The following is a 110,316-nucleotide window of genomic DNA, read 5'->3' as shown; positions in this document are numbered from 1 at the left end:
CTGCGCTCCGACCCGGCCACCCATTCCACATCCCGTTCTCGTGTCAAAATGGGACACTAACTCCTAAATCTTTATATTAGACCGGATTTCGGGTCGGACATGGACGAGTCGACGGTCGTTGAGCTCCTTGCAATTAAGCCGGTCCGCGGCAGACGTTCCCCTAGTCGTGTGATCGGACGACCTCGATCGCACTCCGGACCTTCGCAGCCCTCGTGACGCCCCTATCGCAGACGCTCGAACCGATGTGGATCTCCCGGATCCCAGCCTGGACGAGCGTCGCGGCGTCTCCCTCGTTGATCGCCCCTCCCGCCATGACGACGACCCTCCCGCGTGCCTGTCTCGTCAGCCGCGTGAGGAGGTCGATCCCGGCGATAGCCGACGCCTGCCGGCCGGACGTTAGGATCCGCTCGACGCCGAGCTCGACGAGCGTCTCAAGCGCCTGTTCGGGCTCCGGGCACTCATCGAAGGCCTTGTGGAACGTGACCGAGAGCGGACGGGCCGCCTCGACGAGCCTTGCGGTCCTGTCGCGATCCACGGCCTCGGTCGCGTCGAGTACCCCGAAGACCACCCCCGCGGCCCCGAGCGACCGGGCCATCGCGATATCCTCCTGCATGATCTCCATCTCGAGATCCGAGGCGCGGAAGTGCCCCCCTCGCGGTCGAATGAGCACATGAACGGGGATCGTGAGCTTCGCGCACGCGGCCTTGATCGCGCCGGCACTCGGGGTGATCCCGCCGACGGCGAGGTATTCGCACAGCTCGACGCGGTCCGCACCCCCTTCGCCCGCAGCCAGCGCGGATTCCACACCCGCCACACAGATTTCGACGGCAACGCTCATCAGTGATCTCGATGGTGTACGACGACCCTGTCCGTTTCCCCTTCAACCATACTCGCAGGCCACCGACGCGTCTAACCCGCCAGGAAAACCCGTCGTGCTCGTCGCCATGGGATCGCGCTACGGTCGGTTGGATTGCGGTAGGAGAGGAAGCTCGGTACAAGTGGCACAAATCAATTAAGACCTTTTCGCCTGATCGGTCGGGTCGCCCGGGGGGTCGGGGTCGCCGCCCGTTGGCGGCTCGGCCACCTGGGTGCCTCGTGTCTCATTCAATTATGCTTTGAGTCGTTGTCCGAATATGGGGAGAGACAGCCTGTGATCCGTTTGAAGCCAGGACCGACCCTCGTGACGCTCTTCGTCCTTGGCGCGATGGTCGCGCTCGCAAGGACTCGTGACGCGGAGCCCGATGCGACCCGCACGACGGCCTCGCGCAAAAACTCGGACGCGGCGAAACCCGGTTCGGGAGGGCAGGGGCTCGGCCGATATTTCCCGAACACGGAGACGCTCGGGCCCGACGAGATGCGCGTGCTCGCGTGCGGGACGGGGATGCCGACGCCCCGGAGGTCGCAGGCGGCGAGTTGCTTCCTGGTCGAGCTCGGGAACGGCGACAAGTTCCTCTTCGACCTCGGGACCGGCTCGGCGGCGAACCTTGGATCGCTGGAGATTCCGTTCGACTCGCTCGACAAGCTTTTCGTCAGCCATCTGCACGCCGATCATGTCGGGGACCTCGCCTCGCTCTGGGTGGGCGGTTGGGTCGGGGGACGCCACGGCGCCCTCCACGTTTGGGGCCCCAGTGGCCAGGCCGCCGAACTCGGCACGCGACACTTCGTCGAGAAGCTCAAGGACGCATTCCGTTGGGACTACCAGGGTCGCCTGGGCGTCATCCCCGCGGGGGGTGGTCAACTCGATGTTCACGAATTCGACTACCGCCAGGAGAACGAGGTCGTCTATCAGCGGAACGGCGTGACCGTGCGGAGCTGGCCCGCGATCCACGCGCTCGACGGCCCCGTGAGCTACTCGCTGGAGTGGAAGGGCCTCAAGTTCGTCTTCGGGGGCGACACGGTCCCCAACCGCTGGTTCGCCAGGTATGCGAAAGGAGCCGACCTGGCGATCCACGAATGCTTCCTGACACCTCCATTGCTGATGGCCAAGCAGCGCCTGAGCGCCCAGTCGGCCCTCAACGTGGCGACCTCGGTTCATACCGCCCCCGCGGCGTTCGGCCTCGTGATGGAGGAGATCAAGCCGAGGATGGCGGTTGCCTACCACTTCTTCAACGACTTCGACATCCGGTTCCCCTTGTACGAGGGGATCCGCCGGACCTACCAGGGGCCGTTGACGATGGCCACCGACATGCTCGTCTGGAACGTCACCAAGGACGAGATCCGGGTCCGCGAGATCATCGCAAACCCCGACGCCTGGCCCGCCGAGCCCCTCTCTCCCCCGGACCAGCCCGATGCCAAGCTCCGAACCCCATTCTCGCCGTTCGTCGATCAGGGCCGCATCGACGTGAGCAAGGAGCTCAGCCCGATGATCGACGCATTCAAAAAGGAGAACGGCCTGGAGTAGGTCGTGCGACGCTTTAGGGCAGGGGCTGGATTCACCACAAAGGCACAAGGACACAAAGGAAGATGCAAGTAGAGGTGAAATTAGGGTTTTGGAATATTTTTAAAACTTTGTGCCTTTATTGTGAATCCGGTCCCGCCGATGACCAATCGAGAGGCCGGAGTGGCTTTTAGGAAGGGGCCTTCCAGATGCCGAGCTCTTGCATCAGGGCGACTTGGCGTTCGAGCACGTCCCGCTTGTATTCGGCGTGTTTGCCGGGGATATGGTCGATGTAGCGATTCCTGGGATAGAGCGGGCGTTCGTAGATGAGCTGGGCCATCTCGGTGCGGACGTCCTTCAACCAGTTGGTGACCTGGGCGTTCGCCCGGTGATGCCGCAGGGCCTCGATGTTGATGACGCCGCTGACATAGGTGGAATTGTTGGTGTCGCGCTGCTTGCCGACGATCGCCCCTTTGTAGTCGACGATCATCGACTGGCCGCTCCCCGCGTCGATCGGCGCCTCGCCCCCCGGCTCGAGGTAGCAGCCGCCGATGTTCGGGGCGACGATGTACAGGTTGTTTTCAAGAGCTCGGGCGCGGTTGGAGATCTCGAAGATATCATTCTGCGTGAAGGGGCCGGGCAAGGAGGCACGGTAGACGACCTCGGCGCCGTTCATGGCCAGCCCTCGACCGTTTTCGGGGTAGTTGCCTTCCATCGCCATCATGACGCCGAGTCGGCCGATCGGTGTGTCGACGACCGGCCAGAAGGCCTGGAGCGTCCGCCCGTAACGTTCGAGCCACCAGTCGAAGAGGTCGTGCGGCGAGACGGAGCGCTCGCAAGGCAAGAGTGCCGAGATCTTGTAGTGCTTGAGGATCACGGAACCGTCGGGGTCGATCACGAAGCCGACGTTGAAGAACCGGTCGGGCCATTCCTCATGCCGGGCTTTCGCCTGGGCCATGAGGAACACGCCATACTCTCGCGCGAGCCGGCCCAGCCGATCGGTCTCCGGGCCGGGGATGTCGATGGCACAGGTCCGGGTGAACTCGGCATGGTCGACGTCGAAGATCTCGTCGTTGAACCCTTGAAGGGCACCCTCGGGGATCGCAAGGAGCCGCACGGGGATGTCGAGGTTCGACATCCAGAAGGCAGCCTTCGTGAGATGCTCGAGATGCTCGAGGTTTTTCGCGATATCAGCTCGTGATCGGATCCCCCAGAACGTCGGGATCAACCCTACCGCGTTGTACGGTTCAATCGGCATCGCTCGCCTCGTTCCGAACCCCGAGAGTCACGACCGTTCGCGTCCGGCCTCGATTCTCGCACGGAGGAATGACGGTGTCGACGTTCGGCGGAAGCCGGCCTCGGCGGCCTCTTCCCCTTGAGTCGATGGAGGGCAGGGGGGCGAATCCGTCGGATTCGGGGTGGACACCCAATTCTTTCGAAATGCTGACAATCCAGGACGTTACCTCAACGGACATCGACCGCTCGCGACGGGACGTGCTATCGTTGCCTCGAGAACTCGGCCTCAACCCTGACGAGTGCGGTCGCCCCGATCGAGGTATGCAACGTGTCTGATCCCACGAACGCGGAAACGGCGGAATTCCCGAGCCCTGAGGATGCCGACGGGGGAAGCTCAGAGCCGGTCAAACGAGCCGTGACCGTCGAGTTCGGCGCGAAGTCGCACATCGGAAACGTCCGCACGAAGAACGAGGACCACTTCCTGATCACGAAGATCGGCCGCTCCTTCCGGGTCCTCCAGACGAGCCTGCCCGACGGAGAACTGCCCGCCGAGACCGAGGACGTCGCGTACGGGATGGTCGTCGCCGACGGGATGGGGGGCATGGCCGCCGGCGAGATGGCCAGCCTCATGGCGATCCGGACCGGGGTCTCGCTCGTCCTCGAGTCGCCGAACTGGACCCTGAAGATCGACGACGAACAGGCCCGACGCCTCATCGACCGGCTTCAACAATACTTCCACAAGGTTGACGAGGCCCTGATCGAGCAGACGAAGGTCGACCCGGAACTCTCCGGGATGGGGACGACCCTGACGGTCGCCTACACCGTGGGCGCCGACGCTTTCATCGTCCACGCGGGGGATTCTCGGGCGTATCTCTTTCGCGACGACGAACTCCGCCAACTCACCCGCGACCATACCCTCGCCCAGAGCCTCGTCGACCTCGCGGGACTTCCCCCGGACGATGCCCGCACCCTGGCGGTCCGGCACATCCTGACCAACGTCGCCGGCGGCCCTCAAGGTGGCATCGAGCCCGAAGTCGCGACGATCTCCCTCCGCGATGGCGACCGCCTCCTGCTCTGCACCGACGGCCTCACCGGGATGGTCGAGGATCACGACATCGCGGCAATCCTGCGACTCAGCCGAGACCCCGGACAGAATGCCGAAGCCCTCGTCGCCCGCGCCCTCAAGCACGGTGGCAATGACAACGTCACCGTCATCCTCGCACAGTATCAAGTCATCGATAAATCATAGTGTTTAGGTAGGGGATAGTCATTTAAAAAGGTACAAAGGAGAATAAAAAATTGAATCTCTTTCTTTGAATTCTTTATGCCTTTGTGGTGAAGAGCCTTCCCCTCATTTTCGGGGACGAAGCCAGTCCCACACCGCTCCCGACGCCTCGCGGATGCGGAAGGATTCGACGAGATTGGCGTGGCGTCCGCCCGCGAGCCCATCGGCGAGGAGGGCCGCCCCTTGCGCCGCGTGCTTGACCCAGGCTCCCGGGAGCGAGGGGAGGGAGATCACTGACCCGAACCGGCCGAGGGCTTCCGAGGCCAACGCGGCGATCTCGGGCCGGTCGGCCGAGGCCCCCGAGAGGTAGATCCGCTCGAAGGGCGTGACGGCCTTGAGCCCGGCGACGTGCCTGATGAGCGACTCGCGGAACGCGTCCACGGCCAGGTCGCCGAGGTCGCGGAACCCGCCGCGGAACAGGTCGTTCTTGGAGAGGGGCCCTCGCCAGTAGGCAGCCTCGCCGTCCCAGAAGCCGCCCGAGCCTATCCCGATCGGGCCTCGAGAGCCGGCCGAAGCGTCGACGAGTCGGCCATTCTCGACGACCATGAGCGCCGTGAAGACCGACCCGATCTCGGCGACTGCGAACGTGGAATTGCCGAGCCTTCGCCCTTCGACTTCGGCGTCGATCGAAGCCGCGAGCGCGGCGACGGCGACCTTGTCGGGGGTCCCCATGTCGATCGCATTGACCTTGCGGTGGGAGGGGATCGTCGGGAGATGGATCCCGCCCGGCAGGAAGACCGTCGGAAGGCCGCTGCTGACCAGGGCACGGACCCACGATCGAAACCCGACGACGCCCTGGTCTCCCCCGCGCTGGTCGCTCCGCACCAGGGACATCTGCTCGAGGTCGGCGTCGGTCAACTCGCTCGCCCGGACCAGCGGAACCCCGTATCCCGAAGGGCCGGCGATTAGCTCGAAGGGTTCGAACGATCGGAGGGTTCTGACCAATGCTTCGGGGTCGTCGCGGAGTGCCTGGGGGGTGAGTCGAGCCTGTCCTGCGACCTTTCCATCCTCGAGGAGCAGGAGGTCCAGGCTACTCGTCCCCGGGTCGCTGCCGACGACTCGCGCCAAGGGTTACTCCGGGTTCTGGCCGAGCGTCAGGACCTCTTCAGCGTCGAGGATCTTATCGTTGGAAGTGAAGAGAGCGGCGAGGGCTTTGCGGTGGATCTTCATCTTGGTCCCGCCGACGCCGAGGGCTCCCCAGGCACGTACGCCGTCGCGATCGGCCCCCTTGTCGGTGGCGTTCACGCCTTCGATGCCGAGGGGAGGGACCGCATTCAGGTCGATGACGACCTTCAATTCGGGCAGGGAACGACGTGTGGACTCGGAGAGAAGTTGGGCCCCCGCAGCCCCCGCGGCAATGATGACGGCGGCCCCGGCGAGCCCCTTCGATAGGGCATCAGGGTCGGACGTCCCGAACGCCGTGAAGGGCCTCCCGGTCGCTTCCTGCAAGGCGTGTGCAGTCTTCCGGGCCCGGTCGAGGGTTCGGGAGCCAAGCGAGACCGAGGCGCCGAGGCGGCTCAGCAAGCGCCCCACGCGTTGGCCCACCGGACCGGTCCCGCCCAGCACCGCCGCGTTCACCCCTGCGAGCGAGCCGCCCATTCCTTCCACGGCGGCCAGGACGGCGGCGGCGGCGGTCGTGTTGCAGCCGTTGGCGTCGAAGAGGACCGACACGCGGAAGTTGGCGAAGAAGGTCTTGGTGACCGCATTGAGCACCGCCTCGCCGGCGAGGACGTCGGACCCGCCGACGAAGATCGCGGTTCGGTGCAGGTCGTCAGCACCTCGGGTGAAGAGGGCACCGTAGACCAGGTCTCGGACCGCTTCGGGTCGGATCCCGGCGTGGCGAAAGAGGTGGTCGACTCCGGCATCGGCCGCCACGACGGCGTCGAAGACGCTGGGCTGCGGGTCGGTGTCGAGCTGGATCAGGATCGTCGGCTTGGTACTGGGCATGCTCATCCGCTCGAATCTCGAGGCCTGCATGCAAGGTATGCGACTTGTGCCCCGCCATCTCACTTGCAAAAACGCAGGGATCAGCCGCGGAGCCGCCGAACACGTCGGTTCGTCGGCCCCGACGACCTGGTTGAGTCGGCTCAAGCGAACGGGTGCTTGACCGTATCCTTCTGGGCGGTGATCTCGTCGATCGAGGGCAGGTCCTTCATGGCGTTCGCGATCGCGGCCTTGGTCGCGTCGTAGTTGTACTTGAGGATCTTGGCATTGTCCTCGGCGCCCGGGTGGATGAACACGCCGCAGACGATCACGAGGCTCTCGGCCTGATCCTTGGGGATCGTGCCGTCACCGACGCTGTCGGCCACGGCCTTGGCGACCGCGTACTGGGCGGGGCCGAACATCTGGACGGCCTGCTTCATCCCCTTGATCGTGACCTTGGTGATCATGACCGTGGCGGGCTTGGCGAGCACGTTCGGCGACAGGACGGCGAGCAGGTTGGTGTGGCCCGCGGACTGGTTCGAAAGTGCGTTGGCGAACGCTGCGCCGACAGGGCCCGTCTTGGTGCCGATCAGGAGGTCGATGTGGGCGATCTCGTTGCCGTCGCCGGAAAGGGCCTCGCCGATCTTCATCGTAAAATCGCTCGCCATGGGAGTCGTCTCCAAATCTCAACGAAAAGGATGGTGGGCGTAGGCCGGTCGCCGGCCGGCCCGGGTCGACCCTCAAGGCCGTACGTGACCGACCGGGTGCATGGTCCCGAATCATAACAGTCGAGACGCCGACCGCAACCCCCACGCCGAATTGTTAAGCAATTGCCAGAAAAAAGGTTGTTCGACTCTCACTTTGCTGATTCAATGTCGCGGTGGGCACGCGTGAACCGTGTCCAGGATTTCAACGACCGCGAGGCGGTCGTGCCTCTCTCATTCTTTGCTTGCGGAGACCGACCATGTCCAAGCTGTTCCCGCTCCTGGCCGTGTCCGTCCTGTTCTCAGGCCTGTCGCTCGCGCTGGCCGCCGAAGAGAAGACGATCACCGGCGATGGCGTGTGCGCCAAGTGTGCTCTGAAGGAGACCAAGACCTGCCAGAACACGGTCACGGCCGAGGAAGACGGCAAGAAGGTCACCTACTACATCACCCATGACGCCGTCAGCAAGGCCGTCCACCAGAGCCTCGGCATCTGCGGCGCCAAGAAGGACGCCCCGGTCAAGCTGAAGGTCACCGGCACCGTCAAGGAAGAGGACGGCAAGAAGGTCATCACCGCCACCAAGATCGAAGCGGCCGACTGACCACGTCCTCATCCCTCGGGGCTTATCATTCGAGCTTCGAGATGCATCACATCAGGAGCCTCGGCTCCTCTCTCCGCGACGGGTGAACCTCACTCGTCGCGGCGACGCTGGTTACACTCCTCTCCTCACATCCCCCATCCTCAACTCCGACGCGTGACGCTTCTCATCCTCGGTGCCAGTACGAGATCCGCGGCCTTCTCCGCGATTCGTGCCGGCCTCACTCCCTCGTGCGTCGACCTCTTCGCCGATCGGGACCTCCTCGCGGTCTGCCCTGCATCCCGAATCGAACCCGAGTTCTACCCGGACCACTTCGTCTCGCTTGCCGACGAGCTTCCCAACTCCCCTTGGATGTATACCGGGTCCCTCGAGAATTCTCCCGACCTTGTGGCCACGATCTCGGCCCGGCGGACACTCTGGGGAAACGGTGCGGAGACGTTGAGGGCCGTACGAGATCCCTTCCAGGTCGCTGCCGCTGTACAGCGAGCGGGCCTGGCCTGTCCCGAGGTCCGATCGTCGGCGTGGGGACTCCCTCCGGACGGGCGTTGGTTGGTCAAGCCTTTTGCCTCAGGGGGTGGCTTCGGGATCGTGCCGCTCGAGCCTGGTTACCGTGCACCCCTCCGCCCTTTCTACTACCAGGAACACATCCCCGGACCGAGCTTCTCCGCCATCTTTCTCGGCGAAAGGACGGAGGCGAAGCTCGTCGGCGTGACCAGACAACTGATCGGCGTTCCAGGCGCATCCTTCGCGTATCGAGGGAGCCTGGGTCCCTGGCCGGTGTCCTCTGAGGCCTCACATAGGCTCGGAGAACTGGGAACCGTCCTGGTACGGTCCTTCGGCCTCCTCGGTCTCTTCGGCGTCGACTTCATCCTCCGCGACGACTATCCCTGGCCCGTCGAGGTGAACCCGAGGTATACGGCGTCCGTCGAGATTCTCGAATACGCCCTGGGCCGTTCCCTGCTGGCCGACCACGCTCGCATCTTCGATCGCGAGGTGTTGCGGCCTCCTGATTCTGAAAAAAGAAATTTCCCACGTCTTGTTGGGAAGCAAATCTTGTTTGCTTCGACTCCCTGCATCTTTCCCGCGAACGAGGAACGAACTGGCGTCCTCCGGTCGCCCTTCGAGTTCCCCCGAATCGCGGATATTCCCGAAGCCGGGACTCGTTTCGGGACCGGCGAACCGGTCCTGACCTTGTTCGCGACGGGTCGGGACGCGACGGCCTGTCAGAGGAGATTGGGCCGGCTGTCCGCCTTCTGGGAGGGGAGGCTCCGGCCAGGATAACGCGAGCGAACGCTGGCGTGTTCACTCGCCGTCTGATCGCCCATCGAGCGACGAGTCGCGGTCGAACCGTCGCCCGATCCACTGCAAGGGGACCAGTTGAGTGATCAGGAACCGGAAGGTTCCGAACCGCCGAATGATCTGCGGCCCGACGCTCAAAGACTCTTGAGATAGGTCAGAAGGTCGTTAGTTTCCTCGTCGGAAAGCGTACCCAGGCCGGTCACGGCATCGGGGCCGTGGGGGCCGGTGAGGGCTTCGGCGAGGGTCTTGGATCGCCCGTCGTGGAGGTAGGGGTCTTTGTCGTAAAGCCCGCGCAACGACGGCGGGTTATAACCGTCATAGGCGTCGTCGGACTCCTCGAGACCCGCCTTGTGGATTCGGCCGTCGGTGAATTCCTGGCCGCCATGGCAGGTGTTGCAAGCAGCCTTCGCCGATCGGAACACGACCTCGCCTCGTTTCGCCGCGGGCGAGAGGCTGCCGTCGGGCTCGCGATGGGGGTTCTTGGGGAAGTCGAGGGTCTTCAAATACGCGACAAGGGCCTCGACCTCTGCGGGCTTGGGTCGCTTCCCTTGCATGCTCTTGGTGAAGGACTCGACGGTCGCGTCCTCGAGGCTTTTCTGCCAGCCGTGCCACGTCCAGGGGCCGGTGGAGGCGACCCCTCGGAGCGTCGGTACTTTCTTGCGGCTCCGCTTGTGCTCGCTGCTGTAGTCGTGTCGGCCGTCGTTGAACGTGTCGAAGTCGAGCCCGTTGGTGTGGCCGTCGCTGTGGCACGTGTTGCAGCTATACCACTGGTTGAACGATCGCTCGGCGGCGTGAAAAAGGACCTCCCCTCGCCTGACGAGCGAGGGCTCCTTGGGTCCGCCGAGTGCGATCGTCTTCGAGAGCTCGCCGGTCTCGGCGTTGACGACCTGAATCGAGTCGTCCAGGTAGTTGGCGACGTACAAGGTTTTCGCGTCGGGGGCGAAGGCCAGTTCGGTCGGACGACCTCCCAGCTCGACGCGTTTGAACCGTGCGGGGTCGTTGAGGAGTTCGGGGGCAATCAGGTCCCGCGACCCGCCCGACCGCCAGGGGAGGCGTCGGGCATCCGTCCGGAAGACCATGACCTCGTGGGTCCCGCCGCAGCTCACGGCCAGGAAACGCCCGTCGGATCCGATGGCGAGCCCGTGCGCATCGCCGGCGGCCTTGCCACGAACGTCGAGGGTCAGGGTCGAATAGGTGGCCGACCCGTTGAGGGTCACCCGCGTAATGCGCTGGCCGAGGACCCAGCCGAGGTCGATATTGTTCTGGGTCGTGGCGAACCCACGGTTGTACATGTTGGCCACGTAGCCATATTTGCCGTCCGGGGAGAAGGCGACCTGGCGGAGATTATCCCCCTCGACGGTGAGCGACCGCTCGACCTTCCAGGCCCCGGTTGCGATGACGCTCAACTCCTGCGACCGGGCGTTGCCGACGAGGAGTAGCCCGCCGTCCGTCGAGAGCGCGAGGCCTCTCGGCTCTCGGCCGACGGCCAGTCGTCCGGTGACCTTCCGGGCTTCGAGATCGACGCGGGCCACTTCGTTGCTCACGCCGACCGCCACGTAGGCCGTCACCCCATCGGGGGCGATCACGACGCCTCGGGGCTCCGGTCCGACCTCGATCTTACCGACGATCTTGAGTCGGTCGGTGGTGATGTCGAGCAGGGCGAGGTCATATCCGTACCAATGCGTCACCAGCCCTCGCCGGCCGTCCTTCGAGATCGCGACACCCGCGGGCTTCTCGCCCGTCGGGATTTCGTCGAGGACCTTGCCGGCGGTTGTGTCGATGAGGGAGACCGTGCCCGAAGTCTGGTTCGCAGACAGGAGTCGCGTACCGTCGCTCGAGAGGGCCAGGGCGATCGGCGATCGGTGCGGCCCGGAATCCTTCGAGTCCTCGGCCTGGGAGGCCGCCAGGGATGCCGAGGCCACCAGGCCCGCGGCCACCACGAACGCGAGTCGAGTGTGAGGACGCAACCTCATGAAGCACGCTCCAGGCTTTGGGGTGGGATCCACGCGGGCGAGGTCGGCGTTCGGGGGTGAGGCTGGCTCCTGGCCACACGTCGGCAGGACTCGATCCGCTCGGGCGTCGGTCATCGGGCTCCGAGCGGAAACCCTCGGTCGATCACGGGCCGGACGAAGCCGACTTCGGGCGCCAAGAGTATTTTAGCGTCGGGTCCATCCTTGCGGCACCCATTTCCTCGCGGGCACGCGGTCAGTTGCCCGCCGGGTCGCTCGAGTTACATCCGATCGGCCACCTCGATTCCAAGCAAGTTCAACCCGAATTTCAAGGTCCTTGCCGTCAGGTCGGCGAGCGCAAGTCGGCTATTCTTGCGTTCCGTCGATTCGGCCTTGAGGACCGGGCACTCCTGGAAGAACGTGCTGAAGGTCCCCGCGAGGTCGAACAGGTAGTCGGTCAGGATGTTCGGCTTGAGCTCCGACGCGGCCAGATCGAGGGTCTCGGGGAGTCGGAGCAGCCGGACCGCCAGGGCCCGCTCGGCGGGATGGCTGAGGGCGATCTCCGGCCGAAGGCCTCGGATCTCCTCGGGGGTGGTTTCACCCTTCCGGAAAATGCTCTGAATCCGCGCGTACGCGTACTGGTTGTAAGCGCCGGTATTCCCGTTCATGGCCAGCATTTTTTGCCAGTCGAACACGTAGTCGCTCATCCGGTTCTGCGAGAGGTCCGCGTATTTGATGGCGCCGAGTCCGACAACCTCGGCGACACGCTGGCGTTCCTCGGGGGAGAGCTCAGGGCTATTCTCATCGACGACCTTGCGTGCCTCGACGACCGCTTCGTCCAAGAGCGACTCGAGGCCGACGACGTCACCGTCCCGCGTCTTATAGGGTTTGCGATCTTGGCCGAGGACCGTGCCGAAGGCGACGTGCTCGAGATCAGTGCGATCGAACCCCCACCGACGCGCGACCGCGAAGAGCAGTTTGAAGTGGTCGGCCTGGCGGTGATCGACGACGTAGAGGACCTCGTCGGGCTGCCAGGTTTCCTCGCGGTACTTGATCGTCGCCAGGTCGGAGGTCGCGTAGTTGAAGGCACCGTCGCTCTTCCGGACGATGAATGGGGCCTTCGCCTTGTCGACGAAGACGACCGTCGCTCCCTCACTCTCCTCGGCCATCCCCTTCTTCTGGAGGTCCTCGACGACTCCGCCGAGCATCGGATCGTAGAAGCTCTCGCCGAGCTGAACGTCGAACTGGACGCCGAGCCGTCGATAGACCTCCTCGAGCGCGGAGAGGCAGTATGGCATGAACCGTTCCCAGAGGGCCCGATTCTCCGGGTCCCCCGCGTGGAGCTTGGCCGTTTCGGCGCGGCTGGCTTCCTCGACGTCTTTCTCACCCGCCTTGATCCGCGATTGGGCCAACCGATAAAGACGGGCGAGTTCTGCGACCGGATTCTCCTCGAAGGCCGGGTCGTCGCGGTGGTTTTTCCAGCCCCAGAGGATCATCCCGAACTGCGAGCCCCAATCGCCGAGGTGATTGTCTCGGACGACCTTGTGTCCGAGGGTCGCGAAGATCCGCGAGAGGCTTTCGCCGATCACGGTCGAGCGGATGTGCCCGACGTGCATCGGCTTCGCGACGTTCGGCGACGAGTAGTCGACGATGACCGTCTTCGGCTTGGCGGGGGGGCTGATACCGAGCGCCTCATCGTTTATGAGGACGCCCAACGCCTTCGAGAGCCAGGCGTCGTCGAGGCGGACGTTGAGGAATCCGGGGCCGGCGACTTCGGGCCGAGGGGCGAGCGGAGCGAGGTCCACCACCTCCGCCACACCCTGCGCGACCTCGCGGGGATTCTTCTTGAGGGCCTTGGCCACCGTCATGCAGCCGTTGGCCTGGTAGTCGCCGAACTTCGCGTCGGTGCTCGGCCGGACGGCCGCGGCGAACGTGGAGGCGTCGCCACCTTCGGGGGTCGCGGCGCCGAAGGCCTCGCGGAGACGTTCAAGGACGTTCATGGATGTCCTGCTGACCAGACGAAAGCCGCCCCTTCGCGGGGCGGCGTCCAGGATGGGGCCGGTTTTTAGGTCACGACCAGGGGGTCAATCCGATGACTCGGGGGCTTCGTCGACATCGGGCGCCGGCGCGGTCACCTTCTGGCGAGTCGGGTCCTGCCACTCGAGTCGGGCCGCGTCGCCCCAGATCTCCTCCAGGGCGTAATACGTCCGGGCCTCGCCCGAGAAGACATGGACGACGAAGTCGCCGTAGTCGATCAGGATCCAGCGCCCTTCCTCGGATCCCTCGATCCCGAGCTTGTGCTCGCCGAGCTTCTTCATCTCCTGATCGATCTCACTGGCGATGGCGTGCGCCTGTCGCCTCGAGGCCGCCGTGGCGATCATGAAGTAATCGACCAGCGGCGTGACCTCGCGGAGGTCGAGCAGCAAGATATCCTTCGCGCGATTGTCGTCGGCGATCCTGGCGCAGATCGTCGCATGCTCCAGGGCGCGGGCCAGGCGGTCGGGCTGGATTCTCCCGGAGGCGCCGTACGGGACGTCGTCCTGGTGGAGGGCATGCCGGCTGCGTCGTCGTTGAGTCTTCGCCGAGACCGGGGCCTCAGACGTCGGGGTGACTTCTGTCGATTCGTTGGGTTCTGCCATCACAACTCGTCCGAGAGAGCGGGAATGCCGAGGCGGTCTCAATCCCGCCATCCATCCCCGAGGCCGGGTTCGGCGGGGAAACTCACGCGCACCGAAACCCCTGCTCATTCCATCTCAAGGGCGGACACGCGCATGGATCTTCAGGTTCAACGGGAACACCTTTCCAGTCTAGCTTCGCCCAATCCTCATGCCTACCGCAGAAATTCCTGCGAGCAGTGACTCCAACCCTCGACAACGACATCGACTGGGGCTTTCACCTCCCCAGGTCGAACCTTTGCGTCTGACGATGATCCGGTCCACAACGATGTGAATCGGGAGTGCTCCAACGCGTCTTGCCTTCGAGATTCGATCCCGGATTGCCGACCCGGTAACCAGCCAAAGCTCGTGATGTGGGCTTAGGAAGCCGCAGATGAATTTGCCCTGCGGAGGTCCAACGTTCGATTAGGGAGGGTGAGCGCGCTGATCCTTCGAATCATCGACGAGAAAACCAATCTTCTAGGAATGGCCGAACAGCCTCGAGTTGGTCTAGAATTTCACGCTCTTGGAGGGGTGTGCCGTGAAAATTAAAGAGGAATGTGGTTTCGTCTGAATCTGTGAATGCCATCGTTCTGAACTCATGAAGGCACTCTTCAGGGATCGACTTCATCACCGTTTCCAGATTCTCACGAGTGATGAGCAGAGCGACCTTTAATACGAGCTCTTTGCCGGTGTAGACCCCTCGTCGGTAGGAATCGATGTAGTATTCGACTTTCATTTGGCGGGTCACGAAGATGTGTTTAAGGCCACGGCCGCCCGAATGAGGGCCTTCAAGGCTTCCTCGTCCTCCGAGTCACCCTCGCGGAAATCGATCGCGCGACGGGTGTTGCCTTCGAGGCTCGAGTTAAAGAGGCCTGAAGGGTCCGGTAATGAGGCTCCCTTGGCGAAGGTCATCTTTACGACCGCCTTGTAGGTCTCGCCGGTACAAATCAGCCCGTTGAGCGACCAGGTCGGGACACCCGCCGGATTCGAGGGCTTTTTCCATTTCGGTTCTTCGGTAATCCCGGGGTCGACCGACAGGATCAGCGTGCGGAGTCGGGAGAGCATCTCGACCCTCCAGTCGACCGAATTCGAGGAAAGCGGGTCGTCGTTGGGTTGGTTCTTCTTCATAAAGGACCGAGTCCTGCACCTCAAACGAAGCCAACTGAAGGGCAGGCATGCGGCTCAGGGATCGCGTGCTGCGAGAGCGGTAGCCGATGCCGTTGGATTCCTCCGCCACCATACATCGTGGGTCGCGGAGACCGCCAGGACCCAGCCGGCGCCGATCAGGAGGCCCGCGACGACGTCGGTGGGGTAGTGGACGCCGAGCCAGACCCGGCTCAAGGCGACGAGGATGGCGGCGGGAAGGCAGGCGATTGCCGCGAGCCATCGCAACCGATGCCTGGCCTCGGGGATGATCCTCAGCAAGAGGATCGCCAGCATCGTGAAGAAGGCCGAGGCGAAGACGCTGTGCCCGCTGGGGAAGCTGAACGCGGTCTCGGCGATTAGTCGATTGCCCAAGGGGGGCCGCTCGCGCCGGATTAGCTCTTTCAGGGCGGAGCAAACGAAACGTCCGCCGACGATGACCGCCAGCCAGAAGAAGGCGTCCGACCTTCGAACTCCCGCGACACCGCGACGCCAGAGTACATAGAGCCCCGCGGTCATGGCCAGTGTCGCGACCGTGGCGATGTCGGGGTTCCCGAACCGCGTGGCCGCGTGGAAGAAGGATGTTAAGCCGGGCCAGTTACCTCGAGTCGAGACGACCCAGTCGTGGACTTTTCGGTCGAGGACTCCGGCCCTGCTGACCCAGGTCGGCTTGCCGGCTTGGCCATAAGCAAAGATTAGCGCCCCGAGGACGATCAGGACGATCCCGGCCCGCCAGAAGTCGGCCTGCAATCGTCGAGGATCTCTCGGAGGGGGATCCTGCATGGTGATCTCGCTCGAAGTTTCCGCGGCATGACGGCCCCGCCCTTGGCGAGGATCGTCTGCCATCCCTCCTCGAGATCAATTGCCGTGCCGATCACGGCTCCTCGGGGAGCGCGAAGGTCTTTCGCAGGCACGCGAGCGCCTCTTTCCCTCGAGCGGGGTCGGTGGCCACGTTGATCCGGACTTCGCTCGTATTGATCAAGGCAATGTTGATCCCACGCTCGGCCAGGGCGCCGAACATCCGCGTGGCGACGCCGGTGTGGGTCCGCATGCCGACGCCGAGGACCGAGAGCTTGGCGATGCTGGGTTCGATCGAGACGTCGCCCGGGCCGTCGCCGGTGGCGGCTTTGGCGGCTTCGGCGGCGGAGTGGCTCGGCACGGTGAACGACAGGTGGGTGTTCCCGGCCGTGCTCACGTTCTGCACGATCATGTCGACGAAGACGCCCGCGGCGGCGATCTGGCGGAAGACTCGACCCGCATAGCCGGGCTGGTCGGGGACGTTGAACAGGGTGATCCGCGACTGCCCCTCGTCGAGCTCGACGCCGGAGATCACGAGGTCTTCCATCCCAGGCGTCGGCGTGCTGGAGACCCCGTTCTCGGCGGCGGGGGCCGGGCGTTTGGCGATCGTCGAGGATCGCTCGATCGCGAAAGGCGCGGAGTTCGAATTGTCCCACTGGTCGAGTGCAAACGCCTTGTGGACGGCCCGAAGCGCGGTAGCCGCCGAGGCGCGATCGACCAAAACGCTGATCTTGATCTCGCTGGTCGTGATCATCTCGATGTTGATGCCGGCCTTGGCGAGCGCCTCGAACATGGTCGTGGCGACGCCGGTGTGCGTACGCATCCCGAGCCCGACGACCGAGACCTTCGCGACTTCCGCCTCGTGGGTCACCGAGGTTGCGCCGATCGCCTTGGCGGCGGCCTCGGCGGCGTTCAAGGTTTCGGCGAGGTCGTCGGAGTCGACGGTGAAGCTGACCTCGGTCGCCCCTTCGGTCGCGACGTTCTGGACGATCATGTCGACGACGATGTTCGCCGCGGCGATCGTGTGGAAGAGCGAGTGGACCACTCCGGGGCGATCTGGAACGCCGAGGATCGTGATCCGTGCCTCATCCTTGGCGAGCGCCGCGCCGGTCACGGTGACGCCGAGCCGACGCGCGTCGGCCTCGGCGACGATCCAGGTGCCTGGTGTGTCGGTGAACGAGCTCCGGACGTGGATCGGCACGCCGTACTTCTTGGCGAACTCGATCGAACGCGAGTGCATGACCCCCGCGCCGAGGCTGGCCAGTTCGAGCATCTCGTCGTAGCTGATCCGGTCGATCTTCCTCGCCTCGGGGACGACCCTGGGGTCGGTCGTGTAGACGCCGTCGACGTCGGTGTAGATCTCGCAGGCGTCGGCGCCGAGGACCGCGGCCAGGGCCACGGCGGTCGTGTCGGACCCCCCTCGGCCGAGCGTGGTGATGTTGTAGTTCTCGTCGATCCCCTGGAATCCGGCGACGATGACGATCTTGCCGTCGCCGAGCGCCTGGACCATCCGCTCGGTCGAGATGTTGCGGATCCGAGCCTTGGTGTGGAAGCTGTCGGTCACGAGGCCGACCTGGGCCCCGGTGAAGCTGATCGCCGGGACGCCGAGGGCCTGGATCGCCATCGCCATGAGGGCGACGCTGATCTGCTCGCCCGTGGAGAGGAGCATGTCCATCTCCCGGGCCGGCGGGTGCTCGGAGATTTCCTTGGCGAGCTCGACGAGTTCGTCGGTGGTGTGCCCGCGCGCCGAGACGACGACGAGTACCTGCTGGCCTCGCTGATGGGCCTGGATGGCACGCCGAGCGGCGGCGAGGATCTTGTTCGAATCGGCGACGCTGGTGCCGCCGAACTTCTGGACCAAAAGAGGCACGGGCAAGGCTCCGCTCTGCATACCAAGAGGAGAATTTCGAATCAAACCCTCGGGATCGGGGAGGGACCGACGTCCGGCCGCCTTCGACCTTACGACTTCAGCAGGAAGGACATCAACTCGAATCCGCGTTCGAGCGCCGGGCCGCCGGCTTCTGCCGCGGAGATCTCGTCGTAGGAGAGGCCCGAGGCGGCGAGCCCCGGACCGCCGATCGCCCAGGCGACCCATCCTCGGTCGTGGGCGCGGGTGCGCAGCAGGGTCGCGTGGTCGGGGGAGATCAGCATCCGCCAGTTTCCATAGCCCTCGAGAGCCTGGCGGAGCGGGCCGACGATTTCGCGGTCCATCCGCTCGAGCGCCTCGACCTTGGCGTCGGCCCGCCCTTCGTGGCTCGCCTCGTCGGGCGCCTCGACATGGACGCAGACGATGTCATGGTCCTTGAGGGCCTCGATCCCATAGCGGCCCTTGGCCGCATAGTCGGTGTCGAGATAGCCCGTCGCGCCCGGGACATCGATCCGATTCCAACCCGCCAGGACCCCGACGCCTCGGACGAGGTCGACGGCGGAGATGATCGCCCCCCTGAGCCCGTGGACGTCGATGAACTTCGGCAGCGCCGGCGCCTTCCCCTGGCCCCAGAGCCAGATCGCGTTGGCCGGCGATTTCCCTGCCGCGAGTCGGGCCTGGTTAATGGGATGGTCCCGGACGACGGCAGTCCCCTCGTCGATCAGACCGCGGAGGGTCTCGGAACCCGTCCCCCTCGGCAAGAAGGCTTCCGCCGGGCGATCGGGCTGGTCGTGCGGGGGGGTGGTCAGCGTCGTCTCGTCGAACGGCCGTTCTCCGGGCTTTCCCCGATAGATCATCAGGTTCCGGTAGCTGACGCCCGGATAGAACTCGACGCCGGGCCGGCCGACCTTGGCCTGCACCGCCTCCATCAGGACCTGACCTTCTTCGCTCGTGATGTGCCCCGCGGTGAAGTCGCTCAGCAATCCGTCGCGGATGGTCATCAGATTGCACCGCACGGCCCAGTCGTCGGGGCCGATGGTATGTCCCATCGCCGCGGCCTCGAGCGGCGCACGGCCCGTGTAGTAGAGCAGGGGGTCGTACCCGAACAGGCTCAACGTCGCCACGTCGCTCGCCGGCAGGAACTTGTCGGGGACGTTCCGCGACCTGCCGAGGATCCCTTCGCGCGCGATCCGATCCATCTCCGGCGTCTGCGCCGCCTGGAGGGGCGTCTTGCCCCCGAGCGAGGCCTGGGGCTCGTCGGACGCGCCGTCGGGGATCACGATGACATACTTCGTCGGCATGGCGGTCTTGCTCAAGGGGACTCGCACCACAAAGGCACGGACACGGAAGGCGAGCGGGAGAACGTTCGAAAAAGGCTTATCGGAAGTCGTGAATCAGGATCGATCGACGCCAGGTCGAGATTGTCCGACTCCCTCGAGGATCCTCACTCCTCGACACCGAGTCGCACGCTCGGCGCGCGGACGACGTCGAGCCCGTCGATCTCGTCGAGGGCCGCGGTCAGGTTGGCCTCGACCGCAAGGTGGGTCATGATCACGAGTGGCACCGGGCTGTCGCTCGGGGCGTCATCGCCGGGGTCATGCTGGATCACGCTGGCGATGCTGATCCCGTGATGTCCGAGGACCTGGGCGAGCGACGCGAGCACACCGGGCCGATCGGCGATCGTGAACCGGAGGTAGTAGCGGCTCCGCACCTGGCTCGTCGGCGTGAGGCGAGTCGGCGGGGCCGCCTCCGGCCAGAGGTTCAACGCGGACGAAGTCAGCGCGGCACGTCCGACGACAACGTCGATCAGGTCGCCGACCACCGCCGAAGCCGTCGGCATCATCCCGGCCCCTCTCCCATAGAAGAGGGTATCACCCACGGCGTCGCCGACGACGCGGATCGCGTTGTAAGGGCCCCGGACCTCGGCCAGCGGAGTGCCCTGCTTGACCAACGTCGGCGCGACTCGTAGCTCAAGCCCGGCCTCGGAGAGCTTCGCGAGCGCGAGCAGCTTCACCGTGTATCCGAGCTCGGCGGCGTACTTGATGTCGGCCAGTTGGAGCCGGTCGATCCCCGATCGGGGGATCTGCGCCGTGGTGACGCCCGCGGAGAACGCGAGTTGGGCCAGGATCGCGAGCTTGTGGGCGGTGTCGGTCCCGTCGACGTCGAGGGTCGGGTCGGCCTCCGCATACCCGAGCTCCTGCGCCTGCCCCAACGCCGTGGCGTAGGAGAGGCCGTCGCGGGTCATCGAGGTCAGGATAAAGTTACAGGTGCCGTTGACGATCGCCGCGAGACTCTGAACCTGGTTCGCCGCGAGCGAGACGCCGAGGGCCTGGACGATCGGGATCCCCCCGCCGACGGTCGCCTCGAAGGCGATCGCCCGGCCATACTTTCGCGCCTGCGTGAAGAGCCGGGTGCCGTGCTCGGCCAGCAGTGCCTTGTTCGCCGTCACCACGTCCTTGCCGGCCGCCATTGCGTCGAGCACCAGACTGAGGGCCGGCTCGATCCCCCCCATCGTCTCGACGACGATCTGGACTTCGGGATCGTCGATCACCCGCCTCGGGTCGAGCACGACGCATTCTTCGGGCAACGTCATCCCGCGATCCTTGGCGCGGTCGCGGACGACCGCCCGTCGAAGCTCGATGCGTCGCCCGGCCCGTCGGGAAATGCGGTCGCCGTTCTCGACTAAGAGGCGAGCCACTCCCGAGCCAACCGTCCCCAGTCCCAAGATCCCGACACCGACTCGTTCCATCCCCCCCCCATCGCCGAGCTTACAAACCCTAACATCTTGGCCGACAAGACAAATAACCCTAGCGATCCCCCTTCGCGTCGGCAAGAGGGCGCGAAATTCCCATCCCCCAATCCCGCCGATCCCACGAGCCTTTCGCTCCTCTCGGTTCCCAACACTCCCCGGTGGGCGCTTGTCTCGCGGGAAGAATCCATTATACTAGCTCCCGTGATCGCGAAGATGGCCGCAAGATAAAGATCATCGTCGCGAGGTCAGTCTGATTATGCACCCGTAGCTCAATTGGATAGAGCATCGGTCTTCGGAACCGACGGTTAGGGGTTCGAATCCCTTCGGGTGTACTTTGAGACGCAAACCCCTGGGAGACCAGGGGTTTTTTGTTTGTTCGGAGGAATGCAAGGGAGCGGTTTTCGAAGGGTCCGGACACTCACACAATCGAGAGCATCCCCTCTACCGGAGTTCTCGTGATTCAAGGTCAGGTTCCGGCTTCTGCTGATCCTGGGAAATTTTCGACGTATCTTGGTTCTCCGCTTGGCAGAGACCTTGCCCCTGTACCATTCACGATCAACCGATCACCACGGAAGGTCTCGGCGGTGAACGACACCATACCCGAGGCGATCAGGGGAAGCGGGATGGAATGATCTCGGCGAACCTCATCGACCGAGAGCGACCCGTCGACGAGTTCAACCGGTAACGCGGTCGGTAACAACGCGACCTCGGCATCGACGATCACAAGGTCGATGTCCTGGAGCCACCCCGAGCCCGGATCGATACCAGGTCGCCCGGTCGAGGCGTGCACATAGGCCGGCGCCAGGCGGAAGATGAGATCCCGACCCTCGGGGATGATCTCGGCGAGGGTCGAGTCGTGGATTTCGATTTCGAAGTTCATGGAGCTCATTATTCGACTGGTGATCCCGTGTTGTTCGAACCCGACGATGGGGACAATCGACTCGAGGCGATCGAGGCGAGCAGGGCGTCATCCAAGAAGCCCCGACGACCGACACGCCGCTCAATGCGCCGGCCCCGGCCCTGACGGACTTCGGCGAGATAGTTTGTCATTAAATGAACGATCGTTGGTTATTAATGTCCGCGGAGTCCTGATACGTATCGCCGATCCCCCCCGAGATCTTTCTGAAAGCACAATGCACCGCCGACTCGTCGCATCCCCTAATTCCGGCGAGGTCTTCGCCGCGGTCGTGTTGCCAGTCCCGGAGACGGTCGATATGGCCCTTGATGCGTGCCCGATGGGGAGAGCCCAATCCCTCGAGCCAGGCCATCGCAAACGTGCGGGGATCGTCGATGGGTACACCAGGATTTCGGTACCGTGATGGTCGTCGGGGCGGGATCGATCCCTTCCATACTCTTTGCTTGCAATCCGGTCGGGAGGCAGCTATTCTTACAGTTGTCGATTTGCGGCCCCGCGGTTTCGAACCGCTCGAGGCTCGATCGGCGGAGGAAGATGCGCGCAGGGTTACAGTGGTCTGACGCTCGACCGGCACCTCGAGGATTGGCTCGGTCGTCGTCTGCGTTGTGTTCGTTGCCGTCGGTGCCCCGGCGGCCGGCAGCATTGTGCGGAACGAGGCTTCACGAGACGATCGTGGGAGAGGCCACATCATGAAGCGATTATGCGGAGCGCTGTGTTGGGTGGGGCTGGTGACGATCATCGTCCCCGTCGGATATCGGACAACCGGATGGTTGCTCCGGTATGACGGGCGACCGAAGGCCGACGCTCGGGATTCGCAGGCCGGACGCGATCTGTTCCTCCACGAGTGGACGGCCGGCGACAAGTTGGCCGCCAGTGGCGACGGCTTGGGCCCGGTCTTCAACGCGAACTCTTGCGTCGCCTGCCATCGGCAAGGGGGAGTCGGGGGGAGCGGCCCTCAGGAACATAATGTGACGGTCTTCACTCGGGCGGCCAAACCCGGGGCGAGCGCGGGGAGCGGGGTGATCCATCAGTTCGGGATCGACGCGGCCTCCCAGGAGACGTTGGCGAACATCTCACCGTCATTCCCGAAGAAGAGCCGCCCGTCTCTCGCCGACCTGCAGGAGGTCCTAGCCAAGCCCGGTCAAACCGCGGCGGTTGTCCAAACCAACCAAGTCGGCGTTGTCCGTGAGATCGATATCGGCCAGCGGAACACGCCCGCCCTGTTCGGCGCCCACGTCATCGACGCGATCCCTGACTCGGCGATCCTGGCCAACGAGCGCGATCAGCATTTCAAGATTGGCCTCATGGTCTTCAATGGCGAGGCAACCCCCGCCGGACGCGCCGCGAAGCTGCCCCGCAGGCGAGTCGGGAAATTCGGATGGAAGGCCAACGTCGGCAACCTGTCCGAGTTCGTTCGGGTCGCCTGCGCCAATGAGTTGGGCCTCGGGAATCCCCTGCAGGCCCAGCCGGCATCGCTCTCGCAACCGTGGTATCAACCCCGCGGACTCGACCTCACGGACAAGCAGTGCGATCAGATGACGGCCTATATCGCGTCACTGCCAATGCCCCAGGAAGTGATCCCATCCTCGGCCGACGAGGCGGCCCGCGCCGTTGCCGGTAAGAAGCACTTCAAGCAGATCGGCTGCACCAACTGCCACACCCCCGACGTGGCCGAGGCCCGGGGACTTTACAGCGACTTGCTGCTGCACGAGATGGGCGAAGGGCTTGGCGGCGGTGGTTTCTATGGAGAAGAGTCGCCGGACACGGAAGACTTCGACACGAGCACGAGATCCCCGAGCGAATGGCGCACGCCGCCGCTGTGGGGTGTCGCGGATTCGGCACCCTATCTCCACGACGGCCGAGCGACGACGCTTACCGAGGCCATCAAGCTGCACTCCGGGCAGGCACTCCCGTCCGCGAATCGCTTCGCGGGTCTCTCCTTTGCCCAGCAAGACGAGCTGATCACGTTCCTCAATACACTGCGAGCTCCAGGCGTTGGCCTTGAGGGACGCGACATGACGAAGTCGCCAATGCCGAAACAGCCGGTCGCCCGCATGGTATTCGGGAGCTCTCCCAAGCTCAATGTCCTTGGCATCCTCGCCGGCACGCCTCCGGCCGCCTCGCTCTTGAGTATTGTCGATCGATGATCTGAACCATGAAAGTCGCCAGGGGCCTGTCTCGAAACCTGTTTTTCCCTTAAAAAGACAGGTTTTTGCAGGCATCCACCATGCCATCGCGGGTGTGGTCGTCTACGTCATGCGCATCAGAAACCCGGTTTTTAAGAAAAAACAGGTTTCGGTGCACGCTCTCGAATCAGACACTCTGGCGACTTCACCCTCGATCGGCTGAGTCTTGGCCATTAACATGGCCCGGCAGGATCGGCCATTTCTAACATCAACGTCCACCGTTGGCCGCGACCTGTCGAGGTTGACACCGGCATCGGGATGTCCGGCCCTGGTCCAATTCTTGAACAGCCTCGATTCGCCGACGGTGGCGACTTGTCTATCGCAAGAAAAGCATCTGCCTCTCATTCAAGTGATATGGTTGCGGATGTGCTGGTCGATTCAGGGACACCTTCAGCGGCCGTGCATGCACTCGCCGCGGCCTGGAGATTGGCTGATGGGGATCGCGGCTGAGAGGAGCTTTCGAGATCGGGAGTGGGGGCGCTCGACTTTTGCCTCTTGTTTGCCTTGTCGCTTCCTCTCCTTGTGCCTGGCCGGCCTTGCCTTGATACTCGCCACCCCTGTCGCGACATTCGCGTCCGGCGAACAGCGAACGACCTCAGGGGATGACCTCTTGATTCGGACGGACACCCGTTGGGCGGGGTGTGCCGTCGGTGGCTATCTTCCCGTTCGAGTCGAGATCGCGAACCAGGCCGGGGCCCGATCGCTCGTACTCGAGGCCGTCCCCTCCGACCGGTCTCATGGAGTGACGGTGACTCGTGTCGTCGGCGTGGATGAACGCGCGACCGTCCGTCTTACGCTCCCGATTCCGATGACGGCGTTCCAGCAGGGTGTGCTTCACGTCTATGAGCAGGGAATCGAACTGTCTTCGCACAATCGAGTGATCGGAAACGCCACGGCGAACGCGCCTGCCATGCTCGTGGTCTCAACCCGACCGATCGATTTCACGGCGTATATCTCGGCCGTCGGCGCCTCGCGCAATCAGGATCAATTCAGTGGGTTCAACTCGAACGACGCGTCCGCGGTCGTGGAAGTGGTCCCACCGGGCAGTTTGCCGGATTCCTGGATCGATTTCAGCGGTCTCGATTTTCTCACCATTTCGCGCGATGACCTCGAGCACCTCAAGTCGCCGGTGCGATCCGCGATCCTGGAATGGGTGGGCTGCGGCGGGAACCTGATCGTCTTCGAGACGGGCGAATCTCCCGGGGATGTCGAGGCACTCGATCGTCTTCTCAGCTTGAATGAACACGCGGCGGTTAGTCCAAGCTGGACGAAGTCGCGTGGGGGGGAATCGCTCCTGCGTTTCGCGAAACGCGAGCTTATGCTCGGCTTGGTTTGCAAATTCCCCGACCGGTTGCCCGAATACTCGGACGAATGGTCCTCCTTGTTGACGGCCGTCGGAGCTCCTCGTTTCTCATGGGCACAAAGGCATGGCATCGTGCCCGAGTTCGGTACGGAAGAATTCTACAATTTCATGAATCCGAACATTCGGGGTGTCCCCGTCTACGGGTTCATGGTGCTGATCACCGCGTTCGCGGTCCTGATCGGACCTGTGAACTATTTTTATCTCAAGCGTAAGAGGTTGTTATGGATGCTCCTGGTGACCGTCCCGGTCACCGCATTTGTGACAAGTGTATTGCTCGTGGGATATTCGGTGGCCGCCCACGGGTTTAGCATCCGGTCTCGGATCCGAAGCCTGACGGTCCTCGACCAGGAGAGCCATCAGGCGGTGACGATCGCGCGGATGGCCCTCTTTGCCGGGGTGGCGCCCTCGCGTGGCATGCAGTTTTCGCAGGATACGGCGGTCTTCCCGGTTTTCCCGCCGACGAGCGCGCCGGGTGCCTCCACTCTCGACTGGACCGAGGGTCAGTCCCTGACCTCGGGTTGGCTGCGGTCGCGGACAAGAACACAATTCTTGACCATTCGCAACTCCGAACAGAAAGCCCACATCGACGTCAAACCTGGACCGGACGGCGGCCTCTCGATCAACAACGGCTTCCCTTGGGAAATGGAAGCAGTTCTCGTGGCCGATGAGTCGGGACGGCTCTTGTCCGCGGCGAATGTCCGACCCGACGCGACCGTGCGTTTGGCGGACCTTTCGGAGAAGAATCGGACGGACTTTCTCCGACTCCTGGGCCGGAACCGTCCCGAGCTTCCCGACAATTTCACCGCGCCCGTCGTGAATCCTCTGCTCGGTCGCCGCTTTCGATCATTCGCACGGTTCACGGGCTTTCCGGAGCCGCACTTCGACTCGAATCTGATGGAACGGCTGATCCGGACGTGGTCCCAGGACCTTTCGTCCCGCAAGACGTCTCTCGCGCCTCGCACCTTTCTGGCGGTCCTCCGCCAGAATCCCGGGGTCGACACGGGGGTTGGACCGACCATCGAACAAGCAGGCTACCACTTGCTGTTCGGATACTATTGATCATACTCCGGACAATCATGACGGAATCCAACGGAAACCTCGGCACCCCGGCGATCGAACTGCGCAACCTCCACCGGCATTTCGGCCGGCTAAGGGCCGTCGACGGCATCTCGTTCAAGGTCTACCCGGGCCAGGTCATGGGATTCATCGGTCCCAACGGCGCCGGCAAGACGACCACGATGCGGATCCTGGCGACGCTCGAGGTTCCGACGGACGGAGAGGTGTTCATCGATGGCTATTCGGTCGTCGACGACCCCGACAAGGTCCGACGAATCGTCGGGTTCATGCCGGACAGTTTCGGCAAGTATGCGAACATGGATGTCGTGGAATACGTCGACTTCTTCGCGAGGGCGTACGGGCTCTCGGGAGACGCCCGAAGAGACGCCGTCGAGCGAGTCCTGGTCTTCACCGAATTACGGAAACTGGCGGACAAGTCGATCAAGACCCTCTCCAAGGGGATGTCGCAACGGCTTGCCCTGGGACGAACGCTGATCCACGACCCCTCCGTGCTAATCCTCGACGAACCGGCCGCGGGCCTTGACCCTCGGGCACGCATCGAACTGCGGGGCCTGATTCACGTCCTGGCGACCGAGCAACAAAAAACGGTGCTCATTAGCTCGCATATCCTCACCGAGCTGGGTGAGATTTGCGACTCGGCGGCGATCATCGAGGCAGGAAGACTCCTCGCGAGCGGCAGTATGACGGAGATCATGCAGGCCCAGCGCGTCTCGGAAGGGCGTGCCGAGGGGCCGGCGATCTCGGTTCGCGTGCTCCGCGACGCTGAAAAGTTAGAGCACCTGCTTTCCCAGGAAACGCTCGTCAGGAACGTGGAACTCGCGGACCAGGTCGCCACCTTCGAGTTTACCGGTGACGAACCGGAGTTGGCCGCGATTTTGAGACGGCTCATTCGGGCCGACCTCGAGGTGGTCGAGTTCCGCGGCCGGGTCGAAAGTCTTGAGGACGCGTTCATGGCCATCACCAAGGGGATCACGCAATGAGCGCCTCCTCGTCAATCATCGCTCGATTGGAACGTCTTGGTGACCGATTTAACCCCATCGTCGTGAAGGAGGTGCGGCAGGCTCTCAAGAGCCGCCAGTTCGTCCTCACGTTCCTGCTCCTCCTCCTGGCGGCCTGGGCCGGCTCGATCTTTGGTGTGTCGTATCTGGGTGAGTCGATCGACTATGGGTCGTCGGCGGTGACTTTTTTTGCAGGATTTTTGTTCGCCCTGTCCGCGGCGACGTTGGTCATCGTTCCCTTCTCGACGTTTCGCAGCATTGTCGAAGAGCGCAACGAGACAACGCTCGAACTTTTACAAATCACGGCGCTCTCGCCCCCGCAGATCGTCCGCGGCAAGATCCTCAGCGCGTTAGTCCAGGTGCTGGTCTACTACTGTGCGATCGCTCCCTTCATTGCATTCACCTCGCTCTTGCCGGGTTTCGACATCGTCCACGTGAGCTTTTCGCTGATCATGCTCCTGATCACCGCGCTGTGTTTCTCCGCGGTGGCCGTCGCGATCGGATCCCAGGCACGCCATACGGCGTTTCAATCTCTCTCCTCGCTGTTTGTAATCGCGCTGGCTTTCGGGGGGATGATGTCCTTTTTCGGCTTCATGACGGCGGCCGGCGTCAACATTCGATTCGACGAGTCGGTGACGTGGTGGGCGATCGCCCTGGTGGTATTCCTCGCCATTTCGACCGGACATATCTGCGAGCAGGCGGCCATCGCCCAACTGACGTTCGATTCGGACAACCGAAGCACGGGCATTCGGTTGGCCACGGGCGCGCAATGGCTCTTTTGCTGGATTGGTCTGATTGCCTTCATGATCGTGCAGCAGGTGCCGGCGATGGGTTCCGATGGGTTAAAAGCCATCCTGACTCTCACGACGATCCAAATTACGGTGGCGAGCCTGTTGTTCGTGGGGGCACCGGATACACTTTCGCGGCGCGTCAGCCGAGGATTGCCCCAATCGGGCCTGGCGAGGGTACTGTGGGCCCCCTTTCTGCCGGGTGCGACGCGTGGACTACTTTATGCTCTCCTCTCGCTGGCACTGCTCGCCATTTTCGTGCTGGTCTTGTTGCCGTATTTTACGTTGAGCACGCTCCTGGATGATCAGCAGGCAACTCAATACGCGCTCGCCCTGGTGGCCTATTCCTTGATTTATCTCGGGACGGGCACTCTCCTGGGGCGTCTGTTGAGGCGCTGGATGCCGCAGGTTTATTCTTACCACGTCGTCGCGATCCTGGCCTTGGTGAATCTACTTTTGATCGTCGGGGCCGCGGTCATCCATTTCGTGTCCCAGACGACCACCCCAGAGCTTTTCGATGTCGTCAATCCGATCCTGACCCTACAGACGATCGCCGACGGCAATTTCGGGGCTATCAATACCGTCTCCTGCATCGTGGTCACTGCGATCCTCGCGATCGTGGTCAACGTCCGTGCGCTTTGGTCCGGAGTTTATGACATTGTGACCGACCCGGTCCGCAGCCAAATTGAAGCCCGGTCGAATCCCACGGCGCTTCTCGAGTCACGGGCGTGAGCCAGCCTGCGGCGGAGTTCGGCAAGGATTGTCTCGGGCTCACTTGATGAATTCCCTCGCGGGTCGCCCTCGAAGAATCACAAGCCGAGCTCTGGCCATGAGCGAGAGATTGAGCCACCTCGACGAGTTCCCGGGGTGAGAGAGACCACCGAAGCGATCTCGGTCGACGCCGAGAATCGCGTGGTTTGATTCCATGGTCCCTGGACTCGTCCCTCGACGGACCGGTATCCTTTAGATCCTGGCGCTCGGGGTTCGGGTCGGGATCTCGGGGGGGCGTGGGTGTTGTCGATACACCGTGGTCGGGCATCCAACGAGCTATCGGCTCGCCCTTTCCACATCCCGGTCCCGTGATCGACTCGAGACGCGCCGGCTAGGGGCGTGGTTCGTTCTGACGACCTTTGCGATCAACGCGGTACGAATTCCCCCGTCGAGGGGCACGGACCTCTACGGTGGGACGCGTCGAGCGTTCGTCGTTTCCGTCGGTCATGCGATGAGAATGGTCGAGACCTCCCGGTTGAAGGAGCCTCTGCGCGATGGAACCGATCGATGGCGCTTCGGCTTCACCAGAGGCGTCGGCCAGGTCAGGAGACGTCGGACTGTTCTCACGCCCTCGACTTTGGGGGATGGCACTCGTGGCGGGGGTCCTGACTGGACTGGCCTCCTGGGCCGCGGGTGAGGCCGCCCTTCACGCCTTCCGGCCACCACTCCACGAGACGATGTCGAAGGGCCGGAGCGTGGTCATGGCGTTTCGGAACGACCGGACCGCGACCGACGCCAAGAATGCCGGATTGGCGTTCATTATCCTCGGTGGTGTTTCGGGCTTGGGAATGGGCCTGGCGGGCGGATTTGCGGGGCGGTCTCATCGCCTGGCGATCCGGGCCGCGTTGATCGGCCTCGGGGTCGGTGCAGTCCTTGCAGCGGCCACGTCGGCCGTACTCCTCCCGTGGTATCGGGCTTACGCGGAAGGCCACCCGGATGAGGCCTCGAACGACCTGGTTTTCCCCTTGCTCGTCCACGCAGGGATCTGGTCGACCGTGGGGGGCTCGGCCGCACTGGCGTTCGGGTTAGGTCTTGGAGAACGAGGTCGCCTGCCTCGGATCGTTGTCGGTGGGATGATCGGTGCGGGGTTTGGAACGATCGTCTACGAAGTCCTCGGGGCCATTGCATTCCCCTCGGCCTTGACGGCCCAGTTCGTCTCAATCACCTGGGAAACTCGACTGATCGCCCGTCTCGCGGTTACGACGTTCGCCGCGGTCGGAGTGCTCATGGTCCTCAACGAGGCCGTAGTTCGGAACGACGCCACCAAAGCTTGATCGCGGCAACAACGCCGTCAATCACTTCGGGGTACACGAGCGTCGACGACCAGATTCCTCACTCGCTCTTGCGAGTATTCGTGGGGACGACGCGCACCTCGGGAACCCCGCCGTCGTGCCGAGGCTCGACGACTTCGTACGTCGTGTTGGTCTCGAGGCCGGTCAGGGTGCTGACCGTGCCGGAGGGCCAATGAAGCTCGGCGCGTGCGACCGAATCCACAACACCGAGCCCGATGAGGAGTCTGGGGTCGTTGGTGGATTGCATGCTGCATCCCCCTTTCTTCTGGCGGACGATCGTGCGGTCTCCGACCTGGACATCGACTCGCGTCCCGATCGCGTCCCGATTGCTGCGGGTCCCGACGAGGTTGAATCGGATCCAACGGGAACTGCCGGGAGTGTCGTTGCGCAGAACTGCCGGGGCGTCATCGCGATGATTGATGATGATGTCGATGTCGCCGTCGTCATCGAAGTCGCCGAACGCGGCGCCTCGGCCGGAATGACGCGAGGCGAAGTAAGGGCCGACGTCCTTGGTCGCAAGCTGGAATCGACGTGTCTGGGATCGAGTTCCCGATCCGGTGGTACTTCCGGGTACATTACGATGCAGCATCGGAGGTTCGAGGTAGCTCAGGGTTGGACCAAGCCGGTTGCGGTTGCTGTCGAGGTGTCCATTCGTGACGAAGGCGTCGGGCCAGCCGTCATTGTCGAAGTCCGCGAGGGCGCAGCCCCAACCCACGTACGGTCGGCTGTCCGCGACCAATCCGACGTTGGCCGAGTGGTCGAGGAAGGTTACCGGTGGGACAGCGCCAGGCGTCGTCGCGCCCGACCCCGGGAGGTTCTGGTACAGGGTGCTGTACTCGTACTGGAAGTTGGTGACGAGGATTTCGGGGCGACCGTCGCCGTCAATGTCCTCGGCATCGGCTCCCATACTGGATTGGGCTGTTCCCTGGGCGTTGTAGGCCGCTCCGGAGGTCTCCGTGGCATCCTCGAAGGTTCCGTCGCCCTTGTTGAGGAAGAGGAAGTTGGGCCGCAAGTCGTTGGCGACGAAGAGGTCGATCCGGCCATCGAGGTTGAAATCGGCCGCGATCACGCCGAAACCTCGGCCGTCGACCCGGCCGACGCCCGCGGCGTCGGTTACGTCGGTGAAGGTGCCATTGCCATTATTGCGGTAGAGGATGTGCTTGGCCGAAGGGATCGAGCCCGGTGAACAGTAGACGGGTTGTTCCTTGGTCCCGCAGTGGTGGGGAGACTTGAGGTAGTCCCACTCCCCGTAGTTGGCCACGTACACGTCAAGGTCGCCGTCGTTGTCGTAGTCGAGCATCGCTCCGCCCGACGACCAGGCCGTACGATCAACGCCCGAGGCTTTGCTGATATCGGCGAAAGTTCCGTCGCCATTGTTGAGGAACAAGGCGCCTGGGCCGCAGTTGCAAAGGAAGACGTCGGGGTCGCCGTCGTTGTCGATGTCTCCGACGACGATGCCCGAGCAGAAGCCTCGAAATCCCAACCCCGAGGCCTCGGTGACGTCGCGAAACTGTCCCCCGCCGAGGTTCTTGTAGAGGCGGTTCGGGCCGGTTTCTGCCTTGCCCAAGGGGAGGAAAGTCGCGTTGGCAAAGTAGAGGTCGAGCCGGCCATCGCCGTCGAAGTCGAGGAAGGCGACGCCGGAGCCGAAGGCGGTCGGGAAGAGTCGATCTTCGGTCGTTCCCGAGGTATGCACAAAATGGATATGGCTCGACTCGTGGATCTCCGAAAACCGGAACGGGCTCGGATCCTTCGGGATGGTTGCATAGGCGTCGGCGAACGCCATGAACGCCATTCGGTCGCTCAACCCCAGGTCGCGGCCGCTGACCGGGCGGACCGACGTGCTCGCTGTTGTCTTCGGTGTCGGCGGGCTCGGTGAGACGGTTTGCTCACATCCCGAAAGCAACAGCCCGAGAATGATCCAGCCGAGGGGGGAGACGAGGTGAGTGATGAACGGGGCACGTCGCATCGATCGTTTTCCGCGTCCTTGCCGACGCCAGGGCATCGGGATCGGGACACCTGAGAGAGGGGTGTAAAGCCGCCACGCTGGTGCGGGGTTGAGAGGCATTGGGCGGCCGAGGATCCCAGTGCTTAGGTCACCGAGTTAGACAATGTCATCCCAGAACGTTTTGTAGGGTGGGCATGGCCCACCGTCCTTTCCGTCATCCTTGGTGGGCAGTGGCCACCCTACCAATGGAGCGGCCAATTGTTCTAGTCTCCGTGGGATGAGCGCAAAGCAGAACCCAGCCGGACGGACCCTACGATTCTATCGCGATCGAACGAGTGGACGGGCATGAAGCTCGATCCGATCCCCCTGTCTAATACAGCGGGACCGGATCCGAGGTTGCGTGAACACCGCGCGTGTGAGCGAGAGCCTGCGAGGCTCAAGGCTTCTTCTTGTCCGTGGCGAATTGTTTGGGCACGACACCCGGCCTCCAGAGCATCTTGCCGTTCTTGCCGATCATCTTCTTGAAGCGTTCATCTTTGAATCGGTCATTGGCGAGAAGTCGGTTGCTGGGCGCGGCGATGCCCTTCTTGAGCTGGGTCTCGCGATCCTCCGAGCCACAACCGCAGACCAGGGAGACGGCGAAGACGATGCCCAGTGGCCAACGAGGGACCTGTTTCAAGGGAAGACTCCACAAAGTGACGGGCGACGGGTCACCAAATCTCGAGTCGGCAACCGGTCAAAAGGCATCGCTGCTGATGACTTCGCCGAGATTCCTGGTCCCGAGGGCCCACCATGTCTGGGGGTTGACCGTGTCCTTGATGAACTTGACCGAACCATCGCCCATCCCGATGTTCACCCCGCCCGGATGATTGCTCGTCGCCGTGATGGCGGCGGCGAAACCTCCCCCTGCGCCGTCGGCGTGGAAGTCGAAAAGTCCGCCTTGTGCTCCCGTACAGGAGTAAGAGTTAGGACTCATGACGTGCGAATACGACGTATTTGCCATGTCATAGCCCTGGGCCAGGAGCCAGGCGGAGCCGAAGGCGGCGTCGCTCGAGGGGGCGGTCCCGGCGGGGATGCTCTTGCACGCCCCGATGAATTTCTGGAGCGTCGCGTTGTCGTTGGCGTCCACCGTCGTGTTGACCGACGAGAGCTGGAAAAGCGAGCGCTTGGCGAGCGGCGATCCGGCGACGGCGGGCGAGGTCGCCGCGTTGTCGAGGCCCACCCCGTAGCCGATCAGGTGTTCGCTGAACAGGGCGGTGTTCGTCAGCCCGTCGGTCACGGCGGCGAGGGAGATCGGGGCCAGGTTATTGCTCGTGACGAAGCTATCCCCCTTGTTGGGGACGATCAACCCGTTGCATGAGGTGATCATCGCCGGGCCGCCGTAATTGCCCGCGTAGTTCGTCTGGGCATACTGGACACCGGCGAAGCTCGCAGGGTGGACCAGACTGTCCGAAGGACACGTCAGCGATGCGATGAACGTCAGCCCGACCGTGGTGTTCTGGCTGAAGGACGCACCCGTGAACCCGCCGAGGTCGAGCATCGGTACGCTAAAATTGATCGCATTGTACAACGGTTGTTGTTCAAGGTGGGGGAGGACCGCCGCCGCCCAGGACGGCTCCCAGGCCCAGTACGACGTGTTCTTGATCGACTGTGCGGGGAAGACATTGTTGGCCGACACATAGTTGTGGACGGCCAGTCCCAATTGCTTCAGGTTGTTGATGCACTGGGCACGCCGTGCGGCTTCTCGCGCCGCTTGCACGGCCGGCAGCAGCAGGGCAATCAATATGGCGATGATCGCGATCACCACCAGGAGCTCAATCAGCGTGAAGCCACGAGCTCGGCGCATGCATTGCCGCATGAAACCTCCGGTGAGGCAGACGAATCGGACGAACGATGGGGAAATAAAGACAGACACTGACCCTCGCGCTTTCCAAGGTAATGCTCGGGCTGGATGAGAGCAATAACAAAAATCTTTCGATGATACGGAGATGAAGGAATCAGGGATCTTCAAGCACGACGGATCACTTGGGTTGTCTTGAGGATAAGCCCGAACGACTCGACTCGACTCGACTCGACTCGACTCGACTCGACTCGACTCGACTCGGAGTGGAGTCGGGGGTTTGATACTCCGATGGTATTGAGAATCCAAACATCCTCACCAGAAGCCGATCGCGTCGGAGACCCTCGGCCATGTTCGGGAATATTGATCCCGCTCGCACGAAAGAACTTTCGTTCTGAGGAGGGTCTTCTCGACGCGATTTCGATCATGCCGTGGAGACTCGACGGTGGTGCGGCAGTCGGCGTAGACTGGGAAACAATGGGCCTCGGGGCTTGACCGCTTTGGACGGTCACCGATGACCGCATCGAAGGCCCAGTCGATGAGGACCCGTCGTGCATGCGACCGATGAAGCGGATCCGAAAGGTCGGCCGTGAGTGGCTGGCCGCCCTCCTGGGCCTTACCGCACTCGGGGCGGCCTTTGTCGTCTATCTGCGAGAGAACCGGCCGCCCACCTATCGCCTGACCATCAGTGCAGGAAGCCCCCAGGGGCTGAGGCATCAGATCGCCGAACGACTGGCTGTCGACGCCGGCCGTCGCATGGTCGGTCTCCGGGTCATCGGCACGTCGGGCTCGCGCGAGGCACTCGACCGCGTCGAGGCCGGGACGTTGGACCTGGCCCTCGTGCAGGGGGGGCTCGGTCCTTCCCATCGAAGTCGAGTCCGACAGGTCGCGACGCTCCACGTCGAGCCGTTGCACCTGCTGGTGAAAGAGGAACATCTCGCCGAGGTCTCTCGGAGCCTCGAAGCCCTTCGCGGCAAGATCGTGAATGTGAGCGAGGCCGGGAGCGGTACGTACAACCTCGCGATGGAGGTCCTCTCGTTCGCCGGCCTATCTCCTCGCGTACCAGGGGCCGCGCAAGGCGACTTCACGGCCACGACCCTGAGCTATCGACAGTTGGAAGAGCAGGGCGACCGTGCCAAGCTCCCGGACGCGGCGTTCATGGTCTCGGCACTCCCCTCGCCGATCGCCCGCCACCTCGTTCTGAAACATCGCTTCCGTCTCGTCCCGCTGACCTTCGGCGAGGCCTTTGCCCTCGACGTGATTCGGAGCGACGTCCCGGCTTTCCAGGCTCGAGGTTCCACAGTCGAGGTCGACAAGGTTCACGTCGCGTTGACGGAGATCCCTCCATTCACCTACAACGTCGACCCTCCCGTGCCGCCCCGGCCGATCGAGACGATCGGGACGCGACTCCTACTGGTCGCGAATGCCGATGTCGAGCCGAGGGCTGTCCTGCGCGTCCTCGACGCGGTCTTCTCACCGGGGTTCGCTCAACTCGCCCGGCCTCCCCTCGACGTCAAACTCCTGGAGATACCGCCCGAGATGGAATGGCATCCGGGAACTCTCCAATACCTCGAGCGGAACAAGGCGCTGATGGCCGGGGATGTGGTCGACTTCCTCGAGAAGGGGACCAGCCTGGGCGGTGCCGTCATCGGCGGCTCGTTCTTCCTCTGGCAGTGGTGGAGGCAGCGATATCGGAGGAAGCGGGATCTCGGGTTCGAGGCCTATCTCCTGAAGGTGACGGCGATCGAACGCCAGGCCCTCCATCTCGAGCTTGGCGCCATGCTCGACCTGAAGGAACTGCTCCGTTTGCAGGCCGAGCTCAGCGAGTTGAAGAGCGAAGCCCTCGAGAAGTTCGCCGAGGGGGACCTTGAGGGGGAGACTCTGATCTCCGGCTTCATCAGCCACGTGAACGACACGCGGACCTACTTGACGCGACTCATCCTTCACGAGCGGGAGAGCCTCGAGAAGCAAGCACGGAAGCAGAAGCGCTCCCCCGAGGCACTCTGGCACGAGGCGTTGGGCGAGTATGTCGAACAGACGTCGGTCCTCGACCCGACCGCGATTGCGGGGGGCATCGAGGATATCGGCCCTTGATTGCGTGGTGGAGCTTCTCCAGGATCATTGGGAGCGTCTCCTGCCTCCCAACTCCATTCCACCCGGCTTCAAGCCCTTGTCGAGCAGGGGCGGGATTCTCTACTTTGTTTAGGGGCGGTCACGGATGAATCTATGAGGCGGGGGGTATTGTGAGCGGTACGCGAATCGCGAGCGTGTCGGGGCTTCGGGGGGTCGTCGGCGACGGCCTTGACCCGGCGGCCGTGGTCGAATTTGCGGCGGCTTATGCGTCGGGGTGCGCCCCCGGACCGATCGTGGTCGGCCATGATGGCCGCGTCTCCGCGCCCGTCTTCGTCCAGGCCGTCCTCGCGGGCGTGACGGCCACCGGTCACGATGCACTCCTCGTCGGGGCCACCGCCACGCCCACCATCGGGCGTCTGGTCCGAGACCAGGGGGCGGCCGGGGGGATCCAAATCTCGGCGTCGCACAACCCTCCCAAGTACAACGGCTTGAAGTTCTTCCAGCCCGAAGGGATGGTCCTCTCCCCCGCGGCGGGCCGGGCCGTCCTCGACCGGATCGCCCGCCGAGACTTCGGCTGGGCGGCCTGGGACGCGTTGGGCCGGGTCCGGACTCTCGAAGACCCCGACCACACGCACTTGAACCACGTCCTCAAGGTCGTGGACGTCCCGGCGATTCGCCGTCGCAAGTTCGTCGTCGTCCTCGACTCGTGCCATGGCGCGGGGGGCCGGCTCGGCTCGGCCTTGCTCCGTGCGCTGGGCTGCCACGTCGTGGCGCTTGGCGACCTCCCGGACGGTCGCTACGACCATCCCCCCGAGCCGACCGAGGCCAACCTGAAGGCATTCTCCGCGATCGTCCCGGCGACGGGGGCGGTGGTCGGGTTCGCGCAGGATCCCGACGCCGACCGGCTCGCACTCGTGGACGAGACGGGGCGTTACATCGGCGAGGAGTTGACCCTGGCCCTGGCGGCGTCGAGACGATTGGCCCAGGTGAAGGGGCCGGTCGTCCTGAACCTCTCGACGTCCAAGGTCACCGAGGATCTGGCGATTGCCCTCGGCTGCCCGGTCCATCGCACTCCGGTCGGTGAGATCCACGTCGTCGAGCGCATGAAGGCCGAGGGGGCCGTGCTGGGCGGCGAGGGGAACGGCGGGGTCATCGACCCTCGCATCGGCTTCGTGCGCGACAGTTTCATCGGCATGGCCCTGGTGCTCGACCTGCTCGCGGAGTCGGGCGAGCCGCTCTCCGCCCTCGTCGATCGGTTGCCGAAGTACGCCATGGTGAAGGATCAGTATCCATCGACCGCGGGCGGCAGTGCCGAGGCCGTCGGGATGCTCTGGGATAAGATCACGGCCGCTTACCCCGACGCGAAGGCCGATCGTCGCGACGGTCTGAGACTCGATTGGCCGGATCGTTGGGTCCATGTCCGGTCGAGCAATACCGAGCCGATCGTCCGCGTGATCGCCGAGTCGACGGACGCCGAGTCGGCTCGAGCCCTGGCCGACGCGATCGGCCAAGAAGTGACCGCGGGGGCGGGGCGATGAACTGGCCGAAGTTCGACCGCCCTCCCGCGGTCGCGTTCATCGACGTCGATGGGACGCTGCTTGCCCAGACCACGACGTTCCTGTTTGCACGGATCCTCCGGCGTCGAGGCCTGATCAAGCGTTCATTTGTCCTGAGGGCGCTCTACCACGGGCTCCAGCATCGGTTCGGCCGGCTCGACTACGGCCGCCTGATCGCCTTCGGCCTGCGAAGCATTGCCCGGATCCCGGTGGTCGAGCTTGAGGCGATCGCTCGCGATAACTTCGAGGAGTTCGTCCGCCCGAGGCTGTATGAGGGCGTGCAGGAACACATCGCCGAGCTCCGGTCCGCCGGCACGGCCGTTGTTCTCGTCTCGTCGTCGCCTGGAATCGTCATCGATCCGCTCGCGCGGTTTCTCGGCTGCATCGACACAATCACGACACCGGTCGTGATCGAACGCGGGAGGCTCGTCGGAATCGGTTCCGGTCCACCATGTTATGGCGAGGGCAAGCTCTATTGGGCCGAGCAGTGGTCGTCCAATCGAGGAATCTCGATGGACGATTCGGTTGCGTATGCGGATAATTGGAGCGACCGGGCGCTCTTGCAGCGCGTCGGCACGGCCGTCGTGGTACACCCTCATCGGAAGCTGAAACGGCTCGCAAGTCAGCGGGGGTGGCACATCGTCAGGCCTCGTCGGCCACGCGCCTCGACCCCGCACGATCGCCCTTGATGGTTGGACGGCCCGACGTGTGACCTCCTCCCATTCTCTTCGTGGGGCGATTTTCGCGGCGGAACGCGTCCGGTCAATGAGCAGACAGGGTCGGAGCCCGGGGTGTCCCACTCGGCACTGCTTCGACGATTTCGCGGGAGTTGACGTTCATGGCGTACGAAGCACTTCTCTCTCCCAAGGGGCAGAAAGCCCTGCGGGCCGGCCCGACGGCGATGGCCCTCGTCATCGGCCTGGCCGCGCTCACCGCGCACGCGACCGAGTCGGACTTGGTCCGCGACATCCAACGCTATTGCACGGTCTGCTGGCGGAACGCGCGTCTCGACCCGGGCCTCTGGGATGATTGCACCCAGGAGGTCTGCTGCCGGCTCCTCGGCAAGGCCCGTGCCGGTCAACTCGACCTCAACCTCGTCCTCGCCGACGACACCCACGAGCGTCGCGAACTTGTCAGGGCGATCGACATGGTCCGCAAGCGCGTCCAGCGCTCGAAGCGGTATCAACCTCTCGACGACCAGTTGACCCCGGACCGCGACCTCGATCAACGCCAGCGCGATCAGCAAGAGTTGGGAGAGATCCTCGAGAACGCCAGGCGAGCCGTCCTGACCGACCGGCAGGACCGGATCGTCGAACTCTGGACGCGAGGCTGGACCGTCCCCGAGATCAGTGAAGCCATGACGCTCCCCGTTGCCCGCGTCAGCGACGAGAAATACAAGGCCCTCCGCAAGCTCGAGCGACACCTCGCCGGGCGTCGCGACGAGCTCGACCTCGGCCACGGGGCGACTCAGCCCGTCGAGGAGCGCCGGGTGGGCTGAATCCCTCGAAGACTCCGCCCGGCGAACCTGGAGGTCAATCCCTCGACCGCCCGAGCCGCTCCGGAGTCGTTCGTCGCGGATCAGTCCAAAGCCCTGATGGCCTCGAGGACGGCGTCCGAATGGCCGTCCACCTTGACTTTCGGATAGACCTTCCGGATCACCCCCTCGCGGTCGATCAGGAAGGTCGATCGCACGACGCCCATACTCTTCCGGCCATACATGTTCTTCTCTTGCCAGACCCCATAGGCTTCGCAAACCCGGTGGTCGGTGTCGGCGACGAGCGTGAAAGGTAGGTCGAACTTCTCGGCGAATTTCTTGTGTGATGCCGCATCGTCGGGGCTGACTCCGATCACCTTGGCTCCGGCGTTTTCGTAGTCGGTTCTCGCGTCACGGAACGCACACGCCTCGGTGGTGCAGCCGGGGGTATCGTCCTTCGGGTAGAAGTAGAGGACGACCTTCGTCCCTCTCAGCGCCGAGAGGGTGGTCGAAGCCCCGTGCTGGTCGGACAAGGTGAAGTCGGGCGCAGGGTGTCCGGGTTCGAGCATCCTTCTGTCCTCCATCGTCGGCAAGGTTGAGGTCTTGGACGAGGGAGTCGCCGACGCTCGCCTCGCGTATTGTTGTAGGGTCGTCGGGGCAATTCGGTAAGTCGGGTCTTTCGGCGAGCCTCGTCCGGAACTGACTACTTGGCGGAGACGTGAGTATGGGGACGATCGAAATCTTCGATCATACCGCCGACGTCGGGTTTCGGATCCGAGGCGACGACTGGGACGACCTGTTCCGGACGGCCGCCGAAGGGGTCTTCGACTATATCGTGGTCAACCGCGAAGCGGTGGAACCCCGAGAGTCGGTGGCGATCGCCCTGTCGGCGGATGAGCCTGTCGAATTGCTCGCCACTTGGCTGAATGAACTGATCTTCCTCAGCGAGAGCCGGCATCGACTCTTTTCGCGTTTCGAGGTCAGGGTGGACGAGTCGGGGACAAACCTCCGGGCCGAGGTTCGGGGAGAGGCGATCGATCGCGATCGGCACATCCTCGACCATGAGGTCAAGGCCGTCACTCGCCACGCGATGAGCATCCGTCCGGATGAGGCAGGTTGGCTCGCGGAGTTGATTCTCGATATTTGATCGCGGGATGAATCCGTTCCTTCCGCCAGCACTCACCTGCGACTTGGCACCATCAGCGTCGCGACGACGCTTCTTTCGGGCGGTGGAGGTGGTTGCGAACGTCGCCGAAGAGTCCCAGCTTGATCGGGAAGTGGGGACGGCCAGGGGCGGATCGGGCGAGGTCGACCCGGTCTCGACGCCGCTTGCGGAGGTTGGGCGCTTCTTTCAAGGCGTCGAGCTTGCCGAGCAGGAAAGGGCGGGCCCGACCTCGGGCCAGCCGCCAGGCTCCCTGGGCAAAGACGAACGCCAGGTGCGGGATCAGGGCGGCGAGGAGCCAGGGGGTGGGCAAGTCGGTCCAGAAGAGGAACTCGGCGTTCCGCGACATCCGGCGCTGAAGGGCAGGGCGGCCGTGGTCATAGCTCGCCGAGACCTCATGAAGGATCCGGCAGGCCGGGGCGAAGACGCACGCATAGCCCCCCCAGCGGAGCCGGAAGGCGAGGTCGACATCCTCGTAATACGAGCCGAATGACGGGTCGAAGGCCCCCACGCTCCGCAACGCCTCGGCGCGGTAGAACGCGCTCGAACCGCTAGCTCCGAAGACGCGGCCACCGGGATGATCCTCCCAGTCTCGGGTCGGCTGCCCGTGCCCACGTTTGCTCGGCCACCCCACGATCGCATACGTATCCCCCGCCGAATCCACGCGAGACGGGTCGGATCGGACGAGGACCAGAGGGGCCACGGATCCGACCGTCGACGCGTCGAACGGGGCGAGTCCGGCCTCGATCCAGCCGGCGGTGACTTCCGTGTCATTGTTCAAAAGCTGGATGTATTCGCCCCGAGCCGCGGCAATCCCCGCGTTGGCCGCCGCGCAAAAGCCCCCGTTACGCTCCAGACGCACGAGCTTGACGTCGGGATGGGCGTCCCCGAGCCAGGTCACCGTGTCGTCCGTCGACGCGTCGTCCGCGACGATCACCTCGATGGAGATCCCCAGGGGTCGATGGCGTGCGACGCTGGCGAGGCAGATCTCGAGGAGGTGACGGCCGTTGTAGGTGGGGATGACGACCGAGCAGACGGGGCGAGGGCTCAAGGCTCGGGCCTCCGCTTGGGCCCGCCGTTCCAGGAGATTTTGCCCCAGACGACGTGTTGGACCGTCATCAGCAGGACTCGGAAATCGAGCCAGAACGACCAGCGCTGGATGTAGTCGAGGTCGTACTGGACCCGTTTGCGGAGCGAGGTCCGTCCGCGCCAGCCGTGGACCTGGGCCCAGCCCGTCATGCCGCCGGGGACCGCGTGGCGGAGGTCGTAGTCGGGGACGGTCTCTCGGAACTGGTCGACGAAGATCGGCCGTTCCGGGCGGGGGCCGACGAGGCTCATCTCCCCTTTGAACACGTTGAAGAGCTGGGGGAGCTCGTCGATGTTGGTCTTCCGGAGCCAGGTCCCGATCTTGGTACAGCGAGTGTCCTGGCCCGAGGCCCAGATCGGCCCGGTCGCCCCCTCGGCGTCGTTCCTCATGCTCCGGAACTTGATGATCCGGAAGATTCGGCCCCTCTGGCCGATCCGCTCCTGCGAGTAGAAGACGGGACGTCCCGTGGTCGCCATGATGGCCAACGAGACGCCGGCGAAGAGGGGGGCGAGCAGGAGCAGGCCGAAGCCCGAGGCGGCGACGTCGACCAGTCGCTTGCCGAACCGGCTCCAGCGGAGGGGCCAAGAGGGGTGGTCCGCACCGAAGGGGGTGTCGGTGGGGGCGTCGACCGCGATGGCGCCGTCGCGGGTGACCCAGTGGACGGTGACCTGTCTCTGGCCGAGTCGAGAGAGGCGGGACTTGAGGCGGGAGGCGGGGCGGCCGGAGAGGGCGACGACGATGTGCGTCGCCTTCGAGCGGTCGACGAACTCCCCGAGCCGGTCGATCCCGCCGAGGACGGGGACGGGGTTGGTCCGGGGGTGGAAGGCCAGTTGGCGACGTCTCCCCGAACTCCCCGAGTGCCGAGGATGGGCGGCGTCGACGAAACCGACGATCGGGAGTCCGGTCCAAGGCCCATTCCCGAGGGTCCGGGCCAGTCGGCGGCTGTCCTTGCCGGCCCCGACGACGAGGACGCGCCCGGTGGCCGGTCGGCGGAGCGGCCGAATGTCTCCGGTCGATTCGAGAGGTTTATTCATGGGTTCCCAACCGATCCCTCGGTTTCGGGCTCAGGGACGAGTTCGAGGCCGAACCCGCAGGCGGGATGTCGCGAGGCGGACCCCCGGGCGAGCTGGCCGTCCATGGCGGCTGTCTCCGGTATTTCCCTCAAGCTCTTCCATCGGACGGACCGACGCTTTATTCCAGTCTTTTCGATAAACTGTAAGGGAGTTCCCCGGCGTAATCGTCCCCGGCAGCAGAGGTCGCTCGCGTGCAACGAACTCGTCACGACAACGCTCGCCGGCCTGAGGGGACATCCCCCCTCTTGACGATCGTGATCGTCAACTACAACGGTTGGCCCGACGTCTGCAGGCTTGTCGCGGGCCTGGTCGAGACTCCCGAAGTCTCGTCCGGAGCTTGCGAGGTCGTCGTCGTCGACAACGCGTCCCAGGACCCTGCACCGGTCGAGTTCGCGAGCTTCGGCCCCTCGGTCCGCCTGATCGCGCGACGCGACAACGGCGGCTTTGCCGTCGGCGTGAATACCGGCTGGCAGTCGACGACCAGTCCGTGGCTCCTCGTCCTCAACCCCGACGTCGTCGTCCCGGAAGGGCGACTCGGGGCGATCCTCGACCGCGTGGCCCGGTATGAAGACGATCCCGGGTCCGCACCCGGCATCGTCGGTTTCGGCCTCCGGAACGCCGACAACTCGCCCCAACCCTCCGTGGGGGGCTTCCCCAGCCTGACCAGGACCGTTCGGGAGCAGTTGATACCCCGAAACCGTCGGAAATACCAGCCCGGTTGGCGCGTCTCCGCCGGCCCGGTCGATTGGGTTACCGGGGCCTGCGTCCTCGTGAACGCGAGGCTCCTTTCGGTCCTCGGCGGGATGGATGAGGACTTCTTCCTCTACCACGAAGAAGTCGCCCTCTGTAAGTCGGCGCACGACCTCGGATGGCGGGTCGAGTACGACCCGGGCGTCGAGGTCGTCCACTTACATCCCTTGCAAAATCGGGCGATTTCCCCCAAGATGCGGGTCATCATCCGGCACAGCAAGCTTCTCTATTTTCGCAAGCATGTGCCGAATTGGCAGTTCCGCGCGTTGAACGTCGCGATCCTTGCGGAGGCGACGATTCGCGGGTGGTTGTCGGGCGTCCATGGGAAGGACGAAGACGTTCGGGCGTGGCGGTTGATCGCCGGGATCGCGCGGGCTTTCCGCGCGGGCGTCGAGCCCCGAGGGCGCGACGTGTTAGCGCTGGCCGAGTCGGTGGCCTCACACGGCCCCGCAGGCTCGGACGAGCCCCACCAGCCGACGGCGATCGGACCGGCAGGGAAGCGGCGAGGGGCACCTCACGGTGCCTTTCCAACCACGAAAGGATAGACCGGCGTGTCGCTGATACAGCATGGAATCCGCGTCGGATTGTTGATGATCGCCGCGGCGGTTCTCTTCGTCTGGGTGGACTATCACTCCGAGGTTACGTTCGCCGACGGCCTTCGCTACATCGGCCAGGCGCAGCGGATCGAGCAAGGCGCCTGGTCCGACGGGCTGCTCAAGTCGGTCGACCACCCGCTCCATCCGATGGCGATCGCGGCGGCCCATCGCCTCCTCGGCGGCGAAGGGCCCGTCTCCTGGCAGCAGGCGGCCCAGTTCGTCTCGATCGTGGGCTGCGTGCTCCTGGTGATCCCGCTCTACCTCGTCGGCCTCGAGGTCTACGGCACCACCACGGCCTGGGTGGGATGCCTCCTCTTCCTCGGCAAGCCGCTCATGGGTTATGTCTCCGTCAATGTGTTGAGCGAGACGACCTTCCTCCTCTTCTGGACCTGGGGGCTCTGGGCCGGGATCCGCTTCCTCCGCGAAGGGCGATTCGTCTGGCTCCCATTGACGATCGGGTTCGGAGCGCTCGCCTATCTCGCACGTCCCGAAGGAATGCTCCTGCCACTCGCCCTGATCGTGACCCTCTTGCTCCTGCCGCTGCACTGGACGACACGGATCTACTGGCCCCGTTGGTGGGCTGCGGTCGCGTTCCTCGTGCTCGGGCCGATCCTCCTCGTCGCCCCGTACATGGCGATGAAGGGGGGCGTCGCGACCAAGCCGTCCGTCGCTCGGTTACTCGGCCTCGCCCCGAAGGCCGATGCGGATGCACTCGAACGAGACAAGCCGCTGCCTAAGGACCAGTCGGCCCTGGAGACCTACCGTCAGGCGGCCCAGCGCTCGCTGAAGATCCTCCGGGCCTCGGTCTCGACGTATTTGCTCCCTCTCGTCGTGGTGGGGCTCGTGACGGTTCGTCCCTGGTCGTCCCGGGCGCGGATCTGGCTATTCACCGGCTTGATCCTGACGGCCTCGGCCGCGGGGTTGATTCGGCTCTATGCCACGACGGGCTACAGCACGCTCCGCTACGGGCTCGTACCCGGGATGCTCCTGACCCTGGCGGCGGCGAACGGCCTGGCGTGGATGATGCAGTCGATCGTGATCCCCGGCCGATGGCTGGGACGAGGCGAGGAGCGATTCCACCTTGGTCCTGCGGTCTGGGCCGTCATCCTGGCGTGCCTGATCGCGATCCCGCACGTCCACGCGATGACCCCGTTCGCCAACAGCTTCACCTCGTATCGAAGCGCCGGCGAGTGGATCGCGCAAACCAAGTCGCATGATCACGGCAAGGTCCTCGACCTGACCGACTGGTCGCTCTACTTCAGCGAGCAGCCCGGCTTCAAATTCAACGAGGTCTACTGGGGCGTGATCGACCCCAACACCCGTTGGGTCGTCGTCCGAGATGCCCACATCAACGGCCACGGTCGGTACAGCGACGTGATCCGGAAGTTCGTCGCCGGCTACGAGCCGGTGGCTCTCTTCCCTCCCCATCCCACGTCCAGGCAGGTCCAGATTAGGATCTACGATCGTCGGGCCCCGAAGACGGCTTCGCTCGTCGGCAAGACGCGGGACACTGGAAAAGACCGGACGACCGGTAAGGTCACGCGCTAATCGCCCCGAAGCCCCTCGGCCCGGGGAAGGTCGAGGGGCCGGTCCGTAGTTCCGGCGGCGACGCCGCCGCCGGTCGGTTGGGTAGACTTCGAGATCTTCGGCCAAAGGAGGGCACGCTCGATGCGGGTTGCCTGGTTCACGCACCGCTATTACCCCTGTGTCGGCGGCGCCGAGAATTACGGCCGGGCGATGGTCAGGCGCTTCGTCGCGGCCGGGCACGAGGTGGACGTCCTCACGAGCAACGCGCACGACCTCTGGTACTTCACCGACGGCAGCCGCCGACGAGTCGACGCGCCGAGCGAGTCGCGCGTCGACGGCGCCCGGGTTCGTCGCTTCCCGGTCCACCACTACCCGCTCCAGCGCTATGTCCGCCGGCTCCTAAGCTACGCTCCTCACTGGCCGACCAGGTGCCGGGTCGCCTCGTATATGCCGGTCCTCCCCGGGATCGAAGAGGTGCGCGGCGAGTACGACGCCGTTTTCGCGGTCGGTTTCCCGTACACGAACTTCTCGTACGCTGCCCTCAAGACGGCGCGTGCGGCGGGGGCGCCGTTGATCCTGACCCCGTTCCTCCATCTGGCGACTCCCGGCGACCCGGTGAATCGCAACTACACGAAGCCCCACCAGGTCCGGCTCCTGGCCGAGTCCGACGTGGTCGTCGTCCAAACGGAGCTCGAGGCGAAGGCCGTCGAGGATTGGAATATCCCCCGTCCCCGAATCTTGAAGCTGGGGATGGCCGTCGAGCACGCCGAGGTGATCGGCGGCAGCCGGACGCTTTTACGCGAGCGCTTCGGCATCCCGGCCGGGAGAGCCGTGATCGGCCACCTCGCGACGCTCGACCCGAACAAGGGGAGCAACGACCTGGTCCTCGCGGTCGCTCGGATCAATGAATCTCGTCCCAATGCGCCTGTTCATTTGGTGATGGCCGGGCCGAGCTCGCCGTGCTTCGAGCGGTTCCTCGCCGAATTCCCGGGCGGGACTCCTCCCTGGTTGACGATCCTGGGACCTTTGCCGACCGACCAACGGGCCGACTTCTTCGCCGCGATCGACATCTTCTCGATGCCGTCGCGGACCGACTCGTTCGGGATCGTCTTCCTCGAAGCCTGGGCGAATCGCCTCCCGGTCGTCGCGGCCGACGCCGGCGGAGTCCCCGAGGTCGTCGACCACGAGAAGACGGGGCTCCTCGTCCCGTTCGGAGACCTCGGCCGGCTCGAAGCGGCCCTCGAGCGGTTGCTCGACTCGCCGGTCGACGCCGAGCGTCTCGGGCTTGCGGGCTTCAACCTCGTTCAGAAGGGCTACACCTGGGACGACCGCTTCGCCACGCTGCTCGCCAGGACGGAAGGGGCGATGGGCCGGAAGATCCTGAGTGCGTCAGGGTGGTTCGCCCGGATCGCCGGTTGAACGATTCCGCCCAAACGGCTGAAACCCGACCCTGAAGAAAGAGCCGGGTTTTGGCCGGAGCTTGCTCAGTCTTCTCGCTTCATCGTGATGACCGCATAGCGGCAGAAGCGTCCCAGGGCCGGGACCGTTGAGAGCAGGAGCGAGTCGCAGCGTTCGAGCCCCGCGACCACGCCGCCGCGCGACTTGAAGACGCGTCGCACCATCGAGAGCAACTGATATCCGCGGACCTCGAGGTCGGGGAAGGCCTGACGCAACTGCTGGGTCTGCCACGTCCGCAGCGGCTGCTCGTCGGGAGTGCGCTCCTTCCCCGGATAGGGGAGGCTCGACCGGGCCCAATTCAGCACCGGGTTGTCGCCCCAGGGCTCGCAGAAGACGGCGACGCCTCCAGGTCGCAAGACCCGGCGTAGTTCTCGACCTGCGACTTCCAGGTCGAGGTGGTGCAGGATCGCGTTGCCCCAGATGCCGTCGAAGCTTTCGTCCGCGAAGGGCAGGTGCTCGCCGTCCGCCTGGACGAAGTGGATGCCGACGCCGTTGGCCTGGGCACGCCTGCGGGCCTCGCGGAGGTAGCCTCCCGAGAGGTCGAAGCCGGTGACCTTGGCTCCCTGTCGTGCGAGGACCACGGCGGCCATGCCGTGCCCGCAGCCGTAGTCGAGGATTTGCGCACCGCGTAGGTGGCCGAGCTGACTGATGGCGGGGCGGATCCAGCTCTCGTGGTCCAGGTACGTCGCGTCCTCGAACGTGAGGTCGCTCTGGTGGTGGGCGAACCGGGCCGCCCGTTGTCGGGCTTGGCGGTCGTGGAAATCCTTCTCACTGGTGAGGCGGTCGCTCACCTGCATGGCGCTACTCCTCCCGTCCCGATCGGCGATCGACCGGACCACGCATCCTTGCCGGACGATGCAAGGTCTCTTAACAAAAATCAGGGACGACGACCAGGCAGAATCGGAAACCGACTTGATGGTCGTCGATGGAATGGCTTTTCGGCCGATCCACGCCCCCGAGCCCCGAAAATCCCCGATTTTTTTACACATGACTTGCTTTTTGATCGCATAGGCCGCAATGTTAAACAAAAGGTCGACGTCGAGGACAACCCGGCTCGAGACTGGCTCGGGTGTTGTCTCGACGGGTTCGGCCACTCGCCATCCGCAAGCTCCCTCCATTGTGCGCGGGAATTGTCGCAACCCCGGGCCGGGCCGCTCGGACGAGCTCGGTCTTCGAGGATTTCCCGCCGCCCGCGACCCTTGTCGAGACGAGTCGATTCCCATGCGCATTGCCAACCTCCTCGGGCTCGTACCGGTATTGCTGGTGATCTCCTCGAGCCTCACCTCGGCAGCAGAGGGGGCCCCGAAGACCCTCGAGATATACCCGCCGAAGGTCCGGCTCTTCGGGCCGGGGTCGACCCAGCGGCTCGTAGTCATCGGCGTAGGTGGCGATGGCACACGGCTGGATTCGACCGTCAAGGCCCGGTTCTCCTCCAACGCGGCCGCTGTCGTGAGCACCGATCCTGGCGGGATCCTACGGGCCATCGGCGACGGGACGGCCGAGGTGGTCATCCTGGTGGACTCGGCCGAGGCGAAGGTCGCCGTCGAGGTGAAAGGGGCGTCAGCCCCGCGGGCGATCAGCTTTCGGCACGGGGTCGAGCCCGTGCTCACGAAGCTCGGTTGCAACCAGGGGGCCTGTCACGGCTCCCAGCACGGTAAAGGAGGGTTCAAACTCTCGCTCCTCGGGTTCGAGGCCGAGCCCGACCACACCGCGATCGTCAAGAGCGCGGAGGGGAGGCGAGTGACCCCGTTTGCCCCCGAGGAGAGCCTTTTGCTCCTCAAGCCGACCCTGGGCGTCGCGCATGTCGGCGGCAAGCGGATGGACGTCGACTCGCCCGATTACGGGCTCGTCCGGGATTGGCTGGAGCAGGGGGCGCCGGGCCCGATCAAGGATGAAGCCTCGATCACCGCGGTGAAAGTGCTCCCGGAACATCGGCGGATGGAACCGGGGCAGTCGCAGCAGCTGGTCGTCTTGGCGACCTTGAGCGACGGGACCGAGCGCGACGTGACCGGCCAGGCGAAGTTCGACACCTTGAATGAAGGGGTTGCGAAGGTCGACCCGACGGGGCTTGCGAATACGCTCGGGCAGGGCGAGACCAACATCATGGTCCGCTACCAGGGGCACGCCTCCATGGCGAGGCTCACCGTCCCGTACTCGGACCCGAAGCCCTTCGAGTTCCCGGCCCGGACCGCCCTCGACGACAAGGCCGCCGCCAAGTGGCGCGAGCTCGGCCTCGTCCCCGCGGGTCTTTGTACGGACGCCGAGTTCCTCCGTCGCGCGATGCTCGACACGATCGGGACCACGCCGACTTCGAGCGAGATCGATGACTTCCTCGCGGATCGCGACCCCGAGAAGCGCTCCAAGCTCGTCGATCGCTTGCTGGAACGCCCCGAGTACGTCGATTTCTGGGCGCTGAAATGGGGAGACATCCTGCGGATCAACTCCGAGAAGCTCGGGGCGCAGGGGATGCTCGCGTTCAACCTCTGGCTCCGCGAGGCCTTCCGCACGAACAAGCCGGTTAGTCGTATGGTCGACGAGCTCGTGACCGCGCAAGGGTCGATCTTCACGAACGGCCCGGCCAACTATTTCCGAGTCGCGAGCGGCCCCGACGACCTCGCCGAGACCACCGCCCAGGTTTTCATGGGCGTCCGACTCCAGTGTGCCAAGTGCCACCACCACCCGTTCGAGGCCTACGGTCAAGACGATTACTACGGCCTCGCCGCGTACTTCGCCCGGGTCCGCACCAAGTCGAGCCAGGAGTTCGGCATCTTCGGCGGCGAGAGCGTGATTTTCGTAGCCAACTCGGGGGAGGTTAACCAGCCGAGGACGGGCAAGACGATGACCCCTACGCCCCTCGGCGACGCCCCGGCCGACGACCCGGTCGACCGCCGTCGGGCCCTCGCTCGATGGCTGACGGGCCCCAAGAACCCCTGGTTCGCGCGAAACGTCGTCAACCGGTATTGGGGCTACCTGATGGGGCGAGGGCTCGTCAACCCGATCGACGACCTCCGCGAGACGAACCCGCCGACGAATCCCGAGCTGCTCGACGCCCTCGTCCAGGAGTTCGTCGCCGGGAAGTTCGACCTGAAGCACCTCCTCCGGACGGTCCTCAACAGCCGAGTCTATCAGCTCAGCTCGTCACCAACGCCCGACAACCGGCTCGATACGACGTTCTTCTCGCACTATCGGCTCAAGCGTCTTACGGCCGAGCAGTTGCTCGACGCGATCAACGCGGCGACCGCCACGTTCGAGAAGTTCGCCAAGCGACCCGCCGGGACGCGGGCGATCTCCCTCCCGGACACGACCTACCCCTCGTACTTCCTCGACACCTTCGGTCGCCCCTTGCGAGCGGTGGCTTGCGAGTGCGAACGCTCGACCGACCCGAATCTCAGCCAGGCCTTGAACCTGATGAACGGCGACATCGTCAATCGCAAAGTCGCCCAGCCCGACGGTCGGCTCAATACGCTCCTCCGCGACCCGAAGTTGACGGACGAGACGCTCGTGCGGACCCTCTACATCGTGACCTTCAATCGGCCCGCCACCGACGCCGAGATCGCCGCCGCGAAGTCGTTGATTGCCGATGCCCCGAGCCGAGCCCTCGGGGCCCAGGACCTCTTCTGGGGCCTGCTGAACTCCAAGGAATTTCTGTTCAATCATTGAAATGAACGGAATGGGGCCGATGTCGGCTCGAGACCGGGGACCTGGCATGACGCGACGGACTTGGGCCGGCGGGCTGCTCGCCCTCTTCAGCGTAATGACGATGGCGGCGGCCGAGGAGCCGCCGACCTATGAGCGGGAACTCAAGCCGTTCTTCGCGAAGCGGTGCACGGCCTGCCATAACGCGAAGAAAGTCGGCAACGTCGACGTCTCCGGCGGTCTCGCGCTCGACACCTACGAAGCCGTCACCGGTGTCGCCAACAACCATAAGGTCGTCGTCCCTGGGAAGGCTTCGGAGAGTGAGCTGTTTCGCCGCCTCGTCGAGGGCGACGAGGACAAGCGTATGCCGATGTCCGAGAAACCCCTGGCCCCGGCCCAGCAGGACCTCGTTAGGCGCTGGATCGAGGCAGGAGTTCCTCGAGGCGAGCCCGTTGCCGAGCTTCCGAAGGCCTCGACCCGTCCGGCACGCCGATTCGTGCGATCGCTCGATGTCCGCCTGCCTACCGAGGCGAAGGTCCCCGCAGACCTCGAGAAGCTCGGGGTGAAGGGGGCCATCGAGCTTTCGCTCAAGGTCGGCCCTTTGCCGGCGGTCTCCTCGTTGGCCTTCCGCGGCGACGGGCGGCTCCTCGCCGTCGGTACGTACGGGGCGGTCGTGCTCTGGGATCTCTTCGACGCACGCCCCGCGCTCATCTTGAACGACCTCCCGGGTCCCGTGCATGCCCTCGTCTTCACCCGAGACGGGCGGAGGCTTGCGGTCGGTTCGGGCCTCCCGGCTCGCTCGGGTTCGGTCCGCGTTTACGATGTCCCCGGTGGCACGCTGATCCACGATTTCGAGGGGCACGACGACGTCGTCTTCGGCCTCGCCTTCCGACCCGACGGCGCCCAGCTCGCCTCCGCGTCGTTCGACCAATCCGTCCGGCTCTGGGATCTGGGACGGGATCGAGCCTCGGGCCGATTCCAGGGCCACTCGGACTTCGTCTACGACCTCGCCTACACCCCCGACGGCCGTTCGCTCCTGAGCGTGAGCAAGGACCGCACGATCAAGCGAATCGACGTCGAGACCCAGAAGGAAACACGGACCTATAGCGGCTACAACGACGACGTCTTAGCTCTGGCGATCCAGCCGGGTGGTGCGAAATTCGTGACCTCGGGGCATGAGCCTCAGCTCCGCTGGTGGGCCATCGACGCCGAGGCCCCGGACCTCCAAGCCGGAGGGCATGGTGGCCCCGTCCATCAACTCGCCTTCAGTGGAAACGGAGGCCGCCTGATCTCGGCCGGAGGGGACGGGTCGGTCCGGATCTGGGACGGCAAGTCGGGGGCGTTCTTGCGCAGTCTCGCGGGGCCCACCGAGTGGCAATACACCGCCACGATCTCCTTCGACGCCCGAGTCGCGGCGGCCGGGGGCTGGGACGGCCTGGTTCGCGTCTGGGAGGTCGAGTCGGGGACGTTGCTCGCGACCCTCCTCCAGCCACCGTCCGACTCGGGTCGTGTCGAGTGGCTCGCAATGGCGCCGAGCGGCTCATACGCTTCGTCTCCGGGGCTCATCCCTCTCTTCCGTTGGCGAGCCGGGGGGACGGATGCCTCCCGGGACGTGCTTGTTCCTCTCTTCGCGAAACCGGAGGACGTGGCCGGGTCGTTGCGAAGGGCGTCTCCCGAGCTGTCCGCCAAGCCGTAGTCCAGGACGAACCCTCTTCCCCGGTCTCCGAGAGACCCTCACCGAGGTATCCTACGATGCGACGGACGATTTCGATCCTGGCCGTGATCGTGGCCGTCTTGCTCGCCTCGGCGACGTCCCGAGCACAGACCTCGTATCCGATGTTGAACCGGATCGAGCCGACGGCCGCCCAGCGCGGCCATTCGATCGAGGTCGAGATCGGTGGTGACGGCAACGTCACCGGGGCCACGCAACTCCTCTGCGAAACTCCACTCGTCCGAGGGGAGATCCTCGAGGCGGGCAGCGCCGAGGTCCCGCAAGGGAAGGGTAAGCGCCGAGGCGGGCCCGACGTCCACGTCCGACTCACGGTCGCTCCCGATGCGCCCCTCGGGCCCTGCGAGGTCAGGCTCGTCACGCCCCGAGGGATTTCCTCGGTCGGGCTTGTGGTCGTGGTCGACGACCCGGTTGTCCCCGAGGCCGACGACTCGGCGAACGACCAGGCTAGGGGTGCTCAGCGGATCACGCTACCCGCGGTGATCTCGGGGGCTGTCGGCAAGCTGGAAGACGTGGACTGGTATCGGTTCCACGCCGAGGCCGGGCAGTGGATCACCTTCAGCGTCCGGGCCAACCGCCTCGAGGACAAGATCCACGACCTCCAGGCCCACTTCGATCCGATCCTCGCGATCCACGACGCCAGCGGCCGCGAGATCGCCGTCGACGACAATCACGACTTCGCCGACCCCCGGTTTTCCTTCCCGTTCAAAGAAGCCGGAGACTATTCCCTCCAGATCCGAGACACGGGCTACGCCGGCAACCGGAACTGGACCTACGTCCTCCAGGTGACGGGGGGGCCGGCCGCCACTTCCGTCTTCCCGATGGCCGTCAACCCGGGGGTGAAGGCGGCGTTGAGCGGGCGTGGAGTCAATTTCGATCCGGCCCAGCCGATCACGGTCGACGTCCCGGCGGGGATGACTCCGGGCCCCCATCCGTTCGCACTCTCGACGGCGAAAGGGGCCACGCCGGCGTTCCCCCTGGTCGTCACGCCCCTCCCGCTGGTCACGGAATCCGGCGATGCCCCGGGCTCGCTCCCGTCGCAGACGATCAGCTTCCCCTCGGCCCTCTCGGGCCGCCTCGGCGAGCCGAACGACATCGACGGGTATCGTATCGAGGCGAAGAAGGGGAAGAGTTACCGCTTCGACGTCGTCGCGCGTCGGGCGGGCCTGGCCACCGATCCCGTCCTCCGTGTCCTCGATGCGAAAGGGGCGACACTCGCCGAAGCCGACGACGGTCCAGTCAGCAAGGACCCGACCCTGGAATGGATCGCGCCCGCCGACGGGCCCTTCACGCTCCAGGTTTCCGACCTTCATAGTCGGGGCGGCGAGGAATTCGGCTATGTCCTCCAGGTCGAGGAGGCGACGCCGGACTTCACCCTGACCTGCGACCCCGACAAGATCAACCTCGGGCCCGGCGGCCGCGTGCCGATGTTCGTCCGGGTCGTCCGACGGGCCGGGTTCGGGGGCCCCGTGACACTCCGCTGGGACAGCCTACCGTCGGGCGTCTCGGCCTCGCCGCTCACGATCCCCCCGAACATGACCCAGGGGGTGAGCGTGGTCTCGGCCTCGGCCGAGGCCAAGCCGGCGGCGTCGCTGATGGCGCTCTCGGGCGTCGCCGAAACACCGTCCGGCCCGCTCGTCCGCAAGCTCGAACCCACGCAAGAGATCTACATCCCGGGAGGCGGCCGGGGGGTCATGACCGTCGAGACCGCCGCGGTGGCCGTGACCACTCCTTCGGATATCCGCGTCGAGGCGACTCCTACAGAGCTGACACTTCAACCCGGCGGGACCGCGACCATCGACGTTGCCGTGACCCGACAGGCCGGATTCGACAAGGGCGTGAACCTCGCGCTCGCGTTCCAGCACCTCGGCCAGATCTACGCCGACCCGCTCCCCCCCGGTGTGACCGTGAAAGAATCCGCCAGCAAGACCCTCCTCGGCCCGGCCGAGACCTCGGGGAAAATCGTCCTCGAAGTCAAGCCCGACGCCCCGCCGTGCGTCAAGGTCCCGATCGCGGTCATGGGCCATGTCTCGATCAATTTTGTCGTCAAAACCTCATATTCAAGCGCTCCGATTTATCTGACGATCCCGCCCAAGCCGACGGTCGCCGGCGCCGCGAAGTAGTCGCCATCGAGCCGACTTCTCCGAAATATTTCGTCGATCGACAGGTCGTGATTTCCCGATCAATCGACGACTCGTCCATTGTTTTTCCGGTCAACCCGCCGTTAACCTGGATCGTCACCTTCTCGACATTTGCGGTGGTTCCATCCTCGATCATCGATCATCCGACCTTCGCCACACCCCTTCGGGGAACGGCCGAGGTGGGCGTCGAAGATGACCTTTAGCATCCATGGTGAGTCTTAGTTTCATAAGACCACGTGAGTCTGCTTACGATTCGACCGAGGCTGGTTGATTTTCGAAACGAATCCGGCCAACGAGGAATTCGGCAGGGGCGGCCGCGTCGCGGTGCCCTCGTCGCCGTTCCCGGAGTGCGCGAAGGATCCGAAAACGCGACCCGAGAAACACCAAGGATTGCACCTCCCATGGCTTCGACAGCACGATCGAGAGTGAGGGCAGCGTCCCCACGGAAGTCCCTTCGTCGCATCGAGCGTTGGCACCTCGAGACTCTCGAGGACCGGGCGCTCATGGCCACCGGGCCGTTCCCCGTCGGCGGCGACCCGATCGTCCATCCGGCGGACTTCCGGGTCACGACGTTCGCCAGCGGGCTGAACTACCCGCACGGGATGATGACGATGTCGGACGGCTCGATGCTCGTCGGGGTGAGCAATCCCGTCGCCGGCGACACGTCCTACTTCAACACCATCGGCCAGCTCCTGCGGTTCACCGACGCCGACGGCGATGGGGTCGCCGACGGGGCGGGCACGAGTGTGTATAACGGCCTGCCCGGCGAGGTGACCGCGGTCCACCAGGGCGGATCCTTCATCTTCGTGACGACCAGCGTGGCGGGTACGGAGCGGATCACCGTCCTCCACACCGGGGCGACCCCGGCCGACCAGTTGACCCTCGTCGGCAGCCTCAACTTCAACTTCCCAGCGAATTGGGAGCACACCACCTACGCCACGGCCATTCGGCCGACTCCCGGCCAGTCCGGCGACTTCGATCTGTTCTTCAACATCGGGTCCCAGTACAACGGTGTCGTCATCGGCAGCGACGGTCGCGTGACCCTCGACTCGAGCGGTAACCCCACCTATCAGCCGACCACCGGCACCGTCTCCACCAGCGGCTTGCTCACTGCGACCCTGAACGGCGACTCGATCTACAAGGTGACGGTCCACGACAACAGCGGCACCCCGGTCCTGTCGAACCTGACCCAGATCGCCTCCGGGCTCCGCAATGCCGCGAGCCTGGTCATCGACCCGAACACGGGCGACCTCTGGCTTGCCGACAACGGGATCGACGGGAACGAAGGTGGCAACGAGGCCTGGAGCACCGACGAGCTCGACAAGATCCCCGCCGCCCAGATCGGGGGGGCGATCGAGAACTTCGGCTTCCCCTACAGCTACACCAAGACCATCGACAAGCCGGGCGACCCCGTCACGGTCGTGAACCCGGGCCCGAACGTGGTCCAACCGATCATCGCCTATGAACCCCTCCCCGACTCGGTCCTGACCGCGGAGGGTTCGGAGAGTGAAGGGTCGTCGGGCATCGCGCTTTCTCCCGCGAACTTCCCGACCGGCCTGAACCACGGCGTTTTCGTCGGGTTCCACGGCCTGTTCGTCGAAGGGGGTCTCGTCAACGACGAGAACCCCTTCGTGTTCGCCAACCCGGCGACCGGCAAGTACTTCGACTTCATCTCGAACAACGAGGCGAACATCGGGCACCTCGACGAGGCCCTGTCGTCGGCCGACTCGCTCTTCATCGCCGACATCTCCTCGACGGGAAGCGTATTCGGCTCGAATGGGCCCGGCATGGGCGTCATCTACCAGATCAAGGCGGTCAACCACGCCCCTGTCGTCCAGTCGATCGTGGCCCAGACGGTCGCCCGCGACCAGACCCTCAACCTCAGGGTCGTCGCGACGGACCAGGATGCCGGCCAGACCCTGCAATACGCGCTCGGCTCCGGCGCCCCCGCCGGCGCCACGATCGACGCGAAGACCGGCCTGTTCTCCTGGACGCCCGACGCCTCGACGGCCCTGGGGTCTTATACGATTTCCGTGGTCGCGACCGACAGTGGCTCTCCGGCGCTCAGCGGAACGCAATCCTTCACGATCAACGTCCTGGCGGCCGCCGCGGTGAACCACGCGCCGGTGATCGCCGCGATCCCGAACCAGTCCGTCACTCAGAATCAGACATTGAGCCTCGCGATCGCGAGCTTCACCACCGATTCTGATACCCCAACCCAAACGCTCCGCTATGACCTGGGCGCCGATGCGCCCGCAGGCGTGAGCTTGAATTCGAGTACGGGAATCCTCACCTGGACTCCCTCGACCAGCGTTGCGGCCGGGACCTACGCGATCACGGTGAACGCCACCGACAATGGAACTCCGGTGAAGACCGGTTCGAGGACGTTCTTCGTCAAGGTCGCTGCCGTCACAATCCCCGTCGACATGGCCCCGGTCATCCAGTCCGTGCACACCCAGTTGACGTTCCGGGGATTCACGATCACCTTGAAGTTCTCGGCGGATCTCGACCCGGCGACTGCCACCAACGTGGATAATTACATCCTCCGCATGCCCGGCCGAGACCGGCGTTGGGGGACGGGCGACGACAAGATCGTTCCCGTGGTGGCAACTTACAACGCGTCCGACAGGACCGTGACGTTGACGACCGTGGGGCGGCTCAACCTGCTGATCTCACTCTTCACGCCCTTCCAACTGACCGTGATGGGCAACTCTCCCGGCAACGTCACCGGCGCGAACGGAAAGCTCCTCGACGGCAACCATGACGGGCAACCGGGCGGGAACTACTCGACGACCCTCTCGACGGGTGGATTCTTCTTCGGTCGTTCATCCCATGTCAAGAATTTCTTCCCGAGGTTCCGTCAGTCGGGACGGCACGTGAATGCCCTCGGCCTGTTCGTCCCCAACGGGCCCGAGACGTTCTTCAAGTCCAGGCATTCCCGGCCCTGAGTCGATCCCAGGGCGACCCCGACGACACCCGGGGTCGCCTTCGGGCCGCATTCCCGGTCTCACCAAGGAGGCGACCTGCTAAGCTAGACCTGGGAGGAGTGGCCCATGTCGACGCGAAGAGAGCGGGTCGCCTCGTCGTTTCATGACCCTCGGATGCGAGGCTTCCGGGATCGAGCAAGCGTGGACGACGTGCTGGCGCTGATCGATCGCAAGGTCGCGCGGTTGCCGACCGAGCGGGTCGCGCTGCAAGCCCTTGGAGGTCGGGTTCTTGCGGAAGAGGTCCGGGCGTCGGCCCCGGTTCCCCCATTCAACCGCTCGGCGATGGACGGGTATGCGATCCGAGGGGACGACACGTCCCTCGCGGACGTCGCTATTCCCGTCGCGCTTCGACTCGTCGGGGTCGCCCGGCCCGGGCGTCGTTGCGAGGCCGAGGTGGGGCCGGGCGAGGCGATCGAGATCACAACTGGCTCGCCCCTGCCGGAGGGTGCGGACGCCGTCGTCAAGGTTGAATCGACCCACCTCGAAGGCGGGACGGTCTGGGTGCTCGAGCCTTGCCCGCAGGGGAAGAACGTCGGTCGAGTTGGGGAAGACATCGCCGCAGGGATCCTCGTCTTCTCCGAAGGGCGAACGCTCCGGCCCCAAGATCTCGGCGTCCTCAGCGCCCTCGGCGCGGGCGAGGTTTCCGTGGTCCGGCGCCCGGAGGTCGTCATCCTGATCACGGGCGACGAACTCGTCGCTGCCGGTAGCCCGGCGCACGGTTTCCAGATCGCCGACATGAACTCCGTCATGCTCGACGCGCTTGCCATTCGAGACGGAGGGCATGTACGGGTCGTCGGCCCTCTCCCCGACGACCGCGAGGTCCTCCGCGCCGAGATCATCCGGGCCTCGAGGACGGCCGATACACTGCTGATTTCGGGGGGGAGCTCTGCCGGCCCTGAGGACCACGCACCGGGCCTCGTCGCCGAACTGGGCGAGCTCGTCGTCCACGGAGTCTCCCTCCGTCCGGCAGGGCCCGCAGGCCTCGGCTTCATCGATCGGGTGCCCGTGGTCCTCTTGCCGGGCAATCCGGTGAGTTGCCTCTGTGCCTACGACTTCTTCGCGGGGCCGATCATCCGCCTCCAAGGGGGCCGTCCCCGGCGCTGGCCCTACCGCCCCGAGTTGTTCCCGCTCGCACGAGGCCTCCAATCCGTCGCCGGACGCGTCGATTATGCACGGGTGCTCCTCGAAGACGGGCACGTCGTCCCGCTCGCGGTCAGCGGCGCGTCGATCCTCTCGAGCGCCACTCGGGCCGACGGCTTCGTCGTCGTGCCCGCGGAGATCGAAGGCTATGCCGCCGCGACTCGGGTGACCGTCTGGTTGTATGATGCGTTGTAGATCTGTTGGCGAACGTGGCTTTCGCGGGCGGCCCCGAACCTGATCGGAGAATCCGTGACATGGTTCGGGTCCGGCGATCGGGGGAGGCTTACGCCCATGGCGTTGGGCGCGGTCATCTTATGTGGCGGCGAGAGCCGGAGAATGGGCGAGCCCAAGGCCTGGCTCCCTTTCGGGCCGGAACGGATGCTCCAACGCGTCGTCCGACTCGCGGGCGAGGTTGCCGAGCCGGTCATCGTCGTCGCCGCACACGGCCAGGACTTGCCTTCGTTGCCGACGTCCGTGTCGATCGTTCGCGACGCCGTCGCCGGTCGCGGTCCCCTGCAAGGCCTCGCGGCCGGATTCGCGGCATTCCCCACCTCGGTCGACTTCATCTACGCTTCGGCCACCGACCTCCCGTTCCTCCAGCCGGGCTGGTTTAAGCTCCTCGAACGCCTGATCGCCGAGGATGACCTCGCCATCCCTTTCGTCGATGGCTACCACCACCCGTTCGCCGCCCTCTACCGCCGATCCGCCGTCCAACCCGCCGTCGACACGCTCCTCCTCGAAGGCCGCCGCCGCATCCTCGATCTCCTGGACCGTGTCCGGACTCGGCTCATCTCCGCCGACGAACTACGCATCGTCGATCCCTCCCTGCATACACTCCGTAATCTGAACTCTCCCGAAGAGTACCAATCCGCACTCGCCGAACTTGGAATGCCGCATGAACAATGAAAATATTAAAATTGATGTCTTATGGCGACTTAATGTCGAAATACATTAGGATTTGCTTGTTTCTTGTTCCGAATCCAGGCGCCAGATCTTGCAATCCGCACGTCCCTGCTCCGTAGGAGAGGCACAATGTCTCCTGGTGGTGCGAGCTCCGGGCAACATGACCGCAAATCCCAAAGGCATCCGTAGCACCGGGTCGCGAATCGGGCTGCCAACCGGCATAAATCCCGAGGCGGAGTCGATTCTTCCGAGAATTCTGTGGTCAAAAAATGAATATATTGTGAATAATCAATGTAGGACTGATGGATTTCGGCTGTTTTACGCAAATCACGGAATCGTCGTGAGACCAATTGACCTCGAGTCTTGGCAATCCGCCCGGGTTTGCCCCTGTGCAGCCCCGAAATCGCCCCTCGACTCCACGCCAGATCCCCGCTCTCGTGCATCAAGGGGTGGATGGACGGGTTCATGCGGTCAAGCCTGATAGAATTGAACTCGCGAGTATCTCTGAAGGGGACTACATCAAGAATTTTTCTCGCCAAGGTGCGTCACGCATGGCGGCTCATCACGTAGAAAACCGTGAACAGCCGGGATCGAGTTGATGCTCCAATCACCGATCCGGGAGAAGCGAAGACGTGCTTCGCGACCGACGATTCTTGATCTCGACTCGCGGGAATCCTCCCCGAGATGTTCGGGGTTCGCCCCTGCATGCGCAAGGCCGGGAGTCGAAATCGCGTGGCGAGGCCCCATCCCTGATCTCCTATCGACGTACCTGGAGAGCCGAAATGAGAGCTCACTACGAACGGATTGTGGACGAGCCCGAATTCGACCCTATGATGTTGTTCTATGTGTTCATGATTGTGTTTTGGCCGACCGCCGTCCTGTTGGGCTTCATCGACCACTCCCTCATCCCCGACTACGACCTCCGCATCCCCATGATGCTGCTCAGCCTCGGCGCCGGCTGGCTCGGGGTCAAGATCTACAAGATGAGGGAGATCCGAAAGCTCGAGGAGTCAGCCTGAGGATTTCCTTTCTCCGATCGGCTTGGAATCGTTCGAGGTAGCCATTCCAACCCGTTGTCGTCTAATCCCGCGATTCTTCACCGCGTCGCGAGGATTGGCTACGTCGTCCCCCCCCGACGGGCCGGGTTTGAATATCGTAAGATTATTGATCACGTCCTATTCAATTCAGACTCTCGCGTCTCCATCCCTCCAACTCCCTCCAGCCGGAATGAGGGTCGCGCTCGACCCTTCGTCGCCCATTCCTCGCCCAGACGTTCCCTTCCCCACATTCCTCGTCAACGACGGTCTCGACAACCCCCGATCCGGTATGGAGGATCGAGGCATGATTCGTGCCGATGACGGATCCTTGCCCAATTGCCGGTCGCATCGAGGGAACGATCATGACTCAATGCGGGTCAAACTTGACGGGAACAAAGCTTCGGGAATCTGGTAAGCTCCGTCTGACGGGGAACTGGGGCGGAGTTCGACCAGTTTATAGGCCCTGACGGATCTCGAATGACGATCGGGACCCGAACCAAGGCCGAGCGGACGACTTCCCGTCGCCACCAGGGGCGAGCCCGCCGCGATGGTCGGGGAATATAGGCTTTTCACAAGCCTGGGGCTTATCCTTAGTCTCGATGCGAACGGGACGTTGGGCTTTCAGGCCCGGCGGGACGAATCGACGTCTCGTCGAGAATTGATTGGAATCGAGAGAGGGGGTCGGATCATCCATGATATCGAGGATTGGGTTGTCAACGACGCTGCCGCGCGACATTACGGCCGGGATCGTAGTCTCACTGGTCGCCCTCCCGTTGTGCCTGGGCGTGGCGCTGGCGTCGAACGCCCCGTTGCTGTCGGGAGTGGTGGCCGGGATCGTTGGAGGGGTCCTGGTCGGCCTGATCAGCCGGTCGCAGAAGAGCGTGAGCGGGCCCGCGGCGGGCTTGACGGCCGTCGTCGCGGCCCAGATCACGGTCCTGGGCTCGTTCGAAGCGTTCCTCCTCGCCGTGGTGGTCGCGGGGCTGATTCAGATCGCCTTCGGCGTGGCCCGAGCCGGGTTCATCGCCGCGTTCGTCCCTTCGGGCGTGATCAAGGGGTTGCTCGCCGCGATCGGCATCATCCTCATCCTGAAACAAATCCCCCACGTCCTTGGTCATGACATCGACCCCCAAGGGAACATGGCGTTCCTACAGCCGAACCAGTCGAACACGTTCCGCGAGTTCGGCCGGATGTTCGAGGACATCCACGCGGGGCCGGCGGTGATCGGGCTCGTTTCCCTCGCTTTACTTGTGCTCTGGGACCGTTGGAAACCCCTGAAACGGTCGAATATCCCCGCCCCTCTGGTCGTCGTGGTGCTCGGGGTCACGCTCAACCTGGTCTTCCGAAGCCTGGGGGGACGGTGGGTCATCGAGCCGGTCCACCTCGTCCAGGTCCCGGTGACCGCCGACTTCGCCGGCCTCAGCCGGGCTTTGAGCACTCCTGACTTTTCGAAATGGCTGAATCCTTCAATCTACGTCTCCGGGTTGACGATCGCCGCCGTGGCCTCGCTGGAAGCCCTGCTCAACCTGGAGGCGTCCGAGAAGCTCGACCCGGAGCGACGGCATGCGTCGCCGAGTCGCGAACTCGTCGCCCAGGGGATTGGGAACGTCGTGACGGGGCTGGTCGGCGGACTGCCGATCACGACGGTGATCGTCCGAAGTTCTTTGAATATCAATGCGGGGGCGAGGACGAAGGTCGCGGCGATCGTCCACGGCTCCATGCTCCTCATCAGCGTGGCGTTGTTCCCCGCCTTGCTGAACCTGATCCCGCTCTCATGCCTGGCCGCCATCCTGCTGATCACCGGCGTCAAGCTGGCAAGCCCTCGCCTCGTGACTCGGATGTGGCGGGAGGGGTTCGACCGATTCGCCCCTTTCGCCGTCACGGTGCTGTCGATCGTGTTGACCGACCTCGTGACGGGCCTCCTCATCGGAATGGTGACGAGTGTTGGCTTCATCCTGTGGAGCAACGTCCGGCAACCGCTCCGACAGGTGGTGGAGAAGCACCTGGGAGACGAGGTCATCCGCATCGAGCTCGCCAACCAGGTCAGCTTTTTGAACCGGGCGGCATTGGATCGGACGCTCAACGAGATCCCGCAAGGAGGCCACGTCCTCCTCGACGCCCGAAACACCGACTACATCGACCCCGACGTCCTCAGCATGATCCGCGACTTCAAGGAGTATTCGGCGCCCGCACGCGACATCGAGCTCAGCTTGCTCGGTTTCCTGGATCGCTATCAGCTCGAGGATCAGACCCAATACTTAGATCACTCGACGCGCGAGTTCCAGAGCACGATCACGCCCGGCGAAGTCCTGGAGTTGTTGAAGGAGGGGCACAATCGCTTCCTCAACGGTCAGCGACTGACTCGCAACCTTGGTCGCCAAGTGCGGGCGACGGCCTCAGGACAGCATCCCTTGGCCGCGGTGCTGGGCTGCATCGACTCGCGAACCCCCGCCGAGCTGATCTTCGACCTGGGGATGGGCGACATCTTCAGCGTACGGCTCGCCGGCAACATCACGAGCCGGAAGGCCCTGGGAAGCCTCGAATATGCCTGCAACGTGGCCGGCGCGAAGTTGATCCTGGTCATGGGCCATACGCGTTGCGGGGCCGTCAACGCGGCGGTCAACCTCCTCGACTCGGCTCAGACCCCTTCCGAAGCCACGGGTTGCCAGAACATCGACCCGATCGTCTACGAGATCCAACGATCGGTCGATCGGGCCGATGGCATCGACTTCGACCAGCTCACCACCGAAGCGAAAGATTCGTATGTCAATGAGGTCGCACGTCGCAACATCGCGCGAGTCGTCGAATTCCTCCCCCAGCAGAGCCAAACGCTGGCACGCCTCGTCGAGGAGGGCCGCATCGCGATCGTCGGCGCGATGTACGATGTCGTCACCGGCGAGCTGGAGTTCCTCCCCGCACCCGAAGACGCTTCTCATAAAATGAGTTCTCTTGTTTGAATCAGAATTCCAGCGATATTTGGGGCGTCGACGGCGATCACCGTATTTCGCCGTCGACGCCCCAATCGGTTTCGAAGTCATTGATCCGGGATCTCGATTCGACTTGCCCGTCAACATGGCACGGTGGAGGGGTGCTGAATCGGAAGGATTGTAGGTTTTGCTCTCCGAATCCCCGCCCGCATCGGTAGGGCGTGCTCGGCCGCGATCGCTGTCTTTCCCTCCATCAATACCTGACTCGGCCGCCCGCCCTCGAGATCGATGCCTGCGGCCCATTCGGCCGTTCGTCACGTCCGTCGACTGCCTGCGTAACAAGGGGCAACCGCTAGAGATCAAGATTCGCCCAGCTCCGAAACAGCCCGTCGAATTCGAGGAGTTTTTCCCATGTGGACTCGTCGACGCTTCGCCCTGGGTTTCGCTTTGGCTTTGATGCTCGTGGCGACGTATACGACGACTCGCGGGGTCTTCGCCGCCGGTCCACTAGCCGAGTCGGATCTCGGCAAACTCCTTTCGTTGCAGATCGATGACGACGCGATCGTCGCGAAGATTCGCAAGGATGGTTTGAGTTTTCTCGCCGACGAAAACGCCCTCAGACGGATCAAGGACCTCGGGGCCTCCGACGTGGTCCTCGAGGCCGTCCGCCTGGCCTCGCGGGCGTCGTCGACGAGTCCTCCGTTGACTTACGACGATGTCCTCGGCCTTCTCAAGCTCGGTCTCTCGTCGCCCGAGATCGTCAAACGTCTCGAAAAGTCGCCGACGGTTTTCACGCTCGACGCAGGGCAGGTTGATGCGCTCAAGCAGGCCGGCGCCGGGGATTATCTGATCGTCGCCATGTCCTCGAGCCGCAAGGGGGCCGAGGCCTCGAGCGAGGTGACGGACATCGCGGTCATCCTCGACTGCTCGGCCAGCATGTCCGAAGCCACCAAGGAAGGTCCCAGCAAGATGCGCGCGGCCCAGCGCGTGGTGACCGACTTGGTCCAGAAGATCCCCGACGGGATCGGCCTTTCGTTCCTGATCTATGGCCATGACCGCAAACAAAGGTGCGAGGCCATCGCGGTGATTCGGCCCCTTTCCCCGCTCGACTCCACGGGGAAGGGGGAGCTTACTTCGATCATCGGCCGGCTCCAACCTGTCGGTTCCACCCCCATCGCCCTCGCGTTACGGACCGCCGGCAACGAGCTCGCCAAGGCGCAAGGGCCTCGAGGCCTTGTTCTGATCACCGACGGCAAGGAGACCTGCAACGGGGATCCCGTGGCCGAAGCGGAGGCCCTGGCGAGGTCGGGCAACCTGACGTTCGGGGTGAACGTCGTCGGCTTTGGCGTCAACGACAACGAACGCGTCTCGCTCGAGCTAGTCGCCCGGGCCGGCAGGGGGAAATACTTCGATGCCCGGGGGGCTGCCGAGCTCCAGCAAGCCTTGCGGAACATCCGCAAGAAGGTGGATGCCCCGATCGTCGTCACGACCAATCAGGGGGACGAGCTCCGGTTCGGCTCCCGGGCGTCCTGGGCCGACAAAGTGGTTTCGGTCCAGCCGGGGAACGACGTCCCGGCGTCGTCGAACGATCCCCAGGAGGCCCTCGGCGCACCGAACTACGACTCGGTCGCCGATAACCGATACCTTGCGCTCGGGACCGGCGGCCAGGTCACGCTCGAGTTCGTCGACAATCGGCTGATCGACATCGCGGGGCCGGACCTGGCGATCTTCGAGATCGGTCCCGCCATCGAAACGACCGAAGTCGCGATCAGTGAAGACGGGCGGAGCTGGATCAACATTGGACAGGCGGCGGGGGGTAAGGCGACCCTCGACATCGGACCGTTCGTGAAAGAAGGTCAGCAGTTCCGCTTCGTCCGCCTCAAGGACTCGGGGACGAACAATTCGCCCGACGGCGCCGATATCGATGCCGTCGGCGCTCTCGGATCTGTCCGCGTCGACGTCGACTAACCGCCCTGCCAGTCAGGCGGCACACGGCCGCGCCCTTTCAGGTCGAGCACAACCCACCAGTTCTAGCCGTATGCCTTATCGATGGAAGAGGTAGAGCGGCCGGACGGCGACGTGGTTGGATTGGGTGTGCATCGAAACTTTTGTGGTCTGAGAAAAGGGTGAGGCCATTCCCGGCGAGCGATTTGCTGATAAACTAGAGTCTATCCCCTCGACAAAATTCCCCCACATCACGATCACCCAGAGGTGAACCATAACAGGAGCCTCGGAGCCATGGCTTGCGCGCGTCGAAAGTCAACCTACGGAACATTCTAGCGTCTGAGACCCGTTCCTAGAGTCCGGCCGACCGAGTCCCGCCCCTCGAGCGAACTCCCCGGCCCTGTCGTTCTCCGCCTTCGTTACCGAGACTCGGATACCGATATCGCCCACGGGAGAATCACCATGCATTCACCTCGGCTTTCCATCGGTCAGCTTCTCTTCATCGTTGCGGCCTTGTGCGTCGGGTTTGCATCCTTGCAAGGGAATCACGTCTGGCGCATCGGCATGTCAATGCTGGCGTTCTTCGGATTCTTGATCGCCGCCCTCGGCTCGAGCCCCGACGCAAGTCGTTCCGGGCCATCTTCACCAGGACCCTTCTCGACAGTTCCGCGCATCTGAAGTTGTTGGAATGACCCCGACGGCATCCAGATTCCCGACGCGAAACGGCATCCCACGAGTCGCTGATCGAGGCTTTTGTACGTGGAAGGCGGTCATCTTGGCTCCTTCAGTGCAGGAGTGATCACTCGCTTAGAACATCGATTTGATCATCAATAAAAATGAAGGCGGGGCCGACGGGATCACGATCCAGTTGGCCTCGCCTTCATTTTCGAGAACCGGTCGGGGTTTCAACCGAGAGCAATCGAATTGGTTCGCTATTTCTTCAAAGCCTGTAAGTGGAGCCGAAGAGGATCGAACCCTCAATCTCCTGCTTGCAAAGCGGGGAGCGTCCCAAAGTAGGGTGAGAGGCATAGTGTACGAACCAGTCACTTTGCGACACAAAGCAAGGAGCGTTCCAAAACAGCAATCCCGTGAGACCATCGACTTTTGCGCCGACATTAGTCGATTGAATACTACTGAACAGTGCCAAGTTGCTGAGGGTTCGGTTTGGGACGACCCCCGAAGCGGGCCGAGGCGTCAGCTGTAAGCCCTTTGGGAGCAAAAGTTTGTGTTTTCGGTCGCCGTAAGTCAGTGTCAGGAATTCTTGTTTTTCGCGGTTTTTTTGGGGGTTTACTGCCGTATCCCTGCCGCGGCAGAGGAGCATCCGTTGATGCGAACCCGGTAATCACGGCATCGACGCGAGGTCGCGGATGAACGGGAAGAGCTTCCCCAGGTTGCGGATCAGCTTGTCATCGGCGGCGAGCAAATCGCATCCTTCCCGCTCGGCTAGAGCAACGTACCGACAGTCGTACACGCCCTGACGGGACTGGGAGGAAATCTGATAGGCTCGGGGGAGAAGCAATAGGTAGGGGTGCAGGGCAGGCAGCGTGGCGAACATCGTCTTCAGGTGACTGGCCCCTTCGACCGGGGTGATCCTGAGTTGCCGCTCTGCCCGCGTCAGGGAATGCACGACCTCGATGGGGAAGATGTCCGGCGCGATGAGATCATGCTTGCCTGCAATGAAATCGTCGCGGACCCGGTTCGCTCTGTCGGAGTCATCCTCCTTGAGTAGGCATTTAAGACCCACGCAAGAATCGAGGATGAGCCTCATTCGTCATCGACATCGCGCAAGGCCCGAATTGTCGGGACGGCGAAGTCGACGAGGCCGATCCTTTGGAAGATTGCCTCGCGCGTCCTGTCCATCTCCTCAGCGGCTCGCCGCATCTTCTCGGGGTCACGAACCCTCTTCGCGGCGTCTTCGATGGCGCGTTGCAGTTCGGCCATCACCTCGGGGGTAAGCACCGATTCTGTCAGCGGTTTTTCGACGGTAGCCATGGTCGGAACCTCCTGAGCCGATTCTACCAGAAACCCGATATCAGGGGATTGAGCATAATCTAGTCGAGGAATCCCATCTACGCGTACTTTGGAAGACGCGCTCGGGGAGCCTGGGAGAAGGCTAGAACCGGAATTTTCCCTAGCGCTCGCCAGATGGTGCGCGCCAGAGTCAAAAGCCTGGGGGTTTGGGTGGCTCGGAAGCGTTCCCAGGCCAGGGTTTTCGTCCAATCGGACCCCTTAGATTTCGTATTTTGTCCATTTGCGCGCACCAAATGACGAGCACTAGGGAATTTTCTGATTTTGGGGTTCCGCTCTTATTGACTTGGTAGGCATTGTGAACGGGTGTTCTGCTAAAGCCTGCTTCAGAGGGGTTGCTTTTTGGTCAAGAAGTTAGATGCCGGCGAGCTTGATCAGCATGGTGATGTGGGCCGACGTGATTTGGATCATGTGGTCTGCGTATTCTTTGTTGACCTCATGGAGCGGTTCCGGCCCACGTCCGTGTGCATCGCTCATCTTGTTCCTGACAGTTCCGACCGCCTCTAGCATGGGTGCGTAGAAGCCGTGGAAGAGATGGTTGTCCTTGCAAATCTTTACGAGCGTGGAGCACGTTGCCTTCTCGGGGTCGAATTCCCATCCCTTCAACGAGCAGATCGTCTTCAACACGCTCTCGAATGAGGCTGCGGCATTCGTCAAGGCACCTTCGTATTGGCCGTGACGAATCTCTTCATGGGCCTTCATCATCTCGTCCAAGGCCACCTTGAACTCGGAGTGAGCAAGAGCATTTAGACATGGCTTCACAACCTCGTTGTGAAGGAACTCCTCATCCTTTTTGATGATCTGCGGATGTTCGTGCTCAACACTTCGACCCCACTCCGAATCTGTGACAACATCCCGGATGAGTGTCAGTTCGTATCCCACTCCCTCCTCACGAAAGATATCGTTCACTTTCTCTGCCGCTTTATTGTCTAGAATATAAATATCAACGTAAAACATGGCTTCCAAAAAATCTAGCATCGCATCATCAGGGCAATCAGAGAAATAATTTGAAAACGTATGAAAATCATTCTCTCCGTCGTAGACAAAATAGGGTAGTTCTCCTAAACTCCGAAGAAGCAACCTGTTGGCCCCCTGAAAAATATGGATGAGCGAAAGACTGTTTGGCTTCCAAGTGCTGATATAATCTCCAAGTGTATAAATGATGCGATGCCGCACTAACCTGGGAATGTCGTATCGAAAAACCTCTGGTGGAGGCGCAAGCCGCTTCGAGCGTGGTCGAAAACTTGCCATACCCTCTTCCGTTCATCATCGAGGCCAAAAAACAAAATGCCACCTGTGGACATTGTACCACAATCGCTCGAAACGTTCAAAAAACGATCTTCGATGGCACCTCAGTCCAGAGACCGAACCTTTCCAGTTGGTTCCTGTCCTAAATTGATCGGGAAGAAAGAACCTGCGGGAAGGCCCGGTCACCGTGCGAGCCGACGAGTCACTCGAAAGCCTGTTCCCATTTGTCCGCTCGTGTTCGGACGACCTCGGGCAATCGTTTAGGCTTCTCTGTTCTCGCCCTTCCTGCAACGGAGAGGATCACGTCTCGGCCTCCCCGCACAGCTATCTAAGCGACAAGCATCGGCGAAAGGCGGGCGAGAAGCTCATGGCCCGAGGTTGGACCTTCGACGGCGGCCCCGTCTGTCCGGCCTGTAAGCCAAAACGGTCTTCGGATTGAGGCTAACCCCATCAAGCTCGAGGGGGCTTCGCCGCCCTGGCCGTCGAATTCGAGCCCACCAAGTGAGACTTGATCGTCGACAAGCTGGCGCTAATCGGTGTCTACCTGGCCCGCATCGGCGAAGCGATCGATGGCTAAGAGGCCGGTGACTTCGGCGTGGCCTTGCAGATGCGAGGGACCACTTCGAGGTCAACGAGGAATGGATTGATGGGCATCGTGAAGGCAAGCCGAAGTCGGGCTCTTCCCTCTGTTGAATCCCGATCAACGAATTCGTTCGGGGTTTAATCTTCAGTGACAATTAGCCAGCGATCGAATTGTAACGGGCCGGAAAAGAAAATGGGCTCGAAGGAGATCATCTCACCTTCGAGCCCATTTTATGGTCGTCGCCGGGCAAATTTGTGACTGGATTTGTAACTACTTTTTGGCTAGCCCGATTTGTAACTGAGGATTTGCCCTAAGTCTTTTGATTTCAGGGCTTTAGGAGTGGAGACGATGGGAATCGAACCCACAACCTCCTGCTTGCAAAGCAGGCGCTCTCCCAATTGAGCTACGTCCCCGATAATTTGTCGGCCTGGTGTAGTCGAAGAGGTGCCTCAAGGGGTTGGGGCTGGCTTCGACGTGGACCAGGAGACAATATCTTACACGAGAGGACGCGTCTTGGCTAGCGATCCTGGCGCGTCGACGATGTCACTCTGCGATTCTGAGGCGGGAGGTCGCGCGATGCTCAATGTGGGATTCGGTGAGGCGGATATCACGCCGGAACTCGGGGCCCAGAGCCCGGGGGGGATGCAGGCGAGGACCCTCAAGGAGGTGCACGATCCGTTGAAGGCCGTCGCGATGGTCATCCGGAGCGACAAGGCGACGGTGGCGCTGGTCGGGATCGATGCCTTGTTTATCGGGGAGGAGCCGACCGCCCGCGCGAGGGAGGCGATCGAGAAGGCCACGAAGATTCCGAGGACGCATGTCCTCATCGGCGCGAGCCATACGCACGGGGGTGGGCCGATCGCGAGTTGCTTCGAGTCGGACGAAGACCCCAAGTACGTCGACCTGGTCGCGAGGCGGGTCGCGGAGGCGGTGATCTCTGCGTATCACTCGCTCCACGAGGCCGAGGTCGGGGATGGGTTCGGGCATGAGCCGAGCATCAGTTTCAACCGACGGTTCCTCATGCGCGACGGGAGGCAGTTGACGCATCCAGGGAAGGGGAATGCGGAGATGGTCAAGCCGGCCGGGCCGATCGACCCCGACGTCGGCGTGTTGGCGGCGAGGGGGCCTGGAGGGGAGTTGCTCGGCCTGTTCGTCAACTTCGCATGCCACCTGACCGTCGTCGGGGGGGCGGGGTTCACCGCGGACTATGTCTACTACCTCCGAGAGACTCTGAGGCGGTATTACAAACGTCCTGATTTACCGGTTGGATTTCTTCTCGGGGCCGCGGGGGACGTGACCCAGGTCGACAATCGTCGGCCGGGGCGAGAGTTCGGGGGCGAATGGGGCGAGATGTTCGGCCTGGCCCTGGGAGCCGAGGTGGCCCAGACGGTGGCCCGGATGGAGTGGCACAAGGATCTCGAGCTGGACGCCGCGCGAACGTCGGTCTCGATCCCGATCCGAGATGCCGAAGAGGCCAAGCGTTCCGCACCGGCGACGGGGCTTGGGGCCGGGTCGGTGGCCGACCGGATCTATGCACGCGAGCTCGAGGAGCTCGCCAAGGAGCGTGCCGCTCGCCCGGAGATCGCGTGCGAGGTCCAGGCGATGCGGGTGGGGGGGCTTGGGATCGTCACCAACGGCGCCGAGTTCTTTTGCCAGCTCGGGCTCGACATCAAGGCGGCCAGCCCGTTCGGCAGGACATGGGTCGTCAGCCTCGCGAACCAGTGGATCGGGTACGTGGCGACACCGTCGGCCTACTATGCCGGGGGATATGAACCTCGGACCGCGCGAAGCGCCAAGCTCGCCCCGTGGGCTGGGCAAGCCCTGGTCGAGACGTCGCTGGCCGCTCTTCAAAAGATCGATTGATCGTTCGGATGCCGGGACCGTGTCGGGACGATGCGGTCCCCGATTTCCGAGGCGCGTCTAGGCCTCCGTGATCACCCCCCGACTGCGGGGCAAGCACGGTCCCAGATGGCGGCTGTTCGTGTTTGCTGATATGCAAGCCAGGAGATCTGTCAAAAGCGGGGCCCGCGTTAGCGGCTTTGGGTCCACTCCTGGGCCGAGAGCAGGGCGCGGGCCTTGGTGGGGAAGGGATAGGCTTCCCAGGACGAGGGGCCGCCGTTCGGAGCGGGGATCTCCGCGAGCCACTGGCTGATCACCGAAGGGGAGCGGCTGACGAGGGCGGCGCGTCGGACCCGACCGCCGAGGATCGGTTGCTCGAACACGACGGCGTAGTAGGGCAGGGGGTCGTACTTCAGTTTGGAGAGGTGATTGGCGACCGCCCGGTCGATCTTACCGAGGTCGGCTCCGAAGGCGGCCCGGAAATCGGCGAGGTGTTCCTCCGGAGACCGCTTCTTCATCGGAGGAAGCTCGCTCATCGCCTTCAAATACTTGAGAAACTCGGGTCCACGCTTGAGCGAGAGGTAATGGGTTAACGCCCATGAGAGAGCATAGTCGGTCGGCGTGAGCTCGGTGCGAGTCACGATGTATTCGACCAGCGGCTTCTTCGGATCTCGGCCGATCTGGGGCTCGGAGGCCCCTTTGACCTGGAGGGTAAGCGGGTCGCTCAGATCATTGATCGTGGCCATGTGCATGGAGTTGACCATGCCCAGGCCCCCCCAGGCCGCGCCTTTGCGAGTCATCATCGGAGGCGAGCAGTATTCCGCCAGCCCTTCCACGAGCCAGGGGGGCCAGGCGCTCAGTCGTGGCTGGACGCCGATGTTCTGGAGGATCTGGTGCGTCCCCTCGTGCGCCACGGTTTGGGGCTTCCGGAGCGCCATCACTCGGGGGGAGTCACCGTCATCGTCGGACTGTTGGTAGAAGTAGATCCGATTCGAAAGGATCTCGTAGTACGCCTGGATTTCGGGGTCCACCTGCTTGTGGGCCCGGAAGTCCTTCTCGGTGCGGAATATGATCGCGACGAGCGGGAACTCCGGCTCGCGCACCGGGAGTCCTTTCTTTCGAAGCAGTTCCGTGAGCTTCTTGTAGAGGTCTTCCAGGAGTGTGTTGCTGGCTTCGGCGAAGGAGTCTGTCGAGTTGTAGAGGACGAGATATCGGGAGGATTGCCGGACCTTGAACGCCGAGAATGGCTTGGCTCTCGTCAACTCGTCGCGGATTTGGTCGATCGTCGCGGCCTTGAAGGGCTCGTCGGTGTACGCCAACCCCGTCGAGAATCCAAGTTGTCCATCGGGTAGGACCACGCTGATCTTGTCGTCGACGACACCGTGGAGTCGGGCGACGAGGTGGTCGCCCCCCTCGGTGCGGAGCCGGATCCGCTTGGGCTCGAGGCTCGAGGGTGCATCCAGGGCGCCGGGGATCGACACGGTCGGGATCGAGAGGGTTGTCGTGATCGGGGTGGAGGAGATCGCCTCGACTTTGGGAGGAGGAGGCGGGGCGATTTGGTCGACCACCTTGGATGCGTTTTCCGTCGCGAGCCGCGAATCGATGGGTTCGATCGGTGCGGGGGAAGAAACCTGAGACGCCATAAGGCGAGGAGGACCATGGAGATCGGCGTGCTCGATCGTCGGCGGTTCGGAAAGCTCGATGTCGTGGACGATCGGTTTTCCGAGGGAGATCGAATGCTCGGCTTTCGTCGCCTTCGGGGGGCAGGGGCGCACGGCAATGACGGGAGGCAATGGGTCGTGATTCAACCACGAACCTGTCGCGACCCCATAACGAAGGCCTGCGTAGACGAGTGTGGTCAGAAAGGCCGAGACGGCGAGTAACGTCCCGAGGATGCGACGGGGAAGTTGGCGACTTGAGGTCGGAGAAAGCTCGGGTTCGAAGCGGGCACCGGGGTCGAAGGCGAGCGTGAGGGCGGAGTCCAAAGAGGTTCGGCATTGCGGACATCGCCGCTTTTTCGCGACGTCCGGTCGAGAGATGCGGATTTTGACCCCGCACCCCTCGCACGTCAAAACCACGGGTTCCATCGCCGAAGTTCCCCCGGTCGGGTTGTCCCAAGGTTCGTCGGGTGGCGACGACTCCGTCGAGTCTAACACTCGGTCTATTACGACGGAAGACACCGACGAGTTCTCGACTCGTCGGGTCTCCGTGGTTTTGCGGCCGGCACGCTTCGACCGCCTTCGGCTCAGGCGGAGGGGGAGCCCGAGAAGACTCGGATCTTGAAGCCGAGCGACGAGCTGAGGGCGAGCATCTCGCCGAAGATGTCGCCATAGGCGACGGCGATGTGGTTGCTCATATAGTGAGCCATGATCGTGTCCTTGGAGCAGCCGAGGTCGGCGGCCATGAACGGCCATTGCCGGGTCGTCCCGCGCCACCAGGATTCGCGGACGGTCTCGGGGAGGGTGACCGACTCGCCTTTGCCGAGGTCCATGACGAGCTCGCCCTCGCGGTCGATCCAGGCTCGGGCCCAGGTGATCGGGCCGGGCAGGCTCTCGCCGGCGAAGGTCCCGCCGGGCACCGGGAAGTAGCCCGAGGGTTGCCGATAGCTGTGGACACCTTTGAGGGTCGACACATCCTTGTTGAAGGCGTAGGCGCCGCAGCTCCCGGAATTGAGCAGGACCCAGAGCCAGCGCCCCTCGTGCTCTCCGCCCCAGCGGACGTCGTGGAACATGACGGCGCCCGGTTCCCCTTTGGCCTCGAGGATCCGCTTCATCATCTCCATCGGCACGAGGTTGCCCTGGTCGGCCTCGGTGCTGGTGATGACGACGTGGCCGTTTCCTTCCGGACGGGCATGGGAGTTGAGGAGACCCTCACTGAAGTCGCTCGGCGGTAGAAGCTTCAGGAGGCCAAGCTGGTACTGCCAGCCGAGGCAGTCGGCGTGGAACTCCTCGAGCAGGTCGAGCACGGCCAGGTAGCTTCGGAGCTGCTCCTTGGTCGCCTCGGGCGTGAAGTCCTCGGCGTCGGCCTCGCCCCAATGGAACGTGACACCCTTGTCTTGCACGAACTTGAATGCGTCGTTGACGCGGGTGTCGGCGACCGAACGGGTCCGCTCGACGAGCCAGGCCTGGTCGACCTTGTGCTCACTGAATCCGATGGGGTAGAGGAGCCTCGGTCCGAAGTAGCCGTTGATCATGCCCATCGAGGTGTCGCCCAGCATCAAGGCGAGGATCCGCTTCCGGCGGATCTGCTGGAGGACCGAGTCGGCGACCTTGAGGGCCTCGGCGCCGAGGGCGGCGGCCCCGTGGATCTCGGAGGAGTCGTAGCCGATCCGCCCGGTCGAGCACCACTCGTCGAGGCGTTCCATGAAGTGGGCGTCGGCGGTCCAGTCGGGCGCGTCGGTCCAGACGCGCGAGGAAGCCCGGCCGACGCTCTCGAGCGAGGCGCCCGTGTTGAGCAGGGCGACGAGCCCGGGCCAGGTCCCCGAGAAATTCGAGGCCAGGAGCAGCGGGTTGTCCTTGCCGACAACGCCGTCGACCGTGTGCGGGGCGTAGGTCCAGTGGACGAAGACGCCGACCATCGGGTCGTCGATCGGGCCGAGCTTGGAGATCGCCTGGTCCGGGCCGGTGACGTAGCCGTCGACGACGTAGGGGGACCGCCCCAGCTTCTTGAGCGCCGCGACCAGTTGCTCGGTCGTCTCTCGGGAATGGGGGAGGGCCCACTCGTTCGGTTTGGCGCGATAATCGCCGGGCCAGAAGACGGCAACCTTCTTCGACATGGATCACCCAGCCGTGGTCGGGAGTCGGGAATGGTCAGTGAAAGGTCCCAAGTCTATAGTCCCGACGTCGCGCAGGCCACAGGCATCCGGCCGAGGATGAGGTCGGATCCGAGGGCTGTCCCGAAGGCCATGGTTGCAGCCGTCCGATCGACTCCCAACGGATTTGCGATCGACCGAAGATTACTTCTTCCGCTTTCTTTCGACTCGACGGGCGAACCGGTCGACGTCGATGACGCGCCGACGATGAAGGCCTCGAGCGACCGTCTCCTGGCCGTCGTGGGCGTCGACCTGGAAAGTCACGACCGGGCCGTCGACGTGGATGACTCGAGCCCGACATACCACGGTGAAGCCCTCGGGCGTGGGTGCCATGTGCTCGACCTCCACGAACGTGCCGACGCTCCGTTCGTGGTCCTCGAGGCAAGGGGCGATCGCGGCTCGGGCCGCATACTCGAGGTGGGCGATCAGCCAAGGGGTCGAAAACACCCCGGGCATCCGCTCGTCGGCGAAAACGACCCGGTTGCTGGGTCCGACCAGAACCCGTTCCTCACTCGACATCCCTGTCCTCGGCAAGCTCTTCATGCGATCACTCCGACTCGACTTCTCTCGCCCACCAGGGCCTCGATCATTCGCGCGCGCCTTGACCGTGGCTCGACTGATAACAATAATCATTATCGATCTGCTTGGTCCCCCACCATACCGGATCGCGAAACATCGAGGTACTCCGGGGCCTTGCTCGGAGGTGAGCGTGGACCCGGTCGTCATGGGAGGAAGCCCCGGCCTCTTGGGCACCGAGTCTTGAGGATTGTGTCGGAGTACCACCCGCCTGGAGTTTGATGCAATCCCGACAGGTTTGACCGGCCCACTGCCGGGCGGAACGAACACCGCAACTTTAAGGGCGGCACCCGGGGCGGCCCGCGCTCGTCCGTCGACGCTCCCAACGGCGCTGGGGACGCGGATCCTCGACGTCCTTCGGTATTGGGACGCAAGCCTCGCGGACGGCGGAGAGTCGATTCGGCCCGAGGTCGAGATGTCGCTTTGAGGGTCTCAGGAACTCGGTCTCAACTGGAGATTGGTGAATGCGCCAGATGCTCGGATCGTCTGCCACGCTGGCCCTTGCACTGCCGGTGCTGTTTGCACTGAGTGGTTGCGGCGGGGCGGGCGTTGAAGAAACCGCGAAGCCGACTGCGGCGACCGGCGATCAGGCCGCCAAGGTCGAACCGGCCGCGAAGAGGTCTTCGGAATCGGCGGAGCTTGTGACGCCCGACCGTGCGGTCGACCCGAAGAAGCTGATCGACGTCGTCAAGGAGGAGGTGAAGGGCGGGGAAGCTGCCTCCGGCGGTAGCCCGCAGAATGTCCTCTGGCTCCAGGCCAACATGGACGCAATCAAGGACGAGCCCTTGACGGTCGCGGTACCCAAGGGACTCACCCCTTCGCTCGCGGGGGTCGTCCCGTCCGCGAACCCCTTGACCAAGGCGAAGTTCGAGCTCGGCAAACAGCTCTACTTCGACCCTCGCGTCTCTCTCGACGGGACCGTGAGCTGCGCGACCTGCCATAATCCCGATAAGGGTTGGACCGACCGGTTGAAGACCTCGACCGGTATCGACGGCCAGGTCGGCGGGCGGAACGCCCCCACGGTGATCAACACCGCGTTCGGCCGGACGATGTTCTGGGATGGCCGCTCCCCTTCGCTCGAAGGTCAGGCCCAGGGCCCGATCCAGAACCCGATCGAGATGGGCAAGCAGTCGTACGAAGATATCATCAAGCGACTCCGCACGATCAAGGGCTACCAGGACCAGTTCCAGCAGGTCTTCGGCACCGAGGTGACCCTCGACGGTTTCGCGAAAGCCGTCGCCACATTCGAGCGCGTGGCCGCGCTCTCGGGCAACTCGAAGTATGACAAATACACCCGCGACGGCGACTTCAAGGCCCTCTCCGAGAGCGAGAAGCGGGGCATGGTCCTCTTCGGCCTGAGCCTCAGCAGCGACGACGACTTCAAGCCCGGCGTCACCCGAGCGAAGGCGGCCTGCACCGTCTGCCACTCCGGCTTCAACTTCAGCGACGAGAAGTTCCACAACCTCGGGATCGGCTGGGACGAAGCGAAGCGCGAATTCGCCGACCTCGGGCGGTGGGCGATCTCGCCGATTGGATCGAAGGACCCTGCCGAGCTTGGCGCCTTCAAGACCCCGACGGTCCGCGACGCCGAGAAGACCGGCCCGTACATGCACGACGGCAGCATCGCCACCCTGGAAGAGGTTGTCGAGCACTACGACAAGGGAGGATTCCCGAATCCCTCGCTCGACAAGGAAATGAAGAAGCTCAACCTGACCGCCTCCGAAAAGGCCGATGTTGTCGCCTTCATGAAGGCCCTCAGCGGCGAAGAGGTCAAGGTCGTCCTCCCGACGCTCCCCGTCGGGCCCGACGGCAAGACGCCGGACGCCCGAGCGGCCCTCGAGATGCCGACTCCGAAGGCGGCCCAGAACGTCGTCCACCCGCCCACGATTCGCTGATCCGGATCCAACACCCGACTCGAGTGCTCATCCCCTCGACGGGTGCGGACGACAGCCCGCCCGGCCGTCTCTCGCGACGGCCGGGCGTTCTTTTATGCGCCGAGGTCGGGTCTCACTCTTCTATTCGGAGGGGAGAACCGGCCGTTCGCTTCGCCGAGGTCGTCTGGGTTCGCTACAATAGAAATTCACGCGGGGGGGGAGATGCGGGGCGAGTCCGTATGGATCCCTCAACGATCGACCGAGGACTCGTGCGATGTCGCTGGAGACGTTCCCGAACCAGTTCCCGAACCGGGACTACGAGATCGAGATCACCTGCCCGGAGTTCACGGCGGTCTGCCCGATGACCGGCCAGCCAGACTTCGGGACGATCCTCATCACCTACGTGCCCGACGCCACCTGCATCGAGCTGAAGAGCCTCAAGCTCTACCTCTTCGCGTATCGTAACCGGGGAATCTTCTACGAACACTCGATCAACACGATGCTCGACGACTTCGTCGCGGCCTGCCAGCCGAGGCGGATGCGTGTGGTCGGCCAGTTCACCCCGAGGGGGGGGATCTCGTCCCGGATCACGGCGAATTACGAGGCGAAGTCGGGGTCCTGACGAGGCTTCTGGATACGAAGTGAAGGCCTGTTGAGAGGAGGTGGGGCGGTGGGCGGCGGGATCCTCACCATGACGACCGACTTCGGGCTCGAGGGCTCGTACGTCGCCGAGATGAAGGGAGTGGTCCTGGGCCTGGTCCCGGACGCCCGGATCCTCGATGTCACCCACCTCATCGCTCCCCAGGCGATCCGCCAGGGGGCCTACATCCTCTCGACGGTCGTCGTCGCCTTTCCGACCGGGACGGTCCACCTCGCCGTTGTCGACCCGGGCGTCGGGACGAGCCGCCGCCTGATCGCCGTCTCCACGGTCGACCAATGGTTCGTGCTCCCGGACAACGGCCTGGTCGGCGAGGTCCTGCGAGCTCATCCACCGATCGGACTTTGGGAGATCGCCAACCCTGCGCTTCGTCGAGAACCGGTCTCGAATACCTTCCACGGGCGAGATGTCCTCGCCCCGGCCGCCGCCCACCTTTTGCTCGGCCGCAACCCCGACGAACTCGGCCCGAGGCTGGCCAGCTACGTCCCTCTTCCTGGACTCGAGCCGAGCCGAAACGACGATGGCTATTCCGGCGAAGTCATCTTCATCGACGCCTTCGGCAATCTCATCACGAACCTCGATCGAACGATTCTTGACAATCATCCCCTCGAGGATTGGACGATCGACGTCGCCGGGAGCCGGATAGCCGGAGTTGTCACGACCTATGGGCACCAACCACCCGGGACGCTCGTCGCCCTGGTCGGTAGCTCAGGACGACTCGAGGTCTCGATCGTGAACGGCAACGCCGCACGTCGATTGACGGTGGGGGTGGGGACGAAGGTGAACATCCTGGGGCATCGAGATAGGACAAGACCGTGATTCACCACAAAGGCATCAAGGGAAGCCGAAAGGTTAGAATTGAAAGATTTAAGATTTAGGATTTCTAGAATTTCTGACCTTTGTGTCTTTGTGCCTTTGTGGTGAATGGAATCCCATGCCCTCCACGATCCCCCGAGAAACCCTCGCCAACTGGGACCACGCCCATCTCTGGCATCCTTTCACCGCGCAAGCGGACTGGGCTGCGGCGGAGCCGCTCATCATCGAGCGGGGTGAGGGTGTCTACCTGTTCGACGTTCAGGGGCGACGCTATCTCGACGGCGTCAGCTCGCTCTGGTGCAACGTCCACGGGCATCGGCACCCGGCACTGGACGCCGCGATTCGAGAGCAGCTCGACAAAGTGGCGCATTCGACCCTCCTCGGCGTCAGTCATCCGACCGCGATCGAGCTCGCTCGGAAGCTCGTCGAGCTCGCGCCCGAGGGTCTGACGCGCGTCTTCTTCTCGGACGACGGTGCGACGGCGGTCGAGGTGGCCCTCAAGATGGCGTTCCAATACTGGCGCCAGAAGCCGGACCCCGAGCCGAAGCGGACGCGTTTCCTCGCGCTCGGCGGGGCCTATCACGGCGACACACTTGGCGACGTAAGCGTCGGGGGAGTTGACCGGTTCCACGCGATGTTCGGGCCGCTGCTTTTTCCGGCCTTGCGGGCCCCGTCGCCTCATTGCTACCGATGCCCGTTGGAGCTCCAACACCCCGACTGTGGTAAGGCCTGTCTGGCCGAGGTGGACCGTCTCTTGTCGGCCCACCCCGGCGAGGTTGCCGCGATCGTCGTCGAGCCCCTCGTCCAGGGGGCGGCCGGGATGATCGTCCACCCGCCCGACTACCTCCGTGGGCTTCGCGAGTTGTGTACGAAGCATGACGTGTTGTTGATCGCCGACGAGGTTGCCGTCGGCTTCGGCAGGACCGGGACCCTGTTCGCTTGCGAGCAAGAGGGGGTGACTCCCGACTTGCTCTGCCTCGCCAAGGGGCTGACCGGAGGGTACTTGCCGCTCGCGGCGACGTTGACGACCGAGCGGGTTTATTCCGCATTCTACGGGACGATCGCCGACGGAAAGACGTTCTATCATGGACACACGTTCGGCGGGAATCCGCTCGGCGCGGCGGTCGCCCTCGCCAACCTCCAGGTCTTCGAGGACGAGTCGACCCTCGAGGCGCTCGAGCCGAAGATCGCTCGCCTGACCGAGCGGCTCGAAGAATTCCGAGGACTTCCGCACGTCGGCGATGCCCGGCAGCGCGGCCTGATCGCGGGGATCGAGTTGGTGGCGGACAAGTCGTCCAAGGCGCCGTATCCCTGGACCGACCAGGTCGGTGCCAGAATCTGTGCCCTGGCTCGCGAGTCGGGCCTGCTCATCCGGCCCCTGGGCGACGTCCTCGTCGTAATGCCGCCGCTTGCGATCACGATCGGAGAACTCGACGCCATGCTCGATACGATGCTGATGTGCATCAGGAAAGCGACCGAGGAGACGACGGTATGATCGGTCGCGGCCTCTTCGTCGTCGGTACCGATACGGGGGTCGGCAAGACGGTGGTTGCCTCGACGATCGCGAGGGAGTTGTCGCGACAGGGCCGCCGCGTCGGGGTCTTGAAGCCGGTCGCGACCGGCGCGTCGTTCGTCGATGGCGCCTGGGAGTCGGAGGACGTCTCGGCGTTGATCGAGGCCATCGGGGGTGATGTCCCGTTCGAGAAGGTCACTCCGTTTGTCTATGAAGAACCGCTCGCGCCGGTGGTCGCCGCTCGTCGGTGTGACGCCCCGCTCGCCTTCGACGCCGTCTGCCGAGCGGTCGACGATGCGCTCGCCTGGTGGGCCGAACGGACGGATGTAATGGTCGTGGAGGGTGTGGGAGGATTGCTCACGCCGCTGGCCGAGGGCGCGACGATCGCCGACCTGGCCATCCATCTCGATTTCCCGCTCCTGATCGTGGCAAGGAAAGGGCTCGGGACGTTGAACCACACCCTCTTAACCGTGGACGCGGCGGTCTCGCGCGGGCTTCGGGTGGCGGGGGTCATCCTCAACAGCGCCGAGCCGGAGTCGGGGAGTCTGGCGGAGGCGACGAATGCCGGGGCGTTGGCCCGGCTCCTGGACGGGATCGGGATCCTGGCGGAAGTGGACTTCCGCGAGGACCCGGCGGGCGTCGCGTTCTCCGACGGGTCGGTGGACTGGTATAATCGAATGAGCCGGCCGAGGGGCTCGGGCTGGTCGACTCGAGGCTGAGGCCCGAGCCGAGGCGTGCCGCGAGGAGGTTGCGGACGATGACCGATGCCACGGGACTTCCCTTCCGGACACCGTCTCCCGAGGGTCCTCAGTCGGGAAGCCACGACGCCGAGGACCTCACGACGCGCGAGTTCGAATCGCCGCCGATCCCCCCAGGACCGCCCCTCGGAAGCTCCAGCAACGACGAGTTGACTCAACTGCTTTCCGACACCCTGACGAAGCCTACGCCCGATCCCCTTCTCGGTGAATACTCGGCCGACGCCCCAACTCTGGAGGAGGCCGAAACGACCCACGAGGAGGGCGCCGGGCCTCGAGAATCATTCGACGCGGTCGCCATCTTGAACGCGTTCACCGACCCGACTCCCATCGATGCCGTGGGACCCAGTTCTTCCTCGCCTCGTGCGGCGGCCACCGAACCGAGGCCGGACGACTCGGCGATCGCCAGCGCCGAGGATCGGGCGCACGGTGATCGAGAAAGACTCGAAGGCTTGACGACGGATCTTTCCGCCGCGTCCGTCCCGACTTCGTCGGCTTTCGACCTGATCGTCGGGGGCGACCCTGAAGGACCCCCTCCTCAGCCGGTTTCCTACGACGCCTTCCCCAGTCTCGATCTCTCCGCCCCCGGCACGAATCCGCCCGCCCCAGCGAAACACGTGGAGTCGGAAGCGGATGTCGAGGTCGAGGAGGAGGAAGAACCAGCCCGGGGTTCCTCGATCGTGATGTTCCTCCTCATCAGCTACGCAAGTGCCGTGACGTTGGGCCTGGCCTGGGTCCTGATCTCGGGGAGGAAGCTGCGCGAGTCAGAGGATGTGGACGTGACGCCCAACTTGGAGGCCCGAGCCGACCCGGGGAAACGAGCCGACCGTTCGCGCAAGGTGGGAATCCCCGTACCGATCGCCGCCGACCATCTGATTCCCCTGGGCAAACCGATTCAGTTGGGCGATCTCGAGGTGACCCCGATGCGGGTGTCGTCCGGCGCCGTCGCTTTGAAACGGACAATCAGCGAGCCCGAACTGCGTGACGGCGGGAACGACGCCTTGACGCTGAAGGTCCGGCTCCGGAACACGTCCAAAGACACGATCTTTGCCCCGCTCGACGAGGCTTTCCTCCGAGAACGGGACAAGGACGTCCTGGACACGGTCATCGAGACCGGGGGGGGGGCCGAGATTACGATGTACCCCTTGGCGGTCACCAGCGAATGGTCGATCGACGACCAGGAGTTCCCGGAGCTTCGGCCGGGCGAGTCGTTTGAAGGGATCGTCGTGAGCGCGCCGGACGCGACAAGTCGAGTTACCGACGAGATGACCTGGCGACTCCGGCTCCGGACGGGGATCGACCACAACGATACACTCGGGGTCCGTTTCCGAAAGGCGGATGTCCAAACGGGGCGGTGAGGCGAGTGCCGAGCGACCGAGACGCATCCCGCAATCTGGTATGACTGGCGTTCGTCTGTAAACCTATAAGCATTTCGTAGGATGGGCATGGCCCAGCGGGGCGTCGGAGTGCAGGTGGGCAGCGCCCACTCTACGAAATGCAATCAAGATGATTTCAAGAGAGAACGCTTCAAGTGTCGGCCATTTGGGCGTGTGTCGAAGTGCGGCCGCCTCGTGATCTGGGCTTGCCGTTCGTCGTGGATTCCTTGGCCGCCGAGGTGATCAACTCGGTGAGAGCTTGGAAATCCAGGTCGGTATAGGACTCGAGGTCGATCGAGTCGGCGAACTTGGCCCGATCGGCTTCGAGCAAGAAGCCGACGACCTTCAACGCGTGATCGGAACCGAGTGCGGTGAGCAGGCCGGGATCGGTTGCGATCTCTTCCGTGGTCTTCGCCCGCCATGCATCGCCGAATCGAACGGTGAGTGCTTCTCGGACCGTCAAGGACCAGTAGATCATCCGTTCTCGAGGCGTGTCGGAGGGAGAAAAGCGGGTGCCGGGCGGAGGGGGGATCGACGCGCCGGCCCTGGTGCGTCGACGACGTCGCCGGATCCAAAAAGCCGAGACCAACAGGAGCGAGAACCCCGCGCCGATCGCCCAGGGGACGGGCGAACTGCGGGGCGACTCGAGTGGCTCCGGCCCGAGGTTGGGACGCGGGGGGAGGAGGATGGTCTTGGTGGGCTCGTTCTCGATCACGTCGCGCCTCGGCGAGGGGCCCTGCCGGTGAAGATCCGAATCAAGGGGGAGATCGGATCTTCCGCGGTCGAGAACTCGTACCCCGTGAGGCCGGCCGAGGCGCACCAGCGTCGGAATTCCGTCCGACGCTCAACCGCGGCCTGGGCGTAGGCGTCCCGGAGCTTCGCGGAGGTCGTGTCGATCGTTTTTCTCGTCCCCTGCTCGGCGTCCTCGAGGACGAGCAGGCCGGTATTAGGAAGGACCTCCTCGCGAGGGTCCACGATCCGGATTGCGACGACCTCGTGACGCCTCGAGGCCTGCCGCCAGGCCGCGATCGGCTCGGGAGTGAGGAAGTCGCTGAGGACGACGATCAACGCACGTCTCGCCGTCCTGCGGAGCCGAGAAAGGCCGACCGTGAGCGATGTCCGCCGAGAGGTCGCGGGAGTTGCCACGAGCGCCCGGACCAACCTGGCGAGGTGCCTGGTCCCGCCGCCTGGGGGCAACTCGGCTTCGACGCGGTCGCTGACGAGGGCCAACCCGACGCGGTCGCCGTTCTGGATGGCGGCTGTCGCGAGCAAGGCGGCCGCCTGAGACGCCCGGTCGGCTTTCGTCCGTCCCTCGTCGCCGAACCGTAGACTGGCCGAGACATCGACGATCAACCAGAGCGTGAGCGCCCGCTCTTCGACGAACCGACGGACGTAGGGCCTCCCCTGGCGGGCGGTGACGTTCCAGTCCAGGTGGCGGACGTCGTCTCCGGGTTCGTACGCCCGCAACTCTGCGAATGTCAGCCCCAGGCCGGGCCGGGCCCCGTGGTACGCCCCGGCGAGGAGCGAGACGGCCCCCGGCCGGACTCGGAAGCGGAGCCGACGCGCCTGGCGGACGATCGCCGTCGCATCCACGTTCGACGCCGAGGTCGGGGTTTTCTTCCGCGGTCGGAATGGCCAGATCATTCGAGTGTCGCGTCAGGGTGTCGCGGGGGAGGAGATCGATCCCGGGATCGTCCATCCCTCGCGTCTATTCGTTCGCGGCAAGTTGGGTCGACCGCTCGGTATGTCGGGGGTTCGATGCGACATGCGCCCGGTCGGCGCTCAGGCGGATCCGGACCTCCCACCGCCTCGAGTCGTCGGCCTTCACGACCCAGTGCGGGATCACGGCCGAGCTCTGATACACGCCCTCGAAACCCGACTCGCTTTGGCTCACGGTCTCGATCGGGAAGCACCAGAGGCCACCGGGGACCGACCAGACCAGGCCGACGGAGAGGTCGAGCCACTCGTCGACGAGGCCGACGCCCTCGACCAGAGAGCGGTCGAGTCGGGAGTCGAGCATCCCCAACCTCGTGCCTTCGCCGTCGAGATAATAACGGTCGTGGGCGTGGCCCGCCATCGCCGCGAAGTTCATCTCGACCCCGAAATGGAGCGGCACACCGACGGGCAAGCCTTCCAGGACGTAACGGATCTCGAGGTCCGACGACTCGGCGGCCAGCTCGACGGATTTTCGAATCTGGATCGCATGGCCGTCGGCCCGGCCGGGTCGTTCCATCAGGAGGCTGACCCGATCGTCCCCGCGCTGGACCTTGGAGAGATAGGCCCCGGTCACAAAGTCGCCGCGTTCCACGTCCCGGCAGGTTGCGAGGTCGTCGATCGTCACATCCGGGGCAAAGAAATGATCGACGAATGCCTTGCGAGGATAGCGGTCATAGACGAGCAGGCGGTCGAGTCCTTCCTGCTTGAGGACGACCCGGCCCTGGATGCTGGCGGGAACGTCGCCAAGCCCGCCGGAGGGGTCGGTGGCGGCGACGATCGCGGCGTGGTAGGCCTCGGGACGTCGGTCCAGAGTCGCCAGGACGTTCGTCTGAGCCTGACGCTCGTCGAGCTCGTAGAGGTGCCCGCCGGTCGCCGGCCGGAAGAATGCGATCAGCCGGTCGTTCTCGAGGCAGACCTCCTGCCTCGCGTCGAAGTTGAAGTCGGCGACCTCGAGCCGCGCTCGGGGGCCGGTCCGACCTTCGGCGTCGTCGAGCGCGTTGTGTGCGGAGATCAGGCTGCGATAGATGGCGTTGCGGAGATGCGGGAGGTAGAGACCGCCGAAGGCGCCGTGCCAGTAGGGGCAGTTGCACTGGCCTCGGTAGAGCTCCTGACGAGCGACCTCGAGATAGTCGGGGTCGGAGCCCGGCCGGGCTTCGAGATCGGCCAAACGACGTGAAAGGTTGAGCATCCGAGAGTACATCTCGTCGCTCTCGGCGTAACGTGCCTTGAAATTCCGCCACGAGCCCCCGGCCCGGACGAATGGCGCCAGACGGGCCGCGGCCGGTTCTCCGGCCGTCTCCCGGACCGCCGCCATGTACCCCGACAGCCGGGTCGCCGGCAAGGCCCATTCCGTCATCTCCCGATAGGAGCTGTCCGGCAGATAGACCTTCCCCCTCGGCAGCGTCTCATCGACGGCTCGTGCGAAGGTCGTCGGCCGCAACCAGTCGAGGTTGCCGACGATCATGTCGCAGAACCGCCGGAGCCAGCCCCTCGTGTAGACGTGATCGAACGTATCGGGCCAGGAGCCGAACTTCTCGCCGTCGTCCGCGAAGACCGCCGTCGCGCCGGGGTTCTCGTCGGCCAGGCGGCGGAGATATTCGTACGTCGCATGCGGCTCCTGGAACGGGATCGTGTACCGGAGCCGCTCCGCGACAGGGAAGACTTTCAGGAGGTGGCCGTCATCCTCGGTCAGGAAATAGCCCGTGAGCTCGGCCTCGGTCAGGCCGGCTCGGCCGAAATGGAAGTCGTCGAGGACGGTGTACTCGATCCCCGCGTCCACCAGCGACGAGACCAGGGGCTGTTCCCAGACCCGCTCGGGGACCCACATCCCCCGGATCGGGGCCCCGAAATGTTCTCTCAAGTAGCTGGAATACGTCCGAATCTGGCCGACGCGATCCCGATGCGGGATCATCGTCATGATCGGCTCGTAGAAGCCGCCGCCGAGGATCTCGACCCGGCCCGCCTCGACCATGGAGCGAATCCGGGAGACGTAATCGGGCCTCCGCTCGATCAGCCACTCCAAAAGCGGCCCCGAGGTATGGAGGACGAACGGGATCTGGGGATAATCCTCCATCACCTCGAGGAATGGCAGATACCCTTCGCGATACGCCGCTTCGAAGACGCCGTCGAAATTACCCACGGGCTGATGGTTGTGCAGGGCGAAGATCAAGCGGACGCCGGACATGGGATGCCCTCGAGGCTCGCGGCGATCGGGTTCGGGATGGAACGACTATCCTCGCAGAACCGATTCTCATCGCCAATCCGGATTGAGATTTCCCAACGGGAAACGGAGAGGCCTGTGCGAATTAATCGGGGCGCGGAAAGGCTGTCGGATGGGGAAGGTCGGCCGACGACGTGGCCTTGCGATAATGCGTAAATTGGGGCGGTCTTCCTGCCCCTCCGAGCACGTGGCAGGCTTTTGCGAATCCCCTTCGAATCGAGCAAGTCAGACGCGCTCGCCGGCGCATCAAGCCGTTTCGGGACGAGACTCTCGCGTTCCCATCCTGGACTTGAGCGGCTCGAAGGCGTTCAGGCTAGTCCGGTCTCTTGTCCCGCAGTGATTCCCATCCCGAGCGTGCCGATTTCGGTGTCCCTGAGGAATCGCGCCGCGTCTTCTGGTGGGACCGGGTTGATGTAGAAGCCGGAGCCCCATTCGAACCCGGCGATCCGGGACAGTCGGGGGATGATCTCGATGTGCCAGTGATAGTGGGGGAGTTCCTGGTGGTCGAACGGCGCGGTGTGGATGATGTAGTTGTATGACGGGTTGTCGAGCGCGATCTCGAGCTTATTCAGGACCTGCCGCATGACCGTCCCGAGGTCGTCGACCCCGGGTTTCGGGATGTTCTCGAAGTGGCTGGAATGGCCCTTGGGGATGATCCATGTCTCGAACGGGAACCGGCTCGCGTAGGGGCAGAATGCGGTGAAGTGGGTCGTATCCAGAACGATCCGCTTCTCGTTGGCGAGCTCTTCTTGCACCATGTCGCAGTAGATGCAACGGCCGCGGTAGTTGAAGAACTCGAGCGAGCCTGTCATCTCCTCCCACACCGAGATCGGCACGATCGGAGTGACGATGAGCTGGCTGTGGGTATGCTCGAGGCTTGCGCCGCCGGCGGCACCGACGTTCTTGAACAACATGCCGTGGACGAGTCGCGTGTCCCGCTTTAGATCGACCAGGCGGTCGCGGTAGACCCATAAGACTTCCCGGATATTATCTTCCGAGAGCGAGGCCATGCTCACGTGGTGGCGCGGCGATTCGATGATGACTTCGTGGGCTCCCACGCCCGCCATCTTGTCGTAGATCCCCTCGCCACGCTTGTGCAGGTTCCCTTCAACTTTGAGTGCGGGGAACTTGTTCGGGACGACTCGGATGCGCCAGCCCGGCCCGTTGGCCCGCGTCCCGCGCTCGCGATAGGCGAGGATCTCGGGGGGCGTCTTGTCCTCCTGGCCCTCGCAGAAGGGGCACAGGCCCCCCTCCGCGACGGTCTGGGCTTCTCCGCGGAAGTCGTGAGGTCGTTTCGCCCGCTCGTGCGCGATGATCACCCAACGACCGACGATCGGATCCTTACGCAGCTCGGGCATCTTCCGGCCTCCGTGGACGAAACGACTTGAGGACGCCTCCGGGATCCGTCCCGTCGAGCGACACCGCAAACGGCAGGTCAGGCGCTTATACTTGCCACATGATCCGTTCGAAGTCGGGCGTGGGCACGGTCAACTCGAAGATCCCCTCGCGAGGGGCCCGGTCGAGGCTCGATTCGCCGCCGATGAGCTCGACGTAGAACCGGATCGGATCCCCGGCCTTCAGGCCGAGGCGGCCGAACGGCACGCCGAGCTCCAGGACCTTGCCGGTCGCGACCTCGACGGTCGTCCCGTTGCTCGAGGGCTGCCCCGAGTGATTGATGACCGAGATCGGCCTCGGGCTCGAAGGCGACCGGACGGCGATTTCCCAATCGGCCGGGTCGACGAAACCCACGCGGAGCATGTCGACTTCCGCGAGCCGCTCGGCGGCGGGACCACCTTCGGTGTCGACGCGGACCAAGAGCCGCTCGGCGTCGAAGCCGAACCAGACGCTCTGGAGCAGGCCGCGCGAGACCAGGGCCATCGTCCCACGCTCGTTACCGCACACGTAGTGGGCCGCGTTGATCCACTCGAAGTACGAGGAACGGCCGTCGACGTTCACGCGGAGGAAGCTGTTGGGCTGGTCGTGGATCGACTTGTGGCTGCCGGCCTGGGAGATCGGCGTGAACAGGTTGCCGGGGGGCTCCTGTCCCAGGAGGGTGTACACGTTCCGGAGGTGCTTGCGGAAGAGGTGGTCGAAGAGGGCGTCGAGGGCGCTCGAGTGGTCGTCGCCGTACCACCAGAACCAGTCGGAACCCTCCGCGATGTAGATCTCATCCCAGGCCCTCGACAGGGTCTCGGGATCGTGGCGGCCCTTGCTCGCTTCCTGGACGAGGAATTGCCGGGTCGTATGGAGCGCGTCCCATCCCCGGTTGTCCTCGGGATGCCCGATCCAGATCGCGAAGTTGTGGCTGATCCAACTCCCGGAGAAGAGTCGCGGCAGGGTGTCGACGGGCGGATGCTCGCGGAGGAATTCGCCGACCGTCGTCGGCTTGACCCGGGAGTCACGGACCGCCCCCTGGTAGAGCGAGCGGAGGAAAGAGACGCCGCCGTCGGGGTAGTACTCCCAGCAGTTCTCGCCGTCGAGGATCACCGGGACGAGCGTCGCCGGGTTCTGGCGACAGGCGTCGCCGATCGCGTGGAGCTTGCCGATGAAGTCGGCGGCGGCGGCGTGCCCTGGGCTGCGTTGATAGTGGAAGCCGACCTGGTCGGACATCGAGTGGTCCCGGAAAACGATGCCCAGCTCGTTCCCCCCCTCGTTGACCTTCCAGGCCCGGTAGAGGAGCTCGGGATGCCGGACGTGTCCCCGGCTATCGCGCCCGACCTTGCCGTGCGTGGAGCAGCCGAGGATCTCCTCGTCGGTCGCGATCCACTGGATGCCGTGGCGGGCCAGGAGGGGGAGCATCGCCTGGCAGACCGACCCTTCGCTGGGCCACATCCCCCTCGGCCGTTCGCCGAAGTGCTTCTGGTGCTGCTCGACCGCGCGACGGACGTGGACCTCGGCGTCTTCGGGGTAGCCGTCGCGGTAAGATGGCAGAGTGACGTCGGGCATGGCCTCGCGGGCCAGCCGCTTGTCGAAGAGCAGGGGGAGGATCGGGTGGTAAAACGGAGTGGTCGTCAACTCGACCTGTCCCCGGTCGGCGAGCTTGCGGTGGAGCGGGATGATCTGGGCGAGCAGGTCGCGCTGCTTGTCGAGCAGCCACTGCTTCTCATCCTCGCTATAACGCCAGCCCTTGGCCTTGAACTCGGCGAGCTCGGGGTCCTTTTCGAAAAGGAGCGGATGCATCCAGCTCAGGTTGGACCAGACCTGGAGGTCGCGGAGGTCGCGCTCTCGAAATCGCGGCAGGGCCTGCTGGGCGGAGTCCATCCCGAGCCCGCGCTGGAGGTAGAGCTCGTGGTAACGGGCGTGCGGCCGGATCATGGCGTCGGCGTGCGCCATGAAAAAGTTGTCGAGGAGGTAGAGCGCATCCTCCTGGTTGAGGCCGTCCGCCGGGAGCCTCGAGACTCGGAGGTGCTTGTCGGTCGCACCATGCACGTACGCCTCGATCTGCACGAGCAGGCTTGGGACGAGGTTGATCGTGCAGCGGAATTCGGGCACTTCCTCGAGATGGAGCGCCATCCCGATGTAATCCTTGGTCCCGTGCAAGCGGACCCAGGGCATCGGATTTTCCCCGGCGACGTCGTCCGGATAATACGGCTGGTGCTGGTGCCACATCAGGGCCAGGGAAACTGTGGGCATTTCGATTCCTTATCCTGAGTGCGGTCCGAGAACGAATTCGGTTGCGTCGAGAGGTCGGCTTCGATTCGTTCCCAGGGCCATCAATCTACGTCGCTCTCGCTCCCCGGCGTTTCGCGAGCTCATCCGGCGTGTGTCATCCCTGGGATTGCGGGGGCATCCGCCGAACGGCGATCGCCCTTCGAGCGTCCCAAGGCCTTGGCTTGCAGCTCCCGGGCCCAGGCCGGGCGCACATCATTGCTCAAGGCATTTTTTGGGACGATTTCCGATGGGGCCGACCCTCGATCACGAAAGGCCACGCTCGGACTTGGGCGATCGGGGGCTTCGCCCGAGGGGATCGATCGGTCCGAGTCATGGCGGCAGGCCGGCGCAACCAGATCCTCAAGGACGCCGAGGATGACCTCGGGCTCATTTCGGGTCGAGTGCCTAAACTCTTCGCTATTTGATCTCGACCGCAGCCGGGACGAACCTTGGCGCGTGTCTCGATCCGAGGGAAAGGGCCCTCGTCCCCGAAGTGACTGTTTGGCTCATGTCGCTCCATCAGGTTATCGGCGTTGGAGGTCGCCCGGTCCCAATGAATCGGCGCCAATGGACGGGACGTCAAAATCGTTCCGGGCTTTGGCCTGAGCCTTCCTGGTTCGATGGCCGCGTTCCACCGGGCGTTAACAAGGCCCGACGTAGGCTTCGCCTAAAGTCGCCCAACGATTCGACCCGTGGTCCGGCCGAAAGGAATCCGTCCCGGAGGTTATCCCGATCGTCTCAGCAACGCTCGCACCCGAGAGAGGGGAGGCGAGTCGAGCTGCTCTTCCGATGCGTGCACCGAAACTTAGGACCGTTCCGCGCAGCCTATCTGCAAAAACTTAACCGATTGGGGGAAATGGTGCAATGCCCAGTCCTCGCAAAGCCCGCGTCCTCAACACGTGAGTGTCTCATGGAGCTATGATGCGAGCGTGCTTGAATCGACGGGGAGGAGGCCGGGCCGTGACTTGCCAGGGTATCATGGATTTGAGTCTTGAAGTGATCGTTAGATTCAAAAGGTCATCGCTTGTGGAATGGAATTGATCGAGGGACGGAATCCGTGGCACTCAACGCATGAACAACGAAGCACTCCAGGATTTCGGAACAGCACGATTTTGCCCGATGACCCAAGGCATTTTGCGCCGAGTTCGTCCCGGTTTCATCGCGAACAGATAGGGCTGGGCGAGGTTGGCCGAGCTCGAATGCCCGTGAAACAAAGAATCCCCGGGGACGCCAAGGCGTCGCCCGGGGAACGTCGAGTGTTGCGCGGGGTCGAGTCTCAGTTCGAGAGGGCTTCCTCGAGGGCTTCGGAACTCGCCGATTGCAGGGCGTGGAGCTTACGGCAGGCCTCGGCGTAAGCGAGGCTCACCTGCTCGGCGTCCCAGTCGACGATCCGGCCGGGGAACTCCTGGAGTTTGGCCCAACCATTGAGATACTTTAAAAGCCCGACCGAGTGGCGTTGCTCCTGGTCGCGGGTCCAGGCGAAAAGCGCCTTGCCGCTTCGGGGAGGATTGCCCTGGGTCGAACCGGATTGCTGGTTGTGTGGCGCCACGTTTCGCTGCGTGACGGTGGCGGTCGTCGAACTCGAGGCCGAGGCCGTGGTCGAAGCCGCGGCTGGCGCGGCAACCGCGGCAGGCTCGAGGACATCGGCGGAAGGGGTCCGCTCGCGGACGAACGTCGGGACGCCGTCGCGATAAAGATAGCGGGCCACCCCGAACTTCACCGCGGTCCGCTTGAACGAGTCGCTGTAGCCGGATTTGTCGTCGTCACCCGAGTCGGCCATGCCCGCGTAGCCGCCGGCGTCGGACTTGGTGAGCGTCGATCCGTCCGGAAGTCGGATCGTCAACTCGCAGAGGACCGAGTTTTCGCCAGGCACGTAGCGGTCCCACCAGTTTTCGGGCCCGAGGACGTCATCGAGCCGGTTCATCACGGTCCTGGCCGTGATGTAGCTGAGCTGGCGGCCGCTCTGCGACCGGAGCTTGACTTCGCTGGAATCGAACGGCGCGGCGAGGGCCGCAAAGAGGTCGGGATGTTGGGTCATGAGATAACGCCCCCCGGAGGATCCGTCGTCCCTGATCCGGGACGACGCCCTCGACTGATATCAAACACCGGGTGCAAGACGGTGGCCAGTCAGGCCGTCCAGGATCGCTTCCCCGTAGGGAAACGCTCACAATCGGGCCGCCCATCGACGCACCATCGTCCGCCCGAATCCGCAAACGCTTGCGGTCTCGAGCGGACGATAGTGATTGTAATCAGTCCCGGCGGACATCACAAGTGTACAGTGATCGGAAATACAGGTTTTTCCGAAAAGGCCAGTTGCGCGGCCGAAGGGGCGGGGGTCAGCGAGGCCGAAGCCTTGGTCTTGAACTCGTAGCGCTGGAGGACCAGGATGAGCAGCAGGCAACCTAGTACCATCGCGCCGAGGGCGACTCCCAACAGGGCGACGAAGATGTCGCTCTTCGGAGTTTGGACGAAGATTCCGGGACGGCCGGCGGCGGACCGGCCTCCCGCCGCGGCGTTAGCTCCGCGGGCCGGTGTGGATCGAGTCCGCGACAATGTCCCCCTCCTTAATCTTTCGGCCTTGGACGGTCGTCTTGATCACGCTGGCAACAGCCTGGTCGGGGTCGACGCTGATGACCTGGACTTTACCCAGGTAGACTTCGTTGGGAAGGAGCCGATAGAGCTCGAGAATGTGCCCCGGGACGAGGCCATCATCCGAGCCGATCGAAAGCTCGATACGCTTGTTTGCGGCATCGACCCGAAGGACTCGGCCTTCCACGGTGGGCGGGCTGGCCAACCCTTTGATGTTGGTGATGTTGTCGGAGAGGTTGTGGTCTCGCAGGAGCTGCGAGAACTTCGAGGCACGATCCCGCAAGTCGTCGGCATTCTTCTTGGCGACAGCCAACTCGCGGGTGAGCTGGCGGATGTTGTCGTTCAGCTCGGTCTGCCGCAGTTTGAAGTCATTCGCCTGCTTCTCGACCGCGAGCTTGTCGGCGCGAAGCTGGGTCGTTTCCTTGCGGCTCGCCTCGGCCTCGTCGAGGGCGCTCCTCGAGTTCTGCTGGGCGGTCACCAACTCGCCTCGGGCGGCGGTGATCTCCTTCTGCATCCGGTCGATGTCCGCATTCAACGCGGCGATCTTATCGTCGAGGGTCTTCTTGGTGGCCGCGTCCTGCTCCTTGACCGTCTCGACGTCCTTCTTCAGCGAGTTGATCTCGTCGGTCGCGGTCTTGTTCTTGGCGGTCAGGTCCCGCACTTTCGTGGTTTGCGCGTCGGCCAGCTTTTTCCAGTCCGTCGCCGTGGTGAACACCACGGTGGAGATGCCCAGGAATAAAAGCGCGAAGGCCATGATCACGATCACGAGGATCTTGCCTACGAACGTCATGGTCTCATCCTACCAATCAGAAGTCAGACGGTCGGACAAGCACCCCTGCGTCGTCGCCGCCACGAGTCGAGCGAGCTGTAGGGGCAAGGACCGTACGTGTCCGGAGGAGGAGGTTCGAGTTGTCGATCGCCAGGCGGCCGCCGAACGATCGATGTCCCTTAAAATCAATGTAACTGCGCGAGTCACCGGGCGACAAGCAAGACCGCCGCGAGATTTACTCGTCGCGAAGCTCCAGGTCCGATTACGCCCAAATCTACCTCACGGTTCGATCTCGGGCAAGCATGGCGGCTTGGAGAATTTGGGCTAAGCCGCAATTGTTCGTGTCCGGAGAGGGAGGAGGGCGAGGGGAAGGAGGGCGATCGTGCAGACCAGGCAGGTGAGGCCGAGCCAGTCGCCCCAGGCGGAATAGAAGGTGGATCGGTCGTCGAGCGGAAGGGTTGCGAAGAGGACGTCGGCCGTGTTCTTTCGGATCTGGGAGACGACATTCCCGTTCCCGTCCACCAGGGCCGAGATTCCCGTATTCGCCGCGCGGACGAGCGGGACCCGATTCTCGACCGAACGGAAGACACTGATGGCTAGGTGCATGTCGTGCTCGGACGACTCGTGGAACCAGCCGTCGTTGGAGATGTTCACCACGAAGTCGGGCTGCCGACCATCCTTCGGATTCTTGAAGAACCGGCGCACTGCCTGGGGCACGGTATCCTCGAAGCAGATAGCCGTGGCGAACCGGTATCGACCGAGGTCGAAGGGCGTTGCCTCTGTGCCGAACGTCAGGCTGGGAATATGCCCGTCACGATACGGCGTGAGGACCTGAAGCCAGGGGAAGGTTTCGATCAGGGGGACGTATTCGCCGAACGGGACCAGGTGGATCTTGGCGTACCGCTGGATCGACGGGACCGTCGGCTCGAAGAGTATGGCCGAGTTGAACTTGGCGAATCCGGAATTCTGGAAATGGTACGTGATGGTCCCGATGAGCGTCGGGACCTTCCAGGCGTTGACGAAGCTGTGAATCTGGTTTTCGATCTCGCCCAGGTGGTTCGCCCAGTACGTTCCGGCGTTTTTGCGGCTCGGGTCGAAGACCTTGATCTGCTCTTCGTACATCGAATTCGTTACGCCGGATTCGCGGACGAAGTAGTAGTGAAACGGGTAGGACGTCTCGGGCCAGACGATCATGTCGGGACGGAACGGCCCGCTCAAGGCTTTGGTGATCAACGTCCGGTAGCCGAGGAAAAGGGTGTCCGGGTCGCCCGCGGTCTTCCGACTTTGCTCATAGTTGGATTGGAGCATGGCCACGTTCGGGCCGTCGTGGAACTTGGCCGTCGAGAGCCGAAAAACGCCGTAGGCGACGGTGGCCGTGAGCGCGGTCACGACCACGGCGGCCCGAACGACCTGGGAGCGAACGACTCGGGGGCCATCCGGAGAGGGGGCGAACCGGGGCAAGGTGCACAACTCGACGAGCCAGGCGTTCACGACCGCGATCAGGAGGCTCAGGCCGAGTGCGCCCGAGATGTCGGAGATCTGGATCAAGGGGAGGACGTTGTGCTGGCTGTGCGCCAGGTAATACCAGGGGAATCCCGTGAGGATATGAGCTCGGAGGAATTCGAGACCGACCCAGATCGTGGGGGCCGCGACCATGACCGGAAGCCTGAGACGGAGCACCGCCAGTCGCGCCAGGAGGAGAAAGCCGGGCCACCAGGCGGAAAGGGCGGCCGCCATCACGATCCAGGCGAGCCAGGCGTCGTCGTCCGTCAGTCGGATCCACTCGATCGAGAGCAGCCAGAAGAGCATCCCGCCGGCCCAGGCCCCGAAGTAGGTTGAGATTCGGGATCGCGGGGTCTTGATCAGCAAGAACAGCGGGAACAGCGCGACCCAGGCCAGCCATCCCCAATCGGCCGGGGGAAAGGTCGACCACAGAAGAACGCCCGAGATCAACGCAAGGACGACCGGATGCTGGCGTGGGAGGGCTCGGAGTGGCGAGGCGTCGTCGGCCGCCATGGAGGTCGTCTCCGGAGCTTCGATCGACATGGTCGTACCCTTTCGCGATGACTCGAGAGGGGCAGGGGAGAGGGTTCGGTGAACCCCGGTCGGGTCAACGGTGCCGAACAGGAATTGTCCCGTTCGTCCATTCGATTTCCGAGGGCGAAAATTCGAGCCGAAATCGCCCGGGAGGGACGATTACGGGGACCCTCGACCCGGTTCCTTCTCGGTAGCAGGATGGGCGAGGGGATTGCACGAAGGGGCCGGCGCGGATTGCAAGCTGCGGCCGGATCCTAACCCAACTCGACGAACTCGACAACATCGCCTGCGACGTAGTCCCGGTCTCCGGCCGGGAACACGGCGAAGCCGTCGGCGAGTGCCACCGCCTTCAGGTCGGCCGACCCCGCCCAGTCGAGAGGCTCGAGCGAGAACCCGTTCGATGCCTCCACTCGTCTCGCAGGGTAGTAGGTGGGGCGGTCGCTCGAGTGGTGAAAGGCTCTTGCCAGCGGAAATCGGAGGGGGCTCGGCCGAGTCCGAGCGCGAGCGGCAAGGGCGTCGAGCGCGGGGCGCACGAAGAGGAGGAAGCCGACGATCCCGCTGACCGGATTTCCGGGGAGGCCGAAGACGAGGGTGCCGGGCGCATCGCCTCGACGAGGCCCAACCCCGAACCAGAGAGGCTTCCCGGGCTTCAATCGGACCTTGTGGAAGACGCGGAGGACGCCCCGTCGCTCGAGCGCCCCGGGAACGAGGTCGCGATTTCCCGCCGAAACCCCTCCGGTGACCAACAGCACGTCGGCGGCCAATCCTCGACCTAACGCCTCGTGCAAGACTTCCGGATCGTCCACCGCGATCGGGAGGGCCGCGGCCCCGGCCCCCGAGGACCGCGCGAGCGCCTCGAGCATGGACGCATTCGAGTTGCGAATCTGGCTCGGGCCCGGGACCTGGCCGGGTTCGACCAGCTCGTCGCCGGTCGGCAAGACCAGGACCGAGGGAGGCGGGATGACCAGGACTTCGGTCCGCCCGACCGACGCGAGGAGCCCGACCCTTGCGGGGTTGATCGTCTCCCCCCGTTTCAGGACGACGTCGCCGGCCCGGAGCTCGCGTCCCCGGAGCAGGCGATGCATCCCGACTCGGACCGGCTGCGGGTCGAGGACGACAAGGTCGCCGTCCGTTCGGGAGTTTTCGACCATGATCACGGCGTCCGCCCCTTCCGGGAGTGGTGCACCGGTCATGATCGCCGCGGCCTCGCCGTCTCGGAGAGGTCGCGTGGGCATCCGGCCCGCCGTGATCTCCTCCCCGAGGGTCAGTCGGTACTCGTAAGTGTCCAGGTCGCTCGAACGGACCGCGTATCCGTCGACGAGGGCCTTATCGAAGGGCGGGAGGTCGATATCGGCGAAAACGTCCTCGGCGAGCGAGTCGCCGAGGGCTTCGACGACCCGACGTCGTTTCGGCGGGAGTGGCGCCGATCGCTCCAGGACCGCCGCGAGCGCTTCGTCGACCGTGAGCATCCGCCTTGACCTCGAGTTCGAGCTTCCGGAGATGATCCAAAGGGCCGCTCGGGGCAGGCCAGACGTCCCGAGTCAGCGACCGATGAAGTTGCGGAGGAGCTTGGTCCCCTCCTGAGTCAGGAAGCTCTCCGGGTGATACTGGACCCCTTCGAGCGGGTACGACTTGTGGCGCACCCCCATGATCTCGTTCTGGTCGGTCCACGCGACGACTTCGAGTTCGGGCGGGAGCGTGTCTGGCTTGATCACGAGGCTGTGATATCGGGTCGCCTCGAACGGGTTTGAGAGCCCGCGGTAGAGCCCTTTACCGTCGTGGTGGATCAGCGACGTCTTCCCGTGCATGATGCGGTCGGCGCGGACGACCTGGGCGCCGAAGGTGTGTCCGATGCACTGGTGTCCGAGGCAGACGCCGAGGAGGGGGAGCCTGGATGCGAAGTGCCTGACGACTTCGTTGGAAATGCCCGCTTCGAGGGGCGTGCAAGGGCCTGGCGAGATGATGAGGTGGGTCGGCCGGCTCGCCTCGATCTGTTCGATGGTGACCTGGTCATTGCGGACCACGAGGAGGTCAAGGCCGGGGTCGATCTCGCCGAGACGCTGGACGAGGTTGTATGTGAACGAGTCGTAATTGTCGATCAGGACGATCATATCGAATCCAACGGGCCGGGGCCGCTTGCGACAATCCTCATCCTAGGATCGTAGCGTTTTTCCGGAACTATCGGAAGGGAATCCGAGCGGGAATAGCCGCACGGATCCCGAAGGCGCGGGTAGATTTCGGGGTGACTGGCCGAGGGCGTGGCGAGGGCGTGCGTATGCGCCGGTCGGCACCTTGGCCGACCGGATCCGGCCGGTTGTATCGGCCCGGCCTCGGTCCGAGTAGGAGGTTTCCCTGATGACGTCCACGATCGCCTCGGTGGCCCTGGCATTGGCGATGAGCGCGACGGGCGGGGCCTTCCGCCATAACCCCCCTTCGGCACGAGTCCTCCCGCCGGGCCCGGGCAACGGCCACGGCTTCCGCAACGGCAACCCCGACGGCTACGGCTGGTTCGACTATAGCGGATGGCTGCCCCTCGGGGCCGACCGGACGGGCGAATATTACTTCCAGCGACACTGGGCCTATCCGCCCGACCAGATGTTCATGTCGACGTATTACAACCCCTACCTGACGAGGGGACAGCGTTTCATCCCCTACGCCGGGTGCGGCGGCGAACACCCGATGGGCGGCCCCCCGACCGGTCGGGTCGACTCGCCCGTCCACCCCTATGCCGAGACCCTGGGCTCGGGCCCCGGTGTCCAGATCCCCGCCTTCACCGGTCGCGTGGAGGCCCCGACGATCAACTCAGGCGGCAGCGGCCTGACTCCTTGAGTTCCAGGCTCTCGGCCGAGGTTGCACTCGGAGCGGCTTCGGTGTCACCCGATCCCCGAATTTCGCCCCGACCGGTGGTGCCTGAGGCGTTCGATCGCCCCGAGGCCCGCGGGTCGGGGCGTTCGTCATTGTTGAATCGGGCGGGTTGCAACGGAGCCTCCGCCGACCGGGAGAATCCTCGAAAACACTCGAACTCCCCTGCTTGCCAAGCGATTGACCTTTTCTTTACCATGATGGGCCCGGGGTCTCGACGAGGGTTTCGTACCCGTCGACGAGGCCTCGGGCTGTTCCATGCCTCCGGGCGGCCCACAAATCGGACAGGTTCGAAGAAAAATCTTTCGAACCCTTCCGGGTTGAGGTTCGTAGGACCGGCGGCCCCGGACTGCGTCCCGGCTCCCGTCGAACGTTCGTGCCGCTCGCCATCGTGAACTCATTCGATCCGTAGTACGCCGGACGTACGAATCCGGTCCCAACGCTCGGCCGACCCTCCGAGTGTGTCGCCGCCGGCAAGGCTCCTTCGGATTTTTCCTCCCGATTCTTAGCACAAGGCGCCCTCGTGATGAGCCGTGACGTCATTATCGAGACCCGGAACCTGACCAAGGTCTATCGCGACTTCTGGGGACGCCCGAAGGTCCAGGCGCTCAAGGCGCTCGACCTCCAGGTCGAACGCGGCGAGATCTTCGGTGTGCTCGGGCCGAACGGCTCGGGCAAGACCACCACGATCAAGCTGCTCCTCGGCCTGCTCTTCCCGACCGAAGGCGACGCGCTCATCTTCAACGAGCCGACGACCAACGTGGCGAAGAACGAGCGGATCGGGTACCTCCCCGAAGAGTCGTACCTCTACAAGTTCCTCAACGCCGAAGAGACGCTCCACTTCTACGGCCGGCTCTTCAAGATCTCGAAGGCCGACCGGACCAAGCGGGTCGGCAGCCTGATCGAGATGGTCGGACTGAGCGCCGCCAAGCATCGCCAGCTTCGCGAATATTCGAAGGGTATGCAGCGCCGGATCGGGTTGGCGCAGGCCCTGATCAACAACCCCGAGCTCATCCTCCTCGACGAGCCGACCTCGGGCCTCGACCCGATCGGCACCGCCGAGATCAAGGAGTTGATCCGCGACCTCCGCGCCCAGGGCAAGACCATCGTCCTCTCGGGTCACCTCCTCGCGGACATGCAGGACATCTGCGATCGGATCGCGATCTTGCACCGCGGCGAGCTCAAGGAGATGGGCAAGGTCACCGACCTCCTCACGGTCCAGGACATCACCCAGGTCAAGACCCGCGACCTGCCCGAGTCCGCCTTGCAGGAGATCCGCGAGGTCATCGCCCGACACGGCGCCGAGCTCGTCTCTGTCGACCACCCGACCACCACCCTGGAAGAGCTCTTCCTGCGAATTGTCCGCGAGAGCGACCTGCACCCGGGCCGTCGCCGGGTCGCCGAGCCGGGTCGGCCGGCCCCGGACGCGCTCGCCGGGGCGAAGACCAAGCCCTGAGTCGCATTTCGCCGGTCCCGGTCCGCTCGCATCCCAATGTCGGGCGTTACCCCGCTGCGGACCGGCCCTCCGCCCGCCGAAAATCGACCAACGCGAGTGGATCCCGGGCGTCGACCACGCCCGGCGGTCCTCGCGAGGTGTCACCTGTGCGGAATGACCTCGCGCCGGATCACCCTTGATACACGATCCGTCATCTCCGGACCGGCCCCGGACTTAGCCCCGCGCCTCAGGAGCTTTTTCTCCAATGTCCGCGCTCTTATCTCTTCCACTGCTCTGGTCGCAGTCGGTCCTGCCCGGGATCCCGGACCAGTTTCGGGCCCCGGTGCTCTGGCTCCTCGTCTTCGGCGAGCCCTCGGTGACGATCCCAGGCCTCTTCGGGGCGCTGATCGACTGGGTCAAGATCCTTAGCCTGTTCTGCCTCCTCGGCTGGGTCGCCTCCTGGGTCTCGACCGCCCTCAAGGAGCGGACGATCTCGAAAAGCAAGTGGCTTAATGCCGCCGTCCTCGCCTCCTTGATCGTGGGACTCATCGCGATCGTCGTACGCGTCGTCGAAGCCTCGGGGACCGCGGGGAACATCTACAAGGTTGGAGGCTACCCCGTTGTCACGGGGCTGGCCATCCTCTGCGGACTCCTCGCGTTCCTCTGGATCGAGACCGCCCTCTGGAGCACGATTCGAAGGCTGGGAAAGTCGACGGACCTGCTCGTCCTCCTGGGGATCCACGTCGGGCTCGTGCTCGGCATCGGGATCGGGGTCTACATGCAGCAGGCGAGCAAGAGCGTTCCCCTGCCTGAAGGGACCACACAATACATGTCGCTGGGGCAGGGCATCTCCAGCGGTGCCCGCCTCAGCGCGACGTACATGGGCTATGTCGTCTTGCTCCGCGTCCTCGGACTCGTCATCTCGGAGGTCGTCGCCGTCCGTTGGCGTCGCCTCTACGCGATCGCAAAGCTGAGCGTGATCGAGGCGACCCGGCGGATGTGGGCTCCCTGGGTCGTGATCACCGTCTTCCTCGTCGTGCTCGCGTTCACCCACTGGTTCCTCCAGCCGCCTCGAGCGGCCGAGATGGGCCGGCTTTTCGTCGGGACGCTCTCGTTGCTCTGCTCGCTGCTGTTGACGGTCATGATCACGATCTTGACCCCCCTCAGCCTCCCGCAGGACATTCAGCAGCAGACGATCTATACGGTTGTCTCCAAGCCCGTACGCCGGATCGAGCTGATCTGGGGCCGGATGCTCGGCTTCATGGCGATCGTCACCTTCCTGGTCGCCATCTTCGGCGGGATCAGCCTGCTCTACCTCTGGCGGACGATCTACACCGGTACGATCGTGGCGACCGAGGAGCGGGCCCAGAAGGCCGAGGAGAAAGGCAGGACGGCCGAAGCCAACCACCTCCGTGAGGAAGCCTTCCAGCTCCGGAACCGGATGTCGGCTCGCGAGCCGATCCGAGGGTCTTTGACGTTCCTCGACTCCCGAGGCACCTCGCACGTCCGAGGCATCGACGTCGGTCAGGAACAGTCGATGCGCGAGCCCAGGAGCCACATCGAAGGTGCGACCCCCGCCGCCGCGATCTGGCAGTTCGGCATCGTCCAGGACCCTTATCAACCGGGCGTGTACATCAACCGTCAGATCCCCGTCGACCGCCTGCTGCGGGCCGACTCGGTCGAAGGCCTGCTGAACGCCGTCAACGAGCTGAAGGGCCAGATCAACGAGACTCAACGTAAGCAGGCGAACCCCAAACTCTCCCCGGACGAAGGGCGCAAGCTGAGCGACAGTTTGGCCCGAGACCGCGAGTCGTTGAAGTCGGCCGAGTCCGACTACAACAAGCTCCTCGCCGAATCCAACGGGCTCGAGAAGAAGGCCGCCGCGGCAGACGCCGCCAAGAACAAGGCCGAGGCGGACTCGCTCCGGAATCAGGTCCGGGCGCTCCACTCCGACGATATCCCCGTCGAAATGAACTTCAACGTCTACCGGACCACGAAGGGGAAGATCGGCGAGCCGGTCTACGCGGAAATCACCGTCACCAACCCCGGCAGCCTGGACAAGCCTTACAGCAACATCATCCCGATCCGCGAGTATTACACGAATCGGCACTACCTCCCCGCCCGCTATCTCGCCGGTTCCCGAGGTTTCTTGCGGATCGAAGTCCGCTGCCTCAGCCCGACCCAGTATCTGGGCATGGCCGAGAGCGACCTCTACGTGCTCGCCCACGCCGGTGACTTCGGCACGAACTACATGAAGGGCCTCTTCGGCGTCTGGCTCCAGGCGATGGTCCTTACGGCGATCGGCGTCTTCGCGGGCACCTTCCTGAGCTGGCCGGTGGCGCTCTTGACGACCATCGCGTTCTTCATCGCCGGCCAGGTGGCGTTCGCGTTCCTCCTCGACTTCAGCCGTCAGAGCCTCCTCGGCGGCGGCCCGTTCGAGTCGTTGATCCGCCTGCTGACCCACGATAACCAGATGTCGGACCTTGCCCCGACCATGGCGGTCGTCACGGCTCAGACCTTCGATTCGATCCTGATGCCGGTGATGTCACGTCTCGTCTATGTCGTCCCGAACTTCGCGGCGCTCGACGTGAGCAACACCGTGGCCGAAGGATATGTCGTCCGCTGGTCGCTCCTGGCCACGAACTTCTTCCTGGCCCTCGCCTACGCCTTGCCCTTCTCCATCGCCGGATATTTCATCCTGAAGAATCGGGAGGTCGCCGCATGAGGTCGAACAACACTCGCAAGATCATCTACGGCCTGATCATCGTCGCCATCTTCGGCGCGATGATCCCGTACACGAACTGGTTGAACGAAGAGAAGCGGCGCAAGGACCTCGGCGAAGCGGCGATGGGCCAGGTCGACACGGGCAGCTTCATGCTGAAGCTCGCCCTGCTCGGCGGTGCCCGCGGTATCGCGGCCAACGTCCTCTGGACTCGCGCCGAGGAGCTGAAGCGCGAGCAGGACTGGGATCGGATGAAGGCGACCGTCGACCTCATCACGAAGCTCCAGCCCCACTTCCTCTCGGTCTGGACCTTCCAGGGCTGGAACCTGGCGTACAACGTCTCCGTCGAGTGGGACGCCCCCGACGACAAGTACGACTGGATCAAGAAGGGGATCCAGTTCCTCCAGGAAGGGGTCAAGAAGAACCAGAAGTCGCCCGACCTCGTGTGGGACACCGCCTGGACTTACTACCACAAGCTCGGGTTTTCGGACGAGAGCATCATCCTCCGTCGCCTCTTCCGCGACGACGAGGATGAAGTGTTCAAGACCTACGTCGACTACTCCGACCCGCAACGGACGGTGGTCGTGGGCAACGACAACTTCAAACTCGGCTTCGGCTGGTTCAGCAAGGCGGTGGCGCTGGTCGATGACGGTGAGACGCGATTGGCGACCGGGACGGAAGCCGGGCTCGACGAAGCCGGGCTCGAGTATGTCGACGCCATGCCGCAGCGGAAAGGTCGCCCCGGTGACCTCGCGTTCCGGTCGATGCCCGCTCACGCCCAGACCCGCTATGCGGCGGGGCTCGAGAAGATGAGCATTCTCGACATCCCCGCGACCTTCGGCGAGGTTGCCAAGAACGAGTGGGCCAAGTCGCTCGCCGAGTGGGTCAAGTTCGGCTCGTACGTCTTCATCACGCCGAATCGCGTCCTCGTCGCCGACGGCACCTATCAGACCGAGAAGGTGAAGATCGACGACCAGACCAACTTGCCCCTGTTCGCCAAGCTTTCTGAGAATCAAAAGCACTGGTCGAACCGCTGGGGCGACCAGATGAATTATCGTTACTGGAAAGACCGCTCGATGGCCGAAATGACCAATGAGGGCGTTCGGGCTCGTCAGTTGTTCTACGAAGGGACCCTGGCCTACAAGGTCGCCGATCCCGCCAAGGCGGCGGAAAAGTTCCGCGAAGGGCTCGACATCTGGGACAAGCTCCTCAAGGAACACCCCGACTATCGGAACGACGACTTCAATAAGAAGGACACCGGCCTGATCGTCAAGCGGTACGTCCTGTCGCTCCGCCAGTTGAGCGAGCCCGAGCCGAGCGACTACCCGTTCAAGGACCTCCTCAAGGGTGCCCAGCAGGATACGACGCTCGACCCGTTCGACGCCTTCGAAATGCTCGGCCCCGCGCAGACGAGGGCGAACCGGGTTCCTGGTCAGACCAAGGGTGCTCAGCCCCAGCCTGCCAAGCCCAAGACTCCGTGACCTACCCTGTCGAGCCGTCCGGCCCGTGCCTGACGGCTCGAGCTCAGCGGTAATCACAACGCCGATGACCGTTGATCGCGTCGGACGACCGCACCCCAATCGGAGGCGGCCGTCCGATTTTCACGTTGGGTCCCGCTATAAGGCTTTCGAGTGTTCCGCGGCCGCATTAAGACTCTCGCCCTCGTTCCCACCGTCCTCGTGGGAATGCCGTCTTCGACGCTCCTCGTCGGAATTTCGAGCCAGAGTATCGTTTGGGGAGCGACCCCACGAGAGTCGGGCTTTCGTCCTTAAAACAACGCCCATGGCTTTCAGAGTGGCAGACGCCTTTCACGGTCGCCGGGCATGGATGGCCCCTCTCGCGAGTCGAGAAAGACGCCACGAACCGAGAGTGGCTGCCGGCATGAAGATGTAATCGTCATGATGGCGTAACGATGTGATCTTTGAAGTCCTGGACAATGGACCATTGACAAGGTGCGGGGCGAGTTCGGCGGCGGGCGGTTGAAACCCGATTCCGTGCGCCGGATGATGGAGGGGAGCAGGCCCCGATCCCTTCCCCCCGCGATCGACTGAGAGAACTCCGGCCCAAGGTTAAAGATTCCGATGCCCAACAGCTTCCAATCGCTCTCGACGCTCAAGGTGGACGACCGGTCCTACCGAATCTTCAAGCTCGGCGCCCTGGAGGCGGCGGGGCACGACCTCAGTCGACTGCCGTTCTCGTTGAAGATCCTGCTGGAAAACCTGCTCCGCAACGAAGACGGCACGACGGTGACCGCCGACGACATCAAGGGGCTGGCCAACTGGGATCCGAAGGCGGTCCCCTCGCGCGAGATCGCGTTCCGCCCGAGCCGCGTCCTCTTGCAGGACTTCACGGGGGTGCCGGCCGTCGTCGACCTGGCCGCGATGCGGGACGCGATGGAGCGGATGGGGGGGGACCCGAAGAAGATCAACCCGCTCCAGCCGGTCGAGCTCGTCATCGACCACTCGGTGCAGGTCGATGAAGCCGGGACCGCCCGGGCGTTTCAGACCAACGCGGAGCTCGAGTTTCAGCGGAATCGGGAACGGTACGCATTCCTCCGCTGGGGGCAGACCGGATTCAAGAATTTCCGCGTCGTTCCCCCGGACACGGGAATTGTCCACCAGGTCAACCTCGAATACCTCGCGCGGGTGGTCTTCACCTCGACCGACGTCGAGGCCGGCTCGGACGAAGGCCACCCCGTGGCCTATCCCGACACCCTGGTCGGGACCGACTCGCACACGACGATGATCAACGGCCTGGGCGTCCTGGGTTGGGGCGTCGGCGGGATCGAGGCCGAGGCGGCGATGCTCGGCCAGCCGGTGTCGATGCTCGTGCCCCAGGTCGTCGGGTTCAAGTTCGTCGGTTCACTCCGCGAAGGGGCGACCGCGACCGACCTGGTGCTGACGGTCACCGAGATGCTCCGACGTAAAGGGGTGGTCGGGAAGTTCGTCGAATATTACGGCGACGGGCTGGCCAACCTCCCGCTCGCCGACCGGGCCACGATCGCGAACATGGCCCCCGAGTACGGGGCGACCTGCGGGATCTTCCCCGTCGACGCGGAGACGCTCCACTACCTCGAGCTCTCGGGCCGCCCCGCCTCGCTCGTCCGGCTGGTCGAGGCCTACTGCAAGGAACAGGGGCTGTTCCACGCCCCTGGGGCGCCGGAAGCCCACTACTCCGACACCCTCGAGCTCGACCTCTCGACGGTCGAGCCGAGCCTGGCGGGTCCCAAGCGGCCCCAGGACCGCGTGGCCTTGCACGCGGCGAAGGAATCGTTCAACCACGCCTTGAAGGTGATGCTCGAGAGCCGTCCCGCCAAGCCGGCCGCGGTGCGGGCTTCCGGCGACCAGACGACCGACATCAAGAGCGAGCATCGGCTGGAAGGTGAAGGCGGAGGAGGCATGGCGGTCGGCGTCGAAGACCCGACCGCCCCGGCCGCCGCGTACCGGCCCCTTCGCGGTGGGTACATCGAGCATGGCTCGGTCGTGATCGCCGCGATCACGAGCTGCACGAACACCTCGAATCCCTCGGTCATGGTCGCCGCCGGCCTGCTCGCCAAGAAGGCCGTCGAACGAGGCCTGTCGACCAAGCCCTGGGTCAAGGCGAGCCTCGCCCCCGGCTCCAAGGTCGTCACCGACTACCTCGCCGACGCGGGGCTCGACACCGCCCTCGACGCGCTCCGGTTCAACCTCGTCGGCTACGGCTGCACGACCTGCATCGGCAACTCGGGCCCCTTGTCGCTCGAGATCTCCAAGGCGATCCACGACGACGACCTCGTGACGGTCTCGGTCCTCTCGGGCAACCGGAACTTCGAGGGGCGGATCAACTCCGAGGTCCGGGCGAACTACCTCGCGTCACCGCCGCTGGTCGTCGCCTACGCCCTCGCCGGGACGATGAACATCGACCTGGTCAACGAGCCGATCGGCGAGGATCCCGCCGGCAAGCTCGTCTACCTGAAGGACATCTGGCCGACCCAGAAAGAGGTCCAGGACACGATCCTGAAGTCGGTCCGCCGCGAGATGTACGAGAAGGAGTACGGGGAGGTCTTCCAGGGCGACGAGCACTGGAGCTCGCTCCCGTTCCCGGAAGGCGACCTGTATGTGTGGGACGACTCTTCGACTTACGTCAAGAACCCGCCCTACTTCATCGGGATGCCCGAGCAGCCACCGGGGGTGACCGAGATCACGAAGGCGAGGGCCCTGGCGGTCCTGGGCGACAGCATCACGACCGACCACATCTCGCCCGCGGGCTCGATCAAGGTCCAAAGCCCGGCGGGCCGCTACCTCACGGAACATGGGGTCGATGTCGCCGACTTCAACTCCTACGGTTCGCGACGAGGCAACCATGAGGTGATGGTCCGAGGGACGTTCGCGAACGTCCGGCTCAAAAACAAGCTCGCACCTGGGACCGAGGGAGGTGTCACCCGATACCTGCCCGATGGCGAGGTCACGTCGATCTTCGAGGCCTCGGAACGCTACCAGGCCGAGGGGGTCCCGCTGGTCATCCTGGCGGGTAAGGAGTATGGCTCCGGCTCGTCCCGAGACTGGGCCGCCAAGGGGCCGAAGCTCCTGGGTATTCGCGCCGTGATCGCGGAGAGCTACGAGCGGATTCACCGCTCGAACCTCGTCGGCATGGGGATCCTCCCCCTCCAGTTTGGCGCGGGTGATAACGTGGAGAGCCTGGGGCTGACCGGCGAGGAACTTTTCTCGATCGAGGGTCTCGCGGACGGGGTCGCCAACGACTTCGCCGGCGGCCGGGAGGTGACCGTCGTGGCCGAACGGGCCGACGGGGGTGTACGGCGATTCAACGCCACCGTACGGATCGACACGCCCCAAGAAATCCGTTACTATGAGCACGGTGGGATCTTACCCTACGTCCTGAGGCAACTCCTCTCCGAGCGAGGTTGAGCTCAACCTCCTCGATGCCGGACGCAAGGGATGTCCAGGACCTCGAGAGCCCTCGGCGATCGTTGGGTTTTCGAGGTTGGACGACCGATATGACTAAGGGCCGCGCTGGGCGATGACCGTTCCTCGGTCGGCCCCACCGGCCTGATCGAGGCTCGGCACGCCATCGGCTGTGCCGGTCCCTGGCCCGTTTTCACGAACTTTTCCGAGCCTGCCTGGCTTGGAGTTGCGATCATTCGGTAAGATACGTCGGTCGATAGAGTCTCAATACTCCCCCCTCTCCGCCGACCGACGAGAGGACACGGATGTTCGCAGGGCTCGCCAGGCTGGTCAAGCAGGTGGCGCTTCGTGGATGGCGCCCGGCCCCCGCGACGGCCGGTTGGTCCTGGGATCGAGCCGAAGACTCCCCCGAACCGATCCACCCCCACGTTGCCGCGCCGGCCCGCGACGTTCCCCGGCAAACGCCCGGCCCCGGAACTACTCAGGAGTTGCACGACATGTCGCAAGTGCAGACCGAAGCCAAGCCGATCGTTACGCGAAACCAGGCGTTGGGCTGGCTGCGGCAGATGATGTTGATCCGCCGGTTCGAAGAACGGGCGGAGATGATGTACCAGAAGGGGCGGATCGGCGGCTTCTTCCATCAATACAGCGGACAGGAGCCGGTCGCGGTCGGTTCGATCGGCGTGCTCCGCGAAGATGATTACGTCATCACCGCGTATCGTGACCATGGCCATGCCTTGGCCCGCGGTATGGAAGCGAAGCCGGCGATGGCCGAGCTCCTCGGGAAGGTCACGGGCTGCTCCAAAGGCAAGGGCGGCTCGATGCACTTCTTCGACGCCGAGAAGGGCTTCCTCGGCGGCCACGCGATCGTCGGCAGCCACATCCCGCTCGCCGCCGGCGTCGCCCACGCCATCCAGTACAAGGGGGGCGACCAGGTCTGCCTCTGCTACTTCGGCGACGGGGCGATCAACCAGGGGTCGTTCCACGAAGCCCTGAACATGGCGGCGATGTGGAAGCTGCCCGTGATTTACATCGTCGAGAACAACCGGTACGCGATGGGGACCTCCCTCGCCCGCTCCTCGTCGTTGCTCGACCTCACAATCCGAGGCGCGACGGCCTTCGGCATCCCCGGCGTCTCGATCAACGGCAATGATATCGAGTTGATGGCCAAGACCACCCGCGAGGCCGTGAATCGGGCCCGGGCCGGCCACGGCCCCACCTTCATCGATGCCCAGACGTATCGGTTCAAGGGGCACTCGATCAGCGACCCCGCCAAGTACCGCCTCAAAGAAGAGCTCGACGAGGCCCACCGGAACGACCCGATCCTCGTCTACCAGAGCGTCCTGAAAGAGCGGGGCTGGCTCGACGACGCCACGATCGAACGCTTCACCGAGGAGGTGAAGGCCGAGATCGAGGAGAGCATCGAGTTCGCCGAGCAGAGCGAGGATCCTTCGCTCGACGCCCTCTACGAGGACATTTCCTCCGCCCCGTTCATCCCGCAGGAGTGACCATGCCGGCCCTTTTCTTCCGCGAAGCCCTGAATGAGGCCATGTCCGAGGAGATGGAACGCGACGAGCGCGTGTTCCTGATGGGCGAAGAGGTCGCCGAGTTCGATGGCGCCTACAAGGTCAGCCAGGGGATGCTCAAGCGTTTCGGGCCGAAGCGGGTCATCGATACGCCCATCTCCGAAGAAGGCTTCACCGGGATGGGCATCGGTGCCGCGATGGTCGGCCTCCGGCCGATCGTCGAGTTCATGACCTTCAGCTTCAGCCTCGTCGCGATCGACCAGATCGTGAACAACGCCGCCAACGTGCGGTACATGAGCGGCGGCCAGTTCGCCGTCCCGATCGTGTTCCGCGGCAGCTCTGGGATGGCCGGTTGCCTCGCCGCCACGCACTCGCACCGGCTCGAGGCGTGGTACGCCCAGATTCCGGGGCTCACCGTCGTCCTCCCCGCCACGCCCGCCGACGCCAAGGGCTTGCTCAAGAGCGCGATCCGGTCCGACGACCCCGTCGTCTTCATCGAGCACGAGCGGCTCTATGGCGACAAGGGTGAAGTCCCCGAAGGCGAGCACCTCGTCCCCATCGGCAAGGCCGACATCAAGCGGCCCGGTTCCGACGTGACGCTGATCACCTACTCGCGGTCCCTCAAGGCCACGCTCGCCGCGGCCGAGAAGTTGGCCGAGGAAGGGATCGACGCCGAGGTCATCGACCTCCGGACGATCCGCCCGCTCGACATGGACACGCTCCTCACCTCGGTCGTCAAGACCCACCGCGCCGTGATCGTCGAAGAAGACTGGCCCTACTGCGGGATCGGTGCGGGCATTTCCGACCGGATCATGCAGGTCGCCTTCGACGAGCTCGATGCACCGATCCGTCGCGTCGCCAGCAAAGATGCACCGATCCCCTATAATCGGGAGTTGGAAGCCTCGATGCTGCCCTCGGTCGAACGGATCGTGGCCCAGGTCCACGACGTCCTCTACAAGAAGAAATAACCGGGCCCACACGCGGGAGATTCGCTCGTGCCGATCGAAGTGACGATGCCCAAGCTCAGCCCCACGATGGAAAGTGGGGTCCTCACCGAATGGCTGGTCAAAGTCGGTGACCAGGTGAAGGAAGGTGACCTCCTCGCCAACATCGAGACCGACAAGGCCACGATGCCGATGAAGGCCTACGACGACGGAGTCGTCGCGGTCCTCGACTACGCCATCGGAGACGAGGTCAAGCTTGGCGATCGCGTGCTCGTGTTGGCCAAGAAGGGCGAAGACCCGAAGAAGGTCGCGGATGACATGGCGGGCAGGAAGGGTGGGGGGGCCAAAGCCGGCACCCCTGCCGCCGCTCCCGCCGCTAGCAATAACGGGAAGGAGACGAGCCACGAGCCCGCTCCGAGCGTCGCGGTTGTTCAAACCGAGACCCATTCCGGCGGTCGGGTGAAGTCCAGCCCGCTGGCCCGAAAGATCGCCGCGGCATCCCAAGTCGACCTGGCCCAGGTCCCCGGGAGCGGGCCGCATGGCCGAGTGATTCGTAGCGACGTCGAAGCGTTCCTCGAGGCCCGCTCGAAGGCCCCAGCCCCGGGCGCCGGCACCCCCTCGCGGACCTTCGCCACCGAGAAGATCCCGCACACTCGGATGCGGAAGACCATCGCCCAGCGCATGGTCGAGGCCAAGAAAGTCGCGCCCGAGATCCACGTCACCGTGGATATCCTCGCCGACGCCCTGATCGGCGCCCGCGAGCGGTTGAACAAGCAGCTCGCGGCCGAGAAGATCAAGCTCTCGGTCGGCGACTTCGTGACCAAGGCCGTCGCCCTGGCCCTCCGTCGCCACCCCGGCGTCAATGCCTCGTACGAGCCCGACGCAATCGTCCGCCATGGCGAGGTCA

General features: G+C 64.1%; 79 protein-coding genes and 2 tRNA genes (1 of these 81 running past the window's edge). 42 read left to right on the top strand and 39 right to left on the bottom strand.

Annotated elements, in window-relative coordinates:
- Nucleotides 1-160: 160 nt before the first annotated feature.
- Nucleotides 161-838 (bottom strand): copper homeostasis protein CutC, encoded by a 678-nt coding sequence (locus ACYOEI_RS06455; RefSeq protein ID WP_462848526.1) that lies wholly within the window; start codon nucleotides 836-838, stop codon nucleotides 161-163.
- A 312-nt stretch (nucleotides 839-1,150) separates the two neighbouring features.
- Here ACYOEI_RS06455 and gntH point away from each other — a divergent pair, with 312 nt between their 5' ends.
- On the top strand, nucleotides 1,151-2,401 hold the full coding sequence (gntH, locus tag ACYOEI_RS06450; protein WP_462848525.1) for a guanitoxin biosynthesis MBL fold metallo-hydrolase GntH: 1,251 nt from the start codon (nucleotides 1,151-1,153) through the stop codon (nucleotides 2,399-2,401).
- A 166-nt stretch (nucleotides 2,402-2,567) separates the two neighbouring features.
- On the opposite strand, the gene ACYOEI_RS06445 is transcribed toward gntH, so the two are convergent.
- On the bottom strand, nucleotides 2,568-3,635 hold the full coding sequence (locus ACYOEI_RS06445) for a nitrilase-related carbon-nitrogen hydrolase (RefSeq protein ID WP_462848524.1): 1,068 nt from the start codon (nucleotides 3,633-3,635) through the stop codon (nucleotides 2,568-2,570).
- Nucleotides 3,636-3,941: 306 nt separating this feature from the next.
- On the opposite strand from ACYOEI_RS06445, the gene ACYOEI_RS06440 reads away from it, so the two are divergent.
- Nucleotides 3,942-4,862 (top strand): PP2C family protein-serine/threonine phosphatase, encoded by a 921-nt coding sequence (locus ACYOEI_RS06440; protein ID WP_462848523.1) that lies wholly within the window; start codon nucleotides 3,942-3,944, stop codon nucleotides 4,860-4,862.
- A gap of 102 nt (nucleotides 4,863-4,964) precedes the next feature.
- Here the strand turns inward: ACYOEI_RS06440 and ACYOEI_RS06435 are convergent, their stop codons facing one another.
- The 3 genes from ACYOEI_RS06435 to fae form a co-directional block, all read right to left on the bottom strand.
- Nucleotides 4,965-5,966 carry a DUF1464 family protein gene (locus ACYOEI_RS06435; protein WP_462848522.1) on the bottom strand — a complete coding sequence of 334 codons (1,002 nt, stop codon included), beginning with the start codon at nucleotides 5,964-5,966 and terminating at the stop codon, nucleotides 4,965-4,967.
- 3 nt (nucleotides 5,967-5,969) lie between these two features.
- Nucleotides 5,970-6,845 (bottom strand): NAD(P)-dependent methylenetetrahydromethanopterin dehydrogenase, encoded by an 876-nt coding sequence (locus ACYOEI_RS06430; protein ID WP_462848539.1) that lies wholly within the window; start codon nucleotides 6,843-6,845, stop codon nucleotides 5,970-5,972.
- A 140-nt stretch (nucleotides 6,846-6,985) separates the two neighbouring features.
- The gene (gene fae, locus ACYOEI_RS06425; protein WP_462848521.1) at nucleotides 6,986-7,489 is read right to left on the bottom strand and encodes a formaldehyde-activating enzyme; all 504 of its coding nucleotides are present in this window, start codon (nucleotides 7,487-7,489) and stop codon (nucleotides 6,986-6,988) included.
- Between the two features lie 296 nt (nucleotides 7,490-7,785).
- On the opposite strand from fae, the gene ACYOEI_RS06420 reads away from it, so the two are divergent.
- The gene (locus ACYOEI_RS06420; protein WP_462848520.1) at nucleotides 7,786-8,124 is read left to right on the top strand and encodes a DUF6370 family protein; all 339 of its coding nucleotides are present in this window, start codon (nucleotides 7,786-7,788) and stop codon (nucleotides 8,122-8,124) included.
- Nucleotides 8,125-8,277: 153 nt separating this feature from the next.
- Nucleotides 8,278-9,402: an ATP-grasp domain-containing protein gene (locus ACYOEI_RS06415; RefSeq protein ID WP_462848519.1), complete on the top strand. Its 1,125-nt coding sequence runs from the start codon at nucleotides 8,278-8,280 to the stop codon at nucleotides 9,400-9,402.
- Nucleotides 9,403-9,554: 152 nt separating this feature from the next.
- On the opposite strand, the gene ACYOEI_RS06410 is transcribed toward ACYOEI_RS06415, so the two are convergent.
- The 8 genes from ACYOEI_RS06410 to ACYOEI_RS06375 form a co-directional block, all read right to left on the bottom strand.
- On the bottom strand, nucleotides 9,555-11,393 hold the full coding sequence (locus ACYOEI_RS06410; RefSeq protein ID WP_462848518.1) for a YVTN family beta-propeller repeat protein: 1,839 nt from the start codon (nucleotides 11,391-11,393) through the stop codon (nucleotides 9,555-9,557).
- 257 nt (nucleotides 11,394-11,650) lie between these two features.
- A complete protein-coding gene (gene argS, locus ACYOEI_RS06405; protein ID WP_462848517.1) occupies nucleotides 11,651-13,369 on the bottom strand; it encodes an arginine--tRNA ligase in 1,719 nt (572 codons plus the stop codon).
- Nucleotides 13,370-13,453: 84 nt separating this feature from the next.
- Nucleotides 13,454-14,008, bottom strand: coding sequence for a ribosome silencing factor (rsfS, locus tag ACYOEI_RS06400; RefSeq protein ID WP_462848516.1), 555 nt, complete (start codon nucleotides 14,006-14,008; stop codon nucleotides 13,454-13,456).
- 762 nt (nucleotides 14,009-14,770) lie between these two features.
- Nucleotides 14,771-15,154 carry a DUF1801 domain-containing protein gene (locus ACYOEI_RS06395; protein ID WP_462848515.1) on the bottom strand — a complete coding sequence of 128 codons (384 nt, stop codon included), beginning with the start codon at nucleotides 15,152-15,154 and terminating at the stop codon, nucleotides 14,771-14,773.
- Nucleotides 15,155-15,208: 54 nt separating this feature from the next.
- Complete coding sequence (locus tag ACYOEI_RS06390; RefSeq protein WP_462848514.1) at nucleotides 15,209-16,015, bottom strand: phosphatase PAP2 family protein; 807 nt, start codon at nucleotides 16,013-16,015, stop codon at nucleotides 15,209-15,211.
- A 28-nt stretch (nucleotides 16,016-16,043) separates the two neighbouring features.
- Entirely contained in the window at nucleotides 16,044-17,837 is a 1,794-nt protein-coding gene (locus ACYOEI_RS06385) for an aspartate kinase (protein WP_462848513.1), read from the bottom strand.
- 89 nt (nucleotides 17,838-17,926) lie between these two features.
- A complete protein-coding gene (locus tag ACYOEI_RS06380; RefSeq protein ID WP_462848538.1) occupies nucleotides 17,927-19,135 on the bottom strand; it encodes a cofactor-independent phosphoglycerate mutase in 1,209 nt (402 codons plus the stop codon).
- Between the two features lie 143 nt (nucleotides 19,136-19,278).
- The gene (locus ACYOEI_RS06375; protein WP_462848512.1) at nucleotides 19,279-20,583 is read right to left on the bottom strand and encodes a homoserine dehydrogenase; all 1,305 of its coding nucleotides are present in this window, start codon (nucleotides 20,581-20,583) and stop codon (nucleotides 19,279-19,281) included.
- A gap of 261 nt (nucleotides 20,584-20,844) precedes the next feature.
- Between ACYOEI_RS06375 and ACYOEI_RS06370 the strand changes: the two genes are divergently transcribed.
- A tRNA-Arg gene (locus tag ACYOEI_RS06370) sits at nucleotides 20,845-20,918 on the top strand.
- 134 nt (nucleotides 20,919-21,052) lie between these two features.
- On the opposite strand, the gene ACYOEI_RS06365 is transcribed toward ACYOEI_RS06370, so the two are convergent.
- A complete protein-coding gene (locus ACYOEI_RS06365) occupies nucleotides 21,053-21,466 on the bottom strand; it encodes a hypothetical protein (protein ID WP_462848511.1) in 414 nt (137 codons plus the stop codon).
- 755 nt (nucleotides 21,467-22,221) lie between these two features.
- Between ACYOEI_RS06365 and ACYOEI_RS06360 the strand changes: the two genes are divergently transcribed.
- The 5 genes from ACYOEI_RS06360 to ACYOEI_RS06340 all read left to right on the top strand — a co-directional run bounded on the left by ACYOEI_RS06360 (nucleotide 22,222) and on the right by ACYOEI_RS06340 (nucleotide 29,959).
- Entirely contained in the window at nucleotides 22,222-23,649 is a 1,428-nt protein-coding gene (locus ACYOEI_RS06360) for a di-heme oxidoredictase family protein (protein WP_462848510.1), read from the top strand.
- A 649-nt stretch (nucleotides 23,650-24,298) separates the two neighbouring features.
- Nucleotides 24,299-26,110, top strand: a complete 1,812-nt coding sequence (locus ACYOEI_RS06355) for a hypothetical protein (protein WP_462848509.1) — start codon at nucleotides 24,299-24,301, stop codon at nucleotides 26,108-26,110.
- A 17-nt stretch (nucleotides 26,111-26,127) separates the two neighbouring features.
- Nucleotides 26,128-27,108 (top strand): ABC transporter ATP-binding protein, encoded by a 981-nt coding sequence (locus ACYOEI_RS06350; protein ID WP_462848508.1) that lies wholly within the window; start codon nucleotides 26,128-26,130, stop codon nucleotides 27,106-27,108.
- Complete coding sequence (locus ACYOEI_RS06345) at nucleotides 27,105-28,646, top strand: ABC transporter permease (RefSeq protein WP_462848507.1); 1,542 nt, start codon at nucleotides 27,105-27,107, stop codon at nucleotides 28,644-28,646. The genes ACYOEI_RS06350 and ACYOEI_RS06345 overlap by 4 nt, the downstream gene beginning before the upstream one ends.
- Before the next feature lie 533 nt (nucleotides 28,647-29,179).
- Nucleotides 29,180-29,959 carry a hypothetical protein gene (locus ACYOEI_RS06340; RefSeq protein WP_462848506.1) on the top strand — a complete coding sequence of 260 codons (780 nt, stop codon included), beginning with the start codon at nucleotides 29,180-29,182 and terminating at the stop codon, nucleotides 29,957-29,959.
- A 58-nt stretch (nucleotides 29,960-30,017) separates the two neighbouring features.
- Here the strand turns inward: ACYOEI_RS06340 and ACYOEI_RS06335 are convergent, their stop codons facing one another.
- The 3 genes from ACYOEI_RS06335 to ACYOEI_RS06325 all read right to left on the bottom strand — a co-directional run bounded on the left by ACYOEI_RS06335 (nucleotide 30,018) and on the right by ACYOEI_RS06325 (nucleotide 33,768).
- Nucleotides 30,018-31,943, bottom strand: a complete 1,926-nt coding sequence (locus tag ACYOEI_RS06335) for a CRTAC1 family protein (RefSeq protein WP_462848505.1) — start codon at nucleotides 31,941-31,943, stop codon at nucleotides 30,018-30,020.
- Nucleotides 31,944-32,358: 415 nt separating this feature from the next.
- A complete protein-coding gene (locus tag ACYOEI_RS06330; RefSeq protein ID WP_462848504.1) occupies nucleotides 32,359-32,601 on the bottom strand; it encodes a hypothetical protein in 243 nt (80 codons plus the stop codon).
- A gap of 57 nt (nucleotides 32,602-32,658) precedes the next feature.
- Nucleotides 32,659-33,768 carry a DUF1559 family PulG-like putative transporter gene (locus ACYOEI_RS06325; protein ID WP_462848503.1) on the bottom strand — a complete coding sequence of 370 codons (1,110 nt, stop codon included), beginning with the start codon at nucleotides 33,766-33,768 and terminating at the stop codon, nucleotides 32,659-32,661.
- A gap of 549 nt (nucleotides 33,769-34,317) precedes the next feature.
- On the opposite strand from ACYOEI_RS06325, the gene ACYOEI_RS06320 reads away from it, so the two are divergent.
- The 4 genes from ACYOEI_RS06320 to ACYOEI_RS06305 all read left to right on the top strand — a co-directional run bounded on the left by ACYOEI_RS06320 (nucleotide 34,318) and on the right by ACYOEI_RS06305 (nucleotide 38,889).
- Nucleotides 34,318-35,856, top strand: coding sequence for a TAXI family TRAP transporter solute-binding subunit (locus ACYOEI_RS06320; protein ID WP_462848501.1), 1,539 nt, complete (start codon nucleotides 34,318-34,320; stop codon nucleotides 35,854-35,856).
- Nucleotides 35,857-36,005: 149 nt separating this feature from the next.
- On the top strand, nucleotides 36,006-37,373 hold the full coding sequence (glmM, locus tag ACYOEI_RS06315; RefSeq protein ID WP_462848500.1) for a phosphoglucosamine mutase: 1,368 nt from the start codon (nucleotides 36,006-36,008) through the stop codon (nucleotides 37,371-37,373).
- The gene (locus ACYOEI_RS06310; RefSeq protein ID WP_462848499.1) at nucleotides 37,370-38,080 is read left to right on the top strand and encodes an HAD family hydrolase; all 711 of its coding nucleotides are present in this window, start codon (nucleotides 37,370-37,372) and stop codon (nucleotides 38,078-38,080) included. Before glmM ends, ACYOEI_RS06310 begins: the two co-directional genes overlap by 4 nt.
- Before the next feature lie 149 nt (nucleotides 38,081-38,229).
- A complete protein-coding gene (locus ACYOEI_RS06305) occupies nucleotides 38,230-38,889 on the top strand; it encodes a sigma-70 RNA polymerase sigma factor region 4 domain-containing protein (RefSeq protein WP_462848498.1) in 660 nt (219 codons plus the stop codon).
- An 80-nt stretch (nucleotides 38,890-38,969) separates the two neighbouring features.
- On the opposite strand, the gene bcp is transcribed toward ACYOEI_RS06305, so the two are convergent.
- Nucleotides 38,970-39,434, bottom strand: a complete 465-nt coding sequence (bcp, locus tag ACYOEI_RS06300; RefSeq protein WP_462848497.1) for a thioredoxin-dependent thiol peroxidase — start codon at nucleotides 39,432-39,434, stop codon at nucleotides 38,970-38,972.
- A gap of 155 nt (nucleotides 39,435-39,589) precedes the next feature.
- On the opposite strand from bcp, the gene ACYOEI_RS06295 reads away from it, so the two are divergent.
- A complete protein-coding gene (locus ACYOEI_RS06295; protein ID WP_462848496.1) occupies nucleotides 39,590-40,012 on the top strand; it encodes an archease in 423 nt (140 codons plus the stop codon).
- A gap of 52 nt (nucleotides 40,013-40,064) precedes the next feature.
- Here ACYOEI_RS06295 and ACYOEI_RS06290 read toward each other — a convergent pair whose 3' ends face one another.
- Together ACYOEI_RS06290 and ACYOEI_RS06285 are read right to left on the bottom strand one after the other, a co-directional pair.
- Entirely contained in the window at nucleotides 40,065-41,078 is a 1,014-nt protein-coding gene (locus ACYOEI_RS06290) for a glycosyltransferase family 2 protein (RefSeq protein ID WP_462848494.1), read from the bottom strand.
- Nucleotides 41,075-42,148 (bottom strand): sugar transferase, encoded by a 1,074-nt coding sequence (locus tag ACYOEI_RS06285; protein WP_462848493.1) that lies wholly within the window; start codon nucleotides 42,146-42,148, stop codon nucleotides 41,075-41,077. Before ACYOEI_RS06285 ends, ACYOEI_RS06290 begins: the two co-directional genes overlap by 4 nt.
- Before the next feature lie 230 nt (nucleotides 42,149-42,378).
- On the opposite strand from ACYOEI_RS06285, the gene ACYOEI_RS06280 reads away from it, so the two are divergent.
- From ACYOEI_RS06280 to ACYOEI_RS06270, 3 genes are all read left to right on the top strand, one after another.
- Nucleotides 42,379-43,482, top strand: a complete 1,104-nt coding sequence (locus ACYOEI_RS06280) for a glycosyltransferase family 2 protein (protein ID WP_462848492.1) — start codon at nucleotides 42,379-42,381, stop codon at nucleotides 43,480-43,482.
- Between the two features lie 6 nt (nucleotides 43,483-43,488).
- Nucleotides 43,489-45,081: an ArnT family glycosyltransferase gene (locus tag ACYOEI_RS06275; RefSeq protein ID WP_462848491.1), complete on the top strand. Its 1,593-nt coding sequence runs from the start codon at nucleotides 43,489-43,491 to the stop codon at nucleotides 45,079-45,081.
- A gap of 120 nt (nucleotides 45,082-45,201) precedes the next feature.
- Entirely contained in the window at nucleotides 45,202-46,479 is a 1,278-nt protein-coding gene (locus tag ACYOEI_RS06270) for a glycosyltransferase family 4 protein (RefSeq protein WP_462848490.1), read from the top strand.
- A 65-nt stretch (nucleotides 46,480-46,544) separates the two neighbouring features.
- Here the strand turns inward: ACYOEI_RS06270 and ACYOEI_RS06265 are convergent, their stop codons facing one another.
- A complete protein-coding gene (locus ACYOEI_RS06265) occupies nucleotides 46,545-47,315 on the bottom strand; it encodes a class I SAM-dependent methyltransferase (protein WP_462848489.1) in 771 nt (256 codons plus the stop codon).
- Nucleotides 47,316-47,739: 424 nt separating this feature from the next.
- Between ACYOEI_RS06265 and ACYOEI_RS06260 the strand changes: the two genes are divergently transcribed.
- The 9 genes from ACYOEI_RS06260 (at nucleotide 47,740) to ACYOEI_RS06220 (ending at nucleotide 64,983) form a co-directional block, all read left to right on the top strand.
- Nucleotides 47,740-50,178: a DUF1553 domain-containing protein gene (locus ACYOEI_RS06260; RefSeq protein ID WP_462848488.1), complete on the top strand. Its 2,439-nt coding sequence runs from the start codon at nucleotides 47,740-47,742 to the stop codon at nucleotides 50,176-50,178.
- Nucleotides 50,179-50,224: 46 nt separating this feature from the next.
- Complete coding sequence (locus ACYOEI_RS06255) at nucleotides 50,225-51,850, top strand: c-type cytochrome domain-containing protein (protein ID WP_462848486.1); 1,626 nt, start codon at nucleotides 50,225-50,227, stop codon at nucleotides 51,848-51,850.
- A gap of 56 nt (nucleotides 51,851-51,906) precedes the next feature.
- The gene (locus ACYOEI_RS06250; protein ID WP_462848485.1) at nucleotides 51,907-54,006 is read left to right on the top strand and encodes a COG1470 family protein; all 2,100 of its coding nucleotides are present in this window, start codon (nucleotides 51,907-51,909) and stop codon (nucleotides 54,004-54,006) included.
- A 521-nt stretch (nucleotides 54,007-54,527) separates the two neighbouring features.
- Nucleotides 54,528-56,972 (top strand): putative Ig domain-containing protein, encoded by a 2,445-nt coding sequence (locus ACYOEI_RS06245; protein ID WP_462848484.1) that lies wholly within the window; start codon nucleotides 54,528-54,530, stop codon nucleotides 56,970-56,972.
- 105 nt (nucleotides 56,973-57,077) lie between these two features.
- Nucleotides 57,078-58,346: a molybdopterin molybdotransferase MoeA gene (locus tag ACYOEI_RS06240; protein ID WP_462848483.1), complete on the top strand. Its 1,269-nt coding sequence runs from the start codon at nucleotides 57,078-57,080 to the stop codon at nucleotides 58,344-58,346.
- A 96-nt stretch (nucleotides 58,347-58,442) separates the two neighbouring features.
- A complete protein-coding gene (gene mobA, locus ACYOEI_RS06235) occupies nucleotides 58,443-59,057 on the top strand; it encodes a molybdenum cofactor guanylyltransferase (RefSeq protein WP_462848482.1) in 615 nt (204 codons plus the stop codon).
- 779 nt (nucleotides 59,058-59,836) lie between these two features.
- Nucleotides 59,837-60,073, top strand: coding sequence for a hypothetical protein (locus tag ACYOEI_RS06230; RefSeq protein ID WP_462848481.1), 237 nt, complete (start codon nucleotides 59,837-59,839; stop codon nucleotides 60,071-60,073).
- 728 nt (nucleotides 60,074-60,801) lie between these two features.
- Nucleotides 60,802-63,045 carry a bifunctional SulP family inorganic anion transporter/carbonic anhydrase gene (locus ACYOEI_RS06225; RefSeq protein WP_462848480.1) on the top strand — a complete coding sequence of 748 codons (2,244 nt, stop codon included), beginning with the start codon at nucleotides 60,802-60,804 and terminating at the stop codon, nucleotides 63,043-63,045.
- Between the two features lie 381 nt (nucleotides 63,046-63,426).
- Nucleotides 63,427-64,983 carry a vWA domain-containing protein gene (locus tag ACYOEI_RS06220; RefSeq protein WP_462848479.1) on the top strand — a complete coding sequence of 519 codons (1,557 nt, stop codon included), beginning with the start codon at nucleotides 63,427-63,429 and terminating at the stop codon, nucleotides 64,981-64,983.
- Nucleotides 64,984-66,301: 1,318 nt separating this feature from the next.
- Here the strand turns inward: ACYOEI_RS06220 and ACYOEI_RS06215 are convergent.
- The 4 genes from ACYOEI_RS06215 to ACYOEI_RS06200 form a co-directional block, all read right to left on the bottom strand.
- Nucleotides 66,302-66,727 carry a type II toxin-antitoxin system VapC family toxin gene (locus tag ACYOEI_RS06215; RefSeq protein WP_462848478.1) on the bottom strand — a complete coding sequence of 142 codons (426 nt, stop codon included), beginning with the start codon at nucleotides 66,725-66,727 and terminating at the stop codon, nucleotides 66,302-66,304.
- Nucleotides 66,724-66,951, bottom strand: a complete 228-nt coding sequence (locus tag ACYOEI_RS06210) for a hypothetical protein (protein ID WP_462848477.1) — start codon at nucleotides 66,949-66,951, stop codon at nucleotides 66,724-66,726. The genes ACYOEI_RS06215 and ACYOEI_RS06210 overlap by 4 nt, the downstream gene beginning before the upstream one ends.
- Nucleotides 66,952-67,341: 390 nt before the next feature.
- On the bottom strand, nucleotides 67,342-68,067 hold the full coding sequence (locus tag ACYOEI_RS06205) for an abortive infection family protein (protein WP_462848476.1): 726 nt from the start codon (nucleotides 68,065-68,067) through the stop codon (nucleotides 67,342-67,344).
- Between the two features lie 1,091 nt (nucleotides 68,068-69,158).
- Nucleotides 69,159-69,231, bottom strand: a tRNA-Ala gene (locus ACYOEI_RS06200).
- Nucleotides 69,232-69,394: 163 nt separating this feature from the next.
- Here ACYOEI_RS06200 and ACYOEI_RS06195 point away from each other — a divergent pair.
- The gene (locus tag ACYOEI_RS06195; RefSeq protein WP_462848475.1) at nucleotides 69,395-70,681 is read left to right on the top strand and encodes a hypothetical protein; all 1,287 of its coding nucleotides are present in this window, start codon (nucleotides 69,395-69,397) and stop codon (nucleotides 70,679-70,681) included.
- 167 nt (nucleotides 70,682-70,848) lie between these two features.
- Here the strand turns inward: ACYOEI_RS06195 and ACYOEI_RS06190 are convergent, their stop codons facing one another.
- The 3 genes from ACYOEI_RS06190 to ACYOEI_RS06180 all read right to left on the bottom strand — a co-directional run bounded on the left by ACYOEI_RS06190 (nucleotide 70,849) and on the right by ACYOEI_RS06180 (nucleotide 75,011).
- On the bottom strand, nucleotides 70,849-72,225 hold the full coding sequence (locus tag ACYOEI_RS06190; protein WP_462848474.1) for a DUF1570 domain-containing protein: 1,377 nt from the start codon (nucleotides 72,223-72,225) through the stop codon (nucleotides 70,849-70,851).
- A gap of 677 nt (nucleotides 72,226-72,902) precedes the next feature.
- Nucleotides 72,903-74,432, bottom strand: a complete 1,530-nt coding sequence (locus ACYOEI_RS06185; RefSeq protein WP_462848473.1) for a fucose isomerase — start codon at nucleotides 74,430-74,432, stop codon at nucleotides 72,903-72,905.
- 180 nt (nucleotides 74,433-74,612) lie between these two features.
- Nucleotides 74,613-75,011 carry a thioesterase family protein gene (locus ACYOEI_RS06180; protein ID WP_462848472.1) on the bottom strand — a complete coding sequence of 133 codons (399 nt, stop codon included), beginning with the start codon at nucleotides 75,009-75,011 and terminating at the stop codon, nucleotides 74,613-74,615.
- A gap of 497 nt (nucleotides 75,012-75,508) precedes the next feature.
- On the opposite strand from ACYOEI_RS06180, the gene ACYOEI_RS06175 reads away from it, so the two are divergent.
- From ACYOEI_RS06175 to ACYOEI_RS06150, 6 genes are all read left to right on the top strand, one after another.
- On the top strand, nucleotides 75,509-76,939 hold the full coding sequence (locus ACYOEI_RS06175; RefSeq protein ID WP_462848471.1) for a cytochrome-c peroxidase: 1,431 nt from the start codon (nucleotides 75,509-75,511) through the stop codon (nucleotides 76,937-76,939).
- Nucleotides 76,940-77,192: 253 nt separating this feature from the next.
- The gene (gene queF / locus ACYOEI_RS06170) at nucleotides 77,193-77,540 is read left to right on the top strand and encodes a preQ(1) synthase (protein WP_462848470.1); all 348 of its coding nucleotides are present in this window, start codon (nucleotides 77,193-77,195) and stop codon (nucleotides 77,538-77,540) included.
- A 48-nt stretch (nucleotides 77,541-77,588) separates the two neighbouring features.
- Nucleotides 77,589-78,395, top strand: a complete 807-nt coding sequence (locus tag ACYOEI_RS06165) for an SAM hydrolase/SAM-dependent halogenase family protein (protein WP_462848469.1) — start codon at nucleotides 77,589-77,591, stop codon at nucleotides 78,393-78,395.
- 115 nt (nucleotides 78,396-78,510) lie between these two features.
- Nucleotides 78,511-79,887 (top strand): adenosylmethionine--8-amino-7-oxononanoate transaminase, encoded by a 1,377-nt coding sequence (bioA, locus tag ACYOEI_RS06160; RefSeq protein ID WP_462848468.1) that lies wholly within the window; start codon nucleotides 78,511-78,513, stop codon nucleotides 79,885-79,887.
- Complete coding sequence (bioD, locus tag ACYOEI_RS06155; RefSeq protein ID WP_462848467.1) at nucleotides 79,884-80,624, top strand: dethiobiotin synthase; 741 nt, start codon at nucleotides 79,884-79,886, stop codon at nucleotides 80,622-80,624. The genes bioA and bioD overlap by 4 nt, the downstream gene beginning before the upstream one ends.
- A 38-nt stretch (nucleotides 80,625-80,662) precedes the next feature.
- On the top strand, nucleotides 80,663-82,018 hold the full coding sequence (locus ACYOEI_RS06150) for a hypothetical protein (RefSeq protein WP_462848466.1): 1,356 nt from the start codon (nucleotides 80,663-80,665) through the stop codon (nucleotides 82,016-82,018).
- Nucleotides 82,019-82,187: 169 nt separating this feature from the next.
- Here ACYOEI_RS06150 and ACYOEI_RS06145 read toward each other — a convergent pair whose 3' ends face one another.
- From ACYOEI_RS06145 to ACYOEI_RS06095, 11 genes are all read right to left on the bottom strand, one after another.
- A complete protein-coding gene (locus ACYOEI_RS06145; protein ID WP_462848465.1) occupies nucleotides 82,188-82,751 on the bottom strand; it encodes a hypothetical protein in 564 nt (187 codons plus the stop codon).
- Nucleotides 82,748-83,680 (bottom strand): DUF58 domain-containing protein, encoded by a 933-nt coding sequence (locus ACYOEI_RS06140; RefSeq protein ID WP_462848464.1) that lies wholly within the window; start codon nucleotides 83,678-83,680, stop codon nucleotides 82,748-82,750. The genes ACYOEI_RS06145 and ACYOEI_RS06140 overlap by 4 nt, the downstream gene beginning before the upstream one ends.
- 64 nt (nucleotides 83,681-83,744) lie before the next feature.
- Nucleotides 83,745-85,937 (bottom strand): alpha-amylase/4-alpha-glucanotransferase domain-containing protein, encoded by a 2,193-nt coding sequence (locus ACYOEI_RS06135; RefSeq protein ID WP_462848463.1) that lies wholly within the window; start codon nucleotides 85,935-85,937, stop codon nucleotides 83,745-83,747.
- 344 nt (nucleotides 85,938-86,281) lie between these two features.
- A complete protein-coding gene (galT, locus tag ACYOEI_RS06130; protein ID WP_462848462.1) occupies nucleotides 86,282-87,331 on the bottom strand; it encodes a galactose-1-phosphate uridylyltransferase in 1,050 nt (349 codons plus the stop codon).
- An 85-nt stretch (nucleotides 87,332-87,416) separates the two neighbouring features.
- Nucleotides 87,417-89,606, bottom strand: a complete 2,190-nt coding sequence (locus ACYOEI_RS06125; RefSeq protein ID WP_462848461.1) for a glycoside hydrolase family 57 protein — start codon at nucleotides 89,604-89,606, stop codon at nucleotides 87,417-87,419.
- Nucleotides 89,607-90,900: 1,294 nt separating this feature from the next.
- Nucleotides 90,901-91,662 (bottom strand): Rad52/Rad22 family DNA repair protein, encoded by a 762-nt coding sequence (locus tag ACYOEI_RS06120; protein ID WP_462848460.1) that lies wholly within the window; start codon nucleotides 91,660-91,662, stop codon nucleotides 90,901-90,903.
- Nucleotides 91,663-91,889: 227 nt separating this feature from the next.
- Nucleotides 91,890-92,177 carry a hypothetical protein gene (locus ACYOEI_RS06115; protein WP_462848459.1) on the bottom strand — a complete coding sequence of 96 codons (288 nt, stop codon included), beginning with the start codon at nucleotides 92,175-92,177 and terminating at the stop codon, nucleotides 91,890-91,892.
- Nucleotides 92,140-93,003, bottom strand: a complete 864-nt coding sequence (locus tag ACYOEI_RS06110) for a hypothetical protein (RefSeq protein WP_462848458.1) — start codon at nucleotides 93,001-93,003, stop codon at nucleotides 92,140-92,142. The genes ACYOEI_RS06115 and ACYOEI_RS06110 overlap by 38 nt, the downstream gene beginning before the upstream one ends.
- A 303-nt stretch (nucleotides 93,004-93,306) precedes the next feature.
- A complete protein-coding gene (gene lnt / locus ACYOEI_RS06105) occupies nucleotides 93,307-95,028 on the bottom strand; it encodes an apolipoprotein N-acyltransferase (protein ID WP_462848457.1) in 1,722 nt (573 codons plus the stop codon).
- A 245-nt stretch (nucleotides 95,029-95,273) separates the two neighbouring features.
- Entirely contained in the window at nucleotides 95,274-96,488 is a 1,215-nt protein-coding gene (locus tag ACYOEI_RS06100) for a molybdopterin molybdotransferase MoeA (protein ID WP_462848456.1), read from the bottom strand.
- A gap of 72 nt (nucleotides 96,489-96,560) precedes the next feature.
- Entirely contained in the window at nucleotides 96,561-97,130 is a 570-nt protein-coding gene (locus tag ACYOEI_RS06095) for an anthranilate synthase component II (protein WP_462848455.1), read from the bottom strand.
- 244 nt (nucleotides 97,131-97,374) lie between these two features.
- On the opposite strand from ACYOEI_RS06095, the gene ACYOEI_RS06090 reads away from it, so the two are divergent.
- From ACYOEI_RS06090 to ACYOEI_RS06055, 8 genes are all read left to right on the top strand, one after another.
- The gene (locus ACYOEI_RS06090; RefSeq protein ID WP_462848454.1) at nucleotides 97,375-97,848 is read left to right on the top strand and encodes a hypothetical protein; all 474 of its coding nucleotides are present in this window, start codon (nucleotides 97,375-97,377) and stop codon (nucleotides 97,846-97,848) included.
- Nucleotides 97,849-98,407: 559 nt separating this feature from the next.
- Nucleotides 98,408-99,337, top strand: a complete 930-nt coding sequence (locus tag ACYOEI_RS06085) for an ABC transporter ATP-binding protein (protein WP_462848453.1) — start codon at nucleotides 98,408-98,410, stop codon at nucleotides 99,335-99,337.
- A gap of 244 nt (nucleotides 99,338-99,581) precedes the next feature.
- Nucleotides 99,582-102,041 carry an ABC transporter permease gene (locus ACYOEI_RS06080; RefSeq protein WP_462848452.1) on the top strand — a complete coding sequence of 820 codons (2,460 nt, stop codon included), beginning with the start codon at nucleotides 99,582-99,584 and terminating at the stop codon, nucleotides 102,039-102,041.
- The gene (locus tag ACYOEI_RS06075; protein WP_462848451.1) at nucleotides 102,038-103,519 is read left to right on the top strand and encodes a hypothetical protein; all 1,482 of its coding nucleotides are present in this window, start codon (nucleotides 102,038-102,040) and stop codon (nucleotides 103,517-103,519) included. Before ACYOEI_RS06080 ends, ACYOEI_RS06075 begins: the two co-directional genes overlap by 4 nt.
- Before the next feature lie 600 nt (nucleotides 103,520-104,119).
- Entirely contained in the window at nucleotides 104,120-106,942 is a 2,823-nt protein-coding gene (gene acnA / locus ACYOEI_RS06070) for an aconitate hydratase AcnA (protein WP_462848450.1), read from the top strand.
- 494 nt (nucleotides 106,943-107,436) lie between these two features.
- Nucleotides 107,437-108,447, top strand: a complete 1,011-nt coding sequence (pdhA, locus tag ACYOEI_RS06065) for a pyruvate dehydrogenase (acetyl-transferring) E1 component subunit alpha (RefSeq protein WP_462848537.1) — start codon at nucleotides 107,437-107,439, stop codon at nucleotides 108,445-108,447.
- Between the two features lie 2 nt (nucleotides 108,448-108,449).
- Nucleotides 108,450-109,433 (top strand): pyruvate dehydrogenase complex E1 component subunit beta, encoded by a 984-nt coding sequence (locus ACYOEI_RS06060; RefSeq protein ID WP_462848449.1) that lies wholly within the window; start codon nucleotides 108,450-108,452, stop codon nucleotides 109,431-109,433.
- A 27-nt stretch (nucleotides 109,434-109,460) separates the two neighbouring features.
- A protein-coding gene (locus ACYOEI_RS06055; RefSeq protein ID WP_462848448.1) for a dihydrolipoamide acetyltransferase family protein crosses the window boundary here: on the top strand, nucleotides 109,461-110,316 show its 5' portion. It continues 410 nt past the right edge of the window; the window shows 856 of its 1,266 coding nt (coding positions 1-856); its start codon is at nucleotides 109,461-109,463; the stop codon falls past the right edge of the window.

The organism is Singulisphaera rosea (assembly GCF_054877945.1).
Note: the sequence above shows the minus strand (reverse complement) of the source record. Positions and strands in the feature narration are given on the sequence as shown.

Excerpts from the sequence above, each read along its gene's own strand:
- ACYOEI_RS06320 (WP_462848501.1), top strand. The coding sequence starts at position 34,318 with ATGCGACCGATGAAGCGGATCCGAAAGGTCGGCCGTGAGTGGCTGGCC.
- ACYOEI_RS06325 (WP_462848503.1), bottom strand. The coding sequence starts at position 33,768 with ATGCGCCGAGCTCGTGGCTTCACGCTGATTGAGCTCCTGGTGGTGATC.
- pdhA (WP_462848537.1), top strand. The coding sequence starts at position 107,437 with ATGTCGCAAGTGCAGACCGAAGCCAAGCCGATCGTTACGCGAAACCAG.
- lnt (WP_462848457.1), bottom strand. The coding sequence starts at position 95,028 with ATGTCGATCGAAGCTCCGGAGACGACCTCCATGGCGGCCGACGACGCC.
- ACYOEI_RS06255 (WP_462848486.1), top strand. The coding sequence starts at position 50,225 with ATGACGCGACGGACTTGGGCCGGCGGGCTGCTCGCCCTCTTCAGCGTA.
- ACYOEI_RS06380 (WP_462848538.1), bottom strand. The coding sequence starts at position 19,135 with ATGCCGACGAAGTATGTCATCGTGATCCCCGACGGCGCGTCCGACGAG.
- ACYOEI_RS06285 (WP_462848493.1), bottom strand. The coding sequence starts at position 42,148 with ATGAATAAACCTCTCGAATCGACCGGAGACATTCGGCCGCTCCGCCGA.
- ACYOEI_RS06085 (WP_462848453.1), top strand. The coding sequence starts at position 98,408 with ATGAGCCGTGACGTCATTATCGAGACCCGGAACCTGACCAAGGTCTAT.
- acnA (WP_462848450.1), top strand. The coding sequence starts at position 104,120 with ATGCCCAACAGCTTCCAATCGCTCTCGACGCTCAAGGTGGACGACCGG.
- ACYOEI_RS06215 (WP_462848478.1), bottom strand. The coding sequence starts at position 66,727 with ATGAGGCTCATCCTCGATTCTTGCGTGGGTCTTAAATGCCTACTCAAG.
- ACYOEI_RS06350 (WP_462848508.1), top strand. The coding sequence starts at position 26,128 with ATGACGGAATCCAACGGAAACCTCGGCACCCCGGCGATCGAACTGCGC.
- ACYOEI_RS06395 (WP_462848515.1), bottom strand. The coding sequence starts at position 15,154 with ATGAAGAAGAACCAACCCAACGACGACCCGCTTTCCTCGAATTCGGTC.
- ACYOEI_RS06090 (WP_462848454.1), top strand. The coding sequence starts at position 97,375 with ATGACGTCCACGATCGCCTCGGTGGCCCTGGCATTGGCGATGAGCGCG.
- ACYOEI_RS06135 (WP_462848463.1), bottom strand. The coding sequence starts at position 85,937 with ATGTCCGGCGTCCGCTTGATCTTCGCCCTGCACAACCATCAGCCCGTG.
- rsfS (WP_462848516.1), bottom strand. The coding sequence starts at position 14,008 with ATGGCAGAACCCAACGAATCGACAGAAGTCACCCCGACGTCTGAGGCC.
- ACYOEI_RS06420 (WP_462848520.1), top strand. The coding sequence starts at position 7,786 with ATGTCCAAGCTGTTCCCGCTCCTGGCCGTGTCCGTCCTGTTCTCAGGC.
- mobA (WP_462848482.1), top strand. The coding sequence starts at position 58,443 with ATGGCGTTGGGCGCGGTCATCTTATGTGGCGGCGAGAGCCGGAGAATG.
- ACYOEI_RS06060 (WP_462848449.1), top strand. The coding sequence starts at position 108,450 with ATGCCGGCCCTTTTCTTCCGCGAAGCCCTGAATGAGGCCATGTCCGAG.
- ACYOEI_RS06180 (WP_462848472.1), bottom strand. The coding sequence starts at position 75,011 with ATGAAGAGCTTGCCGAGGACAGGGATGTCGAGTGAGGAACGGGTTCTG.
- ACYOEI_RS06195 (WP_462848475.1), top strand. The coding sequence starts at position 69,395 with ATGCTCAATGTGGGATTCGGTGAGGCGGATATCACGCCGGAACTCGGG.
- ACYOEI_RS06335 (WP_462848505.1), bottom strand. The coding sequence starts at position 31,943 with ATGCGACGTGCCCCGTTCATCACTCACCTCGTCTCCCCCCTCGGCTGG.
- bioD (WP_462848467.1), top strand. The coding sequence starts at position 79,884 with ATGATCGGTCGCGGCCTCTTCGTCGTCGGTACCGATACGGGGGTCGGC.
- ACYOEI_RS06345 (WP_462848507.1), top strand. The coding sequence starts at position 27,105 with ATGAGCGCCTCCTCGTCAATCATCGCTCGATTGGAACGTCTTGGTGAC.
- ACYOEI_RS06175 (WP_462848471.1), top strand. The coding sequence starts at position 75,509 with ATGCGCCAGATGCTCGGATCGTCTGCCACGCTGGCCCTTGCACTGCCG.
- ACYOEI_RS06265 (WP_462848489.1), bottom strand. The coding sequence starts at position 47,315 with ATGCAGGTGAGCGACCGCCTCACCAGTGAGAAGGATTTCCACGACCGC.
- ACYOEI_RS06185 (WP_462848473.1), bottom strand. The coding sequence starts at position 74,432 with ATGTCGAAGAAGGTTGCCGTCTTCTGGCCCGGCGATTATCGCGCCAAA.
- galT (WP_462848462.1), bottom strand. The coding sequence starts at position 87,331 with ATGCCCGAGCTGCGTAAGGATCCGATCGTCGGTCGTTGGGTGATCATC.
- ACYOEI_RS06260 (WP_462848488.1), top strand. The coding sequence starts at position 47,740 with ATGCGCATTGCCAACCTCCTCGGGCTCGTACCGGTATTGCTGGTGATC.
- ACYOEI_RS06240 (WP_462848483.1), top strand. The coding sequence starts at position 57,078 with ATGTCGACGCGAAGAGAGCGGGTCGCCTCGTCGTTTCATGACCCTCGG.
- ACYOEI_RS06410 (WP_462848518.1), bottom strand. The coding sequence starts at position 11,393 with ATGAGGTTGCGTCCTCACACTCGACTCGCGTTCGTGGTGGCCGCGGGC.
- ACYOEI_RS06375 (WP_462848512.1), bottom strand. The coding sequence starts at position 20,583 with ATGGAACGAGTCGGTGTCGGGATCTTGGGACTGGGGACGGTTGGCTCG.
- ACYOEI_RS06245 (WP_462848484.1), top strand. The coding sequence starts at position 54,528 with ATGGCCACCGGGCCGTTCCCCGTCGGCGGCGACCCGATCGTCCATCCG.
- ACYOEI_RS06140 (WP_462848464.1), bottom strand. The coding sequence starts at position 83,680 with ATGATCTGGCCATTCCGACCGCGGAAGAAAACCCCGACCTCGGCGTCG.
- bioA (WP_462848468.1), top strand. The coding sequence starts at position 78,511 with ATGCCCTCCACGATCCCCCGAGAAACCCTCGCCAACTGGGACCACGCC.
- ACYOEI_RS06095 (WP_462848455.1), bottom strand. The coding sequence starts at position 97,130 with ATGATCGTCCTGATCGACAATTACGACTCGTTCACATACAACCTCGTC.
- ACYOEI_RS06250 (WP_462848485.1), top strand. The coding sequence starts at position 51,907 with ATGCGACGGACGATTTCGATCCTGGCCGTGATCGTGGCCGTCTTGCTC.
- fae (WP_462848521.1), bottom strand. The coding sequence starts at position 7,489 with ATGGCGAGCGATTTTACGATGAAGATCGGCGAGGCCCTTTCCGGCGAC.
- ACYOEI_RS06365 (WP_462848511.1), bottom strand. The coding sequence starts at position 21,466 with ATGAACTTCGAAATCGAAATCCACGACTCGACCCTCGCCGAGATCATC.
- queF (WP_462848470.1), top strand. The coding sequence starts at position 77,193 with ATGTCGCTGGAGACGTTCCCGAACCAGTTCCCGAACCGGGACTACGAG.
- ACYOEI_RS06210 (WP_462848477.1), bottom strand. The coding sequence starts at position 66,951 with ATGGCTACCGTCGAAAAACCGCTGACAGAATCGGTGCTTACCCCCGAG.
- ACYOEI_RS06120 (WP_462848460.1), bottom strand. The coding sequence starts at position 91,662 with ATGACCCAACATCCCGACCTCTTTGCGGCCCTCGCCGCGCCGTTCGAT.
- ACYOEI_RS06445 (WP_462848524.1), bottom strand. The coding sequence starts at position 3,635 with ATGCCGATTGAACCGTACAACGCGGTAGGGTTGATCCCGACGTTCTGG.
- ACYOEI_RS06110 (WP_462848458.1), bottom strand. The coding sequence starts at position 93,003 with ATGACGTTCGTAGGCAAGATCCTCGTGATCGTGATCATGGCCTTCGCG.
- ACYOEI_RS06295 (WP_462848496.1), top strand. The coding sequence starts at position 39,590 with ATGGGGACGATCGAAATCTTCGATCATACCGCCGACGTCGGGTTTCGG.
- ACYOEI_RS06310 (WP_462848499.1), top strand. The coding sequence starts at position 37,370 with ATGAACTGGCCGAAGTTCGACCGCCCTCCCGCGGTCGCGTTCATCGAC.
- ACYOEI_RS06080 (WP_462848452.1), top strand. The coding sequence starts at position 99,582 with ATGTCCGCGCTCTTATCTCTTCCACTGCTCTGGTCGCAGTCGGTCCTG.
- ACYOEI_RS06075 (WP_462848451.1), top strand. The coding sequence starts at position 102,038 with ATGAGGTCGAACAACACTCGCAAGATCATCTACGGCCTGATCATCGTC.
- ACYOEI_RS06455 (WP_462848526.1), bottom strand. The coding sequence starts at position 838 with ATGAGCGTTGCCGTCGAAATCTGTGTGGCGGGTGTGGAATCCGCGCTG.
- ACYOEI_RS06150 (WP_462848466.1), top strand. The coding sequence starts at position 80,663 with ATGACCGATGCCACGGGACTTCCCTTCCGGACACCGTCTCCCGAGGGT.
- ACYOEI_RS06430 (WP_462848539.1), bottom strand. The coding sequence starts at position 6,845 with ATGCCCAGTACCAAGCCGACGATCCTGATCCAGCTCGACACCGACCCG.
- ACYOEI_RS06125 (WP_462848461.1), bottom strand. The coding sequence starts at position 89,606 with ATGCCCACAGTTTCCCTGGCCCTGATGTGGCACCAGCACCAGCCGTAT.
- ACYOEI_RS06100 (WP_462848456.1), bottom strand. The coding sequence starts at position 96,488 with ATGCTCACGGTCGACGAAGCGCTCGCGGCGGTCCTGGAGCGATCGGCG.
- ACYOEI_RS06390 (WP_462848514.1), bottom strand. The coding sequence starts at position 16,015 with ATGGCAGACGATCCTCGCCAAGGGCGGGGCCGTCATGCCGCGGAAACT.
- argS (WP_462848517.1), bottom strand. The coding sequence starts at position 13,369 with ATGAACGTCCTTGAACGTCTCCGCGAGGCCTTCGGCGCCGCGACCCCC.
- bcp (WP_462848497.1), bottom strand. The coding sequence starts at position 39,434 with ATGCTCGAACCCGGACACCCTGCGCCCGACTTCACCTTGTCCGACCAG.
- ACYOEI_RS06220 (WP_462848479.1), top strand. The coding sequence starts at position 63,427 with ATGTGGACTCGTCGACGCTTCGCCCTGGGTTTCGCTTTGGCTTTGATG.
- ACYOEI_RS06340 (WP_462848506.1), top strand. The coding sequence starts at position 29,180 with ATGGAACCGATCGATGGCGCTTCGGCTTCACCAGAGGCGTCGGCCAGG.
- ACYOEI_RS06305 (WP_462848498.1), top strand. The coding sequence starts at position 38,230 with ATGGCGTACGAAGCACTTCTCTCTCCCAAGGGGCAGAAAGCCCTGCGG.
- ACYOEI_RS06270 (WP_462848490.1), top strand. The coding sequence starts at position 45,202 with ATGCGGGTTGCCTGGTTCACGCACCGCTATTACCCCTGTGTCGGCGGC.
- ACYOEI_RS06230 (WP_462848481.1), top strand. The coding sequence starts at position 59,837 with ATGAGAGCTCACTACGAACGGATTGTGGACGAGCCCGAATTCGACCCT.